The organism is Paractinoplanes bogorensis, assembly GCF_018829635.1.
Taxonomy (GTDB): domain Bacteria; phylum Actinomycetota; class Actinomycetes; order Mycobacteriales; family Micromonosporaceae; genus Actinoplanes; species Actinoplanes bogorensis.
Genome location: NZ_JAHKKG010000008.1, coordinates 1 through 110,703 on the forward strand (window position 1 = coordinate 1; position 110,703 = coordinate 110,703).

General features: G+C 70.7%; 114 protein-coding genes and 1 pseudogene (1 of these 115 only partly in view). 56 read left to right on the forward strand and 59 right to left on the reverse strand.

All coding sequences use genetic code 11. The features are described 5' to 3' along the window. Positions 1–158: 158 nt before the first annotated feature. From KOI35_RS25515 to KOI35_RS25525, 3 genes are all read right to left on the reverse strand, one after another. On the reverse strand, positions 159–3,137 hold the full coding sequence (locus KOI35_RS25515) for an MGH1-like glycoside hydrolase domain-containing protein (protein ID WP_215790910.1): 2,979 nt from the start codon (positions 3,135–3,137) through the stop codon (positions 159–161). Between the two features lie 259 nt (positions 3,138–3,396). Next, complete coding sequence (locus tag KOI35_RS25520; protein ID WP_215790913.1) at positions 3,397–3,624, reverse strand: hypothetical protein; 228 nt, start codon at positions 3,622–3,624, stop codon at positions 3,397–3,399. Between the two features lie 115 nt (positions 3,625–3,739). Beyond that, positions 3,740–4,759 (reverse strand): LacI family DNA-binding transcriptional regulator, encoded by a 1,020-nt coding sequence (locus tag KOI35_RS25525; RefSeq protein WP_215790914.1) that lies wholly within the window; start codon positions 4,757–4,759, stop codon positions 3,740–3,742. 215 nt (positions 4,760–4,974) lie between these two features. On the opposite strand from KOI35_RS25525, the gene KOI35_RS25530 reads away from it, so the two are divergent. The 4 genes from KOI35_RS25530 to KOI35_RS25545 are packed head-to-tail and all read left to right on the forward strand — an operon-like array spanning position 4,975 to position 10,087. Beyond that, positions 4,975–6,318 (forward strand): ABC transporter substrate-binding protein, encoded by a 1,344-nt coding sequence (locus tag KOI35_RS25530; RefSeq protein WP_215790916.1) that lies wholly within the window; start codon positions 4,975–4,977, stop codon positions 6,316–6,318. After that, the gene (locus KOI35_RS25535) at positions 6,318–7,184 is read left to right on the forward strand and encodes a carbohydrate ABC transporter permease (RefSeq protein WP_215790918.1); all 867 of its coding nucleotides are present in this window, start codon (positions 6,318–6,320) and stop codon (positions 7,182–7,184) included. Before KOI35_RS25530 ends, KOI35_RS25535 begins: the two co-directional genes overlap by 1 nt. Then, positions 7,177–8,025 (forward strand): carbohydrate ABC transporter permease, encoded by an 849-nt coding sequence (locus KOI35_RS25540; RefSeq protein ID WP_215790920.1) that lies wholly within the window; start codon positions 7,177–7,179, stop codon positions 8,023–8,025. The genes KOI35_RS25535 and KOI35_RS25540 overlap by 8 nt, the downstream gene beginning before the upstream one ends. A gap of 19 nt (positions 8,026–8,044) precedes the next feature. Further along, entirely contained in the window at positions 8,045–10,087 is a 2,043-nt protein-coding gene (locus tag KOI35_RS25545; protein ID WP_215790922.1) for a glycoside hydrolase family 2 protein, read from the forward strand. On the opposite strand, the gene KOI35_RS25550 is transcribed toward KOI35_RS25545, so the two are convergent. Continuing rightward, positions 10,088–10,357, reverse strand: coding sequence for a sigma factor-like helix-turn-helix DNA-binding protein (locus tag KOI35_RS25550; protein WP_246613787.1), 270 nt, complete (start codon positions 10,355–10,357; stop codon positions 10,088–10,090). Between the two features lie 55 nt (positions 10,358–10,412). After that, complete coding sequence (locus KOI35_RS25555) at positions 10,413–11,204, reverse strand: class I SAM-dependent methyltransferase (protein WP_215790924.1); 792 nt, start codon at positions 11,202–11,204, stop codon at positions 10,413–10,415. Between the two features lie 187 nt (positions 11,205–11,391). Here KOI35_RS25555 and KOI35_RS25560 point away from each other — a divergent pair, with 187 nt between their 5' ends. Continuing rightward, positions 11,392–11,886 carry a zinc-ribbon domain-containing protein gene (locus KOI35_RS25560; protein ID WP_215790926.1) on the forward strand — a complete coding sequence of 165 codons (495 nt, stop codon included), beginning with the start codon at positions 11,392–11,394 and terminating at the stop codon, positions 11,884–11,886. A 281-nt stretch (positions 11,887–12,167) separates the two neighbouring features. Here the strand turns inward: KOI35_RS25560 and KOI35_RS25565 are convergent, their stop codons facing one another. The 11 genes from KOI35_RS25565 to KOI35_RS25615 all read right to left on the reverse strand — a co-directional run bounded on the left by KOI35_RS25565 (position 12,168) and on the right by KOI35_RS25615 (position 24,441). Next, entirely contained in the window at positions 12,168–13,001 is an 834-nt protein-coding gene (locus KOI35_RS25565) for an alpha/beta hydrolase (protein WP_215790928.1), read from the reverse strand. A gap of 52 nt (positions 13,002–13,053) precedes the next feature. Beyond that, complete coding sequence (locus KOI35_RS25570) at positions 13,054–14,946, reverse strand: putative bifunctional diguanylate cyclase/phosphodiesterase (RefSeq protein WP_215790930.1); 1,893 nt, start codon at positions 14,944–14,946, stop codon at positions 13,054–13,056. Between the two features lie 123 nt (positions 14,947–15,069). After that, complete coding sequence (locus KOI35_RS25575) at positions 15,070–16,374, reverse strand: Nramp family divalent metal transporter (protein WP_246613788.1); 1,305 nt, start codon at positions 16,372–16,374, stop codon at positions 15,070–15,072. 4 nt (positions 16,375–16,378) lie between these two features. Further along, complete coding sequence (groL, locus tag KOI35_RS25580; RefSeq protein ID WP_215790932.1) at positions 16,379–18,073, reverse strand: chaperonin GroEL; 1,695 nt, start codon at positions 18,071–18,073, stop codon at positions 16,379–16,381. Positions 18,074–18,095: 22 nt separating this feature from the next. Beyond that, on the reverse strand, positions 18,096–18,782 hold the full coding sequence (locus tag KOI35_RS25585) for an iron-sulfur cluster assembly protein (protein ID WP_215790934.1): 687 nt from the start codon (positions 18,780–18,782) through the stop codon (positions 18,096–18,098). After that, on the reverse strand, positions 18,779–19,849 hold the full coding sequence (locus tag KOI35_RS25590; RefSeq protein ID WP_215790936.1) for an amidohydrolase family protein: 1,071 nt from the start codon (positions 19,847–19,849) through the stop codon (positions 18,779–18,781). The genes KOI35_RS25585 and KOI35_RS25590 overlap by 4 nt, the downstream gene beginning before the upstream one ends. 12 nt (positions 19,850–19,861) lie before the next feature. Then, positions 19,862–20,233, reverse strand: a complete 372-nt coding sequence (gene mimD / locus KOI35_RS25595) for a propane 2-monooxygenase effector subunit MimD (RefSeq protein WP_215790937.1) — start codon at positions 20,231–20,233, stop codon at positions 19,862–19,864. After that, positions 20,230–21,399, reverse strand: a complete 1,170-nt coding sequence (locus tag KOI35_RS25600) for a ferritin family protein (RefSeq protein ID WP_215790939.1) — start codon at positions 21,397–21,399, stop codon at positions 20,230–20,232. Before KOI35_RS25600 ends, mimD begins: the two co-directional genes overlap by 4 nt. Continuing rightward, complete coding sequence (locus KOI35_RS25605; RefSeq protein ID WP_215790941.1) at positions 21,399–22,442, reverse strand: FAD-binding oxidoreductase; 1,044 nt, start codon at positions 22,440–22,442, stop codon at positions 21,399–21,401. Before KOI35_RS25605 ends, KOI35_RS25600 begins: the two co-directional genes overlap by 1 nt. 3 nt (positions 22,443–22,445) lie before the next feature. Further along, positions 22,446–24,101, reverse strand: coding sequence for a ferritin family protein (locus KOI35_RS25610; RefSeq protein WP_246613789.1), 1,656 nt, complete (start codon positions 24,099–24,101; stop codon positions 22,446–22,448). A gap of 103 nt (positions 24,102–24,204) precedes the next feature. Next, a complete protein-coding gene (locus KOI35_RS25615) occupies positions 24,205–24,441 on the reverse strand; it encodes a hypothetical protein (protein WP_215790942.1) in 237 nt (78 codons plus the stop codon). A 117-nt stretch (positions 24,442–24,558) separates the two neighbouring features. Between KOI35_RS25615 and KOI35_RS25620 the strand changes: the two genes are divergently transcribed. From KOI35_RS25620 to KOI35_RS25630, 3 genes are read left to right on the forward strand one after another with little or no spacing between them, the layout of a single operon-like run. Beyond that, on the forward strand, positions 24,559–26,328 hold the full coding sequence (locus KOI35_RS25620) for a sigma-54-dependent Fis family transcriptional regulator (protein WP_215790945.1): 1,770 nt from the start codon (positions 24,559–24,561) through the stop codon (positions 26,326–26,328). A gap of 55 nt (positions 26,329–26,383) precedes the next feature. After that, on the forward strand, positions 26,384–27,739 hold the full coding sequence (locus KOI35_RS25625; protein ID WP_215790947.1) for a M1 family metallopeptidase: 1,356 nt from the start codon (positions 26,384–26,386) through the stop codon (positions 27,737–27,739). Positions 27,740–27,766: 27 nt separating this feature from the next. Continuing rightward, the gene (locus KOI35_RS25630) at positions 27,767–28,063 is read left to right on the forward strand and encodes a hypothetical protein (protein WP_215790949.1); all 297 of its coding nucleotides are present in this window, start codon (positions 27,767–27,769) and stop codon (positions 28,061–28,063) included. Here KOI35_RS25630 and KOI35_RS25635 read toward each other — a convergent pair. Together KOI35_RS25635 and KOI35_RS25640 are read right to left on the reverse strand one after the other, a co-directional pair. Further along, positions 28,060–29,358 carry a hypothetical protein gene (locus tag KOI35_RS25635; protein WP_215790950.1) on the reverse strand — a complete coding sequence of 433 codons (1,299 nt, stop codon included), beginning with the start codon at positions 29,356–29,358 and terminating at the stop codon, positions 28,060–28,062. The two genes, KOI35_RS25630 and KOI35_RS25635, sit on opposite strands and share 4 nt — an antisense overlap. 146 nt (positions 29,359–29,504) lie before the next feature. Then, the gene (locus KOI35_RS25640; RefSeq protein ID WP_215790952.1) at positions 29,505–30,503 is read right to left on the reverse strand and encodes an aldo/keto reductase; all 999 of its coding nucleotides are present in this window, start codon (positions 30,501–30,503) and stop codon (positions 29,505–29,507) included. Positions 30,504–30,605: 102 nt separating this feature from the next. Here KOI35_RS25640 and KOI35_RS25645 point away from each other — a divergent pair, with 102 nt between their 5' ends. Beyond that, entirely contained in the window at positions 30,606–31,442 is an 837-nt protein-coding gene (locus KOI35_RS25645) for a helix-turn-helix transcriptional regulator (RefSeq protein ID WP_215790955.1), read from the forward strand. Positions 31,443–31,454: 12 nt separating this feature from the next. Further along, entirely contained in the window at positions 31,455–32,192 is a 738-nt protein-coding gene (locus KOI35_RS25650; RefSeq protein WP_215790956.1) for a CPBP family intramembrane glutamic endopeptidase, read from the forward strand. Positions 32,193–32,194: 2 nt separating this feature from the next. Here KOI35_RS25650 and KOI35_RS25655 read toward each other — a convergent pair whose 3' ends face one another. Next, on the reverse strand, positions 32,195–32,782 hold the full coding sequence (locus tag KOI35_RS25655; protein WP_215790958.1) for a TetR/AcrR family transcriptional regulator: 588 nt from the start codon (positions 32,780–32,782) through the stop codon (positions 32,195–32,197). An 81-nt stretch (positions 32,783–32,863) separates the two neighbouring features. Between KOI35_RS25655 and KOI35_RS25660 the strand changes: the two genes are divergently transcribed. Beyond that, positions 32,864–34,189 carry a cytochrome P450 gene (locus tag KOI35_RS25660; protein WP_215790970.1) on the forward strand — a complete coding sequence of 442 codons (1,326 nt, stop codon included), beginning with the start codon at positions 32,864–32,866 and terminating at the stop codon, positions 34,187–34,189. On the opposite strand, the gene KOI35_RS25665 is transcribed toward KOI35_RS25660, so the two are convergent. Further along, positions 34,149–35,504, reverse strand: a complete 1,356-nt coding sequence (locus KOI35_RS25665) for a DUF1996 domain-containing protein (RefSeq protein ID WP_215790972.1) — start codon at positions 35,502–35,504, stop codon at positions 34,149–34,151. The two genes, KOI35_RS25660 and KOI35_RS25665, sit on opposite strands and share 41 nt — an antisense overlap. A 193-nt stretch (positions 35,505–35,697) precedes the next feature. On the opposite strand from KOI35_RS25665, the gene KOI35_RS49010 reads away from it, so the two are divergent. The 5 genes from KOI35_RS49010 (at position 35,698) to lexA (ending at position 39,331) form a co-directional block, all read left to right on the forward strand. Beyond that, a complete protein-coding gene (locus KOI35_RS49010) occupies positions 35,698–36,153 on the forward strand; it encodes an ANTAR domain-containing protein (RefSeq protein ID WP_215790974.1) in 456 nt (151 codons plus the stop codon). A gap of 213 nt (positions 36,154–36,366) precedes the next feature. Further along, on the forward strand, positions 36,367–37,083 hold the full coding sequence (locus KOI35_RS25675) for a SigB/SigF/SigG family RNA polymerase sigma factor (RefSeq protein WP_215791614.1): 717 nt from the start codon (positions 36,367–36,369) through the stop codon (positions 37,081–37,083). Positions 37,084–37,095: 12 nt separating this feature from the next. Beyond that, positions 37,096–37,779 (forward strand): GAF and ANTAR domain-containing protein, encoded by a 684-nt coding sequence (locus tag KOI35_RS25680; RefSeq protein ID WP_215790977.1) that lies wholly within the window; start codon positions 37,096–37,098, stop codon positions 37,777–37,779. 10 nt (positions 37,780–37,789) lie between these two features. Continuing rightward, on the forward strand, positions 37,790–38,689 hold the full coding sequence (locus KOI35_RS25685; protein ID WP_215790978.1) for a TIGR03619 family F420-dependent LLM class oxidoreductase: 900 nt from the start codon (positions 37,790–37,792) through the stop codon (positions 38,687–38,689). Next, a complete protein-coding gene (lexA, locus tag KOI35_RS25690; RefSeq protein WP_215791001.1) occupies positions 38,690–39,331 on the forward strand; it encodes a transcriptional repressor LexA in 642 nt (213 codons plus the stop codon). Here the strand turns inward: lexA and KOI35_RS25695 are convergent. The 5 genes from KOI35_RS25695 to KOI35_RS25715 form a co-directional block, all read right to left on the reverse strand. Beyond that, complete coding sequence (locus tag KOI35_RS25695) at positions 39,311–40,765, reverse strand: GGDEF domain-containing protein (protein WP_215791003.1); 1,455 nt, start codon at positions 40,763–40,765, stop codon at positions 39,311–39,313. The genes lexA and KOI35_RS25695 overlap by 21 nt on opposite strands. Before the next feature lie 87 nt (positions 40,766–40,852). Further along, positions 40,853–41,296, reverse strand: coding sequence for a hypothetical protein (locus tag KOI35_RS25700; RefSeq protein WP_215791005.1), 444 nt, complete (start codon positions 41,294–41,296; stop codon positions 40,853–40,855). A gap of 100 nt (positions 41,297–41,396) precedes the next feature. Further along, entirely contained in the window at positions 41,397–43,793 is a 2,397-nt protein-coding gene (locus KOI35_RS25705; RefSeq protein WP_215791013.1) for a transglycosylase domain-containing protein, read from the reverse strand. Positions 43,794–44,412: 619 nt separating this feature from the next. Then, complete coding sequence (locus KOI35_RS25710; protein ID WP_215791015.1) at positions 44,413–45,030, reverse strand: VOC family protein; 618 nt, start codon at positions 45,028–45,030, stop codon at positions 44,413–44,415. 103 nt (positions 45,031–45,133) lie between these two features. After that, complete coding sequence (locus KOI35_RS25715) at positions 45,134–45,514, reverse strand: SRPBCC family protein (protein WP_215791017.1); 381 nt, start codon at positions 45,512–45,514, stop codon at positions 45,134–45,136. A 70-nt stretch (positions 45,515–45,584) separates the two neighbouring features. On the opposite strand from KOI35_RS25715, the gene KOI35_RS25720 reads away from it, so the two are divergent. Continuing rightward, a complete protein-coding gene (locus KOI35_RS25720) occupies positions 45,585–46,898 on the forward strand; it encodes a dihydrolipoyl dehydrogenase family protein (protein WP_215791019.1) in 1,314 nt (437 codons plus the stop codon). On the opposite strand, the gene KOI35_RS25725 is transcribed toward KOI35_RS25720, so the two are convergent. Next, complete coding sequence (locus KOI35_RS25725) at positions 46,885–47,247, reverse strand: hypothetical protein (RefSeq protein ID WP_215791021.1); 363 nt, start codon at positions 47,245–47,247, stop codon at positions 46,885–46,887. The genes KOI35_RS25720 and KOI35_RS25725 overlap by 14 nt on opposite strands. A gap of 164 nt (positions 47,248–47,411) precedes the next feature. Here KOI35_RS25725 and KOI35_RS25730 point away from each other — a divergent pair, with 164 nt between their 5' ends. The 3 genes from KOI35_RS25730 to KOI35_RS25740 all read left to right on the forward strand — a co-directional run bounded on the left by KOI35_RS25730 (position 47,412) and on the right by KOI35_RS25740 (position 49,273). Beyond that, positions 47,412–48,563, forward strand: coding sequence for a GAF domain-containing sensor histidine kinase (locus tag KOI35_RS25730; RefSeq protein ID WP_215791023.1), 1,152 nt, complete (start codon positions 47,412–47,414; stop codon positions 48,561–48,563). Positions 48,564–48,630: 67 nt separating this feature from the next. After that, the gene (locus tag KOI35_RS25735) at positions 48,631–48,987 is read left to right on the forward strand and encodes a PRC-barrel domain-containing protein (protein ID WP_215791025.1); all 357 of its coding nucleotides are present in this window, start codon (positions 48,631–48,633) and stop codon (positions 48,985–48,987) included. 10 nt (positions 48,988–48,997) lie between these two features. Next, positions 48,998–49,273: an SCO0607 family lipoprotein gene (locus KOI35_RS25740; protein ID WP_215791027.1), complete on the forward strand. Its 276-nt coding sequence runs from the start codon at positions 48,998–49,000 to the stop codon at positions 49,271–49,273. A 99-nt stretch (positions 49,274–49,372) separates the two neighbouring features. On the opposite strand, the gene KOI35_RS25745 is transcribed toward KOI35_RS25740, so the two are convergent. The 6 genes from KOI35_RS25745 to KOI35_RS25770 all read right to left on the reverse strand — a co-directional run bounded on the left by KOI35_RS25745 (position 49,373) and on the right by KOI35_RS25770 (position 53,791). Further along, positions 49,373–49,849: a hypothetical protein gene (locus KOI35_RS25745; RefSeq protein ID WP_308121149.1), complete on the reverse strand. Its 477-nt coding sequence runs from the start codon at positions 49,847–49,849 to the stop codon at positions 49,373–49,375. 66 nt (positions 49,850–49,915) lie between these two features. After that, positions 49,916–51,154 (reverse strand): PEP/pyruvate-binding domain-containing protein, encoded by a 1,239-nt coding sequence (locus tag KOI35_RS25750; RefSeq protein WP_308121150.1) that lies wholly within the window; start codon positions 51,152–51,154, stop codon positions 49,916–49,918. Between the two features lie 67 nt (positions 51,155–51,221). Then, complete coding sequence (locus tag KOI35_RS25755; RefSeq protein ID WP_215791030.1) at positions 51,222–51,377, reverse strand: hypothetical protein; 156 nt, start codon at positions 51,375–51,377, stop codon at positions 51,222–51,224. Next, positions 51,374–51,913, reverse strand: a complete 540-nt coding sequence (locus tag KOI35_RS25760; protein ID WP_215791032.1) for a transcriptional regulator — start codon at positions 51,911–51,913, stop codon at positions 51,374–51,376. Before KOI35_RS25760 ends, KOI35_RS25755 begins: the two co-directional genes overlap by 4 nt. Continuing rightward, positions 51,910–52,896, reverse strand: a complete 987-nt coding sequence (locus KOI35_RS25765; RefSeq protein ID WP_308121151.1) for a TetR/AcrR family transcriptional regulator — start codon at positions 52,894–52,896, stop codon at positions 51,910–51,912. The genes KOI35_RS25760 and KOI35_RS25765 overlap by 4 nt, the downstream gene beginning before the upstream one ends. 67 nt (positions 52,897–52,963) lie before the next feature. After that, positions 52,964–53,791: a LysR family transcriptional regulator gene (locus KOI35_RS25770; protein ID WP_215791036.1), complete on the reverse strand. Its 828-nt coding sequence runs from the start codon at positions 53,789–53,791 to the stop codon at positions 52,964–52,966. Between the two features lie 70 nt (positions 53,792–53,861). Here KOI35_RS25770 and KOI35_RS25775 point away from each other — a divergent pair, with 70 nt between their 5' ends. Beyond that, entirely contained in the window at positions 53,862–54,575 is a 714-nt protein-coding gene (locus tag KOI35_RS25775) for an SDR family oxidoreductase (protein ID WP_215791038.1), read from the forward strand. On the opposite strand, the gene KOI35_RS25780 is transcribed toward KOI35_RS25775, so the two are convergent. Beyond that, a complete protein-coding gene (locus KOI35_RS25780; protein WP_308121152.1) occupies positions 54,576–55,391 on the reverse strand; it encodes an SAM-dependent methyltransferase in 816 nt (271 codons plus the stop codon). Between the two features lie 87 nt (positions 55,392–55,478). Between KOI35_RS25780 and KOI35_RS25785 the strand changes: the two genes are divergently transcribed. The 6 genes from KOI35_RS25785 (at position 55,479) to KOI35_RS25810 (ending at position 60,387) form a co-directional block, all read left to right on the forward strand. Further along, on the forward strand, positions 55,479–56,180 hold the full coding sequence (locus KOI35_RS25785; protein WP_215791043.1) for a hypothetical protein: 702 nt from the start codon (positions 55,479–55,481) through the stop codon (positions 56,178–56,180). Between the two features lie 15 nt (positions 56,181–56,195). After that, positions 56,196–57,236, forward strand: a complete 1,041-nt coding sequence (locus tag KOI35_RS25790) for a zinc-binding dehydrogenase (protein ID WP_215791045.1) — start codon at positions 56,196–56,198, stop codon at positions 57,234–57,236. 144 nt (positions 57,237–57,380) lie between these two features. Beyond that, positions 57,381–58,115: an ATP-binding protein gene (locus KOI35_RS25795; RefSeq protein WP_215791047.1), complete on the forward strand. Its 735-nt coding sequence runs from the start codon at positions 57,381–57,383 to the stop codon at positions 58,113–58,115. A gap of 49 nt (positions 58,116–58,164) precedes the next feature. Then, complete coding sequence (locus tag KOI35_RS25800; protein ID WP_215791049.1) at positions 58,165–58,782, forward strand: alpha/beta hydrolase; 618 nt, start codon at positions 58,165–58,167, stop codon at positions 58,780–58,782. A gap of 79 nt (positions 58,783–58,861) precedes the next feature. After that, positions 58,862–59,599 (forward strand): S1 family peptidase, encoded by a 738-nt coding sequence (locus tag KOI35_RS25805; RefSeq protein WP_215791051.1) that lies wholly within the window; start codon positions 58,862–58,864, stop codon positions 59,597–59,599. A gap of 32 nt (positions 59,600–59,631) precedes the next feature. After that, positions 59,632–60,387 (forward strand): class I SAM-dependent methyltransferase, encoded by a 756-nt coding sequence (locus KOI35_RS25810; RefSeq protein ID WP_215791053.1) that lies wholly within the window; start codon positions 59,632–59,634, stop codon positions 60,385–60,387. A 6-nt stretch (positions 60,388–60,393) separates the two neighbouring features. On the opposite strand, the gene KOI35_RS25815 is transcribed toward KOI35_RS25810, so the two are convergent. The 7 genes from KOI35_RS25815 to KOI35_RS25845 all read right to left on the reverse strand — a co-directional run bounded on the left by KOI35_RS25815 (position 60,394) and on the right by KOI35_RS25845 (position 67,601). Next, entirely contained in the window at positions 60,394–61,101 is a 708-nt protein-coding gene (locus tag KOI35_RS25815) for a hypothetical protein (protein WP_215791055.1), read from the reverse strand. 2 nt (positions 61,102–61,103) lie between these two features. Continuing rightward, entirely contained in the window at positions 61,104–61,976 is an 873-nt protein-coding gene (locus KOI35_RS25820) for a hypothetical protein (protein ID WP_215791057.1), read from the reverse strand. Position 61,977: 1 nt separating this feature from the next. Continuing rightward, positions 61,978–62,385, reverse strand: a complete 408-nt coding sequence (locus KOI35_RS25825; RefSeq protein WP_215791059.1) for a hypothetical protein — start codon at positions 62,383–62,385, stop codon at positions 61,978–61,980. A 1-nt stretch (position 62,386) separates the two neighbouring features. After that, positions 62,387–66,166: a CHAT domain-containing protein gene (locus tag KOI35_RS25830; RefSeq protein WP_215791061.1), complete on the reverse strand. Its 3,780-nt coding sequence runs from the start codon at positions 66,164–66,166 to the stop codon at positions 62,387–62,389. A gap of 77 nt (positions 66,167–66,243) precedes the next feature. Then, complete coding sequence (locus tag KOI35_RS25835; RefSeq protein WP_215791064.1) at positions 66,244–66,852, reverse strand: maleylpyruvate isomerase family mycothiol-dependent enzyme; 609 nt, start codon at positions 66,850–66,852, stop codon at positions 66,244–66,246. 1 nt (position 66,853) lies between these two features. Then, the gene (locus KOI35_RS25840; RefSeq protein WP_215791066.1) at positions 66,854–67,276 is read right to left on the reverse strand and encodes an SRPBCC family protein; all 423 of its coding nucleotides are present in this window, start codon (positions 67,274–67,276) and stop codon (positions 66,854–66,856) included. Continuing rightward, positions 67,269–67,601 carry an ArsR/SmtB family transcription factor gene (locus tag KOI35_RS25845; RefSeq protein WP_215791068.1) on the reverse strand — a complete coding sequence of 111 codons (333 nt, stop codon included), beginning with the start codon at positions 67,599–67,601 and terminating at the stop codon, positions 67,269–67,271. Before KOI35_RS25845 ends, KOI35_RS25840 begins: the two co-directional genes overlap by 8 nt. A gap of 86 nt (positions 67,602–67,687) precedes the next feature. Between KOI35_RS25845 and KOI35_RS25850 the strand changes: the two genes are divergently transcribed. Genes KOI35_RS25850 through KOI35_RS25870 form a run of 4 tightly spaced genes read left to right on the forward strand, consistent with a single transcriptional unit; the run spans position 67,688 to position 73,155 of the window. Then, the gene (locus tag KOI35_RS25850) at positions 67,688–68,317 is read left to right on the forward strand and encodes a TetR/AcrR family transcriptional regulator (RefSeq protein ID WP_215791070.1); all 630 of its coding nucleotides are present in this window, start codon (positions 67,688–67,690) and stop codon (positions 68,315–68,317) included. A gap of 56 nt (positions 68,318–68,373) precedes the next feature. Further along, positions 68,374–70,806, forward strand: coding sequence for an MMPL family transporter (locus tag KOI35_RS47630; RefSeq protein WP_246613791.1), 2,433 nt, complete (start codon positions 68,374–68,376; stop codon positions 70,804–70,806). Continuing rightward, on the forward strand, positions 70,803–71,690 hold the full coding sequence (locus tag KOI35_RS25865; protein ID WP_308121153.1) for a DUF5996 family protein: 888 nt from the start codon (positions 70,803–70,805) through the stop codon (positions 71,688–71,690). The genes KOI35_RS47630 and KOI35_RS25865 overlap by 4 nt, the downstream gene beginning before the upstream one ends. 34 nt (positions 71,691–71,724) lie before the next feature. Beyond that, positions 71,725–73,155: an alpha/beta hydrolase gene (locus tag KOI35_RS25870; RefSeq protein ID WP_215791072.1), complete on the forward strand. Its 1,431-nt coding sequence runs from the start codon at positions 71,725–71,727 to the stop codon at positions 73,153–73,155. Here KOI35_RS25870 and KOI35_RS25875 read toward each other — a convergent pair. Continuing rightward, the gene (locus KOI35_RS25875) at positions 73,152–73,898 is read right to left on the reverse strand and encodes an SAM-dependent methyltransferase (protein ID WP_215791075.1); all 747 of its coding nucleotides are present in this window, start codon (positions 73,896–73,898) and stop codon (positions 73,152–73,154) included. The genes KOI35_RS25870 and KOI35_RS25875 overlap by 4 nt on opposite strands. Before the next feature lie 24 nt (positions 73,899–73,922). Between KOI35_RS25875 and KOI35_RS25880 the strand changes: the two genes are divergently transcribed. Beyond that, complete coding sequence (locus tag KOI35_RS25880; protein WP_215791077.1) at positions 73,923–74,558, forward strand: DUF3632 domain-containing protein; 636 nt, start codon at positions 73,923–73,925, stop codon at positions 74,556–74,558. Between the two features lie 230 nt (positions 74,559–74,788). Here the strand turns inward: KOI35_RS25880 and KOI35_RS25885 are convergent, their stop codons facing one another. Next, a complete protein-coding gene (locus tag KOI35_RS25885; RefSeq protein WP_215791080.1) occupies positions 74,789–75,475 on the reverse strand; it encodes a VC0807 family protein in 687 nt (228 codons plus the stop codon). A 121-nt stretch (positions 75,476–75,596) separates the two neighbouring features. Between KOI35_RS25885 and KOI35_RS25890 the strand changes: the two genes are divergently transcribed. Then, the gene (locus KOI35_RS25890; protein WP_246613825.1) at positions 75,597–75,947 is read left to right on the forward strand and encodes a hypothetical protein; all 351 of its coding nucleotides are present in this window, start codon (positions 75,597–75,599) and stop codon (positions 75,945–75,947) included. A 739-nt stretch (positions 75,948–76,686) separates the two neighbouring features. Continuing rightward, positions 76,687–77,064, forward strand: a complete 378-nt coding sequence (locus tag KOI35_RS25895; protein ID WP_215791084.1) for a hypothetical protein — start codon at positions 76,687–76,689, stop codon at positions 77,062–77,064. A 117-nt stretch (positions 77,065–77,181) separates the two neighbouring features. Here the strand turns inward: KOI35_RS25895 and KOI35_RS47635 are convergent, their stop codons facing one another. Then, positions 77,182–77,646 carry a MarR family winged helix-turn-helix transcriptional regulator gene (locus KOI35_RS47635; protein WP_215791087.1) on the reverse strand — a complete coding sequence of 155 codons (465 nt, stop codon included), beginning with the start codon at positions 77,644–77,646 and terminating at the stop codon, positions 77,182–77,184. Positions 77,647–77,721: 75 nt separating this feature from the next. Here KOI35_RS47635 and KOI35_RS25905 point away from each other — a divergent pair, with 75 nt between their 5' ends. Then, on the forward strand, positions 77,722–78,120 hold the full coding sequence (locus KOI35_RS25905) for a hypothetical protein (RefSeq protein WP_215791089.1): 399 nt from the start codon (positions 77,722–77,724) through the stop codon (positions 78,118–78,120). A 5-nt stretch (positions 78,121–78,125) separates the two neighbouring features. On the opposite strand, the gene KOI35_RS25910 is transcribed toward KOI35_RS25905, so the two are convergent. Then, positions 78,126–79,082, reverse strand: coding sequence for an NAD(P)H-dependent flavin oxidoreductase (locus tag KOI35_RS25910; RefSeq protein ID WP_215791090.1), 957 nt, complete (start codon positions 79,080–79,082; stop codon positions 78,126–78,128). 38 nt (positions 79,083–79,120) lie between these two features. Between KOI35_RS25910 and KOI35_RS25915 the strand changes: the two genes are divergently transcribed. Next, a complete protein-coding gene (locus tag KOI35_RS25915; RefSeq protein WP_215791092.1) occupies positions 79,121–79,588 on the forward strand; it encodes a hypothetical protein in 468 nt (155 codons plus the stop codon). On the opposite strand, the gene KOI35_RS25920 is transcribed toward KOI35_RS25915, so the two are convergent. From KOI35_RS25920 to KOI35_RS25935, 4 genes are all read right to left on the reverse strand, one after another. Continuing rightward, positions 79,576–79,950: a DUF6069 family protein gene (locus KOI35_RS25920; protein WP_215791094.1), complete on the reverse strand. Its 375-nt coding sequence runs from the start codon at positions 79,948–79,950 to the stop codon at positions 79,576–79,578. The two genes, KOI35_RS25915 and KOI35_RS25920, sit on opposite strands and share 13 nt — an antisense overlap. Beyond that, complete coding sequence (locus tag KOI35_RS25925) at positions 79,947–80,891, reverse strand: RNA polymerase subunit sigma-70 (protein ID WP_246613792.1); 945 nt, start codon at positions 80,889–80,891, stop codon at positions 79,947–79,949. The genes KOI35_RS25920 and KOI35_RS25925 overlap by 4 nt, the downstream gene beginning before the upstream one ends. 85 nt (positions 80,892–80,976) lie before the next feature. Next, complete coding sequence (locus KOI35_RS25930) at positions 80,977–81,759, reverse strand: phosphotransferase (RefSeq protein WP_215791099.1); 783 nt, start codon at positions 81,757–81,759, stop codon at positions 80,977–80,979. 15 nt (positions 81,760–81,774) lie between these two features. Next, positions 81,775–82,326, reverse strand: a complete 552-nt coding sequence (locus KOI35_RS25935; protein ID WP_215791101.1) for a hypothetical protein — start codon at positions 82,324–82,326, stop codon at positions 81,775–81,777. A 59-nt stretch (positions 82,327–82,385) separates the two neighbouring features. On the opposite strand from KOI35_RS25935, the gene KOI35_RS25940 reads away from it, so the two are divergent. The 3 genes from KOI35_RS25940 to KOI35_RS25950 are packed head-to-tail and all read left to right on the forward strand — an operon-like array spanning position 82,386 to position 84,793. Next, the gene (locus KOI35_RS25940; protein WP_215791104.1) at positions 82,386–82,652 is read left to right on the forward strand and encodes a DUF6412 domain-containing protein; all 267 of its coding nucleotides are present in this window, start codon (positions 82,386–82,388) and stop codon (positions 82,650–82,652) included. A 54-nt stretch (positions 82,653–82,706) separates the two neighbouring features. Then, entirely contained in the window at positions 82,707–83,453 is a 747-nt protein-coding gene (yidC, locus tag KOI35_RS25945; protein ID WP_215791106.1) for a membrane protein insertase YidC, read from the forward strand. 53 nt (positions 83,454–83,506) lie between these two features. Next, the gene (locus KOI35_RS25950) at positions 83,507–84,793 is read left to right on the forward strand and encodes a VanW family protein (protein ID WP_215791108.1); all 1,287 of its coding nucleotides are present in this window, start codon (positions 83,507–83,509) and stop codon (positions 84,791–84,793) included. Between the two features lie 42 nt (positions 84,794–84,835). Here the strand turns inward: KOI35_RS25950 and KOI35_RS25955 are convergent, their stop codons facing one another. Together KOI35_RS25955 and KOI35_RS25960 are read right to left on the reverse strand one after the other, a co-directional pair. Beyond that, complete coding sequence (locus tag KOI35_RS25955; protein ID WP_246613793.1) at positions 84,836–85,954, reverse strand: flavin-containing monooxygenase; 1,119 nt, start codon at positions 85,952–85,954, stop codon at positions 84,836–84,838. A gap of 122 nt (positions 85,955–86,076) precedes the next feature. Further along, positions 86,077–86,733: an alpha/beta fold hydrolase gene (locus KOI35_RS25960; RefSeq protein ID WP_215791111.1), complete on the reverse strand. Its 657-nt coding sequence runs from the start codon at positions 86,731–86,733 to the stop codon at positions 86,077–86,079. 50 nt (positions 86,734–86,783) lie between these two features. Between KOI35_RS25960 and KOI35_RS25965 the strand changes: the two genes are divergently transcribed. Then, positions 86,784–87,572: a helix-turn-helix transcriptional regulator gene (locus tag KOI35_RS25965; protein WP_215791114.1), complete on the forward strand. Its 789-nt coding sequence runs from the start codon at positions 86,784–86,786 to the stop codon at positions 87,570–87,572. A 9-nt stretch (positions 87,573–87,581) separates the two neighbouring features. Further along, a complete protein-coding gene (locus tag KOI35_RS47645; protein WP_215791116.1) occupies positions 87,582–88,310 on the forward strand; it encodes an IclR family transcriptional regulator in 729 nt (242 codons plus the stop codon). Positions 88,311–88,410: 100 nt separating this feature from the next. Here KOI35_RS47645 and KOI35_RS25975 read toward each other — a convergent pair whose 3' ends face one another. Continuing rightward, positions 88,411–88,974, reverse strand: coding sequence for a hypothetical protein (locus KOI35_RS25975; RefSeq protein ID WP_215791118.1), 564 nt, complete (start codon positions 88,972–88,974; stop codon positions 88,411–88,413). A gap of 157 nt (positions 88,975–89,131) precedes the next feature. On the opposite strand from KOI35_RS25975, the gene KOI35_RS25980 reads away from it, so the two are divergent. From KOI35_RS25980 to rph, 5 genes are all read left to right on the forward strand, one after another. After that, positions 89,132–89,902, forward strand: a complete 771-nt coding sequence (locus KOI35_RS25980; RefSeq protein ID WP_215791127.1) for a 2-keto-4-pentenoate hydratase — start codon at positions 89,132–89,134, stop codon at positions 89,900–89,902. After that, entirely contained in the window at positions 89,902–90,822 is a 921-nt protein-coding gene (locus KOI35_RS25985) for an acetaldehyde dehydrogenase (acetylating) (RefSeq protein WP_281420229.1), read from the forward strand. Before KOI35_RS25980 ends, KOI35_RS25985 begins: the two co-directional genes overlap by 1 nt. Further along, on the forward strand, positions 90,819–91,826 hold the full coding sequence (dmpG, locus tag KOI35_RS25990) for a 4-hydroxy-2-oxovalerate aldolase (RefSeq protein ID WP_215791129.1): 1,008 nt from the start codon (positions 90,819–90,821) through the stop codon (positions 91,824–91,826). Before KOI35_RS25985 ends, dmpG begins: the two co-directional genes overlap by 4 nt. Positions 91,827–91,840: 14 nt before the next feature. Then, positions 91,841–93,214: a S28 family serine protease gene (locus KOI35_RS25995; RefSeq protein ID WP_215791130.1), complete on the forward strand. Its 1,374-nt coding sequence runs from the start codon at positions 91,841–91,843 to the stop codon at positions 93,212–93,214. A 568-nt stretch (positions 93,215–93,782) separates the two neighbouring features. Next, a complete protein-coding gene (gene rph, locus KOI35_RS26000) occupies positions 93,783–96,290 on the forward strand; it encodes a rifamycin-inactivating phosphotransferase (protein WP_246613795.1) in 2,508 nt (835 codons plus the stop codon). Here rph and KOI35_RS26005 read toward each other — a convergent pair. Beyond that, positions 96,272–97,429 (reverse strand): hypothetical protein, encoded by a 1,158-nt coding sequence (locus KOI35_RS26005; RefSeq protein ID WP_308121154.1) that lies wholly within the window; start codon positions 97,427–97,429, stop codon positions 96,272–96,274. The two genes, rph and KOI35_RS26005, sit on opposite strands and share 19 nt — an antisense overlap. 216 nt (positions 97,430–97,645) lie before the next feature. Between KOI35_RS26005 and KOI35_RS26010 the strand changes: the two genes are divergently transcribed. The 4 genes and pseudogenes from KOI35_RS26010 to KOI35_RS48470 all read left to right on the forward strand — a co-directional run bounded on the left by KOI35_RS26010 (position 97,646) and on the right by KOI35_RS48470 (position 99,943). After that, a complete protein-coding gene (locus tag KOI35_RS26010; protein WP_215791134.1) occupies positions 97,646–98,113 on the forward strand; it encodes a GNAT family N-acetyltransferase in 468 nt (155 codons plus the stop codon). Beyond that, positions 98,110–98,934 (forward strand): GNAT family N-acetyltransferase, encoded by an 825-nt coding sequence (locus KOI35_RS26015; RefSeq protein ID WP_215791141.1) that lies wholly within the window; start codon positions 98,110–98,112, stop codon positions 98,932–98,934. The genes KOI35_RS26010 and KOI35_RS26015 overlap by 4 nt, the downstream gene beginning before the upstream one ends. Before the next feature lie 4 nt (positions 98,935–98,938). Next, positions 98,939–99,472: pseudogene (locus KOI35_RS47650) on the forward strand (GNAT family N-acetyltransferase); the annotation flags it as partial. A 123-nt stretch (positions 99,473–99,595) separates the two neighbouring features. Continuing rightward, positions 99,596–99,943 (forward strand): GNAT family N-acetyltransferase, encoded by a 348-nt coding sequence (locus KOI35_RS48470; RefSeq protein WP_308121175.1) that lies wholly within the window; start codon positions 99,596–99,598, stop codon positions 99,941–99,943. Here KOI35_RS48470 and KOI35_RS26025 read toward each other — a convergent pair. The 4 genes from KOI35_RS26025 to KOI35_RS26040 form a co-directional block, all read right to left on the reverse strand. Beyond that, the gene (locus KOI35_RS26025) at positions 99,940–100,863 is read right to left on the reverse strand and encodes a DODA-type extradiol aromatic ring-opening family dioxygenase (RefSeq protein ID WP_215791145.1); all 924 of its coding nucleotides are present in this window, start codon (positions 100,861–100,863) and stop codon (positions 99,940–99,942) included. The genes KOI35_RS48470 and KOI35_RS26025 overlap by 4 nt on opposite strands. Further along, a complete protein-coding gene (locus KOI35_RS26030) occupies positions 100,856–101,710 on the reverse strand; it encodes an alpha/beta fold hydrolase (RefSeq protein ID WP_215791147.1) in 855 nt (284 codons plus the stop codon). The genes KOI35_RS26025 and KOI35_RS26030 overlap by 8 nt, the downstream gene beginning before the upstream one ends. An 82-nt stretch (positions 101,711–101,792) precedes the next feature. Continuing rightward, positions 101,793–102,269 carry a cupin domain-containing protein gene (locus tag KOI35_RS26035; RefSeq protein WP_215791148.1) on the reverse strand — a complete coding sequence of 159 codons (477 nt, stop codon included), beginning with the start codon at positions 102,267–102,269 and terminating at the stop codon, positions 101,793–101,795. Then, positions 102,269–103,000 carry an SDR family oxidoreductase gene (locus tag KOI35_RS26040; RefSeq protein ID WP_215791150.1) on the reverse strand — a complete coding sequence of 244 codons (732 nt, stop codon included), beginning with the start codon at positions 102,998–103,000 and terminating at the stop codon, positions 102,269–102,271. Before KOI35_RS26040 ends, KOI35_RS26035 begins: the two co-directional genes overlap by 1 nt. 38 nt (positions 103,001–103,038) lie before the next feature. Between KOI35_RS26040 and KOI35_RS26045 the strand changes: the two genes are divergently transcribed. The 3 genes from KOI35_RS26045 to KOI35_RS26055 all read left to right on the forward strand — a co-directional run bounded on the left by KOI35_RS26045 (position 103,039) and on the right by KOI35_RS26055 (position 105,823). Next, a complete protein-coding gene (locus tag KOI35_RS26045) occupies positions 103,039–103,812 on the forward strand; it encodes an IclR family transcriptional regulator (protein WP_215791152.1) in 774 nt (257 codons plus the stop codon). Between the two features lie 65 nt (positions 103,813–103,877). Next, a complete protein-coding gene (locus KOI35_RS26050) occupies positions 103,878–104,345 on the forward strand; it encodes a cupin domain-containing protein (RefSeq protein WP_215791154.1) in 468 nt (155 codons plus the stop codon). A gap of 2 nt (positions 104,346–104,347) precedes the next feature. Further along, complete coding sequence (locus KOI35_RS26055) at positions 104,348–105,823, forward strand: flavin-containing monooxygenase (protein WP_215791156.1); 1,476 nt, start codon at positions 104,348–104,350, stop codon at positions 105,821–105,823. A 42-nt stretch (positions 105,824–105,865) separates the two neighbouring features. On the opposite strand, the gene KOI35_RS26060 is transcribed toward KOI35_RS26055, so the two are convergent. Continuing rightward, positions 105,866–106,039, reverse strand: a complete 174-nt coding sequence (locus KOI35_RS26060) for a hypothetical protein (protein WP_215791158.1) — start codon at positions 106,037–106,039, stop codon at positions 105,866–105,868. 36 nt (positions 106,040–106,075) lie between these two features. Between KOI35_RS26060 and KOI35_RS26065 the strand changes: the two genes are divergently transcribed. Together KOI35_RS26065 and KOI35_RS26070 are read left to right on the forward strand one after the other, a co-directional pair. Further along, entirely contained in the window at positions 106,076–106,693 is a 618-nt protein-coding gene (locus tag KOI35_RS26065) for a helix-turn-helix transcriptional regulator (RefSeq protein ID WP_215791160.1), read from the forward strand. 21 nt (positions 106,694–106,714) lie between these two features. Continuing rightward, the gene (locus tag KOI35_RS26070) at positions 106,715–107,197 is read left to right on the forward strand and encodes a DUF3291 domain-containing protein (protein WP_215791162.1); all 483 of its coding nucleotides are present in this window, start codon (positions 106,715–106,717) and stop codon (positions 107,195–107,197) included. Here the strand turns inward: KOI35_RS26070 and KOI35_RS26075 are convergent. Further along, positions 107,168–108,223, reverse strand: coding sequence for a hypothetical protein (locus KOI35_RS26075; RefSeq protein ID WP_215791164.1), 1,056 nt, complete (start codon positions 108,221–108,223; stop codon positions 107,168–107,170). The genes KOI35_RS26070 and KOI35_RS26075 overlap by 30 nt on opposite strands. A gap of 63 nt (positions 108,224–108,286) precedes the next feature. Between KOI35_RS26075 and KOI35_RS26080 the strand changes: the two genes are divergently transcribed. Beyond that, on the forward strand, positions 108,287–110,284 hold the full coding sequence (locus KOI35_RS26080) for a S9 family peptidase (RefSeq protein WP_215791166.1): 1,998 nt from the start codon (positions 108,287–108,289) through the stop codon (positions 110,282–110,284). Here KOI35_RS26080 and KOI35_RS49015 read toward each other — a convergent pair. After that, positions 110,277–110,703, reverse strand: partial view of a putative bifunctional diguanylate cyclase/phosphodiesterase gene (locus KOI35_RS49015; RefSeq protein WP_215791168.1) — the final stretch only. The gene runs 2,285 nt beyond the window's last position; the window shows 427 of its 2,712 coding nt (coding positions 2,286–2,712); the start codon falls outside the window, past its right edge — the gene reads right to left on this strand; it ends in the stop codon at positions 110,277–110,279. The genes KOI35_RS26080 and KOI35_RS49015 overlap by 8 nt on opposite strands.

Here is a 110,703-nt window from a genome sequence, read left to right on the forward strand (position 1 = left end):
GTGGGCGCCCTGCTTGGGCGGGCTGTCCTGACTTGTCGGGACGGTGAGGCGGGTGACGGTGGGCGGGCTGTCCTGACGTGTCGGGACGGTGAGGCGGGTGACGGTGGGCGGGCTGTCCTGACGTGTCAGGACGGTGAAGCGGGTGACGGTGGGCGGTCCTAACGGGCCAGGACGGTGAAGCGGGTGACGGCCAGGGCGCCGGAATCGAGGCGCAGACCGAACGCCGGGTTGCCGGCGACCGAGGCCAGCGGCGCGGTGTGGATCAGGGTCCAGGCGCCGCCGCCGCGCTGGTGCCACGTGGTCAGCGTGCCCGACCGCGCGAGCACGGCGAACCGGTCGCCTGCCTGCCACTGCACGTTCGCGCAACAACCGCCGTTCGGCTGTCCGTTCCCGTCGACGCGGACGTCGGCGCCCGAGGTGCGATGGAAGTTGTTGTACCAGGCCAGCGCATTGGTGCCGTCGTTCGTGGACAGGCCCAGGAACAGGCTGTCCTCGGGCGACGAACCGGCGAAACTCGACGGCTCGACGATGACCGCGGTGCCGGTGGCGGCCGCGGTGACCGGTGCGGCCAGGACGGCGAATGCGCGTGAGCCGGCCGTTGCGGTCACTGTGCCGCCGGAAACGCTCAACGCGGGGGACGGTTCGGCGGCGGGGTGGTCGACCCGGTAGGACGCCAGCCGGTCGGTGGTGAAGTCGTCGTCCCACAGCGTCGCCGGATAGTCGGCCGGGTCGAACTGGTAGGACGTGGGCAGCACGGCGCCGCTGATCCGGGGGCCGGCGCCGGACCGGGCCAGCACCCGCACGGGCAGCCCGGCCAGCGGATCGGCCGAGGCCGGAACGGTCACGTCCCACGTCGTCGTCAACGTGGCGCCCGCGCGCAGCACCGGGGCCCGCGACGCCGTCCGCGCCCGGGCCGTCCAGCCGCGGGGAACTTCGAGCGACGCCCGTACGTCCGGGGTTGTGGTTGTCGCCTTGATGCGCGTCCGGACAACAACGGACGATCCCGCGTCCACGTCGAGCGACGCCACGGTGAATGAAGCGTCCAATCGCGGATCGGCCGGCCGCCACACCTGCAGCGCGGTGAGACCGACCGCGCCGCCGCCGGTGCGGGTGGGCACGACCCGGATCCGGTCGGTGGTCAGCGGCGGGTCGACGACGATCCGGTTGATCGCGCGACCTGCCGGAGCGGCCGGCGTGCGCTGCTGGCCGGGCACGTCGGCCCAGTCCCCGGCCGCGTTCTGATACTGCAGCGCGTACGCGTCGGGGGTGCGGACACCGCCGCCGTCGTCGTAGAAGTCGAGGCGTACGTCGGAGACCGCCGTCGGCGCACCGAGATCGACGGCCAGCCAGTCCTGCGCGTTCGGCGACTGCCAGGTCGTCCAGCGCGTGGTCGGCACGTCGAGGTGGAAATCCTGACCGTCGATCGCGTTGGCGGCGCTGTCGGCCGACCACGTGTACGACGCCGACGCCCGGGGATAACCGCTTTCCCGTACGTTGGCCGCATCGTCCACGAGTTCCGGCTGACCCGCGGCCGCGACCGCCGCACCGACCGCGACGCGCACATCGCCGACCGTGGACCGCGCGATTCGCGGCACCCCGTCGACCCAGACGCGCAGTCCGGCGCCCCGCCCGTACACGCTGCCGTCCCGGTCCCAGAGCACGGTCAGGTTGTGACCGTGGTACGGCACATTCTCGACCGCGAAGTGGTTCCACGTGGACGGGACGAGCGGCGCGATGCGTACGGTGTCGTCCGCCTGCGGCCGGATGCCGAGCAGCCCGGACAGCACCAGGTCGGTGAACGTGGAATGGTTGTAGTCCTCGGAGTGCCCGGACCCGTCGTAGATCCAGCGGTCCTCGTCCGGGTGGTGCGCCTCGGCCACGTACGGCCGGCCGTTCTTGCGCTGGGTGAGGGCGTATCCGCGCAGGATGGCGGTGTAGTCGTCCTTGTCCACGTACGACTGCGCGGGATAGTCGAGCAGTTGGTTGGCCAGCGCGGTCAGGGTCTGGCTGGTGGCGAACGGCCAGCTCGGCCCGTCCCAGCGGCAGCATCCGTTCAGCGCCTCGTGCATGAACCACGGGCTGCGGCGTTCGGTTGTGGTCGGCCCGTACGGGGCGGCGAAACCCTGCGGATCGGTCAGCTGCTCCCACGCCGAGGACTTGGCGGGTGAGGGCATGTTGAAGTACCAGGGGATGAACCCGATCTGCTCGCGGTCGGCGATCCGGGTGTCCTGGCCCTTCATGACGTGCTTGTAGAACGAGCCGTCCCACATGACCCGATCGGTGGCCGCCTTCAGTTGCGCGGCCTCGTTCTCGTAGCGCCGGGCGGCCCTCGCATCGCCGGTCCTGCGCTTCAACAGAGCCAGAGCGCGCGCATCGCCGTACTGGTAAGCGTTGAGCGTGGGCCGGTAACCGTCGCCACCGTGATAGGGGTCGTCGCTCTGGTACGAGCTCGCGGTGAACTCCATCGCGTCCCACACCGGCGTCTGCCAGTAGACGCCCCGGGAGGCGTCGAAGTTGGTCTTCTTCCAGCCCTGGTACTGCTTCTCGAGCGCGGGCATCCGGTCGGTCAGGAACTTCCAGTCGCCGGTCACCTCGGCCCGCGCGACGGCGGCGTCGACGGCCCAGAACGAGTACTGGTGCGCCCAGTCGGTGGTGTTCTTGTTCAGATCCTCGGTGGCCGGCTTGGCCTCGGACCCCGAACCGGTCAGCCAGTAGTCGAGATAGTCGTCCAGGTAGCGGCGGTCGCGCAGCCAGCGTCCCTCGTAGATGTGGTGCCCGGCCGCGGCGTCGATCCCGCCGAACGGCGCCGAGTAGCCGACCGGCCCGAGGAACTCGGAGACGATCCACCCGTCCTTGGGGCCGGTGTATTTGAGCGCCTCCTTGAAGGTGCGCCACCGGTAGTAGTAGGTCTTCTCGATCTCGTCGTCGGGCAGGTCGACGAACGGGATGTTCGCCTCGTACCAGTCGGGCTCGGGGGTGTCGCCGAGCAGCGCGCGGTGGTCGAGGAACTGCGTGATCCGGCCGGTCGGCGGATAGAGCGCGGGCGGTGCGGCGGCGGCCTGAGCCGGGGCACCCGGCGTGAGGATGCCCGCGACGAGTGTCAGCGCAGCCGCGATCCGACCTGGACCAATCACCATCGAACGCTCCCGCGAGCCGAACGAGCAAGAATGGCCAGAGTCAAACATCGGGCTTCATCAACGTCAAGGCGGTGGGTCGTTCGTGTTACGAGCACTCGTCGACCACGGCGCGAAGGGGCAACGCCGGGAAGGCCGGCGCGAGGGGCACCGCCGGAAGGCCGGCGCGAGGGGCGACGCCAAGAAGGCCGGCGCGAGGGGCACCGCCGGGAAGGCCGGCGCGAAGGGCAACGCCGGGAAGGCCGGCGCGAAGGGGCAGCGCTCAGAGAGCCGCGGCACCGATCAGGCCGGCGACCGCGAGGACCAGACCGCCCAGCATGAAGCCGGCGTTGTGGGCGGTCCACCACTGGATGCGCCCCCGCACATAGGCCGGGACCTCATCGGCCCGCACGACCTTGACGGCGATCAACGCCAGCCCTGCCACGACCATCCCGAGCACGCCGAACCAGGCCACCATCCCGGCGACCTCGGCATACGTGGTCGGTTCCATGACGCCATCCCACCCCGGCCAAGCGCGCCGGGCGGTCTCACAATGAGACAGGGCCGAGTGATCAGGCGCGGCCGAGTGATCAGGTGCGGCCGAGGGGTCAGGTGCGGCCGAGGGGTCAGGCGCGGCCGAGCGTGCTCTCGCGGGCGAGCAGCGTGTGCGAAGCCCGCACCTCGGCCGGCGCCGGCGTGGCGCCCTGCTCGATGAGGGCGACCAGGCTCTCCACGGCCAGGTCGGCGATCTGCTGCTTGTCGGGGACGATCGTGCTCAGGCTGGGCGTGGCGAACTCGCCCTCCTCGATGCCGTCGATGCCGATCACCGCCACGTCGTCGGGCACCCGGACGCCGGCGGTCAGCAGACCGCGGAGCGCGCCCAGGGCGAGCAGGTCGTTGTAGCAGAAGATCGCGTCGGGCGGCGACGGCAACGCCATCAGCGCCGTGGCCGCGGTGGCGCCGAGATGGCGGTGGAAACGCTCGGTCGGCCGCACCAGCGCCGGATCGAACGGCAGGCCGGCCCGCTCGAGGGCCTGCCGGTAGCCGGCCGTGCGGAGTTGCGCCGTCTCGCCCGTGCGGTAGGGCTGGTCGCCGACGGCCGCGATCCGGGTGCGGCCCAGTGAGATCAGGTGCTCGGTGGCGTCGCGGGCGGCGGACACGTTGTCGATCGCCACGTGCGAGAAGCTGCCGTCGAACAGGTGCTCCCCGAGCAGCACGACCGGGGTTTTGTTGCCCCGCTCGCGCAGTTCCTGGGCGCTCAGCGTGAGCGGGCTCAGGATCAGGCCGTCGAACAGGGTGAGGCGCGAGTTGCGGGTGAGGAGCTCCCTCTCCCGTACGGGATCGGCGTCGGTCTGATCGACCATGACCGCGTAACCGTGCCGGCGGCCGGCCGCGATCACGGCCCGGGCCAGCTCGGCGAAGTAGGGCACGTCGAGCTCGGGGACGACCAGGCAGAGCATGCCGCTGCGGCCCTGCTTCAGGTTGCGGGCGATCAGGTTGGGCCGGTAGTCGAGCTCGTTGAGCGCGGTCTCGACCTTGGCCCGCAGGGTGTCGGAGACCGGGGCATAGCCGTTCACGACGTTCGACACCGTGCGGATCGACACCCCCGCCCGGGTCGCCACATCGCGCAGCGTGGCCTCACGCATCCCCGCCTCCCCCGAAACGCATCCCAGCCTTCCCGAAACGGATCCCAGCCTCGCCGAAACGGATCCCAGCCTCGCCGAAACGCATCCCAGCCTCCCCGAATCCGATCGACCGACAGCCTAATGCAACGCGCCCATCTTAGGTCTTGCATCGTTGCAGAGCTACGTGCACGATGTCTGCATCGTTGCAGAGCTGCCACCAGCTCGAAGGAGCAGATATGACAACCACTCGCCGTTCCCTGTTGGCCGGTGCTGCCGGTGCCACCGCCTTGACCGCCCTCGCCGCCTGCGGCGGAGGCGACGACACCACGACCTCCCAGCCGCTGACCGCCTCGTCGTCGGCCGGCCCGCTCACCGGAAGCCTGACCATCTGGAGCCGTTCGGGCGACCTGTTCAAGGTCTTCGACGCGGCCATCAAGAAGTTCACCGCGGCCAACCCGGGCGTGACCGTCGACCACCAGGCCGTCGACATCGACGCCAAGCTGGCCAACACGCTGATCTCCGGGGCCGGTGTGCCCGACGGCTCGTTCTGGGACGACGCCAAGATCGCCGGCCAGGCCGAGCACCTCTACGACCTCACTACGCTGATCGCCCCCTACCGCGACAAGATCGCCCCGCAGAAGCTGAGCGTCAACACGGTCGACGGCAAGGTCTACGGCGTGCCGTGGGACCTCAACCCGGGCCTGCTCTACTACCGCGAAGACCTGCTGCAGGACGCGAGCATCGACCCGGCCTCCCTGGCCACCTACGACGACCTGCTCACGGCCAGCCGCAAGCTGCGGGAGCGCAACGCCAAGGCCAAGCCGATCCACCTCGACGCCGACCCGTTCCTGGGCCAGCTCTGGCTCGAGATGCTGGCCAACCAGCAGGGCGCCAGCCTCAGCGACGAGCAGGGCAAACTGCGCCTCGACTCCGAGGAGTACCGCCGCATCTTCACCTGGATCAAGTCGGCCGTGGACGACAAGCTGGTCACCCACACCCCGTATCTGAAGCCGGCCGACATCGCCGCCCTCGAGGACGGCACCCAGGCCTTCGTGCCGTGGGCCATCTGGTTCGACTTCGCGCCGCAGACCCTGCTCAGCCGGAGCAAGGGCAAGTGGCGCGCGGCCCCGCTGCCCGCCTGGACGGCCGGCGGTGCCCGCAGCGGCGCGATGGGCGGCAGCAGCTTCGTCATCCCGGCCAAGGCCAAGAACCCGGAACTGGCCTGGCGCCTGTACGAGTTCCTGACCGTCAGCGACGACGGCATCAAGGCGGTGTACGGGCCCAGCGACACCTACCCCGGCGGCCTGAACACCTCGGTTCCGGCCTATCTGCCCGCCCTCGACGCATCGAAGCCGCTGTTCCAGCCCCTCGACGCGCTCGGCGGCCAGGACCTGTGGAAGGTCGCCGTCGACGCCAGCCGGACCATCCCGGCCGCCGCCCCGATCCCGGCCTGGTGGGCCAAGTCGGTCGACTACCTCGGCAACAACATGCAGCGCCTGATCCAGGGCCAGATGACCCCGGACGACGTGATCGCCGAGTCGACCAGGCAGATCCAGCGGAACCTGGTGGACCGCGCCTGATGAACGTGCTCCAGCGAAAGAGTGCGCCGTACGTCTTCGTCCTGCCGTTCTTCGTGGTGTTCGCGGCCTTCGGCGCCTACCCGCTGGCGTACGCCCTGCGGCTGAGCTTCACCAAGTGGACCGGGGCCGGCGAGGCCCGCTGGATCGGCCTCGACAACTACACCTATCTGCTGACCAGCCCCGAGTTCTGGGCGTCGCTGGGCAACAGCTCGATCATGTGGTTGCTCGTGGTGCCGCTCCAGCTGGTCGCCGGCCTCGGCGGGGCGGTGCTGCTGGCCAACGCGAAGCTGCGGCTGCGCGGCGTCTTCCGGGTGGCGTTCATCGCGCCGTTCGTGACCCCGCTGGTCGCCATGGCCCAGGTCTGGATCGTCGTCTTCGACCGCGACTACGGCCTGGTCAACCACGTGCTCAACCTGGTCGGCCTGCCCGACGTGGGCTGGCTGACCAGCACGACGTGGAGCAAACCGACGCTGGCCCTGCTGTTCCTGTGGAAGACCACCGGCTTCGCCATCATCATTCTGCTGGCCGGACTGCAATCAGTTCCTTCCCATGTGTACGAGGCAGCCGACCTCGACGGTGCATCCCGGTGGCGGCAATTCTGGTCGATGACCGTGCCCCTGATGCGGCGCAGTCTGTCCTTCCTTCTGGTCATTCAGACGCTCGCGGTGTTCCAGATGTTCGCCGAGCCGTTCGTGGTGACCCAGGGCGGCCCGTACGGGTCCACGACCACCGCCGGCCTCTATCTCTACGACCACATCACGGCCTCCGATCTGGGCACCGGGGCGGCGAATTCGTTCCTTCTCGTCGTTCTCGTCTTCGCGCTGTCCCTGATCTCCGTCCGTCTTCTGCGAGCCCGCGATGAATGACAAAAGACCAGGCATTCCCACGTACGTTCTCCTGACCGTTCTCGCCCTTCTCTTCCTCTATCCGATCTGGTGGGCCCTCAGTTCCTCGATCAAGCCGGCCGCCGAGATCATCAGCGATCCGCTCGGCTTCCACCTGGGCGACGCCACGCTCGACGGCTATCGCGCGATGTTCGCCGACGTGCCGATCGGCACCGGATTCGCCAACACGGCCCTGGTGCTCGTCATCAAGGGCGGCATGACGCTGTTCTTCTGTCCCCTGGCCGGTTATGCGTTCGCCAAATACCGGTTCGCGGGCCAGAACGTGCTCTTCGGGATCGTGCTGCTCACCCTGATGCTGCCCACGCTGGTGCTCATCATTCCGCTGCTGCTCGAGATGAGCGCGCTCGGCTGGGTGAACACGTACAAGGCGCTGATCCTCCCCGGCAGCATCGACGCGTTCAGCATCTTCTGGATGCGTCAGGTCATCGCGTCCATTCCCGACGAGCTGCTCGACGCCGGACGGGTCGACGGCGCCTCGGAATTCGGGGTGTTCCGCCGCATCGTCGTGCCGGTGATCCGGCCCGGCCTGGCCGGACTGGCCGTGCTCACCATGATGAACGTCTACAACGACTTCGTCTGGCCGGTCGTCGCCGTCAACGACGAGCGGCATCAGACGCTCCAGGTCGTGCTCTCGACCCTGGCCCAGAACATCAGCGGCAACCGGATCGGCGCCGATTTCGCCACCGTCTGGAGTGAACTTCTCGCCGCCAGCAGCATCGCGATGATCCCGCTGCTGGTCGTCTTCGTCCTCCTGCAACGCCATTTCATCAACGGCATCCTCGCCGGCAGCGTCAAAGGCTGAACCCTCGAAAGGTCAACACATGGAAAGCTATCCGCGGCCGCATTTCGACCGTTCGCACAGCTGGGTCAGCCTCGACGGGGAATGGGACTTCTCGTTCACCGAGCCGGTCTACGACCGCCGCATCACCGTGCCCTACGCCTGGGAGACCAGCGCCTCCGGCATCGCCGAGTTCTGGCAGCCGGTCGGGTGGTACCGCCGCGCCCTCGACGTGCCGTCCACATGGGACGGTCAGCGGATCGTGCTGCACTTCGGCGCGGTGCACCACCGGGCCACGGTCTGGGTCGACGGCACCGAGGTGGTGACCCACGAGGGCGGATACATCCCGTTCGAGGCCGACATCACCGAGGCGCTCACAGCCGATCCGGCGCACGAGGTGGTCGTCCGGGTGGAGGCCCCGGCCGACAAGCGCGAGATCGCCCATGGCAAACAACGAAGCGTTCCCCGTACGGACTACGACGGCGTCTGCTTCACGCCGTCCTCGGGGATCTGGCAGCCGGTCTGGCTGGAATCCCGTCCGGCCACTCACATCACCGGGCTCGAACTGCGCCCCACGGAGAACCTCGACGGCCTGACCGTCCGCGTCCGCACCGCGGGCCCGCACGCCGCCGGCGCGGCCGTCCGAGCCACTCTCCGCACCGCCACCGTGGGCACCACCGCGACCCCATCGGCCGGCTCGGACACTGCCGAAATGGTGCTGGACATCGCCGATCCGCGGCTGTGGAGCCCCTCCGACCCGCACCTCTATCACGTGGACGTCGAGCTGGAGACCGCCGACGGCGTCGACCGGGTCAGCGGCTGTACCGGCCTGCGCACGGTCGAGATCCGCGGCGAGGAGATTCTGCTCAACGGCGAGCGCCTCTACGTCAAGGGAGTGCTCGACCAGGGCTACTGGCCCCGCACCGGCATCACCCCGCCCAGCGACGAGGCCATGGTCCGCGACCTGGAACTGGCGCGGGAGCTGGGCTACACCCTCGTACGGAAGCATCTCAAGCTCGAGGACCCGCGGTTCATCCACCACGCCGATGTGATGGGCATGCTGCTGTGGTGCGAGCCCGCGTCGACCGGCACGTTCTCCGAGGCGTCGACGGCCGCGTTCGAGGCCCAGATCGAGCCGATGGTGCGGCGGGACGGCAACTCCCCGGCGATCGTGATCTGGGGTCTCTACAACGAGGAGTGGGGGCTCGACTGGGACATCCCCGGTGACCCGGCCAAGCAGGAGGCGGTCGTCACGGCGTACGGGAAACTCTCCGGTCTTGATTCGACCCGGCCGATCGTGGACAACTCGGGATGGACGCACGTCCGCACCGACCTGCTCGACTGGCACTACTACGACGAGAGCGCGATCGGGTGGGCCCGCACCCTGAACGATCTGGTCAGCGGTACGCGCGACGACTTCCCGGTCAAGCTGGGCCCCGATTTCGTGGTGCACAAGGCGCTCGCCGTGCCGTCCCAGCCGCTGCGGGGGCTGCCCAACCTCAATTCCGAGTACGGCGGCGGCTTCACCAGCGTCGAACGGGGCTGGCATCTGCGCTGGCAGACCCAGGAGTTGCGACGGCACGACCGGCTCTCCGGCTACGTCTACACCGAGCTGTACGACATCGAGCACGAGTCGGCCGGTCTGCTCACCTTCGACCGCGAGCCCAAGGACATCGGCGGTGCCTCGCCGTCCGCCGCCAACGCGGTGACCACGCTGGTGCTCGACGTGCTGCCGGTGGCACCCGGGCGAGACGTCCTCGGCCCGGCGGCGTCGTTCGGCGCGCACGTCTCGCATCACGGGCCCGACCTGTTCGCGGGCCGGCTGACGTGGGCGTGGGGGCCGATCTACTCGACGGTCCCGAGCGGCGCCCAGGTCGAGGGCTCGTCGGTCGAGGGCTCGTCGGTCGAGGCGAAGCCGTTCGAGCTGAGCCCCGCCGTGACCGTGACCGTGACACTGCCCGACGGCTGGGCCTCCGGTCGCCTGCACGTGAACGCGGTGTCGGCGGACGGGACGGTGGCCGCCCGGGCCTGCGTCGACGTGGACCGCAGCACGGCCCCGCACGTGGGGGACGACAAGCTCGCCTGATCAGTGTGTTGTGGCCGGGTGGCGTCGTGCACGACGCCACCCGGCCGCCGTTTCCTCATGGCCCACCATCTCGGACAGGTCCCGCATCGCCTGATAGAGGCGCCTGCGGGCCTCGTCGCGGGTGAGGCCGAGCAGCCGGGCCGCTTCGGACGTTGTCCGGCCATGGAAATACGTCGCGACGAGGATCTCGCGGCGCGGCGGCGGAAGATGCCGGAGCATCATCTCCACCGGAGGCCGCCGGCTCGTCCGCTCGGCATGTGAGGTCGGCATGACGTGAACTCTCGCCGCCCGGGCCCCCGAACTCCAGTGAGCATCTGCGGCGTAGTCACCCGGTCACGCGAGCGGTGGCGGTGACGATCATGCGGTGGTGGCCGGCGGTCAGCGGGTGGCCGTCCTCGCCGGAGGCGGCCACGTCGGTGAAGCCGGCGGCGGTCAGCCAGTCGCGCAGCTCGGGGAAGGCGAACAGCCGCTTCACGAAGGTCAGCCGGCGGGCCCGCCCGTCCCGGACCACCGTCCGCTCGACCTCGAAGCGCGCGGTCACCGGGTCGAAGTGGTTGCGGTCGACCAGCATGTCGCCGTTCGCGCGCGAGGCCGTGATGCGCGACGGCGTGAAGGACATCAGGAACTTCGCCGCGTTGTCGAGGTCCATGGCGAGCCGGCCGCCGGGCCGCAGCACCCGCGCGATCTCGCTCAGCACGGCGCGGTTGGTGGCGTCGTCGAAGTAGCCGAACGCGGTGGTCCAGTTGACCACCCGGTCGAACCGGCCCGTCCACGACGGGAGCGCGCGCATGTCACCGGCGACGTATTCGACCTCGACCCCCATGGCCGCCGCGTCGGCGCGGGCCCGATCGAGAAAAACGGTCGACGAGTCGAGGCCGGTGACCCGGCAACCGCGCGCGGCCAGCTCGTTGGCCAGCACACCGTGCCCGCAAGCGAGGTCGAGCACGGTCATGCCGGGCGACAGGGCGAGCAGCCGCCAGACGAGGTCGGCGGCGTCACCGCCCCGATAGGCGGAGCCGACGACCGGCCCGTGCGTCGGTGAAGCGTCCGGCGTGGCGAAGAAATGCAGGTAGTCGTCCTCGTACATGGCCGCCGCATCGAACAGATCCGTCCCCATGTCGCCGACCGTACGGTACGGGACCGGTTTCGCCCTATGGCCCGCACCGAGGACTGGCGGGTCGACTGTGCAGATCGGTGGGTCCATCGTGAGGCTAGGTAGTCGTGAGACGGATGCGCGATCCGATCAGCGCCGGGCTTGGTCCATAAACACATGGCGGCACATGGTCGGTGGTTATGTTCAAGGCATGACGATGGGCGCGCCTCACGCTCCGCAGAGCGTGTCGTTCTGCACGAGTTGCGGCACGGGCCTGCCGGATCAAGCGGCATTCTGCCCACGATGCGGCAGTCCGGCCCTCAGTGCCGATCACACGGCAAACGCGGGCTTCGGCGCCCCGCCGCCCGCGGGCCCGCCGGGTGCCTACGGGCCGCCGCCGGGGCCTCCACCGACCGCGGCCGGCTCGCGGGCCGGCGTCGGGGTCGCTCCCAGCGATCCGGTGCACTGGCTTGTACCAACCGGACGGAGTTGGCAGTCGATAGCTTCCGGCTATCTCGGCCTGTTCGGACTGTTCATCTGGATTCTCGGCCCCTTCGCGCTCGGACTCGGGATCTGGGCGGTCGTGCGCTCGTTGAATGAGCCGGGGGTGCACGGACGAGGCCGTGCGATTTTCGGCATCGTCGCCGGCGTGATCGGTACGTTGTTCATGCTGATGTTCCTGGCGAGCAGAGCCGGGCTGAGGTGATTCAGTAAGGTGTCGACCCCACCAGAACCACCGCCTCCGCCGGAACCCGGAGGACCGCATGGGCCTCCGCCGTACGGACCACCTCCGTCATTCCACTATCAACCGCAGCCACCGCCGGCGAACAGTGAACAGGCGCAGTTCTTCCGAGCCGGCAAATACGCACTCTGGGTCTGGATCCTGCTCGCCGTTCTGCCGATCGTCGTCATCGCCGGATGTTGTATCAGCTGCTTCATCACCGGCGGCATCGGGGCGATCGGCGGCGGCTCCGACTAGACCGCGGGTCAGGCGAAGCGGCGGATGAAGGCCAGCGCCACGTCGCACACCTCGCGCCACCCGCTGTCGATCGTCAGGGAATGGCCGCGCTTCTCCATCGAGGCGATCTCGGTGACGCCCGGGTTCTCCGCCTGCAGCTTGTACGCGGCCCGGTTGATGGCCGGCGGCGAGGTGTGGTCGCCGACGCCCTCGACGATCAGGAGCGGGCCCCGGCCGGGGTTGTGGTAGTCGGCCTTCGCCTCGGTCCACGGGTTCAGATTGGCCGCGGCGACCTGGAACAACGGCTCACCCGGGGCGGGCACCGCATAAGACGAGTACAGCTCCTGGGCTTCGGCCGGCGGGACCAGGTTGGCGAACGCGTACCGGAACTGGTCGAAGGTCAGCGGCACGGCCCGGTTGCGGTTCAGCGGGTTGCCCAGTGCGGGCGCCGACGAGCGCAGCACCGAGAACGGCAGCGGCAGCACGCCCCGGAACGGCGCCGAGTCGATCGCGACCGAGGCGGCGGCCAGGCCGCGGCCGGCCAGGATCATCGTGAGCAGGCCGCCGAACGAGTGGCCGACCAGGGCCGGCGGGCGGTCCAGGCGCCCGATCACCTCGGTGTAGTGGTCGGCGACGTCGCCGATGCTCTTGCCCGCGAACACCTCGGGGTGGGCGTTGGCCTCGGCCACGGTGTCCGGGTCGTCGGGCCAGCCGGGTGACACCGGGGCGTAGCCGTTCTCGTCGAACACGGCGGCCCAGCGGTCCCAGCTCGAGGGCAGCAGCCAGAGACCGTGGATGAAGACGACGGGCCGCCGGCCGGAGGCGTTGGCGGCGGAGATCTGCTGGTCGAGCGTGGTGTCCATGGCGCCACCGTACGAACCGGCGCGGCCGGTCAGCGTACGTCGGATGACGTAATTACGCGGTCAGCAGGGTGGCCGGGAGCCGCTCGGTCAGCGCCTCGGCCGGCATCGGCTTGGCGAAGAAGTAGCCCTGGGCCGTGTCGCACCCGATCTCGCGCAGCGCGTCGGCCGCCTCCTGGTCCTCGACGCCCTCGGCGACCACGGTCAGGCCGAGCCGGTGGCCGAGCTCGACCGTCGACGCGACCAGTGCCCGGCTGCTGTGGTTGGACGCGATGTCCAGCACGAACGAGCGGTCGATCTTGAGCTCGGCGATCGGCAGCACCTTGAGGTAGGTCATCGACGAGTAGCCGGTGCCGTAGTCGTCGATCGACCCCTTCACCCCCGACTCGAGGAGCCGGTGCAGCGCCTCGATCGCCGTGTCCGGGTCGTTCATCAGGGCGTACTCGGTCACCTCGATGGAGAGCAGCTCACCCGGCACACCCGTCTCGGCCAGCAACGCGGCCACCTTGCCGGGGAAGTCGGGGTCGAGCAGGCTGCGGCTGGACACGTTGACCGCGATCGGCACCCGGTGCCCGGCGTCGAGCCAGGCGCGGGCCTGCCGCAGCGCGATCAGCAGGACGTGCTCGGTGAAGCGGTGCATGAGGTTGGTGACCTCGAGCACCGGGATGAAGTCGGCCGGCGAGATCGGGCCCCGCTCGGGATGGGTCCAGCGGGCCAGCGCCTCGACGCCGACCAGCTCGCCGGTGTCGACCGCGACCTTGGGCTGGTAGTTGAGGGTGAGCTGGCCCGGGTCGTCCAGGGCCCGGCGCAGCTCGCCCAGCAGCGACAACCGGGCCGCGACGTCCTGCCGCTGCTCCTCGCGGAACCGGTGGAAGCCGGCCCGGGTCTTCTTGGCCTCGTGCATGGCCGTGTCGGCGTGCCGCAGCACGGTGGCCACGTCCTCGCCCTCGCGGGCGGTGTGGGCACCGATGCTGACCTCGAGGTCGACGGTGACCTCGTCGAGCACGAACGAGGTGTCGAACGCCTCGGTCAGCCGGGCCGCGATCACCTCGCCCACCTCGGGGTCGTCGTCGTGCAGGAGGACGGCGAACTCGTCGCCGCCGAGCCGGGCCACCACGTCGTCGTCCTGGCGCACCAGCGAGGCGAGCCGGCGGCCGGCCTCGACCAGCAGCAGGTCGCCGATGCGGTGCCCGAGCTGTTCGTTGACGTCGCGGAACCCGTCCACGTTGATGACCAGGACGGTCGGGTGGTCGGGCAGCGTCTGCCCGAGACGGGTGGCGAAGGCGGTGCGGTTGGGCAGCCCGGTCAGCGGGTCGGTGGCGGCCAGCCGCTCGACCTGCCGGCGGTGGGCGCGGCGGGAGAGGCCGAGGCCGATCAGCACGACGATGCCGAGCAGGAAGACGACCAGCACGGCGCCGACCGATGTGCGCGAGTCGTGCAGCGACGCGGCCTGCTTCTTCTCGTACTCGCCCAGGTGTTCGGTCTGCTCCTGCAGAAGATGATCGAGCATGCTCTCGTACGCGGGTTCGAGCAGGATGTCGACCGTGGTGCGCGCCGCCCCCCGGTCACCCCGGTCGAGCTCGTCGAGAAAGCCGACCAGCACCATCTGCAGTTTGCGGTGCTGCACGGCCAGGCCTTCGGCGTTCGCCCGGTGCTCGGCGTCGATGGTGGCCATCCGGAACATGGCCGCGTCGGCCTCGGCGTGCACCGACAGCATCTTCCTACGCTCGTTGCCGCGCGGATCGAGCATGGCCGCCTGCACGGTCGCCATCTCGGTGGTGACCAGGAAGGCGGCCTTCTGGTACGCGTCGGCGTCGCTGGCCGCGGCGGCCACGCCGCGCACCAGTTCGGCCTGCTGCCAGTTGGCCACCACGGCATAGCCGGACAGGGTCGCGAGCAGCACCGCCAGCACGACCGGCAGGGAACGCGACCTGCGCAGGATCGACACTCGCAGCCTCCCGTCCGTCCGCGACCGGCGAGGCACTCCGCCCCGATGATTCTCAGCATCGGACGTGCTGGGTACCGGTTGACGGGGTTCCAGGTTGCTAAACGGGTGCAGCTCGGAAAAGGGTCAGGCCAGGAAGGTGTCGTAGAGCAGGAACGCGTTGAGGGCGATGATCATTGTGGCGGCTGTGCCCGCGACGAGAGTCGTGAGCGGCTTGTTGACGAAGACACCCATGATGTCCCGGCGACGGGTGAGCATGAGCAGCGGCACCAGGGCGAACGGGATGCCGAAGGACAGCACGACCTGCGAGATGACCAGGCTGTCGGTCGGCGGCAGGCCCAGGGCGAGCACGATCAGGGCCGGGGCCATGGTGACCGCCCGCCGCAGGAACAGCGGGATGCGGCGGCGGATGAAACCCTGCATGACGACCTGGCCCGCGTACGTCCCCACGCTGCTGGACGACAGACCGGAGGCGAGCAGTGCGACCGCGAAGGCCAGGGCCGCCCCGCCGCCGATCATCCGCCCCAGCCCGTCGTGGGCCGACTGGATCGCGTCCCCGGTGGCGAACGCCGTGCCGTGGAACAGCGACGCCGCGATCACCAGCATGGCCAGGTTGATCAGGCCGGCCGCGCCCAGCCCGATCAGCACGTCGAGCCGCTGGAAGCGCAGCAGTTCCCGCTTCTCGCCGTCGTCGCGGCAGGCCACCCGCGACTTGGTCAGGGCCGAGTGCAGATAGACGACGTGCGGCATGACCGTGGCGCCGATGATGCCGCAGACCAGCAGCAGACTGTCGCCGCCGGCGAGCCGGGGGATCAGCCCCGACGCCAGCCCGGCCGGGTCGGCGCCGACCACCAGCAGGTCGTACAGGAAACCCAGGAACACGATGCCGAGCAGGCCGGCGATGGCGAGCTCGAACCGGCGGTAGCCGCGCTGCTCGAGCGCGAGGATGCCGAACGCGACGACCGCCGTGATCAGCCCGGCCGGGAAGAGCGGCACGTGGAAGAGGAGGTAGAGACCGACCGCGGCACCGAGGAACTCGGCCAGATCGGTGGCCATCGCGATGATCTCGGCCTGGACCCAGAGCCCGCGTGACACCGTACGGGGAAAATGTTCCCGGCAGAGCTCGGGCAGATCGCGTCCGGTGGCCACGCCGGCCTTGGCCGACAGGTACTGCACGAGCATGGCGGTGAGGTTGGCCAGCACGATCACCCAGGCCAGGGTGTAACCGAACTGTGCGCCCGCGGTGAAGTTGGTCGCGAAGTTCCCCGGGTCGATATAGGCGACGGCCGCGACAAAGGCCGGACCAAGAAGAGCAATCGTTCCCCGTACGCGTCCCCGCGCCCGCAATTGCCGCAAAACGGACTCGGTGCTGACGTCAGGTGCCGGGGCGACGACGGGACGCGGCCCGTCGTCGCCCATGACCGGGCCCATGGAGCTAGCCGACCGAGGGGCCGAGACCCAGCGACTGCGGCGTGCTCGAATCCGGCGACGGCTGCCGCAGGCCCTCGTCGAGCTCGCCGAACTCGGTCATCAGGGCCGGGCTGCCACCCCACGGCGTCTGCTCCTCGGCCACCAGGGTGTTGGTGGTGAGCAGCAGACCGGCCACCGAGGCACCGTTCTGCAGGGCCGAACGGGCCACCCGCAGCGGGTCCACGATGCCCATCTCGATCATGTTGCCGAACCGGCCCTGGAGCGCGTCGAAGCCCTCGTCCGCGCCGAGCTGGGAGACCCGGGCGACGACTTCCTGGCCGGAGAACCCGGCGTTGGAGGCGATCAGGAAGGCCGGCTCGGGCAGCGCCCGCCGCACGATCTCGATCCCGGTCTGGTAGTCCTCGTCCTTGGTCTCGATAGCGTCCAGCGCGTCGGCCGCGTGCAGCAGGGCCGCGCCGCCGCCGGCCACGATGCCCTCGGCCATCGCGGCCCGGGTGGCCGACAGGGCGTCCTCGACCCGGTGCTGCAGTTCCTTGAGCTCGGCCGGGGTCGGTGCCCCGACGTGGATCACCGCGACCTTGCCGGTCAGGGAGCCGATCCGCTCGGTCAGCACGTCCTCGTCGGCGCCGAAGGTGGCCCGCTCGAGCTCGGCCCGCAGCTGGGTGACCCGGAACTCGATGTCGCCGGGCGAGCCGCTGCCGCCGATGATCGCGGTGCGCTCGGACTCGACCTGCACCTGGTCGGCCCGGCCGAGCTGGTCCAGCGTCATCGTCTCGAGGGTGAAGCCGGAGTGCTTGCTGTAGACGGCGCCGCCGGTGATCGTGGCGATGTCCTCGAGCTTGTGCAGCCGGCGGTCGCCGAACCCGGGTGCGCGCACGGCGACGCACTGGAAGACGCCGTTGACGTGGTTGTGGGTGAGCATCGAGAGGGCGGTGCCCTCGACGTTCTCGGCGATGATGATGAGCGGCCGCGGCGCCCGCATGATCTTGTCGAGCAGCGGCATGAGCTGCTGCACCTTGGTGATCTTCTCGCTGCACAGCAGGATGTAGGGGTCGTTGACGATCGCCTGCAGCCGGCCCGGGTCGGTGACCATGTAGGGCGACAGGTAGCCGTTGTCGAACTCGAAGCCCTCGACGAAGTCGACGCTCATACCGTGCCGCTGCGACTCCTCGACGGTCACGATGCCGCCGTCGCCCACCGTGTACAGCGCCTTGGCGATGACCCCGCCGACCATGTCGTCGTCGTTGGCCGAGATCGCCGCGACCCGGGTCAGTTCCTCTTCGGTGCTGACCCGGCGGGCCGCCGTCTGCAGGCGCTCGACCAGCCGCTCCACGGCCAGATCAACACCGCGTTTCACCAGTACGGGGTTGGCCCCGCGCCCGATCGCCGACATGCCCTCGCGGACCACCGCCTGAGCGATCACGGTCGCGGTCGTGGTGCCGTCGCCGACGATGTCGTTGGTCTTGATCGCGGCTTCCTTGACCAGCTGGGCGCCCATGTTCTCGAACTGGTCCTTGAGGTGGATCTCGCGCGCGATGGTCACGCCGTCGTTGGTGACGACCGGCGAGCCGGTGATCTTCTCGATGATGACGTTGCGGCCCTTGGGCCCCAGCGTCGACTTGACCGCCTCGGCCAGTTTGTCGACGCCGCTCTGCAGCAGAGTCCGCGCATCACTGCCGTATCGGAGTTCCTTGGCCATCTCGGTGGTCTCCTCGTGAGAGCTACAGGGCTTCTTCGCCCTGACCGTCGGTGTCGTAGCGGTGCCGCAGCATGCCGCGGCAGATCCCGGTGTTCGCGTCGAGCGACGTGCGGGTGAGGCGGGCTTTGCGCAGATGCAGGGGAACGTCGTCGTTCTTGATGGCGTCGCCGGAGAGCGGGTCGATCAGCAGGGGGCTGTCATCGGCGTACGGGAGCCCGAGGTCTCGTCTTCTTCTTTTGAGACGGCCCAGCGCGGGGGAGTCCGGGATGTCGCCGAGGGTCATGGTCGCCAGCGGGAACCCGGCGAGCGGGCGGCACACCGCGTCCGTGCCGGCCAGCACGGCCTTGCGCAGGAAGTCGGCGCGCAACGAGTCCAGCTCGTCGACCGCCTCGCCTTCGAAGGAGCGTACGAACCCGGCCCGGGCGGCCACGCCCTCGTTGATGGCGTCCGAGGCGAAGTGGTCGTCGAGGATCACGTGCGTCTCGAACCCGAGCGCCGACACCTGGTCGTACGCGTCGGCCACCATCAGGTAGGCGAAGTTGGGTGCACAGAAGTAGGTCGGGAGCCGCAGGTGAATCTCGGCGACGTTCTCCGGGGTCACGGACGCGGACGCGACGAAGCCCAGCGTCGTGATCGGCTCGTCCAGCTCGGGGTCGCGCACCTCGGCCAGAGCGGCCAAGATGCGCGAACCCGTGGTCGTGGCGGTCATCCGAGCGAGGCCGCCGGTGACCCGGAACTGACACCCACGGAGTCGTCCCGGGCCGCCGGTGCCCCCTCGCCCGCGTCGAGCTGATACTCCTTCGGAACCTCGATGCCGTAGAGCTTGGCGGCGTTGAGGCCGAGGATCTTCTTCTTGGTCGCGGTGGTCACCCGCGGGTAGTCGCTGAACTCGTCACTGGGGTAGTCCCAGTCGACGAAGCCCTCGATCTGCCACTTGGGTTCCCAGATGCCGTAGTCGCTGCCGAAGGTCATCTTGTCCTCGCCGACCCAGAACAGCAGCTCGCCCATCACCTTGGCGAAGAACTTCGGCCGCGCGTGCATCAGGCCGCCGATCACCACGGACAGACCCGCGTACACGTTGGGCTCCTGCGTCGCCATGAAGCAGAAGTCCTCGATCCGCGGCAGGCCCACGTGCTCGACGATGAAGTTGAGCTCGGGGAAGTCGGTCGCGGCGTGGTCCACGTCGGACACGTCGAACGCGTCCTTGTCCAGCGGCCAGATCGTCGGGCCCTTGTGCACGTGGACGTTCTTGATCCCGAGTTCCTGGGCCTTTTCCAGGTAGCGGTAGGCGGCCGGGTCCTTGAGCGTCCAGCCGCGCGAGCCGTTGTTCCACTCGGCGGTGTAGAGCTTCAAACCGATGCTGCCGTAGCGGGCGACATTTTCCTCGAGCTGCTTGAGGCCGGCGTCGCCCTCACGCGGGTCGAACCGGGTGTTGGCGATGAACTTGCCGGGGTGCTTCTCACCGAGCGCGGCGTTCTTCTCGGTGGTGTTGAAGCCCTCCTTGTACCACTCGGTCAGGTACGTCGGCTGGAAGATCGCGACGTCCACGTAGCCGTCCTGGAAGACGTCCTTCATCAGGTCGTCCTCGGTGTAGGACATGAACTTCTCGATCGGCCAGTGCGTCGCCGGCGGGCCCAGCCCCTGGTAGGCGTGGAAGCACTCGATCCAGCCCTTGGCGTACTGTTCCGCCCCCGGCACCCAGTTGTCCGGCCCGGCGTTCCAGTAGTGCATGTGGCTGTCGACGATGAAGTACTTCTCGCCGTCCTTCTCGTACATAAGGCGAGCCCCCTAACGAGCTTGGAGGTCGAAGTCGATGTACTCGGCCGCGTCCTCGGGGTTGGCGAACATGATCGTGCGGTCGTCCTCGTGGATCATGCGGCCGTAGTGGGTCGACATGCTCTCCTCGAACTGGGCCGCGTCGAAGAAGCCGGGCTCCTCGCCCAGCGCCTCGGAGATCTCGTCGTAGACGAAGTCCATCCGGTTGGTCGCATCGACCCGGATCATCGAGGGCAACGGCGTCACCCGGACGTTCTCCTTGGTCCCCATGACCTCGGCCACGACCACGCCGATCTGGCTGTTCATGAGCGTGACGCCGCACATGTTGGACGCGGTGTTGTCCGCCTTGAACGGGCTCTCGGCCATCTTGAACTGCTGCGTCATCGCTCCAGCTCCTTCGGGACGTCCAGGCTCAGTTCCTCGACGATGCCGGCGAAGCGGCTCTTGACCCGGTCGAGCGCGTCCTCGAAGCGCACCGGCTTCGAGTCCGGCTGCGACCACAGCGGCTGCATCGCGCGGGCCGCGGCGATCGTCTGCCCGGTCCAGTCGGCCAGCCAGGTGTTCATGGTCCGGCTGTTGTGCTCGGCGAACTCGCGGTCGTTGCTGAGCAGCTCGAAGATCGCCTTGGTGTAGCGCAGGTCGCGCTCGGCGAAGTCGAACTCCTCGGCGCCGACCACGGTCGGGGTGACGAAGTCGCCGTTGCGCGGGGCCACCTGCATCACCAGCTGGCTGCGGAACAGCTCGCCGACCAGCGGCTGGAAGACCACATTGGCGGCAAAGATCGCTTCGGCCCAGTCGTCGGTCGCGGTGAGCCGCTCCGCGGTCTCCCGTACGCCCTGCCACGCCGGATCCGAGTTCCAGGTCTCCAGGTGGGCCGAGCCGTCGAAGCCCTCGACCTCCTCGCTCAGCGTGAGCTGATACAGGGCGAGGTCCTGGGCCGCGCGGATCAGGTGCATGCTGTTCACGGCGATGGCCGTGTTGTGCATGTTGGTCGGGCCTCGCCGGTTGGCGTTGGCGAACAGATACAGGCCGAGCCCGTGGTCGACGTGCATCCACGCACCGACGTTCTGCTGCACGAAGCGCACCCAGTTCGGGTTCCACTGCCCGAACGCCTTGGCCTGCTTGGCCGCGTCCACGTTGGCCTGCAACTGCCGGACCACGTTGGCGTTGTAGCGGTACAGCGAGAGTTCCCACTCCTCGTTCGGGTCGCGGAACTCGTGCCAGCCGTGGGCCGGCCACTCGTAGCCCTTGCCGCCGGTGCCGGGCCCGCGCTCGGGTTCCGGCCGGTCGCTGCCCCAGGCCTTCAGCACGGTCCAGTCGAGCGGGTAGCCGCCCTTGCCGTCGCTGAACCCGTAGAGCCAGCCTTGGGCGAGGTAGTGCCGCGGGTCCGGCTGCACCTCGACCGTGACGTCCTCGTAGTGGGTCTGCTTGCGTTTCTGGGGCGTGAAGTAGTTGAATCGGCGCGCATTCGAGTCCGGGAACTCCTTGGCGCCGGCCTCGGCGTCGGTGAAGACGGGCTTGGGAACGCTACGTTCCGTCGCGGTCGTCATCAGTCCTCCCCACCTGTCGTGGTGAACTTGTCGTAATAGATGTGCTTCTCAGGCGTCCCCAGCTGCGCGAGCAGCGGCATGGCCGCCTCGACCATCGGTGGCGGCCCGCAGAGATACGCGTGCGCGCCCTTGAGATCGACCTCGTACCGTTTGAGCACGTCGGTGACGAACCCGATCTCGCCCTCCCAGTCCTCGCCGTCGGCCGGCTCGGAGAGCGCCGGCACGAACTGGAAGTCCGGTAATTTCTCCCGCAGGGCTTCGATCTCGGCGACGAAGCAGAGATCTTTCGCCGTACGGGCTCCGTAGTAGAAGACGGCCTTGCGCTCGATGCCCCGCTCCGCCATCGAACGCAGTAGCGACAGGATCGGGGCCAGCCCCGCGCCGCCACCGACGAAGATCAGGTCCTTGTCGGGGGCGTCGCGGAGGGTGAAGACACCGAACGGGCCGGTCAGGTCGAGACGGTCCCCGACCTGGAGCGTGTTGTCGAGAAACGACGAGAACAGCCCGTCCGGATAGACCTTGATGACGAACTCGAGCCGGCCGTCCTCCTTGCTCGACGTGTTCGCCATCGAGAAGGAGCGGGTCTCGTCCGTACCGGGAACCTGGATGTCCATGTACTGCCCCGGAAAGAACATGATCTCGGCCGGCTCGATCAGCCGCAGCACCAGGTGCCGGAGGTCGTGCGTCACATGATCGATCGACACGACCTCGGCCACCGCGTTCTGGATGGGCAGCCCCGAGCGGATCATCTCCTCGTCGAAGTTGAGCAGCTCGATCGTCACGTCCTCGTACACGTGGGCCCGGCACAGGAGCGTGAAACCCTCCTCCTTCTCGTAGTCGGGCAGCGCGAACGTGGAGTAGCGGTCGAGCTCGATGTCGTCACCGTCGAGGACGAACGACTTGCAGGCGGCGCATTGGCCCTCCTTGCACCCGTGCATGAGCATCAGCCCCTGCTCGGACGCGGAGCGCAGCACGGTCTGCTCCTCGTCGACCTCGATCTCGATCCCGACGGGCTCGAATCGCACCCGGTGCTTGTCGCCCATGACTCAGCTGTCGCCCCGGTAGGGCCGCCCGGCCGGGCCGCCGCGGATGTAGTCGGCGTGGAACTTGGCGCGTTCCTCGTCGGTCATCTGGTTGAGCAGCACGTTCGGGCTCTGCAGGTTGGGCATGCGGCGAAGGTGGTCCAGCGTCCACAGCTTCTTCGGGTCGTCCAGGTTCAGGTGCGGCTGCGCGACCATCGTCTTGCCGTCGTCGCGGACGAAGCCCATGTCCTGCACCACGTCGGCCCAGTTCCAGCCGTGATAGAGCGTCTCCCACTCACGGGCGCCGATCAGCTGGCCCATGTTCGGGGTGTTGCGGCCCTGATAGGTCGGCCGGAACGCCTCGACGTCGGTCCAGCGGCAGGCCTCGTGGCAGTACGTGCGCCACTGGCCGTCCACCTCGGCCATCACCATGTCCTCGCGCACCAGGCACGGCACCATGCAGGTCCAGCAGCGGTGCGGGTACTGGTAGTCGACGTCCTCGGCGACGATCGGGTGGTGCCCGTTCGGCGTGGACAGGCGGTTGTAGTTCTCCCACCACTTGCCGTACCGGTTGTACCAGCCCGGGTACTTGTGCTCGAACCACTCGAAGTCCTTGTCGGTCATCGGGTCGATCCGCCAGTAGTTGGCCAGCCAGCCGGTCGCGAAGAACTGCGCCACCTCGTGCACGTAGCCCTTGTTCCAGATCTGGTTCCAGGACTCCTCGATCAGGTCGTGCGGGATGACCAGGCCGTACTTCTCCAGCGGGACCAGGTACGACCGGTAGTAGTCGTCGTAGATCCAGCGGCGCCACATCTCGGCGTACGACTCGCGGTCCTTGCGGCGGTCCTTGGTGCCGTACTCGATGAACGTGCCGATCGCGGCGTCGACCACGCGGTGGTTGTTCCACCAGGCGTAGCGCAGGTCGCGCTCGAGCAGCTGGTGGTTGCCCTCGTCGGCCAGTGCCATCAGCAGCGTCGCGTAGCCGTTGGAGATGTGCCGCGACTCGTCCGACTGCACCGAGTGGAACACCGTCGGCAGCAGGTAGTCGCCGTTGGCGGCGGCCTCGGCCGGCATGGCGACGAACAGCGTGTTGGTGAACGCCGTCTCGGCCACGATGGTCAGGTAGATGCTCGCCGCGGTGATCGCGTCACCGGTGATGAAACCCTCGGCGAACTGGCGGCCGATCGTGCCGCAGTAGTCGTTCTGGAAGTTGCGCAGGCTCGAGTTGAAGCCCGCCGGGTCGATGTAGTTGTTCATGTACAGGCGCTTGAGGTTCTGCTGGATCGTCGAGTGCCGTACCTCGTCGATCATCTGGATGGCCTGGCCGTTGTGCAGTTCCGGGTTGGGCACGTTGCGGAACAGCAGCGGCATGGCGCGGGCGGCCGAGATCTCCGGCAGCGGGATGATCGACAGGAACAGCTTCTGCCACTCCAGCCAGCGTTCCTGCACCTGGCGGAACATGTTGCCGCGGATCGCGCCGTCCGACGCGCCGTACACCCGGTGGTCCTTCTCCTCCTGCATCGGGAAGTACGACCGCAGCACCTGCTTGAGCGGGTCCTTCTTCTGCGCCTTGCGGAACGTGTAGTCCGTTCCGTAGTGCGAGACCGGCTGGTGGTACATCGGTTCCCAGGCCAGCTCCTGGATCTTCTGATGAGCCTTGGCCACACTCTGGCGACTCATGAGTGCTCCCTATCCTCTGGCTGCATGCCTTACTTGGCGCATCAGACCCCATGCCGTACGTGTCGGGGGTCTCACATTGAGTCAGCTGCCCTGTGCCGGGTGGTCAGCGGTCTTCCTCGAACACGGCTGCCCGAATTTCCGCCAAGCGGTTTTTCACGTTTTCTCGCACCTGGCGATCGCCCTCGGCGGCCGGTTCGATGCCGAGCGCGCGCAGCAACTCGGCCGCGGGCGCGCCCGGATCGGCCCCGCCCAGCACGGGATGCAGGCCCTGAGCAGCCAAGTGGTGAAAGACCAGATTGACCACGGTCCACGGGTTGAACGTCTCGGACGCCGGTTCCATCGCCCGAGTCCACCCCGGTCGTCACCCGATGGGGGTCTCAACATGAGACAGGGGTCACTCCGCCCGGGCCTATGGTGAAACAGGCCCGTAACAACCCCTGCGGACAGGGGACCCCTCATGCCCCTCGGCGACGAACGATTAGCGAAGACCCGGGAACAGTTCCTGACGGCCGAACAGGTCGACCCCCACCAGGTGCGCGACGCGATCCTGGCGTCGTGGTGGCGGTCCCGGCGGTGGAAGGTGGCCGCCGACCGGGTCGACCTGTCCTATGTGCGCGACCCCGACCTGGACTCGCCGCTCACCCGCAGCGCCATGCCGGTGCTGCAGCATCTGCGCGAGCACCTCGACGGCCAGCCGATCAGCATCATCCTGACCGACCCGAGCGGCCTGGTGCTGACCCGCCTGGACGCCGGCCGCGACCTCGACGCCCAGCTCGACCGGGTCAACCTGGCCCCCGGCTTCAGCTACGCCGAGGAGTACGTCGGCACCAACGGCATCGGCACCGCGCTCGAGGGCGGCCGGGCCATGCAGGTCTTCGGCCACGAGCACTACGCGGAACACCTGGAGGACCTGGCCTGCGCCGGGGTCCCGATCCACCACCCGGTCTCGGGCAAGACGGTCGGCGCGGTCGACCTCACCTGCTGGCGCCGGGACGCCGATCCGCTGCTGCTCGCGCTGGCCAAGACGACGGCGGGACAGATCCAGCAGGCGTTACTGGCCGACAGTGGCATCCGCGAGCTCGAGCTGTTGCAGGAATATCTGCGCACCTGCCGGCGTACGGCGGGAATCGTCTTTGCTCTCAACAACGACGTCGTGATGATGAACGACAACGCGCGCCACGTGCTCGACCCGGCCGAACAGTCGTTGCTGTTGTCCCAGGCGGCCGAGGCACTGGCCGGCCGCAACCCGACCGCGTCGCTCACGGTCGAACTGCCCAGCGGCACAAAAGCCCGGATGTTCTGCCGTCCGGTACGCGGCGAGGGCGGGCTGACCGGGGGAGTGGTGCACGTCAAGCTGGCCGAACCCCGGATGGGCGTGAGCCTGGAACCGGCCCCCGTGCCCAAGATGTTCCTGCCCGGCCTGGTCGGCTCGGGCGGGCTCTGGCTGCGCGGCTGCCACCAGGTCAAATCGGTCGCGGCGGCCGGTGAATGGCTGGCCCTGGAGGGTGAGGCCGGGGTCGGCAAACTCGCGGTGCTGCGCGCGGTGCACCATCACGGCAATCCCGCCGCGCACTTCGCCGTGGTCGACGGCGCCTCACCCGGCCGCGGCTGGCTGGTCGACGTGCGCCGCGAACTGCGGGGCAGCGCCGGCACGCTGGTGATCCGGCACGCCGACCGGCTCGGCGACCACCTGGGCACGCTCTGCCGCATGCTGGAGGACGCCCGCGCCGCCGGCACGTACCCCTGGGTGGCGATCACGCTGAGCCAGCGCCACGACGGCGGCGACCTGGCCGAGCTGCTGCGTTTCTTCCCGAGCACGGTGGAACTGCCGCCGCTGCGCTACCACCTCGAGGACGTCGCCGCGCTGGTGCCGTTCTTCCTGGCCAAGCTGGTGCCCGACGGTCGCCTGACGTGCACGCCGGAGGCGTTGCAGATGCTGTCGCGCGCGAGCTGGCCGGGCAACATCGAGCAGTTGTGGCAGGTGCTGCGCAACATCGTCCAGCACCGGCGTAGTGGTGCCATCCAGCCGCGGGATCTGCCGCCCGAGTGCCGCACGGTGTCGCGGCGTCTGCTGAGCCCGTTGGAGGCGATGGAGCGCGACGCGATCGTGCGCAGTCTGCTCGACTGGGACGGCAACAAGGTCAAGGCGGCGGCGGCCCTGGGCATGTCGCGAGCCACGATCTACCGCAAGATCCACGAGTACGGGATCGTGTCGCCGGCCAAGTGAGGTCCGTCTTTTTAGCGGGACACAAAGGATCTTCGGACTTCGATAGCGTCCGCCCATGATGCAGATGACGGCGGTCGCGAGCATCCTGGCGGTGATCGCGGCCGGACCGGGGGCGCCCGGCATCGGTGACAGCTACTACCCCGACTACGGCAACGGCGGCTACGACGTCGACCACTACGACATCCGCCTGCGCTATCAGCCGGCGACCGACGAGCTGTCCGGCACCACCACGATCACGGCCCGCGCCACCCAGGATCTCAGCCGCTTCGACCTCGACTTCGTGCTCGACGCGCAGTCCGTGCTGGTCGACGGCCGGCCCGCCGCCTTTTCGCGCCAGGGCGACCACGAACTGGTGGTCACGCCGGCCCGTCCGCTGCGCCGCGGCCACCCGATGACCGTCCGCGTGACCTACTCCGGCGTGCCGTCGACCGAGGTCGACCCCGGTTACAGCGCCTGGTTCCGGACGCCCGACGGGGCGGTCGCGGCCGGCGAACCGGAAGAGGCGTGGTGGTGGTTCCCGTCCAACGACCACCCGGCCGACAAGGCGCGCTTCGACATCTCGGTCACGGTCCCCGACGGCGTCGAGGCGCTCAGCAACGGCACGCTGCACCGGCGCCCGGCCGCCGCCGGCTGGACCACCTGGAGCTGGCACTCCGCCCACCCCATGGCCACCTATCTGGCCTTCCTGGCGATCGGGCAGTACGACGTGGAGCAGAAGGGCTCGTCCATCGTCGCCTACTCACAGCTGCTCACCCCGGCCCTGGAGGCGGCCGCGCGGGCCAGCGTCGGCCGCACCGCCGAGATCATCGACTGGGAGAGCAGCATCTTCGGCCCCTACCCGTTCGAGACCTCGGGCGGCGTCGTCACCCCACCCGGCGTGCTGCCCTACTCACTGGAGACACAGACCCGTCCCACGTACGGAACGAGCCCCTTCCGCCGCGGCCCCGACGCCCACGTGATCGTGCACGAGAACGCGCACCAGTGGTTCGGCGACAGCGTCTCGCTGACCCGCTGGCAGGACATCTGGCTCAACGAGGGCTTCGCCACCTACGCCGAGTGGCTCTGGTCCGAGCACGTCGGCGAAGTCACCGCCCAGCAGACGTTCGACGAGTACTACGACGGCTTCCCCGACGACGACACGGTGTGGACGCTCCCGCTGGGCGACCCCGGCGTCCCCGTCATCACGCCCGAGATCTACTTCCGCGGCCCGATGCTGCTGCAGGAGCTCCGCGTCACCGTGGGCGACCCGGCGTTCTTCCGCATCCTGCGCGCGTGGCCGGCCGCCCACCGCTACGGCAACGCCACCACGGCCCAGTTCATCGCCCTGTCCGAGCGGATCGCCGGCCGCGACCTGGGCGCCTTCTTCCAGGCCTGGCTCTACACACCGTCAAAGCCGGCCCGCGCTCTGTGAGCCGTGGCGCGGTGTATTTTTCCTGACATGCGCGTTCCGACGGCCGCGATCACCGCGGGCTCCCTGATCGGCGGCTGGCAGCTGGCCCGCCGCACCGGCATCCGCCCCCTGGGCGGCGCGGTCCTGGCCGCAGGCGGCCTCCTGGCCGGCCGCGAGTGGTCCCGCCGCACATCCCCCGCGGTAACCGGAGCGCTCGTGGCGACTTATGTGGGCGCTTTCGGCCTTTCCCACCCCCTGGCCAAAAAGATCGGCTCCTGGCCCGCCGTCCTGGCCGTCTCCGCCCTCACCGCCGCCGTCTCCTACGCGGTGGCCGACCGCCGCTAATTGTTGCCGTGTCGGTGGTGCGACCGCACAAAGGTGTAACCAGGTGCGAGCGGTCGATCGACGACCCTGGCCGCCCGTATCTCCTCCTGGTGAAGCTGGTCCTGCTCGGGTGATCTCTGGGCGCCGTCTGGCAGGCGCCGCACGAAACCAGTGACCCAGTGCCCAGCCCGTGGGCCGCCCGCATCTGGGTGGGCGCCGTTGCGGCGCCCAGCCTTGACGACCGGCGGAGAGTAGCGCAGGAGTGACACCGGTGCCTGGCCGCGGACCGGCGGGCAGAAGGGTTGCCCTGCACGGTCGACGCTGCCCTCCACTCGCTTGATGTGCCCTTCCCGTAACAGTCGCTCGACCGTGGTCCCGACCCGCCCGAGGCGAGTGGCCGGCATGCCGACGCTGCGGCAGGCGCTGGAGATCGCCGATTCCGAGAGCGTGACACTTCCGTCGTAGAACAGATGGCCCAGTCGGCGCAGGGCCGACAGGATCCAGCCGCGGTCGGACGGTCCGGCGCGCTCGACCTCACTACTCAGATCTCTGGTCACTATCTTCGGGTCGTACACGAAGAGGTATTCGACGTCACTGATGTACACCGGTTTCCGCAAGCGGGTCAGCCGCACCACGACCTGGGCGGACACAGGCTCCCAAGTGACCGTCACGAGCATCCCGGGCCGCACGAGATCGGGCCAGACGAGCCCGTGCAGGCCCCAGCCGCCGCGGTGCGGACCCGCTGTGGTCCGGAACGGCTGCCGGCTGACCTCCGAATCGGAATCCAAGTACTCCAGGACACATTGCAAAACCGATCGCCCGCGCACCTCCGGCTCGAAAGACGGGGGAAGGGTGAGCCTCTGTCCATCGAGATCCGAGAGCCGGAGCGGAAACGTGCCCAGCGTGTTCTCTGCAGGTGACATCACGGGCGTCGCGGTGACGTGCAGCAGCGACGGCAGTTCCCAGTAGTTGATCAGGAACGCGTCACCCCTGGCTGCGATCTCGTACTCCGGGTGGAACACTCGTTTCAGCGTATGGTGAGCCGACGCCTCGTAGCTCCACAGCTCCTCATGCGGCAGCCGGCCGTCGTTGACGAACCAACGCTTGACGACCTTTGACCTTCGGGCCTGAACGAACGCCGCGACCAAAGCGGGTGCCTGTGCCGCGGAGAAAGTGAACTTCTCGATCGAGCCGAACGCTGCGTCGTCGTTGCGTACGAAGAGCGCGTCTCTGTGCAGGTGCAGCGTCCAGGGCCCGTTACTGATCGTGACCTTTGGTGCCTCGTGCAGGTCGGCCCGTGGCGAAAGCTCCGTCATTGACAACCCCGTTCGTGAACCAGGCGACAGCCGGTGAGCGGACATCTGGTGCCCGCTCACCGGCTGACCCGAGGACCACCCAGGCCGGTCCGCTGTTTGCGAAACCGTCAGTTCTGCCTGGTCGAACGGTCGGCTCGGGCCGACATTCAGTTGCCGGCGCCGAGGGTGCCCATCATGGCGGTCGGGTAGCGGTCGCCCTGGGCTGAGCCCAGCGGGACCGCCTTCTCGATCTCGGCCAGGTCGTCGGCCGTCAGGGTGATGTCGATGGCCGGCAGTGCCTCGCCCAGACGCCGGCGGGTGCGGGCTCCGACCAGCGGCACGATGTCGTCGCCCTGGGCGGCCACCCAGGCGATGGCGATCTGGGCCACCGTGGCGTTCTTCGCCTCGGCCACCCGGCGCAGGGCCTCGACCAGGGCCAGGTTGTGGTCGAGGTTGTCGCCGGAGAAGCGCGGGCTCATGCCGCGGAAGTCGCCCGCCTCGCCGCCTCGGGTCGCGGTCCAGTGGCCCGAGATCAGGCCACGGCTGAGGACCCCGTACGCGGTCATGCCGATGCCCAGTTCGCGCAGGGTGGGCAGGATCTCGTCCTCGACCGCGCGGGAGATCAGCGAGTACTCGATCTGCAGGTCGGCGATCGGGTGGACGGCGTGGGCGCGGCGGATCGTGGCCGCGTCGACCTCGGAGAGGCCCACGTGGCGGACGAAGCCGGCGTCGATCATCTCCTTGATCGTGCCGACCGTGTCCTCGATCGGGACCGACGGGTCGAGGCGGGCCGGGCGGTAGATGTCGATGTAGTCGGTACCGAGCCGGTTCAGCGAGTAGGCCAGGAAGTTCTTGACCGCGGCGGGCCGGCCGTCGTTGCCGCCCCACGAGTGGTCGGGTCCGCGCAGCGCGCCGAACTTCACGCTCAGCTGGTAGCTGTCGCGCGGGCGGCCGCGCAGCGCCTCGGCCAGCAGCAGCTCGTTGTGGCCCATGCCGTAGAAGTCGCCGGTGTCGATCAGCGTGACGCCCGCGTCGAGGGCGGCGTGCACGGTGGCGATGCTCTCCGCGCGCTCGGGGTTGCCGTAGACGCCGTGCGACATGCCCATCGCGCCGAGTCCGAGAGCCGAGACGGCGGGGCCGGTGGTGCCCAGGTTTCGTGTCTTCATGGGTTCCACCTTGCGCCGGGACGACCGGGGGCGGGAGCGGAGCGCTTATCGGGGGAGAGCCACTCCCTGGTTCCGCCCCGGAAAAGCGCGAAGATGGGATACATGCAGCGTGACGAGCTAGCCGACTTCCTCCGCCGCCGGCGTGAGGCGATCCGCCCGGCCGAGGTGGGGCTGGCCGACGGGCCCCGGCGCCGCACGGCCGGGTTGCGGCGCGAAGAGGTGGCCATGCTGGCCGGCATGTCCTCCGACTATGTGGTCCGGCTCGAGCAGGGCCGCAGCAGCCAGCCGTCGACCCAGATGCTGGGGGCGCTGGCCCGGGCGTTGCGGCTCAGCGACGACGAGCGGGACCACCTGTTCCACCTGGCCGGGCATCAGCCGCCGCCCGCCGACGGGACGGCCGCGCTGGCCCGGGCCGGTCTGTTGCGCATGCTCGACCTGCTCGGCGACACCCCGGCCATGGTGCTCTCCGACGTGGGGGAGACCCTCGCGCAGAACCGGGCGTCGCTGCTGCTCGGTGGCGATCAGACCGGCTATCAGGGCGACCGCCGCTATCACGTGTATCGCTGGTTCACCGACCCGGCGATCCCGGCGCTGCATCCGGCCGGGGAACGCGAACGCCTGTCCCGCGCCACCGTCTCCGACCTGCGGGCGGTGGCCGGTCGCCGGCACGACGACCCCACGGTCGTACGGCTGATCTCGGCCCTGCTCGAGAAGAGCGGGGACTTCCGCCGGCTGTGGGAGGAGCACGAGGTCGGGGTCCGGCGGGCCGACCGCAAGACCTTCCTGCATCCGCGGGTCGGCCGGCTCGACATGAACTGCGAGACCCTGGTCACGCCGGATCAGCGGCAGATGCTGCTGGTGCTCACCCCGGCCGACGCCGAGTCGCGCGAACGGCTGGATCTGCTGCGCGTGGTCGGCATCGAGGAGTTCTCCGTCTAGGCTTCCCGGGTCATGTCTGAGGCCCCCGAAGCACCCCATCCCTCCCGTCGCCGCCTGTTTCTGCTGCTCGGCGCGGTCGTCCTGATCCTCGCCGCGGTGAACGTGGCCGACAAGTTCGGTCCGCGGCACACCGGTCTGGTGGCGGGCCCGCTGGTCGCGCTCGTCCTGGTGCTGCTCGCCCGTCGAGCCGGTCTCACCTGGCATGATTTAGGGCTTTCCCGCCGTACGCTGGTACCCGGCCTCAAATATGCGATCGGTGCCATTCTGGCCGTGGCCCTCGTGTACGCCATCGGCGTCGCCCTGCCCCTGACCCGGCCCGCGTTCCACGACGTCCGATACCACCTGCACCCGGGCGCGGCCCTGCTCACCGCGTTCATCGTCGTCCCGCTGGGCACCGTGCTGCTCGAGGAGATCGCCTTCCGCGGCGTCCTGCTCGGCCTGGTCAACCGGCACCGCGGCGCGGTCTGGGCCAGCATCACGTCGTCGGTGCTGTTCGGGCTGTGGCACATCCTGCCGTCGCTGCGCCTGAACTCCGCCAACCAGGCCGTCGGTTCGGCTGTCGGCTCCGGTCTGACCGGCCGGGTGCTGGCCGTGCTGGGCGCGGTCGCCTTCACGGCGCTGGCCGGGCTGCTGCTGTGCGAGTTGCGCCGGCGCAGCGGCAGCCTGCTCGCGGCGGCCGCCCTGCACTGGGCCACCAACGGCCTCGGCCTGCTGATCGCCGCCGCCCTGGCGACGACGAGATTCGCCTAGGGTCAGCGCGGCCCGAGGAGCAGGCGGGTGGCCTCGGCCGCGGCCGGGACGATCTCGGCCACGTCCGTGCCGTCCTCGACCGCGGTGGCGATCAGTTCGCGCAGGCCGCCGATCAGGATCGTGACCATCTGTTCGGACGCCGGCCGCACGCCCAGCGCCCGCAGGTGCGGGGTGTCGGTGAGCTGCCGGATCAGCTCGACGAAGTCCTGCATCGTCTCGCGCTGGAAGCGGCGGGCGTGCTCGTGGCTCAGCGCCGGGATGTCGCGGATCCAGCTCAGCGTGATCGGCGGGTCGGTCTGCACCGAGGCGATCCAGCCCTCGATCGCCTGGCGGGCCTGGTCGTCCCAGGGCGCCTGCTGGTCGACGGCGGCCGCGATCGCCACGACCGCGCGCTGGTTGGTCTCGTGCAGCAGGGTCACCAGGCACTCCTGGCGATCGGCGAAGTGCGCGTAGAACGTGCGCCGCGAGGTGCGCGCGGCCCGCACGATGTCGGCCACAGTGGTGTCCGGGAAACCTTGTGCACGGATGCACGCGGCCAGTCCGTCGAGCAGCCGCCGGCGGTGGTCGGCGGGAGCGTCGGTGGTTGTCACTTGGCACAGGATGCCTTGTCCGGGGCTGGTACGCGAGCGTACCGTGCAAAAGGTACGGATTCGGAGTGTCGGAGGTGGACGATGACCACTGTCCTGCCCGATGGCCCGAGCGGCCCCCGCGTCGTCCAGGCGCTGCGGTTCGCGATCTCCCGGCGGCACGCCATGGAGCGGCTCCGCCGGCGGTACGGGTCGGCCTTCACGGTCGAGTCGATGAACCTCGGGCGGATGGTCATGCTGGCCGACCCGGCCGAGGTCCGGGAGCTCTTCCAGACCCCGCCCGACGTGGCCGACACACCGGACGCGAACCTCGGCTCGGTGCTGGGCCCCGGATCGTTCTTCGCGATCACCGGGGACGAGCACCGGCGGCAGCGCAAACTGCTCACTCCTCCGTTCCACGGGCGCCGGCTGCGGGCGTACGAGGAAATGATCGAAGAAGAGACGCGGCGGGAGACGGCGTCATGGCCGGAGGGGCGGCCGTTCCCGGTGATGCCGTCGACCATGCGCATCACGCTCAACGTGATCCTGCGCGCCGTCTTCGGAGCCGACGGGGCCGAGCTGGACGAGCTGCGCCGGTTGCTGCCCCAGGCCGTACGGCTGGGGTCGGTGCTCGCCGTGCTGCCGGTGCTGCGCCGCGACTGGGCGGGATACGGTCCGGGCGCCCGGTTCGATCGTCACCGGAAGCGCTACGACGAGATCGTCGACGTGCTCGTCGAGCGGGCCACGGACGATCCGCGCCTGGCCGAGCGGGACGACGTGCTGGCCATGCTGGTGCAGGCCCGCTACGACGACGGTTCGCCGATGAGCCGCGCGCAGATCGCCGACCAGCTGCTCACCCTGCTCACGGCCGGGCACGAGACGACGGCGACCACCCTGGCCTGGGCCGTCGAGCGGCTGCGACGGCACCCCGACGTGCTGAAGAAGCTGGACGACGACGCGTTCCTCGACGCGACGATGATCGAGGTGCAGCGGGTCCGGCCGGTGATCGAGCTGACCTCACGCCAGGTGCGCGCCGAGTCGCTCACGATCGGCCGCTGGACGCTTCCCCGGGGCACGGTGGTCACGGCGTGCATCGCGCTGCTGCACGACGACGGCGAGCTTTTCGCCGAGCCCGGCCGCTTCGACCCGGAGCGCTTCGCCGGCCCGCGGGCCGACCTGGCCGGGTGGATCCCGTTCGGCGGTGGCGTGCGGCGCTGCATCGGGGCGGCGTTCGCCTCGCTCGAGATGCGGGTGGTGCTGCGCACGATCCTGCGCGATTTCGTGCTCGAGCCGACCACCGACGCGCCGGAACGCGCGCACAGCCGCGGCATCGCGGTGGCCCCGGCGCGGGGCGGCGTCGCGGTGGTGCGACGCCGCCCCGTTCAGCCGACTAGAAGTTCCCTTCGGTGTTGCACTTCGCCTTCTGCGTGATGCAGTTCTTCACGCGCTCCCCCTGGGCCCGGTTGTCCCAGGCCATGAACGCGTCACCGTGCATCGAGGAGGCCATGCCGGACGCCAGCCGGAAGCCGGCCGGGGTGCCGCTGGTCGGGTAGGCGATGAGGAAGGACAGGTTGGGGATGGCGACCGGGTAGTCGCCGCGGCAGGTGCCGTCGTAGCTGTAGGACACGTGCGCCTTGTGGGTCGGGCTGTCCAGGTTGCGGCCGTCCCAGCAGTCCTGGAAGACCAGGTGGAACATCAGCACCGCGGTCGGGGCGCAGACCGGCCAGTTGCCGTCGGCGCTGCGGCCGATCTGACCACCGGGGCCGGCGCAGTAGAACGCGTTGACCGAGCCGTCCGGGGTCGGGGTCTGCAGCTTGGCGTCGCCGGCGATCATGCGGAAGCCCTGGGGGAAGGGCACCGTGACCGACGGGTCGGTGAGCCGCGATCCGTAGTAGACGACCACGTCCTTGGGCTCGATCACCTGGTCACCCTGATAGAGCGTCGGGATCCAGTACGCCGACAGGTCGGGCGACGGGCGGCAGCTGGTGCCGGCGTTGGCCAGCAGCGTCTGGGTCGTCGTAGCGGCGTTGGTGCTCGTGTTGCCGAGGAACGAGTGCATGTGCGAGGCGCCGGCCATGCCGGGGAAGACGATCGGGTCGTCCGGCTTGGAGTGGCTGTAGGCGCAGGTCGCGTTGAATTCCGGCACCCGTACGGTGTTGGCCGGCACCGCCCGCGGGGTCAGCGCCCGATATTGGGCGAGCTGCGCGTTCCAGGCCGCGGCGTCGATCGGCACCCACCCGGCGCCGCTGCTCGCGCCGCTGCCGAACGAGAACCAGTTGATGTTGACGAAGTCGCCGCCGGTGCTGTTGCGCAGCACGGCGAAGACGCTGCGGACGCCGCCCGGGGACGAGGCGGCGGTGGCGCTCAGCGTCGACCAGGCCTGCCAGCCGCCGGTCGAGGTGATCGCGAACTGGGCCAGCAGCGGCCCGGTGGCCGAGCCGGTCCGCAGCTCGATGCGCCCGCCGCCGACGGCCGAGGCCACCCGCGCCGAGACCGGCAGCGAGCCGGCCGCGCCGAGGTCGACGTTGTCGTAGCGCAGCCAGTCGCCCTCGGCCAGGTAGGCGACATTTTGCCCGCCGCCGCTGTCGGCAGTGGCCTCGACCTGGGCGCCGGACTGGGCCGCGTACGCCTCGGCCTGCACCGTGACGGTCGCCGCGTTCGCCGGGCCCGAGCTCGCGACGAGGACGGTCGCGGCGGCGGCGAGGGTCGCGACGAGCAGACTACGGATTCTTGGGGATGAATGCATGACGCTCCCTTCAGGGAGTGGGGGATCGGGTGCTCCCGGAGTATCGGCGTGAGAAAGCGCTCTCTCAACATTCGCAACCTTTGATCTTCGCCATGTGCGGAAACAAGCGCTGATACTCGGGAAGCGCTTCCCGAGCCTGACCGTTCGAGGTCGGCGCGCGATCGGCCGACGCCGGTGCCTCGCCTGTGCCGCCGTGCCCGGCGCCGAAGCCGTATCGATCAGCCTGACCGGAGAAGACGGACCGGCCACCTTCTCCGGCGACCCGGAGGCCGTCAAGGCTTTGTCGCTCGAGTTGCCGATCTCGGCCGAGGTCACCGGCACCCTCGACATCTACGGCCGCGCCGGCGACGAGTTCGAGGACGAGGACGCCGTACGGGCAAAAGCCTTTGCTGGCTGGGCGGCCGTGGCCATCGCGAACGCCCACGCCTATTTCCACGCTGTCACCCTGGCCGCCCAGTTGCGTGAGGCGATGTCCAGCCGGGCCGTGATCGAGCAGGCCAAGGGCGTGATCATGGCGCAGCGCCGGTGCAAGCCGGACGAGGCGTTCGCCTTTCTGACCAGGGCCTCGCAGGACAGCAACCACAAGGTGCGGGACGTGGCGGCTGCGCTCGTCGCCGATCTGGCCCCCGTACGTAGGGGAGTGAACTAGTACTTTTGGTTGGCAGCCGACTGGTCGTTCGGGTAGCGTCCGGCTAATCGGTGAAGAAGGCGCCGAGCCCGACGTGCGATTACGCCGTCGCGGTTCGACGCGCTCGCCCGAGGGTGTCCCGGCCGCGGCAGCGTGCTGTGGAGGAGACCCGTGACCACACTTACCCGACAGGTCACCGAGGAGGACGTGCGGGCCACCGCGCTCCTCGAGGCCATGGCCGCGCTCCCCGAGGACCACCCGGACCGCCCGGCCCTGCGCGCGCAGGCGATCGAGGCCTGGCTGCCGATGGCCAACCGGCTCACCCGCCGCTACGCCCAGCGCGGCGAACCGTTCGACGACCTGGTCCAGACGGCCACGGTCGGCCTGATCAAGGCGATCGACCGCTACGACCCGGACCGCGGCGTCGAGTTCGTCGGGTACGCCATCCCGACGATCCTCGGCGAGGTCAAGCGCTACTTCCGCGACCGCAGCTGGACGATGCGCATCCCGCGCCGGCTCCAGGAGCTCCGCATGGCGATCGGCGCCGCCCGCAGCGAGCTCGAGCACACGCTGACCCGCGCGCCGACCGTGGCCGACCTCTCGGCCCACCTCGGCGCGGGCGAGGAGGAGATCCTGGAGGCGCTCGAGGCCGGTCACGCCTATCGTCCCGACTCGCTCAGCACCCCGATCGGTGACGAGGGCGGCGCGCAGCTGGGCGATGCGCTCGGCGGGGAGGACGCCGGCTATGCCCGCACCGACTTCGAGGTTTCGTTGCCGCCCGCCATGGAATGCCTGACCGAGCGCGAGCGCACCATCGTGATTCTCCGGTTCTACGGCGAACTGACCCAGACGAAGATCGCCGAGCGGATGGGCGTCTCGCAGATGCACGTGTCGCGGATCCTGGCGCACGCGTTGCGTAAGTTACGTGCTGAACTGAACGGTGACGGCTGAGAGGTGGCCCGGATGGATGCGTTCGAGGAGCTCGGGCGCATCCGGCTGAGCGAGACCTCGCTCGACGAGGTGCTGCTGCGGGTGGCCACGCTGGCCCGCGAGGCGATCGGCGGCGTCGACGCGGCCTCGGTGACCCTGGTCGGCGCCCGCCGCTCGGGCAGTGCCGCCTGCACCGGTGACCTGGCCAAGGTGCTCGACGAGTGGCAGTACGAGAACGAGGGTGGTCCCTGCCTCGAAGCGGCGGCGACCACGACGGTCGTCTCGGTGCCCGACACCACCACCGAGGAGCGCTGGCCGGCCTACCTGAAGCGGGCCACCGCGGCCGGGGCGCGCAGCATCCTGTCGGTCGGCCTGCCGGTGCAGGAGGTGGTCACCGGCGCGCTCAACCTCTACTCGCTCGAGCCCGCCGCGTTCGACGCCGAGGCGATCGCGGTCGCCCAGGAGTTCGCCGGCTTCGCGGCGGTCGCCCTGGCCAACGCGCAGTCCTACGACGAGACCGCGGCGCTGGCCCGGCAGATGCGCGAGGCGATGGCCCAGCGGGCCACCATCGAGCAGGCCAAAGGCATCATCATGGCCGAGCAGCGGTGCACGCCGGACGAGGCGTTCGAACGGCTGAGCAAGCTGTCGCAGCACGCCAACCGCAAGCTCCGCGACGTCGCCGCGGCGCTGGTGGCCCGGGCGTCCCGGCCCCGGTAACGTCGGCCGGGTGAAGATCGGCGTCAATCTCCCGCAGACCACGAACTACGACCTCGCGAACGACGTGACCACGTTCGCCCGCGAGGCCGAACGCCTCGGGTACGACAGTCTGTGGGCGTACGACCGGCTCCTGATGCCCGAGGACCAGAGCGGTGCCCACGGCCTCTACGGGATGCCCGGGGTGCCGTGGCCGGTGCGCTACGGCGAGACGACCGACCCGCTGGTCACGCTGACCTTGGCCGCCGCCGTGACCGAGCGGGCCGAGCTGGGCACGGGCGTGCTGGTGCCGCCGCTCTACACGCCTGTGCGGCTGGCCAAGTCGCTGGCCGCGCTCGACACCGCGAGCGGCGGACGGCTGATCGCCGGGCTCGGCGCGGGCTGGTCGTCCGACGAGTTCGAGGCGGCGGCGCCCCGGCCGATCGCCGAGCGGGGCGCCGCGCTCGACGAGTTCCTCGACGTCGCCGCCGCGGTGTGGGGGCCCGACCCGGTCACGTACGGCAACGGGCGTTACCGGATCGCGCCGGCCCGGATCAACCCGAAGCCGGCCCGGCGCATCCCGGTCGTGCTCGGCGGGGCAAGCGAGGCGGCGTTGCGGCGGATCGCCCGGCGGGCCGACGGGTGGCTGCCCACCGGGATGCCGGCCGCGCGGGTCGGGGAGACGCTGGCCCGGCTGCGGGAGATGGCGGCGGGTCACGGCCGGGACCCGTACGGGATCGGGGTGATCTTTCAGGTCGGTGTGCGCGACCTGACGCAGCTGGAGCGGGCCGTCGACGACATCGCGGCGCTGGCCGAGGCCGGGGTGGAGCACGTCTATGTGACGCTGCCGTCGGCCGCGAACCACCTGGACGAGTTGCTCGAGGCCGCGGCGCGCCTCCGCGAGGCTCTGCCCGCGATCCGGCAAGATCACTGAGTGCTGCCCGACGAGGACTACTACGACACGTCGAACCTGACCGAGCGGCAACGTCAGGTTCTGGCCGTGATCCAGCGGTGGGCGCAGCGCCACGGCTACTCGCCGTCGACCCGCGAGATCGCCGACGAGCTCGGCCTCGTCTCCGCCTCGACCGTGGGACGGCACCTGCGCGCCCTCGAGGAGCTCGGATTTCTGCGCCGGGGGCGGGCGACCCGGCCGATTGACGTACGGATGTTCCTGAACCCGGTGCCCCACCAGCGCTCCGAGCCGACGGTCGGGGTGCCGGTGCTGGGCGACATCGCGGCCGGCACGCCGATCCTGGCCGAGCAGAACTCCGACGAGGTGCTGCCGCTGCCGCGCGACCTGGTCGGCCGGGGCACCCTGTTCGGGCTGCGGGTCCGCGGCGACTCGATGATCGACGCGGCGATCTGCGACGGCGACATCGTCGTGGTGAAGCAGCAGCCCGAGGCGTTCAACGGCGACATCGTGGCCGCCATGATCGACGAGGAGGCGACGGTGAAGGTGTACCGGCGCCGGGGCGGTCACGTCGTGCTGGAGCCGCGTAACCCCGCCTACCCGGACATCGACGGCGACCATGCGGTCGTACTGGGAAAGGTTGTCTCAGTTCTGCGCCGTACGTAGCGGTTCCTCCGCCAGGCACGTTCGGTTGCGGCCGCCGGCCTTGGCCGCGTAGAGGGCGACGTCGGCGCGCGCGACGAGATCGTCCGAGGTCTCCTCGTAGTCCCACACCGCCATCCCGGCCGAGAAGGTCTGATCGAGCGGCGTCACGTCGCGCAGCCGGTCGACGACGCCCATCGCGTCCTCGATCGCCGAACCGGTCAGCAGCAGGATGAACTCCTCGCCGCCGTAGCGGGCCAGCAGGTCGTAGGCGCGCAGCTCCTGCTCCCAGGCGCGGGCGGCGGTCTGCAGCAGGCGGTCACCGGCCGGGTGGCCGTAGGTGTCGTTGAACGCCTTGAAATGGTCGAGGTCGATCATGCAGACGGCGACCGGGACCCGGTCGGCCGCGGCCCGGCGCAGGAAGGCCGGGAACTCCTCGCCCCAGACCCGGCGGTTGGGCAGGCCGGTCAGCTCGTCGCGCCGGGACAGCTCGCGCACCAGCTGGGCCTGCCGCTCGGACTGTCGCAGCAGCTGGGTGAAGCGGACCATGACGAGCAGGAACATGATCGCCGACCCGATGCCGATGGCCAGCCCGTCGACGATGCCGTCGGTGAGCTCCTGGGTGATGAGCAAGGCGGGCGACATCAGCATGGCCAGGGTGAGCCCGGCTAGCTGCGGCCGGCTCAGGTGCGACACCGAGCCCGCGCCCCCGCCGTCGCCGCGCACCTGGGGCCAGAGGATCGCGAGCGTGAGCACGAGCAGCGAGAGCTGGTACTCGACGTTGATCGCCCGGTTGACCCACGCGATGTCGGCCCAGCCGTCGTTGAGGTTGCGCAGCAGCACCCAGGCGCAGTCGCCGGCCAGGTAGCCGCCGATCGCGATGGCGACCAGCGTCGGCGCCCGGCGTCCCTCGCGGCCGTTGCTGCGCACCAGCACGATCGTCATCGCCAGAAGCAGCAGGTCGGCGACCGGGTAAGCGGCGGCGACCAGCCGGCTCGTCATCGAGGTCGAGTCGTCGCGCAGGCTCGGCGCGATCGCGTACGACCAGGCGAGCAGCCCGATGCCGGCGGTGACGGTGAACGCGTCCACGACCGCGGCCCAGTCGATGCGACGCTGCGACTGGCGGACCATCAGCACCAGGCCGGCCGCCACGATCGGGTAGAACGCGAGATAGAGCAGGTCGGCGACGTCCGGGAGGTCGCCCGGCACCCAATCGAGGCCCACCACGGTGGAGAGGGTCGCCATCGCCGTCGCGACCAGCGCCAGGACGAAGCAGAACCAGGGCGCCCGGTCGCGGGCCGGCACGAAGCGCAGGCCCACCAGCATGGCGCCGGTCATGACGAAGTCGGGTGCGAGCTGGAGGCCCCTCGCCCAGCCACCGTTCTCGGGCGCGTAAAGATAGGCGGCGGCCGCGATCGTGATCGCGGTTCCGTAGATCCACCAGCCGCGTCTGCTCATCGGCTCACGCCTCGCGCCCGGTGACACCCCACGGTCCAGCCATCGGCCGGTTCGGGGCAGAACTTAGTCACTCGCCCGTTTTGGTATTCAGTGAGTGGAAAGTCCGAAGGCGGCGAACTGGATCAGGTAGAGGACCAGGCCGAGTCCGATGCTGATCGCCGAGGTGATGCCGAAGGCGGTCCAGTACGGGGTGCCCGGCATGCCCATCCGCTCGGCCTTGCGGGCCCGGCGCGCGGCCGAGATGCTCCCGGCGACAAAGGCGAACAGCGTCCACAGCACGACCGGCCACACGGACGGCGTCCGGACCCCCGGCCCGGCGAAGGTGACCGTCTGCTGGCCGCCCTGCGACGGGTAGGCCGGCGCGGGCGCGGCCCCGAACAGCGGGCGGGCCGACGGACGCTCCGAGGCCTGGTACCGCTGGGCCAGGCCCGGGCCGCCGCCCTGGAGCGGGGCCTGGTGCACGTGACGCGCGGCGGCCGGCGTAGAAGGGCTGAGCCAGGGCTGGCTGGTCGTACGCGGTTCGGCGGTCACCGTCGTCTCCGTCCGTGAAGTGGTCGCAAGCTTCGTTGCGGGTCACTTCGGCAGACGGGCCGCCGCTATGAGGTTTCGGTCACTCTCTGCTGTGATTCGATCACCTTCGGCCACCGCCGTTGCCCTGACCGTCCCCGCCCGCGTTCCCGCCGGCCGGCAGACCCGTGTTCGGGTCGGTGACGATCGGCGGGGTGACGCCGCCCGGGTTGTTCGGGTCGACGCCGGGCGGGCAGACGGTGCCGCCCAGGATGCAGCCGTTGGCCGGGGGCTCGGGCAGCGGGTCGAGGCCGTTGCCCTTCTTGTTCGGGTCGCCGACCTTGACGTCCGGCGGGAACGAGGTCTTCTCGGCGTCCAGGGCCTTGTTGGCCAGGTCCATGAAGACCTTCCAGGTGTCACCGGGCGTCGAGCCGCCGGTCATGCCCTTCTTGGTGCCGGGCTTGTAGATCGGCATGAGCTGCATCTTGTCCTTGACGACCTTCTCGCGGCCGATCCAGACCGTGGCGGCCAGATGCGGGGTGCCGCCGACCCACCACGCGTCGCCGTTCTCGCCCGACTTGCCGTCCTTGTACTCCCAGGTGCCGGACTTGCCGATGGCGTCGTAGCCGCTGCGCAGGTTCTGGCCGTTCTTGCCGGGGATCTTCTGCAGCACGGTGTCGATCGCCGCGACCACACCGGGGTCGAAGGCCGGCACCGCCTTGATCCGCTCGGTGTGGAAGGTCGTGAACTTGCCCGTCTTCTCGTCGCGCTCCTGCACCGACTTCACGAAGTGGGCCTTGACGTAGCGGCCCTCGTTGGCCAGCGTGGCCACCCCGTTCGCGTGGTCAAGAGCGGTGATCGCGTACTGGCCGTAGCCGATCTCGTTGCCGTACTGCTTCAGTTCGTCGCCCTTGGGCTTGTTGAGGTCGATCCGGGCGCCGATCTTGGTCGGCGAGGAGATGTACTGGATGCCGGCCTTGTGCGCCGCCTGGGCCACCTTGTCCGGGCCGAGCGCCGCGGCCAGGTGGTAGAAGGGGAAGTTGTACGACTGGACGGTCGCCTCGGCCAGCGGGCAGCGCCGCTTGTCGCAGGTGAAGTTGGTCCGGCTGGAGTTGTTGATCGCGTCGCCACCGACCTTCTTGGCGTCCGCGTCCCACGTCGTGTCCAGGCCGTAGCCGTCGCTCAGCGCGGCCAGCAGCGTGTAGACCTTGAACGACGAGCCCGGCGGCCGTCCGCCGCCGATGAAGTCGCCGTCGCTGTTGTAGTTCGGGCCGGCGTAGTCCCAGCCCACGCCGTCCGGGCCGCCGTAGTAGGCGAGCACGTGCCCGGTCGGCGGGTCGACCGCGACCAGGGCTGTCTTGTACGTCGCGTCGAGCTTGCGCAGCGGCGACTTGTCGCTGGTGCGCATCGCCGCGGTCTCGGCCGCCTGCTGCACCGCCGGGTTGATCGTCGTGGTGATCCGCAGACCACCCTTCTTCTGCTTCTCGTCGCTGACGCCCATGGCGCGCAGTTCCTGCTTGACGAACTTGACGATCTTGCCGGTGGCCTTGTCGTTACCGCAGGAGGTGCGGCACGCGTCCGGGTCGAACTTCTTGAGGGTGGTCGGGTACGCCGCGGGCAGCGTCTTGATCCACCCCTTCTCCAGCATGTTGTTGACCGTGTACTGCCAGCGGATCTTGGCGTCGGGCAGGTTGTTCTGCGGGTCGTAGCCCTTGTGCGTCTTCGACGGCTCGGGCTGCTTGATCACCGAGGCGATGACGGCGGCCTCGCCCGCGGTGATCGCGCCCTTGGTGCCCGGCTTGGTCAGTGACGAGCGGCTCGGGCCGAAGTAGGCCTTCACGGCGGCCTCGATGCCGTAGGCGCCGCGGCCGAAGTACACCGAGTTGAGATAGCGGCCCAGGATCTCGCCCTTGGAGTACTGGTCCTCCATCTTGCGGGCGATCACGGCCTCGCGCAGCTTGCGGTTGTAGCTGATCTCCTTGAGCTCGGCGGCGTGCCGGGCGTACTGCTGGGTGATCGTCGAGGCGCCCTGCTGGTCGCCGCCGGTGAAGTTGTTCCAGGCGGCGCGGGCGATGCCCTTCATGTCGATGCCGCCGTGGTCGAGGAAGTTCTTGTCCTCGGCGGCCATCACGGCCTGGCCGATCACCGGGTTGATGCTCTGGTACGGGACCTGCTGGCGGGTCGAGTTGCCGATCGTCGCGATCTGCGTCTTGTTGTCGGCCGCGTAGATCTGGGTGACCTGGTCCTCGGCCACCGGCTCGGTGAACTTCACGTCGTCGAAGAAGTAGGCGCCACCGACCACGCCGGCGCCGAGCACGATCACGAGCACGGCCGCGGCGACGGTGAACAGGTTGGTGCGGCGGCGCTTCTTGGCCGCCTTGGCCTGGTCCTTGACCCGCTTGGGGCTGGGCCCCTCGCCGGGCTGCTGGGGCTTGACCGACGCCCGGGCCACGGCGGCGCTCGCGCCCACCTTGGCGGCACCTGCGGGTGGCCGGGCGGCGCCCACGGACGCGGAGCCCACCGATGCGGAGCCCACGGATGCGCGGCCGCCCACGCTCGCCGAACCCACGGATGCGCGCCCGCCGACCGAGGCGCGGCCACCGGCGGCGGGGACAGGTGCAGAACCGGGCACACTCGCCCGCGCGCTCGCGGACTGCGGATCTCCGTAGGGGTTCATCTGTCCTCGTCGTCGGCGAAGTGGATCTCTTTATTACACGACACAGTCAAGATCGGACAATGCGACGGCCGCTCTTGAGAGCTTCGGAGAGACATCGTAAAGGTGACCACTGGCCGTTCGGGGGTAAAGATTCACCCGGGCCGCTGTCCCAGGCGCTCCGGGCTGGGCGTCTCCGGATCGGCCGCCGGTCGCGAGTGGTCAGTGACACAGCCTTTGACAAGCGCGTCATCATCGTCATGAATCCGACGTAAAGCGGCGCAAAGGGGCGCGTAGATCGCCGCCCGTGTTGTGGTGACTTCAGTGCGTGTTCCGGCGCGTCGAGCGCGTCCCGGGCCCGGCTCCGAGTCCTTTCCGGCTTGTCCGGCGCCCCGGATCGCGCATCAGTGAAAAGGAAGTATCGGGTGATGGTCGCGTAGTGGTGCGTACGGCGTAATTGCCGTACGCACCCTGGGAAATCGCCCGGTCACTGAGGGAGATCGGCGCCGGACTGCTCCTTGACCATGTAATCGGCGTACCAGTCGGGCCAGCCCGGATCCGCGACGCCGGTGCGGGCCTCGTGCTCACCGTGCGCGGCGGCGGCCCGGCGCAGGGCGGCGGCCAGATCCGCGGTGCTCCCGAACGCGGTCACCGACGGATCCACCCGGCCCGGTAGACGGCTGGTGACCTCCTGCAGGATCCAGCCGTTGCCGTCCGGGTCGTCGAACGACACGAACGAGCCGTAGCTGCCCCGCTGCGGGGCGGGCCCGGGGACCCGGCCGTCGGTGCCGCCGTGGTGGAACACGCCGCCCTCGTCGTGGAAGACCTCGCTCGGCTCGGCGCCGGCCCGCTTCAGCTCGTCGCGCGCGGCCTCGATGTCGGTGACGACCAGCTGCAGACCCTCGGCGGTGCCCGGGGCCTGGGCGGTCACCAGATGACCGAAGATGACCGAGGCGGGCGATCCGGGCGGGGTCACCTGCACCACCCGCAGGCCCTCGGCGGTGGCGAAGTCGGCGTCCAGGCGCCAGCCCAGTCCGGTGTAGAACTGTTTCGCCCGGTCGACGTCCGAGACCGGCACCACGACGACTTCCAGCTTCATGTCCATGACAGCGCCTCCTGCGCTCGTACGGGAAGAAACCGACCCGTCGAGACTGTCGCCCGCGCGACCCGGGCACATCGGGGCGTGCCTCTGGTGCGAACCCGGGCACTCATCCGCTGACGAGCCGGCGCAGCGCCAGCTGGGCGGCGGGGCGGTAGAGCAGCACGGCCGGCGCGGGTCCGTCGATGGTCAGCGTGGTGCGGGTGCCGGCCGCGGTGGCCTCGACCCGGTGCAGCAGGATCAGCGACACGCCAGCCGCGGAGACGAGCCACGACCAGGACCGCGGCGGCGAGACCCGGGTGACGAGGAACGGCACGGCGAAGCCGAGCGGCCCACGGACCGTGCCGCGGGTCTGCTCGTGCAGGGTCGGCAGCGCGTAGTCGACGCCCCGGATCTGCGGCGACCATTCGGGCCAGCGGGCCGGCCGCACATAGCGGTCCCAGACATCCGCGGCCGGGCGGGGACCGGTGGCCTCAAGCGTGCGTCGCATGTCCCCATTGTCGGCCGGTACGTGGGTAACGTCCGGACGGGATGGTTGGAGCGACGGGCGGGAGGCTGCGATGAGCAACGACTTCGACGTGATCGTGATCGGTGGCGGGTCGCCGGGGGAGCACACGGCCGGGGCGCTGGCCTCGGGTGGGCTGCGGGTGGCTGTGGTCGAGCGGGAGCTGGTCGGTGGGGAATGCTCGTATTACGCGTGCATTCCGTCCAAGTCGTTGCTGCGGCCGGGGGAAGCGGTGCACGGGGCGCGCGAGGCGGCCGCCACCGCTGAGGTGGATGTGAAAGAGGCGCTGGCCTGGCGGGACTTCATGGTGTCGAACTATTCGGACGCCGGACAGCAGACGTGGCTGGACAGCGCCGGCATCACGCTGTTGCGCGGCACCGGACGGCTTGCGGGCACAGGTGTGGTCGAGGTCGACGGGGTGCGGCACACGGCGGATCACGTCGTGATCGCGAACGGGGCCGACCCGATCGTTCCGCCGGTGCCGGGGCTGCGCGAGCTCGACGGGGTCTGGACCAACCGCGAGGCGACCGGGATGAAAGAGGTGCCGCGCCGGCTGATCGTGCTCGGGGCCGGGCCGGTGGGGGTGGAGATGGCCCAGGCCGTACGCCGGTTGGGTGGCGAGGCGGTTATCGCCGGGCGGGGCGATCGGGTGCTTCCCCGCGAGGCCCCCGCACTGGGGGACGGGCTCGGCGAGGCGTTGCGGGCCGACGGGGTCGAGCTGGTGCTGGGGCCGGCTGCGGTCGGTGCGCGCCGCGACGGGGACGACTTCGTGCTCAGCCTGGACGACGGGCGGGAGTTGCGCGGCGACAAGTTGCTGGTGGCCACGGGGCGGGCTCCCCGCGTACGGGAGCTGGGGCTGGAAACCGTCGGCGTGCAGGCCGGGGACCGGGGCATTCCGGTGGACGGGCGGCTGCAGGCGGCCGAGCGGCTGTGGGTCGTGGGCGACGCGACCGGGTTGTGGATGTTGACGCACGTGGGGAAGTACCAGGGTGAGGTGGTGGCGGACAACATCCTGGGACGGCCCCGCACGGCGGACTACACGGCGGTGCCCCGGGTGGTCTTCACCGACCCGCAGGCGGCGGCGGTGGGGGCGACCGAGGCGCCGGTGAGTGCGACGGTGCCGCTCGCCGAAGTGGCGAAGACCGCGACCTACACACACGCGTACGCGGAAACGCCTGGCTTTTTGACCTTGCTCAGCGACGGCGAAGTGCTCGTGGGTGCGTATGCGCTCGGGCCCGAGGCCGGGGAATGGCTGCAGCAGGCCACGCTCGCCATCCGGGCCAGGATCCCGCTGGCCGTGCTGCGCGACACGATCCAGCCGTTCCCGACGTTCTCGGAGGCGTTCGTGGCCGCGCTCAGTCGTCTTTGATGCCGGCCGTCTCGTCCAGCTCCTGCAGGAGGTCGTGGGCGGCGATCTCGATGCCCTTGTGCCGCCACTCCGAGGCGCGGTAGACGCAGGCGATCAGCCCGCTGCGGTGGACCCGGCGCAGATCGCCGTAGACGAAGGCGTAGCGGGCCTTGGTCTCGTCGGTCGCGCCGTCGGTGAGGGCCAGGTGCCAGGCCGCGTAGTCGTCCCAGGAATGCTTCTCGAGGAAGGCGTTCTCGGCGTCGGCGCGCGGCTGGACGCTGCCCCAGTCGCTGTCGAGCGTGTAACGCTTCGCCTGGATCAGCTCGCGGGCCTTCGCCACGGCCGCTTTGTTGACCTCGTATTTGGCCATGGGGTGCCTTTTCCCCGTTTCGAGCGCGACCAGTCGGTTCCTAGCCTCCTAGGATGCCGTACGGGTTGTGCTCCCGCCCTGCACCACCCCGAACCCGCACGTCGGCGTCCCCGGCGCCGATGAACATGCCTGTCGGAGAAACATCGGGCGGGGGAGACAGAGAGATGGTGTCGTCGGTCATCGAGCCACGTCACGTCGCGGCCGGGGATTACCGGTCCGCGGTCGGTGACGTGCCCGAGGTACTCGAACTGGTCGCGGACGTCTGCCAGGCGCCGATGGTCGCGCTCAAGGTCGCCGACGAGGCGCACGCGCACTTCGCGGCCACCTTCGGCATGCCGATCGCGGTCGACGTGCCCAAGTCGCGCTCGCTGTGCGACATGGTGGCCGGCCGCAACGCCGTCATGGTCGTCGACGACGCGCCGCACGACCCGCGCCTGGCCGACCACCCGCTGGTGTCCGGTTCGGCCCACGTCAACTTCATCGCGGCCGCACCCCTGCGCCACGACGGGCACATCGTGGGCGCGCTGTGCGTCTTCGACAACGGCCGGCGTGGCCTCGACGCCGACACGACCCGCCGCTACCTCGAGCGCCTGGCCCGGCGGGTCGACGCCGAGACCGGCCTGCGGCACCTGATCGACCACCGGTCGCCGCTCGAACTGGCCGGCCGCGAGGACATGCTGGCCACGATGTCGCACGAGTTCCGGACGCCGTTGAGCGCGATCCAGGGCTACGTGGAACTGCTCACCGGCGTGCCCGGCGCGGTGCCGCCCGCGTTCGCCCGCCAGCTCGACGCGATCAGCCGCAACGCCGGCCGCCTGTGCCGCACGGTCGACACCCTTCTGCGCGCGGCCCAGCAGCACCATCACGAGCCGGTCGGCGACCGTCGCACGGTGGACCTGGCCTGCGTGACCGGTTCGGTGGCGGCGTCGCTCGGCCCGGCCGCGTCCCGCATCGTGCTGACCGGAGGATCACAACCGGTTCCCGTGTACGCCGACCCGCAGTTGCTCGAGGTGGCCATCGGTCACCTGCTGAGCAACGCCCTCGGGTTCAGCGACGCCGATCAGCCGGTCGCCGTGTCGGTGGTCGGTGGTCCGCGCCCGGCGCTCGAGATCCGCGACCACGGGCCCGGACTGGGCGAGCAGGAGCTGGCGATGCTGGGGACGCCGTTCTTCCGGGGTTCGGAGGCCCGGCTGAACGAGCTGCCCGGCATGGGGCTGGGGCTGGCCGTGACCCGGCGCATCATCCAGGCGCAGGGGGCCGACCTGCAGTTCACCACCCCGCCCGGCGGTGGCCTGGCGGCGCGCATCGTCTTCTGACGGTTTCCGTCCGGCCGGTCCAGGCCTGACGGTTTCCGTCGGGCCGGTCCCGGGCATCTTCAGGGGCATGTTCCCCGCTGAGAACCTGCGCGACTGGCGCGGCGAGAAGGTCATCGACCCTGGCGACAACAAGATCGGCGACCTGGAGGCGGTCTACGTGGACACCGCCACCGACGAGCCGGCCTTCGCCACCGTACGGGTCGGGTTCATCGGCCGGCACCGTCTGGTCTTCGTCCCGCTGGGCGGGGCCACGGTGCGGCCGGACGCCGTGCGGGTGCGGTACGACAAGAAACTGGTGGGGGACGCACCCGCGATCGAGCTGGACGGGGAGCTGGCGGCGGCGGACGAGCCGCAGATCTTCGCCCACTACAACCTGCCCTATCAGCTGGGCGCGGCCGGGGAGCGGCGTCTTGCCCGCCGCTAGAGTTCGGCGCATGAGGTTCCTTCGTCCCGCCGCTCTGACGCTGGCCGCCGTCGGTGTCGCGTCGCTGCTGAGTGGTTGCATGCAGGACGCGATCTGCGGTTCCGACGACTATCCGGTGCTGCAGACGGGCGGAACGGGCCGGCAGTGCGTGCCCAAGAATGAGGAGCCGCCGGCCGGGTTCGCGCGTTTCCCGTCCGGCCAGGAGCCGAAGCACGTGGACGATGAGTGGGACGTCTATTGGCGCACGCACACCGTCGACGACACCGGAAAGACCATCACCGCCTGACCCGTCGGTCTGGCGGGTCGTCGGGCTGGCGGGTCGCCGGGCTGCCGGGTCGCGGGGCTGCCGGGTCGACTGACTAGTCGGGCTGCCGGGTCGCCGGGCTCAGAGCGATCCGCGCTCGGCCACGACCGCGGCTGCCTCGCGAGCCGCGCCTTCATACTGGCTTCGGCGGAACGTGAAGGGGCCGAAGCTTCCGTAGTCGCGCTGCGGGCGGAACGGCTGCCCGAAACCGCGCCAGGTCACCACGTCGTCGCCCATCAGCACCTGAGACTCCAACGGCCAGCAACCGACTTCGCCGCAGTCGCAGCCGAGAAGAGCGATCACGCCCCGGTTCGCCCAATAGGCGGAGTCGGGCTGTCCGGTGAGGTATGCGGTCACGTCGCCGAACTTGAAATGATCGAGCACGACGCCGGCGTACGCGCCCGGAACATCGAAGCCGGCCGCGCGCTCGTAACCCGAGACCAGGTCGACCAGGCTCACGCCGTCGACGAAGGGCAGCAGCTCGCGAGCCGGGTCGGGGCCGTCGCCCCACAGGCGCACGTCGAACCGGACTCGTCTGACCAGAGGCAGGGAAGGCACACGTCAAGTGTCCTCTCGGTGAGTGTGCCGCCGTGGTCGGTGGCGGTGAGGCGGCACGCTGGCGTGTCAGAGCAGTGCGTGGGCGGCGGCCAGGCGGTTTTCGGCGGGGCGGGGTGAGTGGTCGCCGCTGATGTTGTCGGCCCACGTCAGCAGTCGGTGCAGGTGCGGGTCGGTGGGGGGCTCGGTGGTGCCGGGGTCGCCGAGGGCGATCTCGCCGGTGGTGCCGTCGAGGGTGACGAGTGTTCCGGCGGTCAGGGCGGCGAGGTCGCCGGCGCCGACCACGGCGGGCTTGCCGAGGGCGCGGGCGACGATCGCGGCGTGACTGGCCAGACCGCCACGCGCGGTGATGACGCCGGCTGCGGCGGCCAGGCCGTGCATGTCGAGCGGTGAGGTCGTCGGGCGTACCAGGACGGACCGGCCAGGTGTGCGCGCTGCGGCGTCGGCGGTCAGGGTGACCCGGCCGGTGGCCACGCCGGGGGAGGCGCCGCGACCGCGAGCCACGATGTCGCCGGGTCGCATGCGGGGTGTGGCGGCGCGCGCGATCTCGGGGGTGATGCGGCGGACGGCTTCCGGTGGGGTGATGAGGCCTTCGTCGGTCAGGTCGACCGCGGCTCGTACGGCGGCTTGCGGGGTGAGGCCGCCGGGGCGCGCCTGGAGCAGCCACAGGTGGCCGGACTCGTAGGTGAACTCGACGTGGCAGACGTTGCGGTAGTGCTGTTCGAGCCGGGTCAGGGCGCCTGTCAGTGAAGCCCAGACGGCCGGCTCGCGGGTGGCCAGCGACGTCAGCGGCAGGGTGTCGGCCGAGCCGGAGACGACGGCGTCGCCGCGACGGCCGAAGAGCACGTCGCCGTAGGGGTGGGGTGCGCCGGTGGCCGGGTCGCGGCTGAAGGCGACGCCGCTGCCGCTGTGGTCGTCGCGGTCGCCGTAGACCATGGTCTGCACGATCACGGCGGTGCCGAGGTGGTGCGGGATGCCGCGCAGTTCGCGGTAGGTGACGGCGCGCGGGGTGTTCCACGAGGCGTAGACCTCGGCCACGACCGGGGCGATCGGGCCGCGCACGTCGAGGACGGTGTCCATCATGCCCGGCATCGACACGGCCGCCCCCGAGCGCACCGACACCGCGGCTGCGCCGAGCCGCTCGGCGGCACGGGCGACCGCACCGGGGTCGCGCAGGGCGGTGTCGACGCCGATCACGAACCCGGCCGGCACCGGCAGTCCGAGCCGCATCAGCTCGTTCAGCCCGACGGCCTTGGCGCCGATCTCCGCGGCCGACCGGCGATTGCCCGCACCAAGAGCCGAGATCACGAGCGGCCCGACCCGATAGCGGCAGTCGGCGTCACGAAGCGACCGGACTCGAAAGCGGCAGCCGGCATCACGAGTGGCCGTTCCCGAGACCGGCAGCGGGCGGCACGGCACCGAGACCGGCAGCGGGCGGCACGGCACCGAGACTGAGCACCGTGGTCGCCACCGCGACGTGGTCGATCCGGAAAGCGCGGCCGGACATGCCACGCGGCCGGGCCGGGGTCATGAGCGTGGGATTCCGAGTGTGGCCAGCAGGTCTTCGTGCAGCTGGAACCAGATCACGTGGTACGAGGTCATGCTGTCGGTCAGTTCGCCGGTCGCGCCCTCGTGGGCTCGCAGCAGCGCATCGTCGAGCCGCTGCCGGTAGCGGTCGAACCGGGGCAGCGCCGACAGCACCGGCTGGACGCGGGCGTTCAGGTCGGTGAAGCGCGCGAGGAATGTCGTGACCGGAGCGCCGGGGCCGAGCTGCCAGGCCGAGCAGAGGTCGAGCAGTTCGGGGTTGAGCACCAGGAACGTCTCGTAGGCCGACGTGACCGCCGGTCGGGCGCCGGCCGCGTCGAGGGCGGCGGCCGTCTGGGTCGCGTCCCGTGCCTGGCCGGCGTCGGTGAGACCCCAGGCGCCGTGGGAGCGGGTCACCAGCCCGTCGACGGCCAGGTCGATCAGCGCCGACTCGGTCTCGGCGGCGGGGAGCCCGGCCGCGTCGGCCAGACGGTCCAGTTCGGCGTGGCCGATGCAGCGCAGGGTGTGCAGCACGGGGTTCATCGGGCGACCCCGGCCGCGTGTCCGGCGCCGCGTCCGTCGGCCCGGGCGATGATGTGGCCGGCCTCGACGCGGACGGCCGACTCGGTGCCGGCCGCGACGGGTGCGCCGACGGCGGCGGCGATGACGCCCTGGTCGTCGAGGACGATGCGGGGCGGCACCGGCCCGACGACCCGCTGCAGGCAGGCGGTCAGGTCGGTGATCCGCAGGCGTAGGAGGGCACCGGTCTCGGCCGGGTCGTCGGTCACGAGGGCCACCGTGACCGTGTCGGTGGGCCGGGCGGCGCGGACCGCCTCTTCGGCCGCTTCGAGTCGTTCGCTGCCGAGCACGACGACGAGGCCGTCGAGGCCGTCGACGGTCCACGGTTCGCGGACCGGGTGGGCCGCCGGCACGTACGGCAGATGGGGTGGATCCCACTCGTCGGCGAGGTCGAGTGTGGCCAGGTGACGGCAGGCCCGGGCGACGTCGAACGGGTCGCCGAACCCGGGCGCGGTCTCGGCCAGGTGGGCGGCGCCGTCGAGCATGGTGAGGACGAGTTCGGAGAGGCGGACCTTTCGGCCGGCGCCGAGCGACTCGAGGGCGACGGCCAGCAGCAGGGCTTCGAGCCGGGCCAGCTGGGCGAGGGTGCCCCCGTCGGCCACTCCGGTCAGGGATCGGCTCTGCAAGCGTCCGGCGGTGAGATCGTCGGTGGCCAGCGGCAGCCGCTCGAGCCAGACCCGGGCGAACGCCTCGACCGCCGAGGGCACATCAACGGGGTTGGGAGCAACGGTCTCGGAAGGGGAGGACAGGGAGGCGAGCAGGACGGCCAGATAGAGCGAGCGTTTGCTCGGGAAGTTCGAATAGACCGCCCCGCGGGTCAGGTCGGCCCGCTCGGCGATCCGGTCGACCTTGGCCTCGGCAAACCCGAAGTGGGAGAACTCCCAGCGCGCGGCCGTCAGCACCGCGCTCTTGGTGCGTGCCTGCTGTTGCGACCGGGTCAGCCTCACGACCGGAAGCATACTCCGACCATCCCGATGATCGGAACATCTGAAACGAGGAGTATCGGAAGGCGGATCAGAGGCGGGTGGCGGCCAGCACGAGGCCGGCCAGCTCGCGCGAGCGGCTGTGCGGCGGCCAGGCGATCACGGTCGTGACCAGGGGTGCGTCGAGCACGGGGACGACGGCGATGTCGTCGGTGAGCTGGCTGCGGCACGACTCGGGGAGTACCGCCACGGCCCGCCCCAACGAGATGAGTTGCAGCAGCTGGGTGTGATCGTGCACCTCGGGACCGGTGCCCGGGGGATAGTCCCCCATGCGGGAGGGCCAGCGCGGAAGCGGCAGATCCGCTGTGTCGGACATCCGGATCGACGAGCGCGTGGACAGCGCGTGCCCGAGAGGAAGCAGCAGCACCTGGGACTCGGTGCCCAGCTCCTCGTAGTCGAAGCCGGCCGTCGAATCGAACGGCAGGTGCAGCAACGCCACGTCGGCGCGCCCGTCACGCAGCAGCTTCTCCTGCTCGCCGACCCGGCACAGGACGACGTCGACTGCGGTCGAACCCGGCTCCGACGCGTACGCGGAAAGCAGTTTGGCCAGGATCTCCCCGGCGGCGCCGGCCTTGGACGCGAGCACGATTCCGGGGGTTTCCGAGGCCCTTCGCGTACGCCGTTCCGCCGCCTCGACCGCATCGAGCGCCGCCCGCCCCTCCCGCAGCAGCACCGCACCCGGTGCGGTCAGCTCGACGGCCCGGCTCGTCCGGTGGAACAGTTCGACCCCCAGCCGCCGCTCGAGCTGGCTGATCGCCCGGGACAGCGGTGGCTGGGCGATGCCGAGCCGGGACGCCGCCCGTCCGAAGTGCAGTTCCTCGGCCACGGCGACGAAATAGCGCAGCTCCCGCGTTTCCATACCGCCAAGGTATCGCTGCCGACCCAGACGGTGTTGGCCGCGAAGCCGCCCCGGGCGAACCATTCAAGGCATGAGCAATCAGACAACCGCGCTGGTCACCGGCGCGAACAAGGGCATCGGGTACGAGATCGCGGCCGGGCTCGGCGCGCTCGGCTGGCGGGTCGGCGTGGGCGCCCGCGACGACGCCCGCCGCGAGACTGCGGTCGAGAAGCTGCGCGCGGCCGGTGCCGACGCGTTCGGGGTGCCGCTCGACGTCACCGACGACGCGAGTGTGGCCGCCGCCGCCGGTCTTTTCGATCGGCTGGACGTGCTGGTCAACAACGCGGGCATCACCGGCGGGATGCCGCAGGAGCCGACCCTCGTCTCGCCCGGCATGATCCGTACGGTGGTCGAGACCAACGTCATCGGCGTCGTCCGGGTCACCAACGCGATGCTGCCGCTGCTGCGCCGCTCGGCCTCGCCGCGGATCGTGAACATGTCGAGCACCGTGGGCTCGCTGACCCTGCAGGCCGCGGACAACGGGCAGACCGGGCCGATCTCGGGGGCGTACGCGCCGTCGAAGTCCTACCTGAACGCCATGACGATCCAGTACGCCAAGGAACTGAAGGACACCAACATTCTGATCAACATGGGCTGCCCGGGTTTCGTGGCGACCGACCTCAACGGTTTCCGCGGCCACCGCACGCCGGCCCAGGGCGCGCAGATCGCGATCCACCTGGCCACGCTGCCCGACGACGGCCCGACCGGCGGCTACTTCGACGACAACGGCCCGATCGCCTGGTGACTAAGGCTTGCGCCCGACGGCGGTCCACACGTTGATGTCGGAGCGGGGCGGGATCTCGTCGCCGGGGCCGGGCCGCCACTCGCTGGCCGGCACGATGCCCGGCTCGACCAGCTCCAGGTTGTCGAACAGCGCGGCGAACTCGTCCTGCGGCCGGGTCCACACGTCGGACCGGCCGGTCTCGACCAGCTGCTGGTAGAGGGCCTGCTGCTCGGGGGTGCCGAAGTCGGACGTGGCGTGGGTGGCGACCAGGTAGCTGCCCGAGGGCAGGGCGTCGAGCAGCTCCCGCACGATCGGCCGGGCGGCGCCGTGCCCGTGCACGAAGTGCAGCACCGCGATCAGCATCAGCCCGACCGGCTCGTCCAGGTCGAGGGTCTCGAGCAGCATCGGATCCTGCAGGATGGACTGCGGCTGGTTCAGATCCTTTTCCAGGTACGCCGTACGGCCGGCCGGGCTGCTGTTGAGCAGGGCGCGGGCGTGCACCATGACCAGGGGATCATTGTCGACATAGACGATCCGCGCCTCGGGGGCGATGCGCTGCGCGACCTCGTGGGTGTTGTTCGCGGTCGGCAGGCCGGTGCCGATGTCGAGGAACTGGCGGATGCCCGCCTCCTCGGCCAGGAACCGGGTGGCCCGTCCGAGCAGCGCCCGGTTGGCGATCGCGCCCGCGCGCACCTTGGGGAAGTGTTTCTCCAGCTCGTCGCCCGAGGCCCGGTCGGCCGCGAAGTGGTCTTTGCCGCCCAGCCAGTAGTTGTAACGGCGGGCCGGGTGCGGCACGGTCGGGTCGAGACCCGCGGGGGCGGCGCTGCTGTGATCCACAGCGGAACAATAGCGCCGCCACCACGGGATTGTCCCGCGTGGATCCAGCGGCGGGGGCTGCTTGACGGGCGCTGCCACCTTGAGGGCGTGCCGACTCGCCGCGAGCAGGAACACCACGAGCAGATGCGGCCGCGCTGGGAACATGCGGCCGTCGTCGGACAGCATTTCGGGTTCGGGCCGGCCACCGGTCTCTACCGGTCCCACCACTGGGGCAAGAGGTACCGCTATCTCTACCTGTTCGAGGGGGGTCTCGCGTTGCTCGACCCCAAGGGGCGCACCACCGATCACGTCGCCTGGGCCGAGATCGTGTCCGCGGACTGGACCTGGATGTCCCACGACTCGGGCGGCAGCAGCACGACCGGCCACCGCCTGGAGACGGCCACCCGCACGATCAAGCTGAACAACACCTACGGCAACGCGGACGACCTCTACTGGCCCGTCGGCGGGATGCTGCGCGCGTTGTCGGCCACGATCGACGGGATCCTGCCCGTCTACCCGTCGCTCAACGAGGCGCTCACCACGGCCATCGTGCAACCGCTGGCGGCGCGGGCCCTTCTGCGCCTCGACGCCGGCGAGACGTTGATGTTCGGCAAGACCCGCGTCGACCGGTACGGGATCACGTACGGGAAGAAGATCGTCGCCTGGCATGCCGTCGAGTCGTGGGAGACCGATTCCGGGCGTCTCAAATTGCGACCCCGGCTGGCCACTCTGGACCTCAGCGTCATCCCGGGGGGCTGGGTGCTCGTCCACATCCTGGCGGCGCGTTGCCCGGGCCCCGCCACGACCTGAGGCGAGGAGGCAGCGATGAAGGGACTCGTGTACGGCGGTCCGGGGCAGCGCTCGTGGACGGACGTGCCGGATCCGGAGGTCCGGGACCCGCGCGACGCGATCATCCGGGTCGACGCCGTCACCATCTGCGGCACCGACCTGCACATCCTCGGCGGTGACGTGCCCACCGTCGACTCGGGCCGGGTGCTCGGGCACGAAGCGGTCGGCACGGTGGTCGAGACCGGAAGCGGGGTGTCCGGACTGCAGGCGGGCGACCGGGTGCTCGCCTCGTGCATCTCGGCCTGCGGCATCTGCGCCTACTGCCGGCAGGGCGCGTACGGGCAGTGCCTCGGCGGGGGTGGCTGGATCCTCGGCCACCTGGTCGACGGGGTGCAGTCGGAACACGCCCGGATCCCGTTCGCCGACCTGTCCACCTACAAGCTGCCCGAGCAGGTCGGTGACGAGGCGGCGGTGCTGGTGGCCGACATCCTTCCCACCGCGTACGAGGTCGGCGTGCTCAACGGTCAGGTCAAGCCGGGTGACACCGTGGTCATCGTGGGCGCCGGGCCGATCGGGCTGGCCGCCGTGGTGGCCGCGCGGCTGTACTCACCGGCCCACATCGTGGCCGTCGACAAGGCCGAGAGCCGTCTGCAGGCGGCCAAGATGTTCGGCGCCGACACCACCATCACGGCCGGCACGCAGGACATCGGCGAGGCCGTGCGGGCGATGACCGGCGGGCTCGGCGCGCACGTGGTGATCGAGGCGGTCGGCACGCCGGAGACGTTCGAGCTGTGCACGACGCTGGTGCGCCCGGGCGGCCGGGTCGCCAACATCGGCGTCCACGGCCAGTCGGCCACGCTGCACCTGGAAGACCTGTGGATCCGCGACATCACGATCACCACCGGTCTGGTCGACACGTTCTCGACGCCGCGGCTGCTCGACATGCTGATCGCCGGCCAGTTCGACCTCGGCCACATGATCACGCACCGCTTCGGCCTGGACGAGTTCATGCACGCGTACGACGTCTTCGCCGACCCGGCCCACTCGGGGGCGCTCAAGGTGCTGCTGACCCGGTAGGAACATGCCGTCCCTAGTGGACTGTTGCGGCAGCGTCGCTCCGCCCTACGGGCGATAGGCGTGCGACCAGGGATTGCGCTCATGCGGTGGCGGGGAGTTACGTGGAGTCGCTCAATCTCCGCCGGGTGCGAACAGAGAGCGGCGATGTTGAAGACTGTGATCGACCGGAACCTCGACACCGGCATCACGACGGTGCACCTCGACGGTGCGCTGTCGGCTGCCACCGTGCCCGAGGTCGGCACCGCGATCGCCAAGGCCGCCGCCGAGTGCCCGTCGGCCGTGATCGTCGACCTGGCCGGCCTCTGCCACGACGCCGATCCGCTGCTGAGCGTCTTCGCCACCATGACGCACGACGCCCAGCTGCACTGGGGGGTGCCGGTGCTGTTGTGCGAGGCGGCCGACGGCGTACGGGAAGGATTGGACGCTTTTCGCACGTATGTGGCGCTTTATGAGGACAGCTCGCTCGCGTCGCTGGCGGTGCACGCGAACGTGCCGCGCTGGATCCGCCGGCACCTGCCACCCGACCGGGGCAGTGCCGCCGTGGCCCGCAACGTGATCGGGGAGGCCTGCCTGACCTGGGGCCTGGCCGAGCTGCGGAGCTCGGCCAGGCTGGTCGCCAACGAACTGGCGGCCAACGCGATCGTGCACGCCGGCGGCGAGTTCGATCTCACCGTCGTGCACACCGGCCGCTACCTGCGGATCGCCGTGCAGGACGGCAGCACGACGATGCCACGCCTGCCCGGGGAACCGGCCGCCACCAGCACGCTGATGCGGCCGGGTTCCGGGCGTGGCCTGCGCATCGTCGCCGCGTCCTCGACCCACTGGGGCGCCACCCCGGTCGCCGGCGGCAAGATCGTGTGGGCGCTGCTGCAGTCCTGACGGTCGGCTACGATAGTTGTATCTTCAACTTTCGTCGTCTGGGGTAGTCATGATCACCGTCGCCCACGCCGGCGCCACCGACCCGTCGGCGCCGCTGGTCGTCCTGCTGCACGGCCGCGGCTCGCACGAGTGCGAGATCCTCACCCTGAGCGGGCACCTTCCGCCCGATTTCGCGTACGCGGCGGTCCGCGCCCCGATCGCCGAGGGTGCGGGCTACGCCTGGTTCGCCAACCGGGGCATCGGCCGCCCGGTCGCCTCGTCGCTGCGTGAGCACATGGACTGGTTCCGCGCCTGGCTCGACGGGTACGCGCCGGTGGGCCGTCCGGTGGTCCTGATCGGGTTCAGTGGGGGAGCGGCCTTCGCGGGCGGCCTGATCCTCGACGACCCGTCGCGCTACGCCGGCGCGGGCATCCTCTACGGCACGCTCCCGTTCAACGCGGGCGTCCCGGTCACTCCCGGCCGCCTGGCCGGCCTGCCGGTGATCGTGGCGCAGGGCGAGGACGACACCGTGATCCCGCGCGAGCTGCTCGACCGTACGTGGGACTACCTGCGTACGGAATCCGGCGCCACGGTGACCGCCCGCCGCGACCCGGGCGGCCACGGCCTCACCATGCCCGCGCTGCTGGCGGTCGGCGAGTGGCTGACCGCCTCATCACCCGGACGATAGGCCCCTTCTGGCATGTATCGACGCCTGTCTATTTAGGGCTACCGTGTGGCTCTCTTCGACAGGACAGGACGGTCCCCTCATGCGCCTCCTCGCCCGGACCCTGCTCACCGCCGCCGCTGTGCTCACCGTAGGCCTGCTCACCCCGGCCGCCTCCGCTTCCGCCGCCGATCCCGTGGTCGGCCCGTCGGTTGTCGGCGGTCAGCAGGCCACCGAGAACTACCCGTTCATGGTCTACACGTCCGGCTGCACCGGTTCGCTGATCAAGGCCAACTGGGTGGTCACGGCCAAACACTGCCCGACCCCTTCCTCCGTACGGGTGGGAAGCATCAACCGCACCAGCGGCGGAACCGTGGTGGCGGTGCGCCGTGCGGTCAGTCACCCGAGCATCGACGTGAAGCTGTTCGAACTCGCGTCGTCGGTCAGCTACGCCCCGGCGCCCATCCCGGCCACGTCGGGCGCGGTCGGCACGGCCACCCGCATCATCGGCTGGGGTCAGACCTGCGCGCCGCGCGGCTGCGGCTCGTCGCCGACGATCGCGCACCAGCTGGACACGTCGATCGTGGCCGACAGCCGGTGCGGGGGCATCAACGCGGCGTACGAGATCTGCACCAACAACACCGGCGGCAACGCGGGCGCCTGCTACGGCGACTCGGGCGGTCCGCAGGTGCGTACGGTCAACGGACGCTGGAACCTGATCGGCGTCACCAGCCGGGCCGGCAACAACAGCTCGACCTGCGCCACCGCGCCGTCCATCTACGGCGACCTGCCGTCGATCCGCACCTGGGTCAACACCCAGGTGGGTGGTCTTCCGGCCTGACGAGCGGTCATGCCTGTGCCAGAATCGCGGGAATGTCGTCCCGCGCGTTGAGTTTCGGAGCCGTGGCCGAGGCGTACGAACAGTTTCGGCCCGGCTATCCGACCGCCCTGCGTGACCTGGTCCTGGACTACGCGGGCGGCCCGATCCGGACCGCCCTCGAGATCGGCGCCGGCACGGGCAAGGCGACCCGGCTCTTCGCCGCGGCCGGAACAGCGGTCACGGCGACCGAACCCGACCCGGCCATGCTCGCCGAACTGCGCCGGCAGGTACCCGGCAGCACGGCGGTGCGGGCGGCGTTCGAGGAACTGGCTCCCGGCCAGACCTACGACCTGGTCTACGCGGCGGCCGCCCTGCACTGGACGAAACCGGAGGGCCGGTGGCCCCGGGTGGCCGCGATGCTCGTGCCGGGCGGCGTGTTCGCCTCGTTCGGCGGGCCGGTCCGCCCGGCCGAGCCGGCCGTCGAGCGGATCGTGGACGAGGCCCGCTCCGCGTTCATGGACACCGACGAGATCCCGTCGCCGGACGGGACCCCGCCCGGCCACAGCATGCAGTGGCCGGGCACCGAGCTGCAGCAGTCCGGCCAGTTCACCGACGTCCGCCAGGCCGAGATCGAACGCCGCCTGACGATGAGCGCGGCCGGCTACATCGGGCACCTGTCGACGATCTCGGCCTACCTGGAACTGCCGCCCGCAGACCGCGAGCGCCTCTTCCGCCGGCTCGAGCAGACGCTGCCCGAAGCGATCGAGATCGACGCCCGCATCATCGCCCACCTGGCCCGGCGCCTCTGACCACTGCTATCGGCCACGCAACGCCAGCCAGCCCGCCTCCAGGTCGGGCGACGGGAGGATCCGGAGCAGATCCCATTCGTCGCGCAGACCGCCGCCGAACGCGTGGGTCAGCAGCAGGGTGACTCCGCCGTACCGCCGGACGGCGTCGCCGTGGGTGTCGGTGGCCCGGCACGACCAGCTCGACGAGCCGAGATGGGCGATGACGTCGCCGTGACTCAGCACCACCCGCCCGGCGGTGACCGGACGGCCGGCGACGTAGCCGTCGGTGAAACCACGCATCCCGAGGTACCGGTGCTGCCCGTGCCGGACGTGCCACTCGCCGTCCTCACGGGCGATCGGTGCGGTCTCCATTCCCGGGTTCACCAGCATGGCCGGTCGGCCCACGCCGTGCCGCCGGGTGGTCTCGTCCGAGCCGCCCAGCATCTCGTCCGGCAGCAGCAGGGGCTGCACGACGAAGGAGACCGACGCGGAGTCGGCCGGGTAATCGGTCGCCCAGTCCGAGCCTCGGCAGCGCTCGTGGTGCAGCGAAGCCATCGCGGCGGAGTCGGCGTAGCCGTGCACGCCGACGAAGCTGAGCGACGGTCGCTCGTCGCCGAACGGGCGCGTACAGGTCTGGCAGTCCTCGGCCCACAGGTAGGCACACAGCTCGTCCAGGCAACCGTCACCGAGCCGGGCGCGGATGGCCGAGTCCACCAGAACACCGTTCAAGGTCATCGTCACTGCTCCGGTTCGTCGTCGGGGCCGCGCCACACGTACTCGGTGAGCCGGCGGCCCTCGGCCCGTTCCTGTCGCGGATTCGCCGGCAGCGGCCAGCGCATCTGCTCGTACAGCGAAGTGCGGTAGAGGTCGTAGGACGCCTCGACCAGGTCGGCGTAGACGATGGCCGCGGCCGGTCCGCGCCAGCGCACCGCGGCCGCCATGGCCAGCAACGACACCGGTACGGCGGTCCAGGTCCACCCGGCCAGCGGCAGCGCGAGCAGTCCCCACAGGAACAACCGGGCGGCACCGTCCAGCCCGGCCCGGGCCGCCGCGATCTCCTGGCGGGCCGGCTCGGGGAGCAGCAGCCAGAGGTGCGGCCAGAGGGCGATGCCGTCGAGGCCGTACTTGTCGGCCGGGTGGCCCTCGGCGGCCCGCAGGATGTTGCCGATCCGGGTCGGCATCATCCGTTCCGGATCCATCGGCCAGCGGCGGATCGTCGGGTCGGGCTGCTCGGCCCCGGTGGCCCGTTCCTGCCACTGCTGATCCTCCCGGTCGAAGCGCCGCTGCGCTCGGGCCACGAGCACGCTGCGCGGGCGGTCCAGCCAGGCCGGCCAGTACCCTTCCAGCGCGCGGATCGTGGGATGGGCGAGGGCCTGGACGACGATGCCCGTTCCGGCCACCACCAGCAGCGCGCCGGCCAGCACCACGACCTGCACCGCGGCGGGCCGCGTGCCCAGCCGGTCGAGTGCGCGCTCGAACCCGGCGGTGCCGCCGTGCCCGAGCGTCCAGGCGCCGAGCACGCCCAGCCAGTAGACGAGCGCGCCGGCCGACACGGTCAGCCAGCGTTCGGCCAGCTTCCCGCCGACCGAGGTCCAGAAGCCGGCCAGCACGTCAGCCCCGGACCAGGCGCAGACGGTGGGTCGGGCACTCCGGGATCGGCTGCGCGACGTGCCGGCGGAACCAGTAGTAGTCCCGGTCCGGGTGGGGGCAGCCGTACCGGGGAGCCCCGATCGGGCCGGGTTCGCCGGGCAGTGCCGTATAGGCGGCCCCGCGGCGGCCCGGTCGCAGGTCGGGAGGCCACAGTTCGGGGTCGCGGCGGACGTCGGCCACCCAGGCCCGGACGATCGCCTCGGAGGCCAGGGCGTTCTCCAGTTCGGTGGTGACGTCCGTGCCGGCGGCGGCTCGCCGCAGCAGGCCGGCCAGCCGGTCGTCGAGCCGGTCGGCCGACTCGCCGTCGGCGACCAGATCGGCCAGGTGGGAGCGGGCCATCCGGACGGCGTCGAGCAGGGAATCGTCCATGTCATACCCCCGCGTGCAGGTGGGCGGCCCACAGGTCGGGCCGGTCCGGGGCCTGGTCGCGCGCCGCGCGGACGGCGCTGTGCAGGGCCACCGCCGGTCCGTCGGGCAGGCGCGCGTAGAAGCCCCGGGCGAGATCGGCCGCCGCGAGGTCGTCGACCGTCCACATCGTGCCGATGACGTGCGGGAACCCGGCCAGCTGGAACGCCGACGTGATGTGGATGGCCTCGTCGGTGAGCCGGGCCGAGGCCTGCCCGGTGCTGCAGGCCGACAGATAGACCAGCCGGGCCCGGTCGAGGTGCAGCCGGGCGATGTCGAGCACGGTGAGCGGCCGGTCGGCGTGGTCGTGCACGAGCAGCCGGCTCGCCGACGGACGGTCGGGCACGCTGACGCCGTGACAGGCGAAGTGCACCAGCGACGCCCGGGTCAGATGATCGAGCACGCGGTCGCGGGTGGCGTCCCGGTCGCACAGCACCACCGCGTCCGGCAGGAGCGCGGTCAGGTCCGCGATCTCGCCCGGCACGCCCGGCAACGACCCCGCGTCCGGCGTCTCGGCCATCCCGATCAGCAACGACCCGGCGGGCGCCGACCGCAGCGACCGGGCGCGCAGGTGTACGAGCGTCCGCAGCGTCGGCGTGTACGACGAGACGACCCGGTCCAGGCACGCCGGGGCCGGTCGCTCGTCCCGGCGGTCGTGATGGCCCGCCGCGTGCCAGGGCAGGAACGCGAGCCGCCCGGCCGGTGCCCACCACACCCGCCGCACCGGGTCGCCGTCGCAGCCGAGGGCGTCGAGCACCGGACCGGCCGCGGCGTCCCACAGCCACCCGAGGAAACCGTTCATCGCCTGGATCGCCGCGTAGCGCTGGGCGAACGGCAGGTCCCGCCGGTCCAGGGTCTCGAGCAGGACGAGGAAGTCGCGGACCCGGTCGCGGACCACGCCGGCGCCGAGCCCCGGCAGCGGGACGTGCCGGACGCCGCCGCTTGTCACGGCGAGCGCGTCCGAACGGTCCGGGCCGGTCGAGAGCAGGACGATCGGCCCCTCGGCCGCCTCGCCGATGAGCTCGGGCAGGGTCGGCGGCAGCAGGAACCGGTCGAACGACGGCAGCGCGCGGATCCGGTCCAGCAGATCGCTCCAGGCCAGCGCGCGCCGGCGCCGGTCGGCGCTCGCCTGGTGCGCGGTGCCGGTCCCGTCCTCCTCCGGCGACCGGTTCAGCTCCCGGCGGGCCGACTCGAACTCGGCGGCGATCGCCGGGTAGTGCTCGGCCAGGCCGGCGGTCTCGCCGCGGGTCTCCATCTCCTGGGCCAGCAGGATCCCGCGGGCCTGCTCGATCAGCAGGACGGCGCGGTCCGGGTCGCCGGCGTCGAGCGCGGCCGAGCCGGCCACGGCGGCCAGGCCGGAGAATCCCTGCAACCGGTGTTCCTGGTCGTCGCGGCCCAGGTTGCGCGGGGAGATCGACGGGAGTGTCTCGACCGCGACCGTGAACCCGGCCAGCGCCTCGGTGTACTGCCCGGCTTCGGCCGCCGCGAGCGCCCCGTCGCGGGCGGCCCGCACGCGCAGTTCCGGATCGGAGCCGGCGGCGGACGTGGCTTCCCGGTACGCGGCGATCGCACCGTCCCGGTCGGCGGCGTCCCCGGTCAGCTCGAAGCGCGCGCGCAGGATGTGGCCCAGGTTGATCCGTGCCTTCGGCTGGGCCGGATGCCCGTCCGGGAGCGCGGCCAGCGCGTCGCGCGTGACGCCGGCCGCCGCGTCGAGGTCGTCCGGGTCGAGCCCGAGCCGGAACCGTGTGCGCAGGGCCTGGCCGAGATTCAACTGGTACAGCGGCCGGCGGGGGTCGCCGGCCCCGGTCCGCCCGACGACCTCGCGCAGCTGTTCGACGGCCTCGCCGGCCAGGGCCGGGTCACCGGTCCGGGCGGCCTCGGCGGAGAGATGCCGGGCGAGGTTGCCGGCCCGGAGCAGGTAGGCATCCCCGTCCTCGGGCGTGATCGCCACCGCGTCCCGGAAGTAGCCGGTGGCCATCTCCAGCAGATGGGGGAGTCCGGCGCGTTCGCCGTACATTTCGAACGCCAGCCCGGCCGCGCCGAGATAGCCACCGATCTCCGGGTCGTCCGGGGCGGCCTCGTTCACGACCTGCCGCATCGTGTCGATCGCCTCGCGCAGGACGGCCAGGTCGCCCGTGCTCTCGAACCACATCCGTAACCGCCGGCCGACGTCGGCCAGCAGGGACGCCCGGCTGCTCTCCTCGGCCAGCCCGGCCGCCACCCGGGTGTGCCGGATCGACTCCTCCAGATCGGCGACGTCACCGGTCAGCTCGAAGCGAAGCCAGAGCGCCTCGCCCAGACGCCCCGACGCGATCACCCGCCGGCTCTCCTCCGCGTGCTCGAGGTCGCGCCGAGCCGCCCGGACCGCCAGGTCCCGGCCGGTCAGGTTGTTCAGATGGTCGCGGAGGGTGCTCATCGACTCCGCGAGGAGCGCCGACTCGGCCTGGCCGAGCTCGTCGTCGCGGCCCCGGTGCTCCATCACCTCGGCCATCAGCGCCACGGCCCGCTCGAGGTCGGCGGTGTCGCCGGCTCGGGCGAACCGCTGCCGCAGATCCAGGGCGAGGATCAGCCGGCGGTTGACCGGAGAACCGGGCGCGGACACGGCCCGCTCCTCGTGGACGATGGCCTCGTCGAGGTCGGCCGGATCGGCGTCCCGGTCGAAGCGCCGGGTCAGCAACGCACCCAGCGTGATGAGCCGGGGCCCGAGATCGTCACTGTCGGCGTCCATCACCGCGACCGCGGCCCGGCCGGCGGCGATCGCGTCGCCGAGCAGGCCCGGGTCCTGGCGCCGCTGGTCGGCGGCCGACAGCACGCGCGAGGCCGACCAGCGCATCTCACCCGCATCGGCCTCGGCCGGCGGGGACAGGGCGAGCGACCGCCGGGCCGCCGCCACGGCCGCGTCGAGGTCGGCCTCGTCTCCCGCCTGCTCGAACCGCTCCCACCGGGCCGCGCCCAGGCCGGCCAGGAACGCCGCGTCCTCCGGGGCGCCGGGCTCGGCCAGCACCTCGATCAACTCGTCGAGCAGTTCGGGCCGGCCGGTGCGGTTGTACTCCTCCTCCAGCAGCCCGGCCAGCCGGCCGCGCCGGACCGACCACCCCGGGTCGGCCGGGCTGGTGTGCCGGACCGCTTCCCGAAGCCGGTCGGTGGTCTCCGGCACATGCCCGGCGTCACCGGTCAGAGCCAGCAGGCCGGCCAGTCCGGAGTGGTACTTCGACCAGTCGGGATCCGCCGGTGCGGCGGCCGCCACGGCCGACCGGCCGGCCGCGATCGCCTGCTCCAGGTCGTCCGGGTCGCCGGCCCGCTCGAACCGCGTCCGGAGCACGACCAGGAGCTCGAACCAGCACATCGCCTCGCTCGGATCGTCGACCGGCGGGGCGGTCAGAGCCTGACGCAGGGCGGTCACCGCCTCGTCCAGCAGACCCGGCCCGCCGCCCGCGTGGAACCAGCCGAGCAGGTCGATCGAGAGGTTCATCAGCTCGGTGCGGCCGCTCTCCGGCAGCTCGGCGAGCTGCCGGTCCACGTCGACCAGCCGGCGCAGCAGCTCGGCATCGCCGGTGCCGTTCCGGCTCAGTTCGAGCGCCCGGCCGAGCAGCGTCAGCGCGCTCGACCGGTACGCGAAATCCATGGTGACGGCCTCGTCCAGCAGCGTGACGGCCCGGTCGAGATCGTCGCCGCGCTGCAGCAGATCGTTCGCGATCAGCAGTCGCGTCTCGGCGAAACCGTCGTCCTTCTCCAGCCGCCGCATCGTTCACCTCGCTGTCGCCGCGCTCCGACGAGCGTGATCGCGGCCGTCGCGAGGCGCAGTCGAGCACCTGACAGCAATCAGGTGGAGTGCAAACGCCCAACTCGCGGCAGGCCACGGCCGTCCGGGAGGGTACGGCCGCTCAGCACGGCCACCAGCGAGCCGCCGTCGGTGCGGACGGGCGGGCCAACGGGTTCGGCGTCGGACCACTGCCAGTTCAGGTCGGTGGCCTCGAGGTGGACGCCGGTCAGGTCGATACCGAACCAGGTGCCGCGTGCTTCGGTGATCAGGTCGAGCACGGCGGTCACGGCCTCGGGCGGGGCGACGGCCGGGCGGTCGAGGGCCACCGTGATGTCGAGCGAGTGGATGACGGCGTGGCTCAGCGCGCCCGCCGCGCCGCCGCCGGGTGGCTGCCACGCGTGCAGCTCGGGTGACCGCAGCTGAGCGAGCAGGACGTCGGCCGGCAGTTCGGCGTCGCGGGCGGCCACGGTGTCGGAGAGCACCCCGAAATCGCCGCGCGCGGCGGCCATCTCGGCCGCGAACAGGTCGGGCGTCAACCGGGCGGGCATCGTCACGTGGGCGACCACGTGGCGGACCGCCCATTTCGCACACAGCGACGGCGCGTCCCACGGCGCGTCGGTCAGGACGTCGGCGAGCCGGTTGTACGTCGGTGCCACCAGAGCCTGCATGTCAGTCTCCCCGTACGAGGTGGGTCAGGTGCTCGGCGAACTTGTCGAGCGAGGTCAGGAACCCGGCCCGCGACTCGGGCGGCGGCGCCGGTTGCTGGTGGATGACGACCGCGGTGGTGCCGTCGCCCAGGTCGTCGAGCGTGGTCGTGGTGCGCATGCCGTTGGCCGGCTCGTGCCAGGCCAGCCGGGCCGGTGGGTCGACCTCGGTGAAGGCGGCGACCATCCGGTAGCTGCCGTGCTCGCCGATCATCAGGGTCTCGAACCGGCCGCCCGGCCGCAGCTCGACGACGATGCCGTCGAGCGGGGTGTGCATGCCGCGCGGCCCCCAGAAATGAGCGAGCTCGGCCGGCTCGGTGAGACAGCGCCAGACCAGCTCGCGCGGCGCCGGCAGCACCCGCCGATAGAGCATCCCCTCGTCAGTCATCGCGGCTCTCCTGCAGCTGGACCAGGCGGTTCTCCAGACGGTCCATGCGCTCGGTCCAGGTGCGGCGGCTCTCGCCGATCCAGGCCAGGGCCTCGTCGAGGACGGCCGGCTCGAGGCGGCACGGCCGGGTCTGCCGGTGCCGGCCACGGCTGATCAGACCCGACCGCTCGAGCACCTGCAGATGTTGCGAGACGGCCTGCAGGCTCATCGCGTACGGCTCGGCCAGCTCCTTGACCGTCGCGTCGCCCGCGCTCAGCCGGGCCACGATGTCGCGCCGGGTGGCGTCGGCCAGCGCCGTGAACACCGCGTCGAGCCGTTGATCCATGCGCTTACTCAAGCACTCGCTTTATCAAGCGTCAACTTGAACAATGAATTTGCACGAAGTGCAACGCTGCATTTAGTGTAACGATCATGGTGATCGATCTCGGGCCGCCCGACCGGCGTACGGCGCTCAAGGCACGGCACCGGCGGGCCATCCTCGACGCGGCCCAGCAGCTGATCGCCGACGGCACCCGGTTCAGCGTCGACCAGCTGGCCGAGCGGGCCGACGTGTCCCGGCGGACGATCTTCAACCACTTCGCGTCCATCGACGACGTGGTCACCACCGCCTGCACCGAGGTGCTGGGCGTGGTCATCGAGTCGTTCCGGGCCCAGGTCAGCGCGCGGCCGTTCGAGCCGGGCAGCCGGGCCGAGATGTTCGAGACGGTGGCCGCGGCGCTGCGGGCGACCGACGTGCCCAGCACCATCGCGTTCCTGTGGCAGGCGCTCGGTGGCTTCGGCGTCGACGATCCGCGGCCGCAGCAGATCTTTCAGGCGACCTTTTCCCGTACGACGGCAGACCTCGCCCGGGAACTCGCCGAGCGCAACGCCGGACGGGATCCCCTCGAAGCCGAACTGCTGGTCAGCTCGCTGATGCACGGCACCGAGGTGATCGCCCACCACTGGATCGCCGCGACCGGGGCGACCACCGACGAGCCGGCCCGCGCGCTCTGGAGCGAACTGCTCGATCGACTCGTCGACAACATCCGTACTGGTTACTGATTTCTTTCCTTTCCCACCTTCAGGCTTTCTTTCCCACCCTTCAGGAGAACGCCGGCATGGCCGAGTTGCTGTACCGCCTGGGGCGCTTCTGCGCCCGCCGCGCCTGGACCGTCGTGGTCGCGTGGACCGTCGTCCTGGGACTGACTGTCGGCGGCTACTTCGCCTTCGGCGGCACGCTGTCGTCACAGGTCGACATCCCGGGGACGGCCACCGAAGAGGTCAGCAAGAAGCTGGCCGACCGGTTCCCGGCCGCGAGCGGCGGTAATGGGGCGGTCGTCTTCCACACCACCGACGGAACGGCGTTCACGGAGGCGCAGCGTACGGGAATCGCCTCGGTGTTGAAGAGCACCGCCGAGCTGGACGGGGTCGCGACCACGACCGACCCGTTCGCGACGGCCGGACAGCTCGCCGCACAGAACGCGAAGATCGCCGACGGCCGGAAGCAGCTCGAGGACGCCCGGGCTCAGCTGCCACCCGAACAGCAGAAGCTTCTGGAACCGCGCGTCAAACAACTCGACGACTCGCAGCGGCTGCTCGACCTGTCGTCCCAGGTCCGCACGGTGTCGGCCGACAACACGACGGCGATCGCGCAGGTCATCTTCAGCGACCGCCGCCTCGACGTCACGCCGGAGACCAAGCAGAGCGTCGTCGACCACGTCAGCCGGGAGGTGCCGGACGGGGTCGAGGCCGACTTCTCCAACGACATCACGCAGAGCGTCCCCGAGATCCTCGGCGTGGGCGAGGTCGCCGGTGTCGTGATCGCCGCCATCACTCTGATGATCATGCTGGGTACGGTCGTGGCGGCCGCCCTGCCGATCGTCAGCGCCCTGGTGGGGGTGGCGATCGGGGTCACCGCCGCGCTGTCGCTGAGCGGTGTCGTCGAGATGCTGTCGATCACGCCGGTGCTGGGCGTCATGCTCGGTCTGGCCGTCGGCATCGACTACTGCCTGTTCATCCTCAACCGGCATCGCCGCCAGTTGCTCGACGGGGTGCCGTTGGCCGAGTCGATCGGGCTGGCCAACGGCACGTCGGGCAACGCCGTCGTGTTCGCCGGCTCGACCGTGCTGGTCGCGCTGCTCGCGCTCAACGTCACCGGCATTCCGTTCCTGGGACTGATGGGCACGGTCGGCGCGATCTGCGTGGCGGTCAGCGTGCTGCTCGCGATCAGCCTGACGCCGGCGATCCTGTCGCTGCTCGGTCCGCGCATCCTGCGCCGCAAGCAACGCCCGGCCGCCGCCCGCCACGCCTCAGCGGAACCGCCCGCGACGGGTCAGGCCGAAACGGGTCAGGCCGAAACGGGTCAGGGCGTGACGGGTCAGGACGCGACGAGCGATACGGACGCGGAGACGACCGGCGCGCATCGGGCGCCCGAGCGCGGTGCCGCGGACAAGCCGATGAGCAACGTCCGCGCGATCCTCACCGTGCTGGGCGGGCTGGCCGTTCTGCTGACGATCGCCGTCCCGGCCCTGTCGATGCGGCTCGGGCTGCCCGACGGCAGTTCCGAGGCCGAGAGCTCCACCCAGTACCAGGCCTACAAGCTGATCGAGGAGAAGTTCGGCGCCGGGGTCAACGGCCCGCTGCTCATCGTGGCCGACGTGCCCCAGCCGGTCACCGAGCAGGCCGCCGCCGTGGCCGAGCAGGTCCGCATCGCCGACACGCTGCTGGCCGTGGACGACGTCACCGCCGTCGCCCCGATCGGGCAGTCGGCCGACAAGACGCTGTTCGCGTTCCAGGTGATTCCGGCGGACGGGCCGTCGAGCGGGTCCACCGAACAACTCGTACGGGAACTGCGGGATCTTTCGCCCCTGCCGGTGGATGTGCGGCTCGGTGTGGCCGGCAGTGCCAGCGGCAACATCGACATCTCGGAGCAGCTCTCCGACGCGCTGCCGGGCTACCTGGGCCTGGTCCTGGGACTGTCGCTGATCATTCTGATCTTCGTGTTCCGGTCGATCCTGGTACCGGTCACCGCGACCCTGGGTTTCATCCTGTCGCTGTTCGCCACGTTCGGCGGGCTGACCGCGATCTTCCAGTGGGGCTGGCTGGGCGGCGTGTTCGGCGTGCACGACCCGAATCCGGTGCTCAGTTTCCTGCCCACCATCCTGATCGGCATCCTGTTCGGGCTGGCCATGGACTACCAGCTGTTCCTGGTCTCCGGCATGCGTGAGGCCTATGCCCACGGCGCCCCGGCGAAACTGGCCGTGCGGCAGGGCGTTCGGGCCGGCCGTACGGTCGTCGTCGCGGCCGCCATCATCATGATCTCGGTGTTCGGCGGGTTCATCTTCTCCAACACCGCGATCATCCGGTCGCTCGGTTTCGGGCTCTCGTTCGGCGTGCTGGCCGATGCTTTCTTCGTACGGATGTTGCTCATCCCCGCCGTGATGCACCTGCTCGGCCGGTCGGCGTGGTGGATGCCGCGCTGGCTCGACCGCATCCTGCCCGACGTCGACGTGGAGGGCGCCGCGCTGCGGTCTGGCAAGCTTGAGCCGTGACGAACGAGATCAACAGCTGGCCGCGGCTGCGCGTGGCGGACTGGACCGACACCCGCGACACGCTGCACATGTGGACGCAGATCGTCGGGAAGATCCGGATGGCGTACGCCCCGCCGGTCAATCACTGGTGGCACGTCACGCTTTATGTGAGCGCCCGGGGAATGGGGACGGGGCTGATCCCGTACGGGGAAAACGGGTTTGATCTGGAATTCGACTTCCTCGACCATCGGCTGCACGTGCGCACGACCGACGGCCGTTCCCGCGAGGTGGCGCTGGCGCCGAAATCGGTGGCCGAGTTCTATCGCGAAACCCTGGGCGCGCTGGCCGAACTGGGAATCGAACCGCGGATCCATCCGGTGCCCAACGAGGTCGAGAATGCGATCCCGTTCGCCGAGGACGAGCAGCATTGCGCGTACGACGGAGAGGCCGCGCGCCTGTTCTGGCGGCAGCTTCTGCAGGCGCAGCGGGTGTTCAGCGTGTTCCGGTCCGAGTTCACCGGGAAGGCGAGCCCGGTGCATTTCTTCTGGGGTGCGATGGATCTGGCCTACACACGTTTCTCGGGCCGGGTCGCGCCGCCGCACCCCGGTGGCGCGCCCAATTGCCCGCCGTGGGTGATGCAGGAGGGCTATTCGCACGAGCTGGCCAGTTTCGGTTTCTGGCCGGGCGGGGGCGAGGAAGGGGCGTTCTACGCGTACGCCTATCCGGAGCCCGCGGGCTATGCCGAGCGCAATGCCGCCTCTTACGACCAGGCTCTGCGCGAATGCCTGCTGCCCTATGAGACCGTCGCCGATTCGCCCGACCCGGACGAGACGCTGCTGACGTTCCTGCGCTCGACCGCCGCGGCCGCCGCCGAGCTGGCCGACTGGCCCGGCCCGTCCGCTTGACCGTGCCGCGACGGCATCGTTTCTGCTGGATGCCATGTGGACATCAGCACTGGTTGCTCTTGCTCTCGCCGCGACCACGGCAACGGTGCCGGCCGCGGCCCCCGACAACGGGCTGACCTGGGGCGTGTGCCCGGGCGAGGCCCCGCCGCCGCAGATCCAGTGCGGGACGATCCGGGTTCCGCTGGACTACCGGAACCCGGACGGCCGCACCATCGAGCTGGCGATCTCGCGGATCAGAAGCACGGATCCGGAGCGCCGGCGTGGCATCCTGCTCACCAACCCGGGCGGCCCCGGCGTCAACGGGCAGGCCTACCCGCTCGTGCTCACCGACCCGAACGCGGCCGCCCCGCTCCCGTCGAGCGTGCGTGACGCGTACGACATCATCGGCATGGACCCGCGTGGCGTCAGCCGCAGCACGCCGGTCACCTGCGACCTGACCCAGGAACAGATGGCCGTCGGCAGCCTGCCCTACGCGAACGGCCCGGCCGACGTGGTGAAGCAGGCCGCGCTGTCCCGGCAGGAGGCCGCCCAGTGCGCGAGCTCCGAGACCGCGTGGATGCAGCCGTACGTCACCACGGCCAACACGGCCCGCGACATGGACCGCATCCGGTCCGCACTGGGTGAGCCCAGGATGTCCTTCCTGGGGGCGTCCTACGGTTCGTACCTGGGTGCCGTCTACACCACGCTGTTTCCGCAGCGCAGCGACCGGATCGTGCTCGACAGCAACCTCGGTCCGGACGGCTACGACATCACGGCGATGCGCGCGTTCGGGCGAGGCATGCAGGACCGGTTCCCCGACTTCGCGAAGTACGTCGCGGCCCGGCCCGCCCTCGGCTTCGGGACGACTCCGGCCCAGGTGACCAGGACCTACCACCGGCTGGCGGCCGAACTGGACCGGGCGCCGGTGGCCGGCATCGACGGTTCGATCTTCCGCGGGCTCACGTTCGACCACATCTACAGCGACGGCCGGTTCGAGGCCCTGGCGACCGTGTGGACCTCGCTCGACCAGGGCGAACCGCCGGCCGCGGTCCCGCCGCCGCCCGCGACCGACAACACCGTGGCCGCCCGGCTCACCGTGATCTGCAACGACTCCAGCTGGCCGCGGTCGGTGCACAGCTACCAGCACGACGTGGCGGTCGACCGGATCCGCTACCCGCTGATCGGGGCCGCCGCGGCCAACATCTCGGCCTGCGCGTACTGGCCGTGGAAGCCGGTCGAGAAGGTGCGGATCACCGGCCGTGGCCCGGGCAACGTGCTGCTCGTGCAGAACGAGCGCGACCCCGGAACGCCGCTGGTCAACGCCCGCAAGCTGCGCACGGCCTTCGGGGAGCGGGCCCGCATGGTCACCATCGACCAGGGCGGCCACGGCGCGTACGTGTTCGGCGCCAACCCGTGCGGCAACGACGCCGTCACCGCGTTCCTGGTCAGCGGGTCGCGCCCGGCGCACGACAAGTACTGCGCCTAGACTCGGGCGACTCCGGCGTACATCGAGACCTCGGCCGCCTCCACTTTTTCGGGTCCGGGCCGCCAGTCGGGGAGCGGGACCACCCCGGGCGGCAGCAGGTCGAGACCGTCGAAGAAGCGGGTGACCTCGGCCCGCGACCGCAGGCGGCCCGTCCCGTGCCGGCCGGACGTGATCGAGGCGACGACCTCGGGCGGCAGCCAGTCGCCCGAAGCGTGCGAGATGGCCACGAAGCTGCCCGGCGCCAAGGCCTCGGCAAACGAACGGACCTTGGCGTACGGGTCGTCCTCGTCGGGCACGAAATGCAGGACGGCCAGCAGCATCACGGCGATCGGCCGCTCGAAGTCGAGGGTCTCGCGGGCCTGCTCGAGGATCGTCGCCGGGTCGCGCAGGTCGGCGTCGATGTACGAGGTGGCGCCGGTCAGCAGGGCCCGGGCGTGGGTCAGCACGAGCGGATCGTTGTCGACGTAGACGACCCGGGCCTCGGGCGCGATCTCGTGCGTATTGCCTGCGGTCGGCAGTCCCGTGCCGATGTCGAGGAACTGACGCACTCCCTCGTCGGCGGCCAGCATCCGGACCGCGCGGCGCAGGAACCGCCGATTCTCGACCACCGCCGTGCGAATCCCCGGGAACTGCGCGGCGATCGCATCACCCGACTCCCGATCGGCGGCAAAGTTGTCCTTACCACCGAGCCAGTAGTCGTAGCGCCGGGCCGGATGGGGCACGCTCGTATCGAAGGTGCTCATCACGACACCATAGGGGTCCGTTCCATGCTTCTGCAGGAATCCTTCGACCGGATCGCCGCGTCCGGGGCGAGCGGGGAAGAACTGTCCGGTCTGCTCTGGGCGCTGTGGAAACAGGTCGTCGACGCTGCCGTCGACCCGTCGACCGATCAGGCCTCGCTGGTCGGGTTGCTGATCGGCGTACGGGGAAACGCTTTGTTCGCTGATCTGCCGCTCTTCGGGGCGCAGATGCGCGAGGAATGGAATCTGGTGCCGCCCGACGATCGCAGCGTCGAATCGTGGACCCGGCTCAACGCTTTCGCGGCCCGGTTGACGGCCGCGGGCGTCGACTTCTCTCTGTTCGGTCTGTGGTCGATCGGCACCGCGTTGGAGACCTTTTGCCCCGTACGCCTCCACTTGCCGGCCGCCGTGCAATGGTTCGAACACTGCGGACCCGAACTGGTGAACGCAACATTGCACCGGCGCACGTTCGGCCCCGGCCCGGGGCGGCTGCACGAACTGGCGGCCCGCGAGGGCCTCGCCGAGGGCGGGTTCAACGTGCCGCGCTGGACTTTCTGGCGAAGCCGCCTCGAGAGCCTGGCCGACTCGGACGACCCGGTGGCGCGGGCCGGCTTCCGGGCTGTGCGCCGCTTCGACAAGCAGATCATGCGGGGCGCTCTCTGAGTCAGCGGCGGGTTTCGGCTGGCCGGCGGCGGGACTTCCCGGCGCCGAGCGCCCTCTCCATCGTCCGGATGCGGCCGTCGTCTTCGTGCAGTGGCTGTCGTCGTCGTGCGTCGTGCGGCGTCATGGTGTGGCGGGCGGTGTCGTCGTGCGGCGGGCGGCGTCGTCGTGCGGCGGGCGGCGGGCGGCGGGCGGCGTCATTGTGCGGCGGCGTCGTCGTGTGGCGGGCGGCGTCATCGTGTGGCGACCGGCTCGAGCGCGGCGGTCGGCTCCGGGGAGGTGGCGGGCTCGGGCGCGGTGGAGGGCTCGGGGTTGGCGGCGCGGCGGCGGCGGGCGGTGGCGATGTAGCGGGCGTTCCACGCGAACAGGGCGCCGAACGTGACGACGGTGAGCGCGGTGGACAGTCCGACCATGACGTCGATCGGGAGCATGTAGACCAGCACGCCGCGAACCAGCGCCTCGGTCAGCAACCCCGCGCCCCAGACCAGCGACGCGATGGAGTGGCCGCGGCGGATGCGCGGGTTGGACGCGTACGCGTGGGAAAGCTCTTCGGCCTTCTTCGGCTGGAAACTCTGCTGAGCCGCGAGCGTGAGCGGCCGCCCGAACAGCGCCGAGCCTACGAAGATCAGCCCGATGCCGGCCGACATGATCGAGTGCTTGACCAGCATCCAGCGCGGATCCCCGGTGATCAGCGTGAACACCAGCCCGACCCCGAACATCGTGGCCATCACGGCCGAGAACGGGCTGATCGTGCGCGCTTTCCAGGCGACCCAGCCCATCCGTACGCCCGCTGCCACCGTCCCGGCCAGCAGCGCACTGGTGTCGCTCGCGCCGAGAGCGTGCAGCGCGTAGTAGGTGGCGACCGGCAGACCGAGGTCCCAGGCGAGTGACCGCATCATGGCGGCGATTCCGCTGTTCATACCGAGAATCGTCGTCGCCGGGGCCCGCCCCGCGGGACGACCGACCCGGTGACCGTGGTTGTCCACCGATCGACGGATGTTTCCTTTGGGAGCGCTCCCGGGTACGACGATGAGCGTGATCATGGCCCTCTTGCTCGACCTGGCGAACATCGTGGGCGGCTTCCTGCTCGCCATCTCGCTGCTGCGCCGCGTACCCCGAGCCGGCGACAGCCTAGGCCGCGCCGCCGACCGGGCAGCGCCGTTCGGCTGGATAGTCGGCATCATCGCCTTGGTGGCCGGCGGCTTCTACTTGCTGGTGCACTTGTTCGACGGCCCGCGAGTCTTCCACTTCGAGGTGGTCGGCATCCTGGTCGGCGTGGCCCTGCTCTGGGACCGCCTGACCCGCCGCAAGGCACCGCCCGCCCTGCTGCTGGCCATCTTCGGCCTGATCGCCATAGTCGTCGGCTTGCAGGGCCTGGTCACCCCCGACTGACGTCCCGGCCCGCCCACCGAGCCCGCGCCACCCGTCCGGATTGCGACACGCGTTCTGCGCGGTTCGCGCATCGGCTCGCTCAGTCTGCGCGCTTCGCTCAGCCTGCGAAGTTCGCTCGGTGGCTCGCTCAGTGTGCTCGACCCGCGCGATGCACTCCGGTAACTCGCTCAGTCTGGGCGGTTCGCTCAGTGTGCGCGGTTTGCTCGGCGGTTCGCTCAGCCTGCGCGATGTGCTCGGTGACTCGCTCACCCCTGCCCGACCCACTCGGCGTGCGCGACGTGCTCGCCGGCCGCTCAGTCTGGGCGGCTCGCTCAGGCTGCGCAGTCCGCTCTGCCAGCAGGCTCCGTTCGGTGGCTCGCTCACCCCAGCCCGACCCACTCGGCGTGCGCGAAGTGCTCGGCGGCCGTTCAGTCTGGGCGGCTCGCTAAGGCTGCGCGGTCCGCTCTGCCAGCAGGCTTCGTTCGGTGGCTCGCTCACCCTGCCCGACCCACTCAGCGTGCGCGATGTGCTCGGCGGCCGCTCAGTCTGCACGGTTTGCTCAATCTGCGCGGCTCCCTTGGTGTCTCGCTCACCCTGCGTGCTTCGCTCGGTGGTTCGCTCAGTCTGCGTGCTTCGCTCGGTGGCCCGCGCGGACCGCTCGGCCTGCACGCTTCGCTCGGCGTCTCGCTCAGTCCGAGCAGTTCGCTCAGTTCCGCGCGTCCCCTTCACGGCGCTCATCTCGGGCGGCGACGCTGACTTGATGCGCGAACGGATGTGGTCGCGCTATCGGCGCGCAGTCCCGGGCGTCAATGGGCGGCTGCGTTGGCTCGATGCGGGAACGGGTTTGGTCGCGCTATCGGCGCGCAGTCCCGGAGCGGCGGCGGGCGGCGCGATGCGCGAACGGACGTGGTCGTGCAGCCAGCGCGCAGTCCCGGACGTCGGCGGGCGGCGGCGCTGGCTCGATGCGCGAATGGATGTGGTCGCGCAATTGGCGCGCAGTCGCGGACGTCAGCGGGTGGCGGGCGGTGCGCAGGTCCGGAGCGTCGGCGGGCGGCTGTGGTGGCTCGATGCGCGAACAGACGTGGTCGCGCAATTGGCGCGCAGTCCCGGACGTCAGCGGGCGGCTGCGGTGGCCTGATGTGGGAATGGACGCGATTGCGTGAACGGCGCGCAGTCTCGAGCGGCGGCGGGTGGCGGCGCTGGCTGGATGCGCGGATGGACGTGATCGTGCAATCGCGCGCACGCAGATTGGGGGTCAGCGGGCTGCTGCGTCCATGGCTGTCTGCAGGCGGGCGAGCAGGTCGATCGTGAAGGCTCGCTCGCTTTCGCTCAACGTGCGGCAGATCTCGTCCATCCGCATGATGGCCGGCAGCCACGCCTCGAGGCTGGTGGCCCGGGCTGCGCCCGTCTCGGTGAGTGTGACCCGGCGGCGGTCGTGGGTGTCGCGGACACGTTCGATCATTCCGCCGCTTTCCAGGCGGTCGACCAGGGCGGTGGCCGACGCGGTGCTGATGCCGAGCCGGCCCGCCAGCTCGGTGGAACCCATGGCGCCCTCGAACGTCAGCATGGCGATCGCGGCCATGTCGTTGGCGTTCATGCCCATGACGCGGGCCATTCGCACCACGAGGTCGCGCGAGGCGCCGATGAAGTCGCGCACGGCAACCGTGGCGTCGTCCAGGTCGGGCAGTCCGGGCATCTTTGCCTGCAGATCTTCGACCACTTGTCGCTGCCCTTCGCCGTTAGCTAGATTATCTAGCTACTAGATTGCCTAGCAGGAGGGTACACGGTGGCCGTCATGGACCTCGTCCGCCTGCATGTCCGGAAACTGCTCGAAGCGCCGTTCCTGGCCGACCAGGCCCGCCGCCGGCGTGCGCACGAGATCGTCCGCACCGGACGGCCGGTCGTGCAGGATGTGCGCACCTCGGCCACCGGCTGGGAACTGCGCGACTGGCTGACCGGCGCGGTCCTGGCCCGCGGCGACGACGGGCCGGCCGGGTTGTCCGTGGCGCTCACCGGCACCTATCACGCCGACTGCCTGTACGCCGAGGTCCCCGGCCCCGAACCGGGCACGCCGGGAGTGCCGTCCTCGCTGGGGCGCGCGGTCGAGGAATGGCTGTTCGCGGCCACGACGTCGGACGAGGACGTGGCGGAGTTCGCCGGCTGGCCGCTCGCCAAGGTCCGCGAACATCGCTAGGAGTCTCAGGCGAAGCGGGTCAGCGCCTCCTCGGCCTGGCGGGCCATCGCGGCGACCAGGTCGGCGGCCGAGGGCACGTCGGTGATCAGGTCGACCGCCTCGCCGGCCCAGACCGGCTGGGGTGGGATGGCGCCTTTTGCCAGGTCGTCGGCGTAGGCAAGGCGGGCCTGCGGGTCGGTGGCAGCCTCGGGTTCGCGGCCCCGCCAGCGGTCCAGATGCGGGTGGCCGAGCGTGCGGGCGGTGTAGGCCGACGGCCAGCGGGAGCCGCGCACCACGTCCAGCAAAGTGCTGCGTACGGTGTCGGCGCCGCGCCCGTCCAGGATCGCCTTGACGGTCGCGGGGTCGGCCAGTGACTCGGCGGTGGCCTGGAACCGGGTGCCGATGAGGGCACCGGCCGCGCCCAGCACCAGGGCGGCGGCGACACCGCGCCCGTCGGCGATGCCGCCCGCGGCCAGCACCGGGATCGGGCCGGCGAGGTCGGCCACGAGCGGGACGAACGGGAGCGTGGAACGGCCGCGCGCGGAGCCGTGACCGCCGGCCTCGGTGCCCTGGGCCACGATCACGTCGGCGCCCAGGTCGATCGCGCGCCGGGCCTCCTCGAGATCGGTGACCTGGAGGATCAGGGTCGCGCTGGAACGTCGTACGGGATCAAGGAAGGGTGTGGGGTCGCCGAACGAGAACATGATCGCGTGGGGTTCGCAGGCGAGGGCCCGGTCGACTGCGGCGCGGTCGATCGCCCAGGTCAGGAGGCCGATACCCCACGGCTGGTCGGTGCTCGACCGGACCACCGCCACCTCGCGGGCCAGCCATTCGGGTTCGCCGTCGGCCGAGCCGAGCAGGCCGAGCCCGCCGGCCCGGGAGACCGCCGCGGTCAGGGCGCCGCCGGCCGAGCCGCCCATGGGGGCGAGGGCGATCGGGTGCCGTACGGGAAAAAGCTCAGTGAACGCCGTGGACAGGGCCATGTCTGGAACCTAGGACGGACCGGCGGTGTCAGCCAGGTATGAGAATCGTCCTCGCCGTCGTGTTGCTGATGCTGGCGGGCTGCACGGCCACGAAACCGCCGGCCGCGGCGCCCACGTCGTCGTCGGCCCAGCCGTGCGGGTCGCCGGTGAAGACGGGGGCCCTGCCGGAATGGGCGCGTGGCGGGTTCAACTACGACGGCAGCGGCACCCGGCAGGTCTACGGCGACCGGGGTGACATCGTGGCCATCGTGTTCGGGTATCCGCTGGTGAGCCCGCCCGGCGAGGACCGCAGCAACAAGATCCTGTGGGTGTCGCGCGAGCCGGTCCAGAGCGGCGGCGACCTGCAGATCACCGCCGAGCTGGCCGGCACCACGGTCCGCGCCGAGCAGAAGGTGGCCGGCGGGCCGGGGCCGTCGATCGTCGACCTGCCCCGGGCCGGCTGCTGGCATGTGAGTCTGGCCTGGTCGGGCCACACCGACACGATGGATCTGACCTACGAGCCCTGAGCCAGGCGGCGGCCCAGCGCCGGGATCATCACCGCGGCCGCGACCAGGTGCAGTGCGATCAGGGCGATGACGGTGGCGGTGGTGGCGCCCGCGATGAACGGCGGGATCAGCGAGACGGCGGTCAGCGCCCCGGCCGTCCACACGAATCGCCGGGCGGGGCGCGAACTCCAGCGGCGCAGGGCGACGGCGATGATCACGCCGACGACCGAGAAGACGCCGGTCACCACGGCGAACCCGGGCAGCGGGATGGTCTCGCCGCCGGCGGGGATCTCGAAGCGGACGCCGGCCGCCTGGGCCAGCGCGGCAGCGAGGGTGGTGGCCAGCACGGCGGCAAGCGTGGCGAGCACGCCGGTGCGGATCACTGCGGGCCGTCCGCGGTCAGGCGCTCGGGCAGTCCGAGGCTCGGGAACCGGGTGTGGTCGAACGTGACGATCTCGGCGATCGCCCCGCCGGTGACGCCCAGGACGTCGATCGTGAGCGGGAGGTAGGCCCCGTCCGGTGGTCGCCAGAGGTAGAAAGCGACCGCGGGCTGCCGGTTCACCGAGGTCGGGACCGTGCGCAGGTGCCCCAGTTCTTCGAAGCCGTCGCCGAGCCAGTCGCGCACCACCGCGTCGCGGCCGAGGAACAGGCCCGGTGTGGGCGGCATCGAGCAACGGACGTCGTCGCGCAGCAGGGCGGCGAGGCCGTCGACATCCTTGGCCACGCTGGCCTCGGTGAAGCGGCGCACCAGGTCACGCGTAGCGGCGTCGTCGGTGCCGCCGTTCCAGTCCTGCCGGGACGCGGGCAGGTGTTCGCGCATGCCGGCCCGGGCCCGCTGCAGGGCGCTGTTCACCGAGTTGACCGAGTCGCCGAGCAGTTCCGCGACGTCCCTGGCGGGCCAGCCGAGCACGTCGCGCAGGATCAGCACGGCCCGCGGGCGCGGCGCCAGATGCTGGACCGCGACCAGGTACGCCAGTTCGATCGTCTCGCGGGCCACGGCGACGGCCTCGGGCTCCTCGGCGTCGCCGGCGGGCAGTTCGTCGAGCAGCCTGTCCGGGTAGGGCTGCAGCCACGGCACCTCGCCGCCGGTCGCGGGTTCGGGGCGGCGCTTGGCCAGCAGGTCGAGGCAGGCGTTGGTGGCGATCCGGTAGAGCCAGGCACGGAACGTGGACCGGCCCTCGAAGGTTTCCCGCCGCCGCCAGGCCCGCAGGAACGTCTCCTGCACCGTGTCCTCGGCGTCCTCGAACGACCCGAGCATCCGGTAGCAGTGCACGTGCAGTTCCCGCCGGTGCGGTTCGGTCAGCCTCTCGAACGGCGCAGTCATCATGGCATTCTCCCGTCGCGTCATCTCCGTCGTAGGTATGACGGCGGCGGGCGGAAGAAGTCATCACTAGCGACGAAACAGCGAGTCACCGCAGGTACGAAGCAGCGAGCCGGCGGGCGCGCTCCTGGATGCGGGCGTTGCCCTCGGGCGTGTTGTACCCGGCGTACTTCGGCCATTCGAACACCAGCATCGCCAGTTCCTCGGCGAGGATCGCCCGTCGCAGCTCCGGCCCGGCCGGATAGCCGTCGAGCGGGACGGTGACGCCGGCCGGTGTGGCCCGCACGCTCAGCAGCGCCAGGTCGGACGACGCCCGTCCGGTGCCCGCCGCCGCCCAGTCGCAGAAGACCAGACCATCCTTCCCGTACGGGAGATTGTCCGTGTGGCAGTCGCCATGGACGAAAGCGGGCGGGGGCGCCACCACGTCCGCGCGCAGGCGATCGGCGGCGCCCAGGATCTCGTCGAGCCGGGGAAGCGCGGGCCGCCAGAACGACTCGACGGCAGCCCGGCCGGCCGGCTCGGACAGCGGATCCGGGCCGCTCGACCACGGCGGCAGCGCGTGCAGCGCGGCCAGATCACGGAACAGTTCGGCCCACATGACGTCCGTCCACTGCGTCACGTCAACCGGGCGGCCCGCGTCGGCCAGCAGCAGCGCCACGTCGTCGCCGAGCTCGAGACTGTCGAGCAGCGCGGGGACCCGTACGGGGGAATCGTCGGCTCTCTCGCGATAAAAGCGCAGCTCATGCCGGGTGGCGCCGACCTTCAGGTACGCCGGCGCGCCGTCGGCGGTGGTCACCGGGCGGACGCCCGCGCCCGACCGTGACTCCAGCCGCCCGTCGAGAGTGCGGGGCACGACCCGCAGAGCGCGCATCGTGTGGTCCACGGATCAGTGCCCCAGCAGCGCTTTGACCAGGGAGATCCCGGCCGCCACGACCGCGAGCAGGACGCCGGCCAGCAGCGTCCGGAAGGACGGGCGCTCGGATCGCAGGCGCTGGACCAGGAAGCCGATGAGCGCGATGCGGATCATCAGGTAGACCTCGGAGATCTGGATCGCGTTGCCGCCCTCGATCCAGCCCGCCCACGCCGCCGCCAGCAGCAGGCACGGCACCACGGCCGAGGTGGCGATGGGGGTGGAGTCGCGCAGTTCGTGGATGACGTCGGCGCGGGTCATCGAGGCGCCGGCCCGGGCGTTGTGCCCGACGATCTCGGCGAAGACGTGGGCCAGGTAGGTCGAGACGGCCACCCCGAGCGTCAGCGTGAGCGCGTGCCCGTGCGCCACGTCCTCGTCGCTCAGCGGCACCAGGGTCGCGAAGACGAGGATGTTGCCGTACACGTAGGCCGAGATCCGGGCGGCGGCCCGCTCGCCGCTCAGCGACTCGTCGGCCCGGTAGCGGAGGAGCCGGTCGCCCAGGCGCGGCTGCTGCTCATGCGTCGTCACGACCCCATCGTTGCGTACGGGGGCCGATGGCGTGGCGGGGGCGCGCTATGGTTTCGGGCATGACGTGGCTGAGCGCGATCTGGTGGCTGGTCAGCATGCTGACCGATGCCGGGCCGTCGAAGCTGGCCGGCGTCCTCGTGATCGCGGCTCTGGCCGCCGTCCTGCTGGTGCTCGTCCGGCCCGCCCGGCCCGGCGACTCGGCGATCATCGGGCTGGCGCTGCGCCGCCGGGCCGACAAGACCGGTGTGCCCCGTTATCGCGATCCCGACGCACCCGGGCGCACCCGCCCGAGAGGACCCACCGCGCGGCCCCTGGCGGCCGCCTAGCTTCATCGCGGCCGCCCCTGGCCCGCAGTCCGTTCTCTCGACAGGGGTTCCGTCGTGTCCTTCGTCTATTCCGGCATCTCCCAGCTCCTCCTTCTCTGGCAGTCGTGGTGGGACTTCCTCGGCCCGAACTGGTCGTGGGTCGCCGCCATCGTCTTCGTCGTCCTGACCGTGCGGGTGGCGCTGCTGCCGCTCTTCGTCCGGCAGTTCCGGTCACAGCGCAAGATGCAGCGCCTCCAGCCCGAGGTGCAGGCGCTGCGCACCGAGCACGGCCAGGACATCCGGGCGCTCGGCACGGCGGTCAGCGCGCTCTACAAGCGTGAGGGCGTTCGCCCGTACGGAAGCTTCCTGCCCCTGCTCATCCAGGTGCCGATCTTCCTCGGGCTGTTCCACGTGCTGCGTCATCTGCGGCCGACGATCACCGACCCCGCCGCGCAGACCCTGTACGGCTGGACGGTCACCCAGTTCCAGGAGGCGTCGCACGCCACGCTGCTCGGCGCGCCGCTCGCCTCGACCTTCTCCAGCGGCGGTGCCCTGGTGGCCGCGGTGCTGATCGCGGCCATGGTGACGACCACGTTCCTGACGATGCGGATGTCGATGATCCGTAACGCGCCGATCGAGGACCCGACCCAGCGGTTGGCGCAGCGTCTGATGACGTACGGGATCCCGGCCTCGCTGCTGGTCAGCGGCGTCATCTTCCCGGTCGGCATCCTGCTCTACTGGACGACGCAGAACCTGTTCGCGCTCGGCCAGCAGGCGTGGCTGATGCGGCGATATCCGGCGCTTTCGACGGCTTCGGCGTAGACGGCAGTCACACGACGGATGGCACGACGGCCCCGGTCCCGCATGATCAACGCATGGCGAACGAACGGTGGACGGCGACCGCGGCCGTACCGCCGCCCCGCAGGCCGGGGCGGCGGTGGGCCCTGGGTATCGGGATCGCGGTGCTGGTGCTGCTGGTCGGGGTCGGCGTGCTGCTCGTGCGGCCCGGTTCGGTGGTGCCGGCGAACACGTTCGTCGCCGGTGTGCCGGTCGGCGGCCTGAACGATCAGCAGGTGCGCGCGGCGCTGGACGGGCCGGTGCGCGACAAGGTCGAGCAGCCGGTCTCTCTGGTGGTGGGCACGCAGACATTTACCGCCCGGCCCGGTGCGATCGGCGTCCGGCTGGACGTGGACGCCACCCGTCGCGACCTGGGGGCCACCCGGCTGCGGCTGCCCGGCGGCGGGCGTCACGATGTCGCCCCTTCGCTGACCGTCGATGACGCCACAGTGAGCGCCGCGCTCACCAAACTGCTCGCTCCGGTCAATCAGCCCGCCCGCAACGCGTCGGTCACGCTGGCCGCGCCCCGGACCGTGCTCGACGGCAAGGGCGACCTCGCCTACCAGGCCTCGGACCGCGGGGTGACCCTGGACAAGGGCGAGCCCGGCCGCGGCGTGGACGTGAGCGATGCCGCGCGTCTGCTGAGTGAAGCTGTCCTTGCGGGCAAAACCGAGATGAGCGTTCCCGTACGCACATTGGCGCCGGGCGACGACACCCCGAAGCTCGCCGGCGTCGACCAACTGATCGGCACGTTCACCACCTACCACCCGTGCTGCGCCCCGCGCGTCACGAACATCCACCGCATCGCCGAACTCGTCGACGGCACCGTGGTGCCGGCCGGGGCGACCTTCTCGCTCAACGACACGGCCGGCGAACGCACCCGGGCCGCCGGTTTCGTGCCCGCTCCGGCCATCGTCGACGGCGAACTCGAGGACCAGTTCGGCGGCGGCGTCTCGCAGTTCTCGACGACGCTGTTCAACGCGGCCTGGTTCGCCGGCCTCGACATCCAGAAGCACCAGCCGCACTCGCTCTACATCAGCCGCTACCCACCCGGCCGCGAGGCGACGCTGGACTGGCGTTCGATCGACAACGTCATCCACAACGACACGTCGGCGCCGTTCGTGATCCGGGCCCGCACGACAGACACGTCGGTGACGGTCGGCATCTACGGCCACACCGGCGACCGCGAGGTGGCGTCGGTCACCGGCGCCCGGCAGCCCCGCGACAACGGCGGTTTCCGCATCACCGTGAAGCGCACGATCACCCAGGACGGCACGGTGACCGGAACGAACACCCTCAACTGGACGTATCGCGGCCTGGACTGAGCGGCAGCCGGCCGCCGAGCGACAGCGGGCCGCGCGGCCCGCTCAAAGGGCGTTGCGCACGCTCCGGGCCACCCGGCGGGACTCGATCGCGGCCTGGCGCAACATGCCGCCCAGGGTCACGTCGTAGCCGAGGAAATACAGGCCGGGCCGGGCCGACGCCCCGCCGTGCACCCGGGGGACACCGGTGTCATCGAACAGCGCCGGATCGTCGAACAGTTCGCGCAGTCCGGTGGCGTAGCCGGTGGCGGCGACGATCGCGTCCGGCTGCACGCTCGTGCCGTCGGCCAGCTGCACGGACGACTCGGTGAACGACTGCACGGCGGCCACCGGGCGCACTCGCCCGGCTTGGACGTCGCGGACGATGCCCACGTCCTGCAACGGCACGTAGCGACTTGTGCGCAGGCGCGTCTTGAGGCCGATGGGGGAGCGGCTGAGCCCGTACAGGGAAAGGTCGGGAACCTCCAGGCGGGCCATCGTCGCGGCCAGTTTGTTGAAGACCGGCTCGGGCAGGCCGCCGAGCAGCAGGCCGTTCATCTGCGCGGGCCAGCCGGCCATGGAGCGGCGGACGATGTGCGGGGGCGTGCGGATCGCGATGCGGACCGACGCGGCGCCGCCCTCGGCCAGGTCGGTGGCGATCTCGGCCCCGCTGTTGCCGACGCCGGCCACGAGCATGTGCTTGCCCCGGAACGGTTCGGCGTTGCGGTAGGTCGCCGAATGCGTGAGCGAACCCGTCCATGTGTCGAGCCCGGGCCACGGCGGCACCACCGGCGTGTGCAGGTAGCCGGTCGCCACAATGAGCGTTCGCGCAGTCAGTTCGCCGCCATCGCTCAGTTGCACCGCCCACCGGTCGCCGCCCGGTTTGACCCGGGTCACGGTGGTGCCGGTGCGAACATCAAGATCGAAGCGTTCCGCGTACGCCTCCAGATAGCGCACCAGGTCGTCCCGGCGAACCCACCGCCCGTACTCGCGCGGGATCCCGAACCCGGGCAGCCCCGACAACCCGCGGATCGTGTGCAGCCGCAACCGGTCGTAGCGCCCGCGCCAGCTCGTGCCCACCCCCGGACCGCGTTCGAGCACCACACTGTCCACACCGCGCAGTTTGAGTTGCGCGGCCACCGCGAGACCGGCCGCCCCCGCGCCGAGCACCATCACGTTCGCCATGCGCAGCAGTGTGCACGTTCGGTCAGACAAGGGCCAGAAGACGGTCAGGGCCAGAAGACGGTCAGGGCCAGAAGACGGTCAGACAAGGGCCAGAAGACGGTCAGACAAGGGCCAGAAGACGGTCAGACAAGGGCCAGAAGCCGTTCCGGCGCCTCGAGTTGCGGCAGGTGCCCGGCCTCGGGCAGCAGTGTGAACCCGGCCCCCGCGATGGCGTCGGCCCAGGCCCGTCCGTAGGCGGGCGAGACGATGCCGTCCGAGGCGCCCCACACCACGTGGACCGGCACCTTCACACCGGCCAGCCGCTCGCGCAGGGTGGGGTCGGTCATGCGCATTCCGGTGTACGCGCGCAGCGCCCCCACATCCGGACCCGGCCCGACCGGCCGCTTCTCCGGCGCGTGGAACGACAACGCGGCCAACTGAGCGCCGGTCAGGTTCGACACGTCGGTGACCGGTTGCTCGGGCACGTCGAGGCCGACCGCGTTCACCAGCACCACTTTCGCCAGCCGCGGGTTGCCGAGCAGCGCCATCTCGGCCGCGACCCAGCCGCCGATCGAGTTGCCGATCACGATCACGTCGTGCAGATCCTGCTCGTCCAGCATCGTGTCGTAGTGGCGGGCCAGAGCCGCGACGCTGTCCAGGTGGTCCGGCCGTTCCGTGCCCGCGAATCCGGGATGGGTCGGGACGAGCACGCGCGTGCCGGTCCGCCGAGTCAGCAGATCGGCGAACGCGCGCATCGACTGAGATCCGGCGCCGCCGTGCAGCAGAAGGTAGGTGTTCATGAGTCCGATGATTGGCCGCCGACAAGCGGAGTGGGAGATGATGGTTGATCGTGGGACTCCGACCACCACCCGACGCGCGCCGCCGCGAACTGGCCGACTTCCTGCGCACCCGCCGGGCCGCCCTGCCGCCACCCCCGGACGACACGAGCCGCCGCCGCACCCCCGGCCTGCGCCGCGAGGAGGTCGCCCAGCGTTCCGGCGTCGGCCTGTCCTGGTACACCTGGCTCGAGCAGGCTCGCGACGTCACCCCGTCCGACCAGGTGCTGCTCGCGCTGAGCCGCGCCCTCGAGCTCTCCGCGTCCGAACAAGAGCACCTGTTCCGGCTGGCCGGCGTCGCGTCCCCGCCGCCGTCGCCAGGCCCGCTCGACGACCAGACCGCCGCGCTGGTCGAGGGCCTGTTGCCGCACCCGGCGTTCGCGCTGGGCCCGCGCTTCGACGTGCTGGCCGCCAACCGGGCCGCCGTGGCCGTGCTGGGCGACGTCGGCAACCTGCTGGAGTGGCTGTTCGGCGGCGGTGGCTGGGACGAGTCCGACCCCGGCTGGCAGTTGACCGCGCTGGCCAACCTGCTCGACTTCCGCACCGAGTTCGCCCAGCACCCGGGCGATCCGGCCTTCGTCACCCTGGTCGAGGAGCTTTCCCGGACCAACCCCCTTTTCCGTACGTGGTGGGAGCGCCACGACGTTCAGGCGATCGAGCCGGCCCACAAGCAGATCCCGCACCGGACCCTGGGCCGGCTCAGCCTCCTGCTGGTCCAGAGCCGCCCGAGTCACGCCCCCTGGCTGCGTCTGCGGATCCTGGTGCCGACCGACGCCCGTACGCGGAAAGCCCTCGGGTCATAGGCTTGGGTCGTGTCGGTGATCGGGAAGGTGGCGGCGATTCTCGACGCCTTCACGGCGGAGGATCGGGGGGTGGGGTTCGCCGAGTTGCAGCGGCGGACCGGGCTGGCCAAAGCCACCCTGCATCGGCTCACCGGTGAGATGGTCGAGGCGCGGCTGCTCGACCGGGTGGACGGGAAGTTTCACCTCAGCGGGCATCTGTTCGCGCTCGGTATGCGGGCGTCGGTCGAGCGCAGCCTGATCGATGTGGCCACGCCGTTTCTGCAGGACCTCTACGAGCGCACCCACGAGACCGTGCACCTCGGGTTGCGGGAAGGGGCCGAGGTCGTCTACGTGGCCAAGATCGGTGGGCACCGGCAGGCCCGGGCGCCGTCGCGGCTCGGGGGGCGGATGCCGTTGCATGCCACGGCGATCGGGAAGGCGCTGCTGGCGTTCGCGCCTGATCCCGTACGGGAAAAGGTTCTGGCTGGGCCTCTGCCACGCCTCGCGCCGCGGACGGTGACCTCGGCGGCGATCCTGCGCGGGCAGTTGGACGAGGCGGCCGAGACGGGGCTGGCGTTCGAGGCCGAGGAGTCGGCGGTCGGGATCGTCTGTGTGGGGGCGCCGGTGCTCGACGGGGACGACCTGGCCGTGGCGGCGATCAGCGTGGCCGGGCCGGCGACCCGGTTTCAGCCACGGAAGCACGGAGACCTGGTCAAGGCGGCCGCGGCCGGCATCGCCATCACGCTGGCCCGGCGCTGACCCGAGCGGCACTCTGAATCACGAGCACAGCAGCGCGGCCTCGGTGCCGAGCGCAGCCGAGGCCACGCCCAGCACCGATGATCAGCCCGAGCGCTCCGGACTAGACCGGGAACGCCTGCTGCGGGAACGCCTGCGGGGGCGCCTGCTGGGCCGCCGCCTGCTGCTGGGCCGCGTTGGCCTGCGCGGCGAACGTCTCGTGGGCTTTGGGGAACTCCACGAAGAAGCCGTCGGCGGTGGTGTTGCCGCCGGCCAGCAGAGCCCGGTTGGCCGTGCGGAGGCCGAAGATGAGGCCGGCCATCAGCAGGAAGAGGCCGAGCAGGGCCATCAGCGCGCCCAGGCTGTCGGAGACGGCGCCGATCAGCAGGAAGGCCACGATCGCGGCGGCGACCAGGCCGAGGGTGATGAACAGGCCGCGCTTGCGGGCGGCGTCGCACTGGGCGCAGAACGGCCACGCCGAGGCGACGACCGTCTTGCGGGTCACCAGCACGACGATAAGGAAGGGGAGGGCGCCGAGCAGGATCAGCGCGTACGACCACGCCGGCGGCTTCGAGATGAACTGGACCTTCTTCTGCGAAGCGGCGGGCACCGCCGGCTCGCCGTGCTTGGCGCAGACGGTGGGAATTCCCCAGCCCGACGACACGAAGTTGGCCGGGATTCTGGTCATGACCGACATTATGGTTCTCCCCGAATCTCAAGTTTGACGGCGACATGATCCACGCCGGTCGATCAGCCGGTGACGCCGGGGTGCCCGACGGGAAAAGTTCCGCCTGGCGGAACTCGTTGCTAGGACAAACCCGCCCCGGGCAGGCATCGTCGACGGCATGACTTCGCCAGCGGCGCAACGCCTGCTCGACGCGGCCCGCACGGGAACGCCGTGCCCACCGGTCCGGGACCTGATCGGGGCCGACGACATCGACGCGGCGTACGCCGTGCAACTCGAACAGACGCAGCTGCGGCAGCGCACCGCGCGCGTCGTCGGCCGCAAGATCGGGCTGACCAACCCGGCCGTGCAGAAGCAGCTCGGCGTGGACGCACCGGACTTCGGTGTGCTCTTCGACGACATGGACGTCAGCGCGCTCGACCCGGTGCCGATGGCCGGCCTGCTGCAGCCGCGGATCGAGGCCGAGGTCGCGTTCGTGCTCGGGGCCGACCTGGCCGGCGACTTCACGGCAGCCGACGTGCGGGCCGCGGTCGACGTGATGGCACCCGCCCTCGAGATCGTCGACAGCCGGATCGCCGGGTGGGACATCAGCATCGCCGACACGGTGGCCGACAACGCGTCGAGCGCGCTGTTCGTGCTGGGTGACGCGCGGGTGCGCCTGGACGAGCTGAACCCGGTCGAGATCCAGATGGAGATGTCGGTGGACGGCGAGGTCGTGTCCAAAGGGTCGGGCGCGGCCTGCCTGGGTGACCCGCTGATCGCGCTGGCCTGGCTGGCCACGGCGGCGCGCGACCACGGCGACCCGCTGCGGGCCGGTCAGGTCGTGCTGTCGGGCGCGCTCGGGCCGATGGTCCCGGTGACCCCGGGCATGCGGGTCAGCGCCACCCTGACCGGGCTGGGCGAGGTCGCGACGAACTTCGGAGAGGCCTGATGGGTACGAAGGCAGCGGTGATCGGTTCGGGCAACATCGGCACCGACCTGATGATCAAGATTCTGCGGGTGTCGGAGTCGCTGGAGATCGTCGCCATGGTCGGGATCGATCCGGCGTCCGACGGGCTCGCCCGCGCCGGTCGTCTCGGCGTGGCCACGACCGCGGAGGGCGTCGACGGCCTGATCGCGATGGACGGTTTCGACGAGATCGAGGTCGTCTTCGATGCGACGTCGGCCGGCGCGCATGTGGCGAATGCGAAGAAGCTGGAGCCGTACGGGAAAATCCTGATCGATCTGACCCCGGCCGCGCTCGGGCCGTTCGTGGTGCCGGCGGTCAACCTGGACGAGCACGCCGGAGCCCGCAACATCAACATGGTGACGTGCGGGGGACAGGCGACGATCCCGATCGTGGCCGCGGTGTCCCGGGTCGCGCCGGTGCCGTACGCCGAGATCGTGGCCTCGATCGCCTCGAAGTCGGCCGGGCCGGGCACGCGGGCCAACATCGACGAGTTCACCGAGACCACCGCGCACGCGATCGAGCAGGTCGGCGGCGCGACCCGGGGCAAGGCGATCATCGTGCTCAACCCGGCCGACCCGCCGTTGATCATGCGCGACACGGTGTTGTGCCTGGTCGACGCGCCGTCGTCCGCTGTGCGCGACGAGATCATCGCCTCGATCGAGAAAATGGTCGCCGTGGTGTCGGGCTACGTGCCCGGATACCGGCTCAAGCAGCAGGTGCAGATCACCGAGATCCCTGCGGACCAGCCGGTGCACACGCTGGCCGGTGATGCGGCGGTGACGCATCAGGTCTCCGTGTTCCTCGAGGTCGAGGGGGCCGCTCACTACCTGCCCGCGTACGCGGGAAATCTCGACATCATGACGTCGGCGGCGATCGCCGCGGCCGAAAGGATCACGGCGTGACCAGGGTTTTCATTCAGGACGTGACATTGCGGGACGGGATGCACGCGGTCCGGCACCGGATGGAACTCGACTCGGTCGCCAAGATCGTGGGTGCGCTCGACGCGGCCGGTGTGGACGGGATCGAGGTGTCGCACGGTGACGGTCTGGCCGGCGGCAGCCTGAACTACGGGCCCGGTTCGCACACCGACTGGCAGTGGCTCGAGGTCGCGGCGGCCAACATCTCCCGCGCCCGCCTGACCACGCTGCTGCTGCCCGGCATCGGGACGATCGCCGAGCTCAAGCAGGCGTACGCGCTGGGGGTCCGCTCGGTCCGGATCGCCACCCACTGCACCGAGGCCGACGTGTCGGCGCAGCACATCGACACCGCGCGGTCGCTCGGCATGGACGTGTCCGGGTTCCTGATGATGAGTCACATGGCCCCGCCCGAGGTGCTGGCGGGGCAGGCCAAGCTGATGGAGTCGTACGGCGCGCACTGTGTCTATGTCACCGACTCGGGCGGCCGGCTGATGATGGACGGCGTGCGCGACCGGATCCGGGCCTATCGTGCCGTGCTCGATCCGTCGACCGAGATCGGCATCCACGCGCACGAGAACCTGTCACTCTCGGTGGCCAACTCGATGGTCGCCGTCGAGGAGGGCGTCTACCGGGTCGACGCGTCGCTGGCCGGGCAGGGGGCGGGGGCCGGCAACTGCCCGATCGAGCCGTTCGTGGCCGTGGCCAACCTGAAGGGCTGGGAGCACGGCTGTGACCTGTTCGCCCTGCAGGACGCGGCCGAGGACCTGGTGCGCCCGTTGCAGGACCGGCCCGTACGGGTGGATCGGGAGACTTTGACCTTGGGTTATGCGGGCGTCTACAGCTCGTTCCTGCGGCATGCCGAGGTGGCCGCGTCCCGCTACGGCGTGGACGTGCGCACGATCCTGGTCGAGGTCGGCCGGCGGGGTCTGGTCGGCGGCCAGGAGGATCTGATTGTCGACATCGCACTGGACTTGGCGGCCGCCCGGTGAATTAGCATGCGTCAATGCGTCGACTGCTGCTGACCCTCGCTTCTGTCATCGCCATACTCCTACCCGGACTGCTCGTCGCGTCGCCCGCATCGGCGGCCGACGAGCTCCTCGACCGTCTCAAGGCGATCCCCGGTCTGACCGTCGTCTCGGAGAGCGCGCCCACCGGCTACCGCTTCTTCGTGCTCACCTACCGCCAGCCCGTCGATCACCGCAAACCCGGCGGTCCCACGTACGACCAACGCCTCACCCTGCTGCACCGCGACCAGGCCGCGCCGACCGTGCTGTCGACCAGCGGCTACAACCTGGCGGCGAACCCGCAGCCCGGCCGCACCGAGCCGACCCGCCTGCTCGACGGCAACCAGGTGTCGGTCGAGCACCGGTTCTTCACCCCGTCGCGGCCCGCTCCGGCCGACTGGCACGACCTGACCATCTGGCAGGAGGCCTCGGACGAGCACCGCATCGTGACGGCGCTCAAGACGATCTACTCGGCCAAGTGGATCCAGACCGGCGGTAGCAAGGGCGGCATGACCAGCGTCTACCACCGCCGCTTCTACCCGAACGACGTCGACGGCGTGGTCGCCTACGTCGCCCCGAACGACTCGCTCAACGACCTCGACGGCGCCTACGACCGCTTCTTCACCACGGTCGGCGACGCCGCGTGCCGGGCCGCCCTCGACACCGTCCAGATCGAGGCCCTGAAACGCCGCGACCGCCTGGTGCCCCGCCTGCAAGGACCATTTTCCCGTACGCTCGGAACCGCCGACCGGGCCTACGAGATGACCGTGCTCGACACCGTGTGGGCGTTCTGGCAGTACAGCTCGGCCGCCGACTGCGCGACCGTGCCACCCGCCACGGCCACCGACGACGAGCTGTTCGACTGGATCGACGGCGTGGCCGGCTGGTCGTTCTACACCGACGAGGGCCTCGAACCGTACTGGCCGTACTACTACCAGGCCGCCACCCAGCTCGGCTGGCCCTCACTTCGCTTTCCGCATTTGAAGGGCCTGCTGCGCTACCCCGGCCTCTACACGGCGAACTCCTCGCTGCCGGCCGAACTGCGCTCCCGCCACAACCCCCTGCCGATGATCGACGTCGACCTGTGGGTGCGCACGCTGTCCCAGCGCATGCTGTTCATCTACGGCGAGAACGACCCGTGGGGCGCCGAACGCTTCGCCCCGAGCCGGCGCGACTCGGCCCTGTTCGTGGCACCGGGCGCCAACCACGGCGCAAACATCTCCCGCCTGAACGCAGCCGACGCAGCCTCGGCCACGGCAATGCTGCGCCGCTGGGCCGGACTTGCTCCGGCCGCAACCTTGGCCCCGGCCCGCCCGGCGGCCGACCTGCCGTTCGAAGACATGATCGAGCCGCGCCGCCCGACCCTGAAGTAAACGCTCGCTGGTCGGCGCCCGGAGCACGCGATGTGCACCGGGCGCCGACCGCTGTCGCCTGAGCCGTGGACCCCGGCAACCAGGCGCTGAAGGCTGAGGGGCGGCAGTGAGACCAGCCCCGACGCCTGGGGCCGCCTGGCGTGCTGCCTGACCGGCCGGTGAGGGTGAGTGGCGGCAGTGAGACCAACCCCGACGTCCGGCCGCCTGGGAACCGCGTGACCAGCCGGTGAGGGTGAGTCGCGGCAGCGAGACCAACCGACGTCCGGCCGCCTGGGGAACCGCGTGACCAGCCGGTGAGGGTGAGTCGCGGCAGCGAGACCAACCCCGACGTCCGGCCGCCTGGGGAACCGCGTGACCAGCCGGCGAGAGTGAGTCGCGGCAGTGAGACCAGCCCCTGCGCCCTGCTGCGAAACGCAGCGAAAGGGCGGGAGCCAAACGAAAGGCAAGGAGAAAGTCCTCCCTGTCACTCTTAACGTATAGCGCAGCAGGGGGCTTGCGGCAAGACCCGGGGTGTACCGCAGAATCGGGCGACCGAGGTCACTACCTGCGGAAACGGGGCGAGTCAACGTTGTATGTACGGAATCTGAGGGAACTCGACGCGACACAGTTGGCGCTGGCGGGCGGTAAGGGCGCCAACCTGGGCGAGCTGATGAAAATCGAGGGTGTCCAGGTGCCGCCGGGCTTCTGCGTGACCACGGAGGCCTTCCGCCAGATCGTGGCGCCAGTGCTTTCCGATCCATCCGCGGGCGGTCCGGAGTCCACCGACCCGGATCGCGGCGGCCCTCGGTCGGCGATCGAGAGCGTCACTCTTCCGGATGACCTGGTGGAGGCGATCGCCGGCGCGATGGCCGAGCTCGGTGAGCAGACCCCGTGCGCTGTCCGGTCCAGCGCCACGGCCGAGGATCTGCCGACGGCCTCGTTCGCCGGGCAGCAGGACTCGTTCCTCAACGTCGTCGGCACACCCGCGATCCTCGACGCCGTCCGCCGGTGCTGGGCGTCGCTGTTCACCGACCGGGCCGTCGCCTACCGGGAACGGAACAACATCGATCACCGTGCGGTCGAAATGGCCGTCATCGTGCAGCAGATGGTCGATGCGGAGGCGGCCGGAGTCCTGTTCACGGCCGACCCGGTCAGCGGCAATCGCCGGGTGTCGACCGTGGACGCCACGCACGGCCTCGGCGAGGCGCTGGTGTCCGGCCTGGTCACCCCCGACACATTCCACGTGCGCGACGCCGTGCAGACGCGCAGCGGCGGACAAGTGGGCGACGCCGTGCAGACGCGCAGCGGCGGACAACCGGGCGACCACGAGATTGTGTCCAGGACGGTCGCTGGCGAGCACCCGGCGCTCACCGATGAGCAGGTTGTGCGGCTCGTCCGGCTCGGGCGCCGGATCGAGGCGCATTTCGGCCGCCCGCAAGACATCGAGTGGTGCCGGACCGGTGACAACTTCGCGATGGTGCAGAGCCGGCCCATCACCACCCTGTTCCCGATCCCGAAGGCCACCGACGGCCAGAATCACGTCTATCTGTCGGTCGGCCACCAGCAGATGATGACCGACGCCATGAAGCCGCTCGGCGTCTCCGTCTGGCAGATGATCGCCATGGCCCCGATGCACGAGGCCGGTGGCCGGCTGTGGGTCGACGTCGCCGGGCGGGTGTCCACGCCGTCGACCCGGGCCGCCCTGCTCACCCTCATCGGCCAAGGCGATCCACTCTTCCGGGACGCGCTGGAATCCGTACTGGATGAGGGTTTTCTGCCGCTCCAGCCGGATCCAGAGCCGGGCGCATCGACGCCCGGCGGACCTGCGCCGAGCACATCGAAGCCGAGCCCCGGCCCGGCAAAGCCCGAGCCGATCGCGACCGACCCGGCCATCGTCGCCGGACTGATCGAGCGCAGCCAGGCCTCGATCGCCGCCCTGGCCCGGGACATCGCGGGCAAGACCGGTCCGGAACTGTTCGAATTCATGGTCGAAGCCGTCCGCGAACAAAAACGTGTGCTTACCGATTCGCAGAGCATTCAGGCCGTCATGGCCGGCATGGAAGCCAGCTGGTGGCTCAACGAGCATCTCGAACAATGGCTGGGGGAGAAGAACGCCGCCGACACCCTCACCCTGTCCGCCCCGGGCAACATCACCTCGGAGATGGGCCTGGCCCTGCTCGATGTCGCCGACGCGATCCGCCCGCACCCGGAAATGGTGAAGCAGCTGGAGGACGGAATCTTGCCGGAGGCGGCCGAGCCTTTCCTCGAGCGGTTCGGCATGCGGTGCGCGGGCGAGATCGACATCACCCGGCCGCGCTGGCGGGAGCGGCCGGAAACGCTGGCCCCGATCCTCCTTGACAATGTCCGCAATTTCCAGCCGGGTGCCGCGAAACGACGCTTCGAGGAGGGCCGGCAGCAGGCCCTGGACAAGGAAGCGGACGTCCTTACCCGGCTGCGGGCCCTTCCCGACGGGGCGAGCAAAGCGGCCGAGACCAAACGGATGATCGACCGGGTTCGTACGTTCATCGGTTACCGCGAATACCCGAAGTACGACATCATCTGCCGCCTCTTCCTTTACAAACAGGCGCTGCTGAGGGAAGCGGGCAGCGAGGACGTGTTCTTCCTGACGTATGAGGAACTGCGCGCCGGCCGCATCGACCCCGAACTCGTCCGGCGGCGGAAGGACGAGTTCCGCACGCACGCCGCGATGACGCCCCCGCGCGTTCTCACCTCGGACGGCGAGATGGCGAACGGGGCGTACCGCCGGGATGATCTGCCCGACGGCGCGCTGGCCGGGCTGGGCGTTTCGGCGGGAACGGTGGAGGGCCGGGCCCGGGTCGTCCTCGACATGGCCGACGCCGATCTGGAGCCGGGCGACATCCTGGTCACGGCGTACACCGATCCGAGTTGGACGCCCGTTTTTGTGGCCGTCGCCGGGCTGGTGACCGAGGTCGGCGGACTGATGACGCACGGCGCCGTGATTGCGCGGGAATACGGCTTACCGGCCGTCGTCGGGGTCGTCGGCGCCACCCGCCTGATCGAGGACGGGCAGCGGATCAGGCTGCACGGAACCGAGGGCTACGTCGAGATCCTGTAATGCAATACGAGGAACGGCAGGCCGTACAGGGAAAAGGCATGTTCGGCCCGTAGCCGGCCGTCCTCGACGTAGACGTCCAATTGCTCGGTGAAGCCGTGCACGGCCAACGTGGTGAGTTCGCGTATCTCGGGATCGATAAAGGTCAGGTAATGCCCGGGATGCGCGAGTTCGCTGCGGCTGGTGAGCACGAGCCCACCGCCGGGGCGCGGCAGTGGCAGCAGGGTGGCGGTGAAACTGCCCTGGGGCACCGGGAATCCGACGCTCACATAGCCGCGCCCGTCGTGCCGATAGGTCGTGTAGATGCCCACATAGATCGGCTCGTCGGTGTCGGCGAACGAGCGGATCCAACCGCGGATACCAATGGTGTCCGCGCCGTCCGGAGTGATCGTGTCGATGCGGCTGCGAACGCCCCGCTGCGTCTCGCGTTGATTCATCGGCACGTTGGCCTGGCCGAGCGGGCGCGCCACGAACGTACGGTAAAGCAGATATCCCGGACGCACCCACAGCCGCCACTCGGGCACGATGTCGAGCTTGAACCGGGTGGTGTGCTCGTAGAACTCGCGCACGAGCGGATCGACGTCACCCGGATCGAATTGCGGCCCGGCCAGGTCGTCGAGCGACGCGATGATGCCCACATCCTGCGCGGCGGCCTGATAATCGCCGCCGATCACCTCGGCCAGCCCGCGCACATAATCCGTGCCGACATAGGTCGAGCGCGCTTCGAGCGGCACGACAAAGGGCAATTCCTCTTCCCGTACGCCCTCAGCCAGCAACCCGACCTGCGGCTCCCGGAAAAGCACCGCCGACAATGCGCGGAAAGCCACCACCGCGCTGGCCGCCACCGCCGCCGGGGGAGGGTCGCCGGCGCGCCGCCACAGGGCCCCGACGGCGGCGCCCACGACCGGGCCGAGCGCCACCTTGTGCGGGCGCATCCCGAGCGCCCCCGCGACCGTACCGGCGGCCAGGCCGACCGTGACCGGCCCGGCGTTCACGACTCCGCCCGCCGAGGCGGCGATCGCCCCGCTCATCACGACCCGTGACCACCACGGCGGAATCTCACCGGGCCGCTGCCGGGCGCGCGCAACCGCTTCGGTCGCGGCCAGAGTGACCGCACCCGCCAGTCCGGCGGCGACCGTCACGCGCACTCCGCGGCGGCGGGCGATCGCGGCTCCGGCCAGCGCGCCCACGGCCGCGGCGAAGGCGATCCCGCCGGCGCGCTGCCCGTTCGTCTTCATGCGCGCACGCTAGCGCACGTCCGGCCGATCACGCGGTCCTGCGCCGAGGCCCAGGCGGCGCCGCGCGCCGGGAACCGAAACCGATCGAGTTGCCCGCCGCCGTTGTGCGAGATTGAGCGAGTGGACACGAACTGGCAATGTGTGCCGGTCGCGGCGGACGACGCGGAGAGCCTGATCCCGCTCCTGCACGACGCCGAGGAGGACGACGACCGGATCCGGGCCGCGCTGCGCGATCCGGCCGTGCGGGGTTATCTCGCGCAGGCCGGCGACGAGCCGGTCGGCGCGGCCGTGATGCGCTGGTCGGACGACGAGCCCTCGGAACTGCTCTATCTCGCCGTCGCCGCCACGGCCCGCCGCCAGGGCCACGGCGGCCGGATCGTCGCCGCACTGCTGGCCGAACTGCCCCGGCACGGCCGCACCATGCTGGTCGGCACGGCCAACTGCGCGCTCGACAACATCGCGTTCTATCAGCGGTGCGGCTTCCGCATGCACGCCGTGAAGCGCGACTTCTTCTCGTACATCGACCCGCCGCTGACCGAGAACGGCATCGTCATGCGGGACATGATTGTGTTCTCCTACGAGCGATGACTCTCTTCTGTGACGTCGAACTGGCGGCCCGCCTCGAGCGCCTCGAAGCGGACCTGATCGCCCGTGGCAGCGACGCCGCCCGCCGGCGGGGCGCCGATCCGCGCGGGTTCGCGCAACCGCTGGCGGGCGGGGTGGCGAGCTTCGCCGACGTGGACTCGCCGTTGAACAAGGTGGCCGGTCTCGGCTTCGGCGGCGTCCCGGCCGCGGCCGATCTCGACACGGTCGAGCGCGCGTTCGCGGCCTGCGGCAGCCCGGTGCAGGCCGAGGTTTCCACCCTGGCCGACCCGGCGATCGGTGACCTGCTGACCGGCCGTGGTTATCGGCTGGTCTCGTTCGAGAACGTGCTCGGCGCCCGTCCCGGCCCGGTGACCGCGTCGCCGCCCGGGATCGAGGTCCGCCGGGCCGCTCCGGACGAGTTCGACCTGTGGCTGGAACTGGTCGCCGACGCGTTCGCCGTGGCCGACACCCAGGGCGTCGCCTCGCACGAGGAGTTTCCCCGTGAGACCGTGCTCAACGCCATGCGCGACATGGCCGCGGCGGGTCTGCGCCACTACCTCGCGCTGCGCGACGGGGTTCCGGCCGGTGGCGCCAGCATGCACGTGGTGGACGGGGTGGCCCAGCTGACCGGCGCCGCCACCCTCCCCGAGCACCGCCGCCACGGCGTCCAGACGGCACTGCTGTCGGCCCGGCTGGCCGACGCGGCCGACGAGGGCTGCGACGTTGCCGTGGTCACCACCCAGCCCGGTTCCAAGTCCCAGCAGAACGTGCAGCGGCAGGGCTTCGACCTGCTCTATGCCCGGGCCGTTCTGGTCCGGCGGTAGAGAAATGCGCACGATCACGAGTGACCGGCTGGTGCTGCGGCCCTGGCGTGATGAGGACGCCGGCTTTCTCCTCGACCTCGAGTCGCGCTGGGAGGTCGTACGCTTCCTCGGCCCGCACCCCGCCACGATGAGCACCCGGGAGGACGCGCTGGCCTCGATCGCTCGCCGCCGGGCCCTCGACCACCCGGTGCACGGCATCTGGGCGATCACCACGGCGGACGGTCACCCGGTCGGCAACCTCCTGCTCAAACCGATCCCGTTGTCGGCCGGCAACCCGGCCGGTGAGTCGCCCGACGACCCGGCCGACGTCGAGATCGGCTGGCACCTGCACCCGGACGCCTGGGGGCACGGCTACGCCACCGAGGCGGCCGACGCTGTCCTCCGGGATGCGTTCGACCGCGGGCTGACCCGGGTTCTGGCCGTGACGCACCCGGACAATCACGCCTCCCAGGCCGTCTGCCGGCGCCTCGGCATGACCGCGCGGGGCCGTACGGCGAAGTACTACGACACCGTCTTCGAACTCTTCGAGGCTGTGCGGCCGGATGCCGCCGTTGTTGTCCGCCGCTACGCGCCGGCTGACCGCGAGGCCGCTCTCCTCCTCGCTCCACGCCTGCGGATCGGGGTGGCCCCTTGGCGCGACGGTGAGGCGGTCGGCCGGGCCGTGGCCGGGTGGATCGAGTCGTCGCTCGACAAAGCCGCGGCCGACGGGCAGGACGTTTTCGTCGCGGTCGCCGGGGATGCCGTCGTCGGGCTGGTGACCGTGACCGAACGCCGCCACTTCGCCGGCGAGATCGACGCCTACGTCGGCGAGCTCGTCGTGCGGGCCGACCACGAGCACCGCGGCGTCGGGACGCTCCTGATGGCGGAGGCCGAGGAGTGGGCCCGGCAGCGCGGTCTCCGGCATCTCACGCTGGACACCGGTGCTGCCAACCACGGCGCGCGCGCCTTCTACGCCCGGCGCGGCTACCAGGAGGAGGACGTCCGCCTGACGAAGCGGATCGAATGCTAGACGGGGAACGTGGTGCCGATGCCCATGCCGGTGATCCATTCGGGGACGGGCTCGTAGCTGTCCCAGACCAGCGGCAGGCCGACGGCGGCGTGGCCGACCAGCCACGTACGGACCTCGTGGCCCCCGCTGCCGGCCTCGTGCTCGAGCTTGTCGTGGCCCAGGTCGACGATCGGCGACAGGTCCCGCGAGTAGAGCTGCCGCAGGAACCACCGGTCCCAGTCCGCGTTCACCGGTGCGTCCGGATTGCCGGCCATCGCCCGTACGCGTGGCTCGCGAACAGCCGCAAACGCGCGCGCATCTTTCCGTCCGTGGATGAGCGAATCACGCTTCTCGCCGACCACCGACGGATCGCGGGGATCGTTCGACGGTAGCCAGTGCGACAACCCGCCGCTCGCCACGACCAGGACCCGGCTGTCCGATGAGGACGCGCGGATCGCGTTGCCCAGCGCGGTCCCCAGCGCCACACAACGCCCCAGCGACGGCAGCGGGGGAGCGGCCGTGTTGAGCACGAGCGGCACCACCGGCACCGACAATCCGGTGGTCATCTCGTAGCTCTGGACGACGCCGTGGTCGACGGTCAGCGCGTACGACAGCGACACGTCGAACCCGGCGTCGTCCAGGCCGTCCCGGATCGCCCAGGCCAGCCCGGTGGCGACCGGCAACTCCCCCTCGGTGCTGCCGAAATCGCCGAACCCGGTGGCCGCCTCGACACCCAGGACGAACGGCGGCATCTGGTCGTAGAAGTTCGCGTGGAAGTGGTCCGGTCCGATCACCACGACCGCGTCCGGCCGCAGACGGCTCACGGCGGTCGCCACTCGCGCGGCGTCGGCCAGGAACTTGCCGCCCGGCCCGCCGGTGAACGGCAGCAGCGTGGCGAACGGCGAGTGCGACATGCCGACGAAACCGATGATCTCAGCCATGGAGGAACTCCCGGTGCACGCGCAGGTATTCGTCGACCTTCTCCCACTGCGGCCAGTGCCCAGCGTCCGCGATGACGTGCAGACGCGCATCCGGCAGCCAGGACAGCAACATGTCGGCCTCGTCCAGCCCGCCGGTCGGATCGTGCTCGGTCCACAGCAACAGCGTCGGCGCGGTCACCTTGCCGACCCAGCCCGGTTCCCACGCGTACGCCTTACGCACCACCGGATCCTGCAGTACGAGCGTGTTGGTCATCGCCTGCACGAACCCGGGCCGGCTGTACACCGCCCGCCGCAGGTTGACGAGCTCGTCGGTGACCATTTCCTTGTGGTGGAACAGAAACTCGACCCTCCGCCGTACGGTCTCGTCGCTCGGATCGCGCACCGCGGCCATCGTGCTGTCCCGCATCCGCGCCATCACTTCGGGCTTGTTCGCGATGTTGCCCGGCGTGTTGAGCACCACCCGGTCGACCCGGTCCGGATGGAACGCGGCCGTCCACGCCACCACCCAGCCGCCGAGCGATTCGCCGCTCAGATGTGCGCGTTCGATGCCCAGAACGTCCATCAGCCCGATCAGATGGTCGGACAGGACATCGATCGTGTACGGACGGTCGGGCGTCTCGGACCAACCATGCCCGATCATGTCGTACGCGGTGACGCGGAAGTCCTCGGCGAGTCCGGCCAGATCCCGCGCGTACGCCTCGAGATGCCCGCCGGTCCCGTGCAGCAGGATCAGGTCAGGTCCGTTTCCCGCTTGCAGCACCCTTGTCCGTACGCCGTGCACGTCGACGAACCGCAACGTGTGCTCCAGCGCCGACAACTCACCCCAGACGCTGATGTGAGTACTCACTTACCTGCCTCCCCTGTCTGTCCATGCCGCCCCGATGTGAGTACTCACTTGCAAGCCGCTCCGCCCCGATGTGAGGACTCACTTACTGAAAGCGCTCCCGCGCCTCGGACACCGTGGACAGCCCGGCGCTCTCGCGGCGCGCGATCCCGAACAGGGCCAGCAGCCGCGAGTTCTCGATGGTCAGGAACTCGACTGGTTCGTCGGCCGAGTCGTTGTAGTGCCGGTGCCACGTCCACGGCGGCGTGTACACGAACGCGCCCGTCTCCCACGACTCGCTCTCGTCGTCGAGCTCGGTGTGCCCGCGCCCGCTGATCACGTAGTGCACGGTCTCGTGGTAGTGCCGCTGCATGTCCGAGCTCAACCCGGCCGGGATGGTCTGCCGGAAGATCTCGAACGTGTTCGTCGGCAGCTTGCCGGCGATCCGCAGCGTGGTCGGGTTGTGCACCTTCGCCGCGGGCAGCGTCTCCAGCTCGCTGTCGTGCACCACGAACGGCCGGGCCTCGCCGGGCCGCACCACGTCCGAGATGCCGCCCAGGAACGCTGCCATGTCAAACGCCATCAGGGTGTCTCCGTTCTGCCGCCGTCGACCGTGAGCACGGTCCCGTTGACGTAGCTTGCGGCCGCCGAGGCCAGGAACGCGACGGCCGCGCCGATCTCCTCGGGCCGACCGGCGCGACCGGCCGGGACGTTGGCGGCGTCCGCGGCGTCGGAGATGGACATGGCGGCGAGCACCTCGCGGCGCCGTGCGGTGTCGGTCGGGCCGGGCGCCACGCAGTTGACCGTCACGCCGCGGTCCGCGTACTCGCGGGACAGCAACTTGGCCGCGCTGGTGACCGCGGCGCGCAACACCACGCTGGTGGCCAGATCAGGTTGCGGCTGCCGTACGGCCGTGGACGTCACGAACACGACCCGGCCGAAGCCACGCCCGGCCATGGCGGGCAGCGCCAGCCGGGCCAACCGCATCGGCCCGCGCAGCAGCAGATCGAACGCCCGCTGCCAGCCGTCGTCGTCGACGCTCAGGATGCGCCCGGGTGGCGGCCCACCGGCGTTCAGGATGAGCACGTCGGCCGCCGCGGTCACCCGCGGGACGTCGGTCGCCAGGTCGGCCACCACGGTTGTGACGCCGGCACCGGTCCGCTCGGCCAGCACCGCCGCGGCCTTGTCGAGCGGTTCGCGGCGGCGGCCGGCCAGCACGACGTCGTGGCCGGCGCGGGCCAGGCACTCGGCGGCGGCGAACCCGATGCCGGATCCGCCGCCGCCGACGAGAGCTGTTCTCCGGAACTGGGGCACGGGGTTAGCCTGACCGCCATGATGCGCAAGGCCCTACCGTGAGTCCCGCTGAGCGGGACGCGGGATCACTGGGCGGCCTCGACCGGGCCGCCGCGATCCTGGGTGCGTTCGACGAGCAGCACCGCGAGCTCAGCCTGGCCGCGCTGGTGGCCCGGTGCGGGCTGCCGCGCTCGACCACGCACCGGACCGCCGACAAGATGCTCAGGCTGGGCTGGCTGGACAAACCGGCCGACCGCTACCGGGTCGGCAACCGCATCTTCGAGCTGTCCGGCCTGGCCCCGGTGCGGCACCAGCTGCGCGAGTCGGCGCTGCCCTACCTGCAGGATCTGCACCACGCGACCCGGCTCACGGTGCAGCTCGGCGTGCTCAGCGGCACCCAGGTGCTGCTCGTCGAAAAGATCACCGGCCATCGCCCGATGCCGATGCTCTCGCAGGTCGGTGCGCTGCTGCCGGCCTACTGCTCGGCGCTGGGCATGGCGATCCTGGCCTACAGCGACGAGGACGCCGTACGGGCGGTGGTCGACGCCGGCATGCCCCGCCGGACGCCGCGCACCATGACCACGGCGACCGCGCTGCGCCGCGAGCTGGCCGCGATTCCCGACCGTGGCCTGGCCGTGGAGCGCGAGGAGGGCAACATCGGGATCAGCTGCGTGGCCGCCCCGATCTTCGACCCGCTCGGCGCCGTGGTGGCCGCAGTCTCGGTCACCGGGCCGGCCGCTCTCGTGCGGGCCGACCGGGCCGGACCGGCCGTCCGGCTGGCCGCGGCGGCCACCTCGCGCGCTTTTCGTCCCGCTGAGCGGGACCACCGCTAGGGCGAGCGCGCCGCCGGACGCAGGCTGTGAGCCAGCTAACAACCGGTGGACCTGGAGGAGGACCCGTGAGCCTCGGTGGCGGATACATGCTCAGCTCGCGCAAGGGCACGCAGATCCCGGCGATCGGCCTGAACATCACGATGAAGGCGAACGGGTCGGCCACCCGCGACGCCTACTCGCTGTTCGAATACGCGATCCCGCCGGAGACCAACGGCCCGCCCGCGCACATCCACACCCGCGAGGACGAGTCGTTCATCTGCCTGGCCGGACGGCTCGACGTGTCGCTGGGTGGCGAGGAGTTCGTCCTCGAGTTCGGCGACTACCTCTATCTGCCCCGCAACGTCGTGCACACGTTCCGGAACCCGTACGGGGAAGAAGCTCGTGTCATCTCGGTTGTGTCGCCGGCCGGGCTCGAGGCCTATTACCAGGCGCTGGGCGAATTGCCGCCCGGCCCCAAGGACATGGCCACCCTGAAGCCGATCATGGAGGAGTTCGGGATCGAGCTGCAGCTCCCGCCGGGCGGGGGGCACTGACCATGCGGGTCGGGATCATCGGCGCCGGCGTGGCCGGACTGACCACGGCCAAGACGCTGATGCAGGCCGGGCACGAGGTCGTCGTCTGGGACTCGGCGCCCGACGTCGGCGGGGTGTGGAGCCGCACGCGCCGCTACCCCGGGCTGACCACCCAGAGCGCCAAGGCCACGTACGGCTTCTCCGACTACCCGATGCCGCGCGAGTTCCCCGAGTGGCCCAGCGGTGAGCAGGTCCAGTCGTGGCTCGCGTCCTACGCCCACGACTTCAAGATCGAGAGCCAGTTGCGTTTGGGCGTACGGGTTCTGACCGTTGCGCGCACCAACGCGCAGTGGACGGTCAGCCTCTCCGACGGTTCGACCGAGACCGTCGACCGGGTCGTGGTGGCCAACGGCGTGTTCTGCGAGCCGAACATGCCCGTTTTCGACGGTGCGGACGAGTTCGTGGCCGGCGGTGGCAAAATCCTGGCCGGGACCGAGATGCACGACGCCGGGATTGCGCGCGGCAAGCATGTTCTGGTTGTCGGTTACGGCAAGTCCGCGTGCGATGTGACCGTGCCGCTCAGTGAAGTGGCCGCTTCGACGGACGTCATCGCGCGCCAACTGCTGTGGAAGGTGCCGCGGAAGATCGCCGGGGTGCTCAACTTCAAGATGCTGCTGCTGACCCGGATGGGCGAGGCGCTGTTCAAGTACCACCGACTGCGCGGAGTTGAGCGTTTCCTGCACGGTCCGGGCAACCCGATGCGCCGCAACATGCTCAACTCGATCGGTTCGGTGTCCGTCCGGCAGTTCAAGCTCAAGCAGCTCGGCCTGGTGCCCCGCGGCAGCATGGAGGGCATCGTCAAGGGCGCGATCGGCCTGGCCACCGAGGGCTTCTTCGAAGGCGTCGAGGCGGGCGCGATCCGCGTGCACCGCGACACCACGATCACGCACCTGCGCGCAGGAGAGGCCGAGCTCGCCGACGGCACTGTCCTGCCCGCCGACCTGATCGTCTGCGCCACCGGCTTCCGGCAGGGCGTCCCGTTTTTGAGCGAAGACGTGCAGCGGCAGCTGTTCGACGAGCGCGGCAACTTCCAGCTGTACCGCCAGATCCTGCCGCCCGGCGTCGACGGGCTCTACTTCAACGGCTACAACAGCTCGTTCTTCAGCCCGCTGAACGCCGAGATGGCTGCCGTCTGGATCGCGGCCCACATGGCCGGCCTGGCGCCGGTGCCTGCCCCCGACGAGATGCGGGCCCAGGTCAAGGCCCAGCTGGCCTTCATGGACGAGGCCACCGACCGCCACCACAACCGCGGCACGAAGATCATCCCGTTCTCGCTCAAGAACGCCGACGAGGTGCTCGACGACCTCGGCCTGAACATCGGCCGGCGAACCCGGGCATCGCACTGGATCAACCCGGTCGACCCGTCCGCCTACCGCGGCGTGACGCCGGCCCTGGTCGCCCGCCTGCGCGCGCGGGACCGAGTGCTCGAGGACGCCTGAGAGCTGCCGGCCCGCCACGTGGCGGCGGGCCGGCACCGACGGTCAGGTTCCGGTCAAGATGTTGTTTGCGCGGGCGCGGACGGCGGCGAGCACCCCGGGCGGAGCCAGATCCGGCGAACCGGCTCGGTAGGGCGGCTGCGGCTCGTACTCGTGTGCGAGCTGAATCGCCTGGGCCACCGTGTCCCCGGCGATCCGGCCGGCCGGCGTGAATGCCATGTCCAGCCCGGCGGACAGCGGAGGTAGCGTCGGGTCATGTCGCTGGAGGCCCTGGGGGCGTTGCGGGAGCCGGTGCGCCGCGCGGTCTACGAGTTCGTCGTCGTGCGGGCGGAACCGGTCGGCCGCAACGAGGTCGCCGAGGCGGTCGGGATCGGGCGCACGCTGGCCGCGTTCCACCTGGACAAGCTGGCTGAGGCCGGGCTGCTCGACACGGCGTACGGGAAAAGGGTTGGTGGGCCTGGTGCGGGCCGGCCGGCCAAGCTCTACCGCCGCTCGGACGCGGAGCTCACGGTGTCGCTGCCGCCGCGGGACTATCGGCTGCTGGCCACGGTGCTGGCCGACGCGGTCGAGCGGGCCGGCGTGGAACCGGCGCTCTACGAGGCGGCTCAGGAGCAGGGCGCGAAGCTGGCCGGGGGCGACCTGATGCCGCGTCTCGAGGAGTTGGGCTACGAGCCGTACGAGGACGCGGACCGCACCGTCCGCCTGCGTAACTGCCCGTTCCACGCGCTCGCCGAGTCGCACCCGGGGCTGGTCTGCGGCATGAACCTGGCGCTGCTGCGTGGCCTGACCGGCGCGGAGGCCGGACTGGACCCCGGCCCGACCGGCTGTTGCGTGGTGTTCCCGGCCGGGAAGTCTAAAAACAATTCCCATTGACATAGAGTTTAGGCTGACCGCATGGCCGACCATCACCTCGCGCAGCTGAACATCGCCCGCCTGCGGGCCCCGCTCGACAGCCCCGAGCTGGCCGACTTCGTGGCTTTCCTGCCCGAGATCAACGAGCTGGCCGAGAGCTCGCCCGGCTACGTGTGGCGCCTGCAGGACGAGTCGGGCGACGCCACCGCGCTGCGCCCCTTCGGCGACGACGTCATCGTCAACCTGACGGTGTGGGAGACGATCGACGACCTGCGCGCCTTCACCTACCGAACCCCGCACCTGGGCCCGCTGCGCCGCCGCCGTGACTGGTTCGTGCCGTTGGGCGGCCCGCACCTGGTGCTGTGGTGGATCCCGGCCGGCACCCGGCCCAGCGTCACCGAGGCCGCCACCCGCCTCGACCAGCTGCGCGACCAGGGCCCGTCACCCAAGGCGTTCACGCTGCGTGAGCCGTATGCCGGCCCGGACGAACGGGCGCTAGGCGGCGGACAGGTTGCACTCGCTTAGCAGGCGGGCGACCGCATAGAGCTCGGCGAGCCCGCTGTCGTGGACGGCGCGGGCGGTGGCCTCCTGCAACGGCGTGAGCGCGGCGTCGTCCGGCCGCGGGCCGTCGGGGAAAGCCAGGCTCAGCAGCAGCTCCACCGCGTAGAGGAAGCGGCTCGGATCCTCGCCGCCGGCGGCCAGGCCGGCCAGCAGCAGGGGGGCCAGCACCGGCTCGGAACGGACGGTCAGGTCGCCCAGCGCCAGCGACGCGCCGTGGGCCGGATTCTCTTGGTGGAAGGGCCACCCGGAGAGCTCCGTCGGGCCGTGGAACAGGCAGTCGGTCAGCTCCGCCAGCATCTCCGAGCCGGGCTCGGGGGTGAGCCGTGCCAGGCCCATCAGCACCGTCCAGCGGCGGATCCGGGCGGACCGGTCGACGCCGGCCACCGCGGCCACCAGGGCGGCGTCGGCCGGATCGCCGATCATTCCGGCGGTGAGGGCGAGGACCGAGGCGACCACCCGGTCCGGTTCGACGGCGAGACGGGCGGTGAGGGCCGGGACGACCCGCGGCGCCTCCTCGGGGAAGAAGCTGAGCAGGTGCGCGGACAGGCCGCGGGCGTCCCGGTCGTCGTTGCCGAGCAGACTGACGAAAGTCGGCACCCCGGCCCGTACGGCCTCGTGTGCCTGCCGCAGCACCGGTTCGATTTCGTGTCGCCGTCCGAGGTAGAGGTCGCTGCGCCGCTCAGCCAGCTCGTGCAGCCGGGGCCCGAGCGGGTGCGGACGGGCGGGGGAGAGGTCGGGCAGGATGTCGGCCAGCAATTCGTGCCCGAGCGTGCGGTCGGGCGCGTGGTCGTCGGCCAGCAGCTCGATCAGGAACGGCACCGCGGCGACGGTGGCCGGATAGATGGTGTCCTGATGCAGCGCCCGCGCCCGGAACTGCTCCGCGGCTTCGGCCCGGCTGGAAGAGTCGGTCGATCGCAGCGCGCGCAGCAGATCCGGCAGATCCGTGGCCGGCCCGTACGCGTGGCTGAGCGCCGACCAGTCGAGAGGCATGCGCGGCACCCTACCGGTGGTCGCGGACAGCCGTAGCCGGCCCGCGGTGGTAGACAGGGTCGTGTGACTGCTTTCGGGGACCTCGACGCCTTTGTCCGACTGCCGCGCCTGGCCGGGCTGTGGCTCTCGCCGGACGGGCGCCGGCTCGTCGTCGGCGTGGGCACGCCGGACCAGGAGAACGCGCGCTACGCCACCGCGTTGTGGGAGGTCGACCCGGCCGGGGAACGGCCCGCACGCCGGCTGACCCGCAGCGTCAAGGGCGAGGCGGGGGCCGCGTTCACGCCGGACGGAGATCTGCTGTTCACCTCGGCCCGGCCCGGGCCCGACGGCGAGGACGACGACAAGGCGGCCGCGCTGTGGCTGCAGCCGGCCGGGGGCGGCGACGCCCGGGTGATCGCCAAGCTGCCCGGGGGCGTGCACGGCGTCCGGGTCAGCGCGAGCGGAGCGCTGATCGCGGGTTCTTCGCTGCTGCCCGCCTCCGGGGGCGTCGACACCGACCGCGAGGCCCGCAAGCAGCGCAAGGAGGCCGGGGTCTCTGCGATCCTGCACGAGGGGTTCCCGATCCGCTACTGGGACCACGACCTCGGGCCCGACCGGCCCCGGCTGCTCGCGGCCGACCGGGTGCCCGACGACGGCGAACTCGAACTGCGCGACCTGACCGGGCACGTCGGGGTGGCGCTGGACATCGAGGGCGACTGGGATCTGGCGCCGGACGGGCGTACGGCGGTGGCCACCTGGCACGTCGCCGCGCCGGGCGGATCGCTGCGCACGACCGTGGTGGCCGTCGACGTGGCGACCGGCGAGCGCCGCGACCTGGCCGCCGACGAGGGGAACGACTACGGCTCACCGCGGGTGTCGCCGGACGGCACGCAGGTGGCGGTCACCGTGCGGCGGCGGTCCAGCCGGGACGATCCGGGTGACATGTGGATGGCGCTGGTGCCGCTGGCCGGGGGCACGGTGCGGCCGCTGACCGACGGCTGGGACCGCTGGCCGGGCGAACCGCACTGGATCCCGGACGGCACGGCGCTGGTCGTGGCGGCCGACGACCGCGGGCGCTCGCCGCTGTGGCGGATCGACGTGGCGAGCGGCGAAGTGACCCGGCTGACCAGCGACGATGCGGCCTACACCGACATCCGCCTGTCGCCCGACGGCCGATGGGCGTACGCGTTGCGCAGCGCCCTGGACAGCCCGCCGAGCCCGGTGCGGGTGGCCCTCGACGGCACGGGCGCGTTCACGTTGCGCGGCCCGGCCGAGGCGCCGGCGCTGCCCGGGCGGCTCGAAGAGGTCACCACGACGGCGGCCGACGGCACCCTTTTGCGCGCGTGGCTGGCGCTTCCCGCCGAAGCCGCGGAACCCGCGCCGCTGCTGCTGTGGGTCCACGGCGGGCCGTTCGGGTCGTGGAACTCGTGGATGTGGCGCTGGAACCCGTGGATCATGGTGGCCCACGGCTATGCGGTGCTGATGCCCGACCCGGGACTGTCCACCGGTTACGGCTACGACTTCCTCAAGCGCGGCTGGGGCTCGTGGGGCGACGCGCCCTACGCGGATCTGATGGCCCTCACCGACGACGTGGTGCGGCGCCCCGACATCGACGAGACCCGCACCGGCGCGATGGGCGGCTCGTTCGGCGGCTACATGGCCAACTGGATCGCCGGGCACACCGACCGCTTCCGGGCGATCGTCACGCACGCGTCGCTGTGGGCCCTCGACCAGATGATGATGACCACCGACCTGCCGTTCTACTGGCTGCGCGAACTCGACGCGGAGCGGCTCGAGACCAACTCCCCGCACCGCTTCGCCGACGCGATCACGACCCCGATGCTGGTCATCCACGGCGACCGGGACTACCGGGTGCCGATCGGCGAGGGGCTGAGGCTCTGGTGGGACCTTCAGTCGATTTCAAGGAGCAAGGACAGCCCGCACAAGTTCCTCTATTTCCCGGACGAGAACCACTGGATTCTCAAACCGGGTAACGCGAAAACGTGGTACGCCACCGTGCTGGCGTTCCTGGCCCACCACGTACGGGAAGAGAAGTGGGAACGCCCCAAGGAACTCAGCTGACGCGGCCATCCGAAGCGGGGGCGGCCACCCGGGCCCGGGCGTCGACGTCGGTGAGCGGCCGGGCGAAGAGGAAACCCTGCCCGAAGGCGCAGCCCGCGGCGGCCAGCATCCGGTGCTCGTCCTCGGTCTCGATGCCCTCGGCGACCACCGACAGCGAGAGCGTGGCCGCCATCCGCAGGATGCCGCGGACCAGGTCGTGCTGGCGGGCCGAGGTGGTGATGGTGTCGACGAACGACTTGTCGAGCTTGAGGGTGTCGACCGGCACCCGGTGCAGGTAGCTCAGCGACGAGTAGCCGGTGCCGAAGTCGTCGATCGACACCTTGATGCCGCCCGCCCGCAGCCGGGTGATGTCGGCCTGGATCTGGTCCTGGTCGCCCAGCAGCAGGCTCTCGGTGATCTCCAGGGTGAGCCGTTCGGCC

What these genes read in the sequence shown, in the direction of transcription:
- KOI35_RS25815 (WP_215791055.1), bottom strand. Translation starts at nt 61,101, where the DNA reads ATGACCTTGAACGGTGTTCTGGTGGACTCGGCCATCCGCGCCCGGCTC.
- KOI35_RS25735 (WP_215791025.1), top strand. Translation starts at nt 48,631, where the DNA reads ATGTTCCCCGCTGAGAACCTGCGCGACTGGCGCGGCGAGAAGGTCATC.
- KOI35_RS25565 (WP_215790928.1), bottom strand. Translation starts at nt 13,001, where the DNA reads ATGGACACCACGCTCGACCAGCAGATCTCCGCCGCCAACGCCTCCGGC.
- KOI35_RS25660 (WP_215790970.1), top strand. Translation starts at nt 32,864, where the DNA reads ATGACCACTGTCCTGCCCGATGGCCCGAGCGGCCCCCGCGTCGTCCAG.
- KOI35_RS25795 (WP_215791047.1), top strand. Translation starts at nt 57,381, where the DNA reads ATGTTGAAGACTGTGATCGACCGGAACCTCGACACCGGCATCACGACG.
- KOI35_RS25695 (WP_215791003.1), bottom strand. Translation starts at nt 40,765, where the DNA reads ATGAGCAGACGCGGCTGGTGGATCTACGGAACCGCGATCACGATCGCG.
- KOI35_RS25850 (WP_215791070.1), top strand. Translation starts at nt 67,688, where the DNA reads ATGGTGATCGATCTCGGGCCGCCCGACCGGCGTACGGCGCTCAAGGCA.
- KOI35_RS25665 (WP_215790972.1), bottom strand. Translation starts at nt 35,504, where the DNA reads ATGCATTCATCCCCAAGAATCCGTAGTCTGCTCGTCGCGACCCTCGCC.
- KOI35_RS25975 (WP_215791118.1), bottom strand. Translation starts at nt 88,974, where the DNA reads ATGACCAGAATCCCGGCCAACTTCGTGTCGTCGGGCTGGGGAATTCCC.
- KOI35_RS25895 (WP_215791084.1), top strand. Translation starts at nt 76,687, where the DNA reads ATGCGCGAACGGATGTGGTCGCGCTATCGGCGCGCAGTCCCGGGCGTC.
- KOI35_RS25575 (WP_246613788.1), bottom strand. Translation starts at nt 16,374, where the DNA reads ATGGGCCCGGTCATGGGCGACGACGGGCCGCGTCCCGTCGTCGCCCCG.
- mimD (WP_215790937.1), bottom strand. Translation starts at nt 20,233, where the DNA reads ATGACGCAGCAGTTCAAGATGGCCGAGAGCCCGTTCAAGGCGGACAAC.
- KOI35_RS25645 (WP_215790955.1), top strand. Translation starts at nt 30,606, where the DNA reads ATGCAGCGTGACGAGCTAGCCGACTTCCTCCGCCGCCGGCGTGAGGCG.
- KOI35_RS25800 (WP_215791049.1), top strand. Translation starts at nt 58,165, where the DNA reads ATGATCACCGTCGCCCACGCCGGCGCCACCGACCCGTCGGCGCCGCTG.
- KOI35_RS25680 (WP_215790977.1), top strand. Translation starts at nt 37,096, where the DNA reads ATGGATGCGTTCGAGGAGCTCGGGCGCATCCGGCTGAGCGAGACCTCG.
- KOI35_RS25955 (WP_246613793.1), bottom strand. Translation starts at nt 85,954, where the DNA reads ATGGCGAACGTGATGGTGCTCGGCGCGGGGGCGGCCGGTCTCGCGGTG.
- KOI35_RS25675 (WP_215791614.1), top strand. Translation starts at nt 36,367, where the DNA reads ATGGCCGCGCTCCCCGAGGACCACCCGGACCGCCCGGCCCTGCGCGCG.
- KOI35_RS25625 (WP_215790947.1), top strand. Translation starts at nt 26,384, where the DNA reads ATGATGCAGATGACGGCGGTCGCGAGCATCCTGGCGGTGATCGCGGCC.
- KOI35_RS25615 (WP_215790942.1), bottom strand. Translation starts at nt 24,441, where the DNA reads ATGGAACCGGCGTCCGAGACGTTCAACCCGTGGACCGTGGTCAATCTG.
- KOI35_RS26015 (WP_215791141.1), top strand. Translation starts at nt 98,110, where the DNA reads ATGACTCTCTTCTGTGACGTCGAACTGGCGGCCCGCCTCGAGCGCCTC.
- KOI35_RS25995 (WP_215791130.1), top strand. Translation starts at nt 91,841, where the DNA reads ATGCGTCGACTGCTGCTGACCCTCGCTTCTGTCATCGCCATACTCCTA.
- KOI35_RS26035 (WP_215791148.1), bottom strand. Translation starts at nt 102,269, where the DNA reads ATGGCGTTTGACATGGCAGCGTTCCTGGGCGGCATCTCGGACGTGGTG.
- KOI35_RS25985 (WP_281420229.1), top strand. Translation starts at nt 89,902, where the DNA reads ATGGGTACGAAGGCAGCGGTGATCGGTTCGGGCAACATCGGCACCGAC.
- KOI35_RS25980 (WP_215791127.1), top strand. Translation starts at nt 89,132, where the DNA reads ATGACTTCGCCAGCGGCGCAACGCCTGCTCGACGCGGCCCGCACGGGA.
- KOI35_RS25550 (WP_246613787.1), bottom strand. Translation starts at nt 10,357, where the DNA reads ATGCCGACCTCACATGCCGAGCGGACGAGCCGGCGGCCTCCGGTGGAG.
- KOI35_RS25890 (WP_246613825.1), top strand. Translation starts at nt 75,597, where the DNA reads ATGGCCCTCTTGCTCGACCTGGCGAACATCGTGGGCGGCTTCCTGCTC.
- KOI35_RS25805 (WP_215791051.1), top strand. Translation starts at nt 58,862, where the DNA reads ATGCGCCTCCTCGCCCGGACCCTGCTCACCGCCGCCGCTGTGCTCACC.
- KOI35_RS25755 (WP_215791030.1), bottom strand. Translation starts at nt 51,377, where the DNA reads ATGACCCCGGCCCGGCCGCGTGGCATGTCCGGCCGCGCTTTCCGGATC.
- KOI35_RS26060 (WP_215791158.1), bottom strand. Translation starts at nt 106,039, where the DNA reads ATGGCATTCACGCCGGCCGGCCGGATCGCCGGGGACACGGTGGCCCAG.
- KOI35_RS25925 (WP_246613792.1), bottom strand. Translation starts at nt 80,891, where the DNA reads ATGACTGCGCCGTTCGAGAGGCTGACCGAACCGCACCGGCGGGAACTG.
- KOI35_RS25520 (WP_215790913.1), bottom strand. Translation starts at nt 3,624, where the DNA reads ATGGAACCGACCACGTATGCCGAGGTCGCCGGGATGGTGGCCTGGTTC.
- KOI35_RS25905 (WP_215791089.1), top strand. Translation starts at nt 77,722, where the DNA reads ATGGACCTCGTCCGCCTGCATGTCCGGAAACTGCTCGAAGCGCCGTTC.
- KOI35_RS25790 (WP_215791045.1), top strand. Translation starts at nt 56,196, where the DNA reads ATGAAGGGACTCGTGTACGGCGGTCCGGGGCAGCGCTCGTGGACGGAC.
- KOI35_RS25720 (WP_215791019.1), top strand. Translation starts at nt 45,585, where the DNA reads ATGAGCAACGACTTCGACGTGATCGTGATCGGTGGCGGGTCGCCGGGG.
- KOI35_RS25835 (WP_215791064.1), bottom strand. Translation starts at nt 66,852, where the DNA reads ATGCAGGCTCTGGTGGCACCGACGTACAACCGGCTCGCCGACGTCCTG.
- KOI35_RS25650 (WP_215790956.1), top strand. Translation starts at nt 31,455, where the DNA reads ATGTCTGAGGCCCCCGAAGCACCCCATCCCTCCCGTCGCCGCCTGTTT.
- KOI35_RS25535 (WP_215790918.1), top strand. Translation starts at nt 6,318, where the DNA reads ATGAACGTGCTCCAGCGAAAGAGTGCGCCGTACGTCTTCGTCCTGCCG.
- KOI35_RS25640 (WP_215790952.1), bottom strand. Translation starts at nt 30,503, where the DNA reads ATGAAGACACGAAACCTGGGCACCACCGGCCCCGCCGTCTCGGCTCTC.
- KOI35_RS25545 (WP_215790922.1), top strand. Translation starts at nt 8,045, where the DNA reads ATGGAAAGCTATCCGCGGCCGCATTTCGACCGTTCGCACAGCTGGGTC.
- KOI35_RS25525 (WP_215790914.1), bottom strand. Translation starts at nt 4,759, where the DNA reads ATGCGTGAGGCCACGCTGCGCGATGTGGCGACCCGGGCGGGGGTGTCG.
- KOI35_RS25840 (WP_215791066.1), bottom strand. Translation starts at nt 67,276, where the DNA reads ATGACTGACGAGGGGATGCTCTATCGGCGGGTGCTGCCGGCGCCGCGC.
- KOI35_RS25600 (WP_215790939.1), bottom strand. Translation starts at nt 21,399, where the DNA reads ATGACGACCGCGACGGAACGTAGCGTTCCCAAGCCCGTCTTCACCGAC.
- KOI35_RS25875 (WP_215791075.1), bottom strand. Translation starts at nt 73,898, where the DNA reads ATGAGCACCTTCGATACGAGCGTGCCCCATCCGGCCCGGCGCTACGAC.
- KOI35_RS25590 (WP_215790936.1), bottom strand. Translation starts at nt 19,849, where the DNA reads ATGTACGAGAAGGACGGCGAGAAGTACTTCATCGTCGACAGCCACATG.
- KOI35_RS25740 (WP_215791027.1), top strand. Translation starts at nt 48,998, where the DNA reads ATGAGGTTCCTTCGTCCCGCCGCTCTGACGCTGGCCGCCGTCGGTGTC.
- KOI35_RS26065 (WP_215791160.1), top strand. Translation starts at nt 106,076, where the DNA reads ATGTCGCTGGAGGCCCTGGGGGCGTTGCGGGAGCCGGTGCGCCGCGCG.
- groL (WP_215790932.1), bottom strand. Translation starts at nt 18,073, where the DNA reads ATGGCCAAGGAACTCCGATACGGCAGTGATGCGCGGACTCTGCTGCAG.
- KOI35_RS25775 (WP_215791038.1), top strand. Translation starts at nt 53,862, where the DNA reads ATGAGCAATCAGACAACCGCGCTGGTCACCGGCGCGAACAAGGGCATC.
- KOI35_RS25810 (WP_215791053.1), top strand. Translation starts at nt 59,632, where the DNA reads ATGTCGTCCCGCGCGTTGAGTTTCGGAGCCGTGGCCGAGGCGTACGAA.
- KOI35_RS25950 (WP_215791108.1), top strand. Translation starts at nt 83,507, where the DNA reads ATGGCGAACGAACGGTGGACGGCGACCGCGGCCGTACCGCCGCCCCGC.
- KOI35_RS25910 (WP_215791090.1), bottom strand. Translation starts at nt 79,082, where the DNA reads ATGGCCCTGTCCACGGCGTTCACTGAGCTTTTTCCCGTACGGCACCCG.
- KOI35_RS25760 (WP_215791032.1), bottom strand. Translation starts at nt 51,913, where the DNA reads ATGAACCCCGTGCTGCACACCCTGCGCTGCATCGGCCACGCCGAACTG.
- KOI35_RS26075 (WP_215791164.1), bottom strand. Translation starts at nt 108,223, where the DNA reads ATGCCTCTCGACTGGTCGGCGCTCAGCCACGCGTACGGGCCGGCCACG.
- KOI35_RS25710 (WP_215791015.1), bottom strand. Translation starts at nt 45,030, where the DNA reads ATGGACATGAAGCTGGAAGTCGTCGTGGTGCCGGTCTCGGACGTCGAC.
- KOI35_RS25585 (WP_215790934.1), bottom strand. Translation starts at nt 18,782, where the DNA reads ATGACCGCCACGACCACGGGTTCGCGCATCTTGGCCGCTCTGGCCGAG.
- KOI35_RS26025 (WP_215791145.1), bottom strand. Translation starts at nt 100,863, where the DNA reads ATGGCTGAGATCATCGGTTTCGTCGGCATGTCGCACTCGCCGTTCGCC.
- KOI35_RS25555 (WP_215790924.1), bottom strand. Translation starts at nt 11,204, where the DNA reads ATGGGGACGGATCTGTTCGATGCGGCGGCCATGTACGAGGACGACTAC.
- KOI35_RS26055 (WP_215791156.1), top strand. Translation starts at nt 104,348, where the DNA reads ATGCGGGTCGGGATCATCGGCGCCGGCGTGGCCGGACTGACCACGGCC.
- KOI35_RS25725 (WP_215791021.1), bottom strand. Translation starts at nt 47,247, where the DNA reads ATGGCCAAATACGAGGTCAACAAAGCGGCCGTGGCGAAGGCCCGCGAG.
- KOI35_RS25770 (WP_215791036.1), bottom strand. Translation starts at nt 53,791, where the DNA reads ATGGAAACGCGGGAGCTGCGCTATTTCGTCGCCGTGGCCGAGGAACTG.
- KOI35_RS25620 (WP_215790945.1), top strand. Translation starts at nt 24,559, where the DNA reads ATGCCCCTCGGCGACGAACGATTAGCGAAGACCCGGGAACAGTTCCTG.
- KOI35_RS25960 (WP_215791111.1), bottom strand. Translation starts at nt 86,733, where the DNA reads ATGAACACCTACCTTCTGCTGCACGGCGGCGCCGGATCTCAGTCGATG.
- KOI35_RS25885 (WP_215791080.1), bottom strand. Translation starts at nt 75,475, where the DNA reads ATGAACAGCGGAATCGCCGCCATGATGCGGTCACTCGCCTGGGACCTC.
- KOI35_RS25530 (WP_215790916.1), top strand. Translation starts at nt 4,975, where the DNA reads ATGACAACCACTCGCCGTTCCCTGTTGGCCGGTGCTGCCGGTGCCACC.
- KOI35_RS25940 (WP_215791104.1), top strand. Translation starts at nt 82,386, where the DNA reads ATGACGTGGCTGAGCGCGATCTGGTGGCTGGTCAGCATGCTGACCGAT.
- KOI35_RS25560 (WP_215790926.1), top strand. Translation starts at nt 11,392, where the DNA reads ATGACGATGGGCGCGCCTCACGCTCCGCAGAGCGTGTCGTTCTGCACG.
- KOI35_RS25870 (WP_215791072.1), top strand. Translation starts at nt 71,725, where the DNA reads ATGTGGACATCAGCACTGGTTGCTCTTGCTCTCGCCGCGACCACGGCA.
- KOI35_RS25930 (WP_215791099.1), bottom strand. Translation starts at nt 81,759, where the DNA reads ATGCGCGCTCTGCGGGTCGTGCCCCGCACTCTCGACGGGCGGCTGGAG.
- KOI35_RS25730 (WP_215791023.1), top strand. Translation starts at nt 47,412, where the DNA reads ATGGTGTCGTCGGTCATCGAGCCACGTCACGTCGCGGCCGGGGATTAC.
- KOI35_RS25515 (WP_215790910.1), bottom strand. Translation starts at nt 3,137, where the DNA reads ATGGTGATTGGTCCAGGTCGGATCGCGGCTGCGCTGACACTCGTCGCG.
- KOI35_RS25880 (WP_215791077.1), top strand. Translation starts at nt 73,923, where the DNA reads ATGCTTCTGCAGGAATCCTTCGACCGGATCGCCGCGTCCGGGGCGAGC.
- KOI35_RS25825 (WP_215791059.1), bottom strand. Translation starts at nt 62,385, where the DNA reads ATGGACGATTCCCTGCTCGACGCCGTCCGGATGGCCCGCTCCCACCTG.
- KOI35_RS25915 (WP_215791092.1), top strand. Translation starts at nt 79,121, where the DNA reads ATGAGAATCGTCCTCGCCGTCGTGTTGCTGATGCTGGCGGGCTGCACG.
- KOI35_RS25610 (WP_246613789.1), bottom strand. Translation starts at nt 24,101, where the DNA reads ATGAGTCGCCAGAGTGTGGCCAAGGCTCATCAGAAGATCCAGGAGCTG.
- KOI35_RS25830 (WP_215791061.1), bottom strand. Translation starts at nt 66,166, where the DNA reads ATGCGGCGGCTGGAGAAGGACGACGGTTTCGCCGAGACGCGACTGCTG.
- KOI35_RS25635 (WP_215790950.1), bottom strand. Translation starts at nt 29,358, where the DNA reads ATGACGGAGCTTTCGCCACGGGCCGACCTGCACGAGGCACCAAAGGTC.
- KOI35_RS25845 (WP_215791068.1), bottom strand. Translation starts at nt 67,601, where the DNA reads ATGGATCAACGGCTCGACGCGGTGTTCACGGCGCTGGCCGACGCCACC.
- KOI35_RS25715 (WP_215791017.1), bottom strand. Translation starts at nt 45,514, where the DNA reads ATGCGACGCACGCTTGAGGCCACCGGTCCCCGCCCGGCCGCGGATGTC.
- KOI35_RS25605 (WP_215790941.1), bottom strand. Translation starts at nt 22,442, where the DNA reads ATGGGCGACAAGCACCGGGTGCGATTCGAGCCCGTCGGGATCGAGATC.
- KOI35_RS25540 (WP_215790920.1), top strand. Translation starts at nt 7,177, where the DNA reads ATGAATGACAAAAGACCAGGCATTCCCACGTACGTTCTCCTGACCGTT.
- KOI35_RS47630 (WP_246613791.1), top strand. Translation starts at nt 68,374, where the DNA reads ATGGCCGAGTTGCTGTACCGCCTGGGGCGCTTCTGCGCCCGCCGCGCC.
- KOI35_RS25630 (WP_215790949.1), top strand. Translation starts at nt 27,767, where the DNA reads ATGCGCGTTCCGACGGCCGCGATCACCGCGGGCTCCCTGATCGGCGGC.
- KOI35_RS26070 (WP_215791162.1), top strand. Translation starts at nt 106,715, where the DNA reads ATGGCCGACCATCACCTCGCGCAGCTGAACATCGCCCGCCTGCGGGCC.